The sequence below is a fragment of the Streptosporangium album genome, from assembly GCF_014203795.1.
Taxonomy (GTDB): domain Bacteria; phylum Actinomycetota; class Actinomycetes; order Streptosporangiales; family Streptosporangiaceae; genus Streptosporangium; species Streptosporangium album.
This window is the reverse complement of the sequence record NZ_JACHJU010000004.1, coordinates 115,343-229,284: the sequence shown is the minus strand read 5'-3', so window position 1 is coordinate 229,284 and position 113,942 is coordinate 115,343. Positions and strand designations below refer to the sequence as shown.

99 protein-coding genes and 16 pseudogenes (1 of these 115 cut by a window edge) are annotated in these 113,942 nt (G+C 68.4%); 57 read left to right on the top strand and 58 right to left on the bottom strand.

Going from position 1 to position 113,942, the window contains the following annotated elements; all coding sequences use genetic code 11:
- On the top strand, positions 1 to 454 hold the 3' portion of the coding sequence (locus FHR32_RS34910) for a GNAT family N-acetyltransferase (RefSeq protein ID WP_246468283.1). The gene continues 65 nt to the left of window position 1, outside the view; the window shows 454 of its 519 coding nt (coding positions 66-519); its start codon lies beyond the left edge, outside the window; its stop codon occupies positions 452 to 454.
- Between the two features lie 341 nt (positions 455 to 795).
- Here the strand turns inward: FHR32_RS34910 and FHR32_RS34905 are convergent, their stop codons facing one another.
- A complete protein-coding gene (locus FHR32_RS34905) occupies positions 796 to 1,155 on the bottom strand; it encodes an ArsR/SmtB family transcription factor (protein ID WP_184758801.1) in 360 nt (119 codons plus the stop codon).
- 234 nt (positions 1,156 to 1,389) lie between these two features.
- On the opposite strand from FHR32_RS34905, the gene FHR32_RS34900 reads away from it, so the two are divergent.
- Both FHR32_RS34900 and FHR32_RS34895 read left to right on the top strand, forming a co-directional pair.
- Positions 1,390 to 2,358, top strand: coding sequence for a cation diffusion facilitator family transporter (locus FHR32_RS34900; RefSeq protein ID WP_221466664.1), 969 nt, complete (start codon positions 1,390 to 1,392; stop codon positions 2,356 to 2,358).
- 45 nt (positions 2,359 to 2,403) lie between these two features.
- Positions 2,404 to 3,278, top strand: a protein-coding gene (locus FHR32_RS34895) for an IS5 family transposase (protein WP_376773431.1) whose coding sequence is annotated in 2 segments (ribosomal slippage) — positions 2,404 to 2,793 and positions 2,796 to 3,278 — 873 coding nt in all. Because the reading frame shifts where the segments join, the coding sequence is not laid out codon by codon here.
- Positions 3,279 to 3,563: 285 nt separating this feature from the next.
- Here FHR32_RS34895 and FHR32_RS34890 read toward each other — a convergent pair.
- Both FHR32_RS34890 and FHR32_RS34885 read right to left on the bottom strand, forming a co-directional pair.
- Entirely contained in the window at positions 3,564 to 4,118 is a 555-nt protein-coding gene (locus tag FHR32_RS34890; protein WP_184758799.1) for a TetR/AcrR family transcriptional regulator, read from the bottom strand.
- A gap of 85 nt (positions 4,119 to 4,203) precedes the next feature.
- Positions 4,204 to 4,656 carry a hypothetical protein gene (locus tag FHR32_RS34885; protein ID WP_184758798.1) on the bottom strand — a complete coding sequence of 151 codons (453 nt, stop codon included), beginning with the start codon at positions 4,654 to 4,656 and terminating at the stop codon, positions 4,204 to 4,206.
- Between the two features lie 107 nt (positions 4,657 to 4,763).
- Between FHR32_RS34885 and FHR32_RS34880 the strand changes: the two genes are divergently transcribed.
- Entirely contained in the window at positions 4,764 to 5,234 is a 471-nt protein-coding gene (locus tag FHR32_RS34880; protein WP_221466663.1) for an SDR family oxidoreductase, read from the top strand.
- Between the two features lie 183 nt (positions 5,235 to 5,417).
- On the opposite strand, the gene FHR32_RS34875 is transcribed toward FHR32_RS34880, so the two are convergent.
- Positions 5,418 to 8,339 (bottom strand): S8 family serine peptidase, encoded by a 2,922-nt coding sequence (locus FHR32_RS34875; protein ID WP_184758796.1) that lies wholly within the window; start codon positions 8,337 to 8,339, stop codon positions 5,418 to 5,420.
- A 155-nt stretch (positions 8,340 to 8,494) separates the two neighbouring features.
- Here FHR32_RS34875 and FHR32_RS34870 point away from each other — a divergent pair, with 155 nt between their 5' ends.
- Positions 8,495 to 9,493, top strand: a complete 999-nt coding sequence (locus FHR32_RS34870) for a helix-turn-helix domain-containing protein (RefSeq protein ID WP_184758795.1) — start codon at positions 8,495 to 8,497, stop codon at positions 9,491 to 9,493.
- Positions 9,494 to 9,674: 181 nt separating this feature from the next.
- Here the strand turns inward: FHR32_RS34870 and FHR32_RS34865 are convergent, their stop codons facing one another.
- From FHR32_RS34865 to FHR32_RS34820, 10 genes are all read right to left on the bottom strand, one after another.
- On the bottom strand, positions 9,675 to 10,697 hold the full coding sequence (locus tag FHR32_RS34865; protein ID WP_184758794.1) for a hypothetical protein: 1,023 nt from the start codon (positions 10,695 to 10,697) through the stop codon (positions 9,675 to 9,677).
- Positions 10,694 to 11,806: a TniB family NTP-binding protein gene (locus tag FHR32_RS34860; protein ID WP_221466662.1), complete on the bottom strand. Its 1,113-nt coding sequence runs from the start codon at positions 11,804 to 11,806 to the stop codon at positions 10,694 to 10,696. Before FHR32_RS34860 ends, FHR32_RS34865 begins: the two co-directional genes overlap by 4 nt.
- Complete coding sequence (locus FHR32_RS34855; protein ID WP_184758793.1) at positions 11,803 to 14,007, bottom strand: Mu transposase C-terminal domain-containing protein; 2,205 nt, start codon at positions 14,005 to 14,007, stop codon at positions 11,803 to 11,805. The genes FHR32_RS34860 and FHR32_RS34855 overlap by 4 nt, the downstream gene beginning before the upstream one ends.
- Positions 14,000 to 14,749, bottom strand: coding sequence for a TnsA-like heteromeric transposase endonuclease subunit (locus tag FHR32_RS34850; RefSeq protein ID WP_184758792.1), 750 nt, complete (start codon positions 14,747 to 14,749; stop codon positions 14,000 to 14,002). Before FHR32_RS34850 ends, FHR32_RS34855 begins: the two co-directional genes overlap by 8 nt.
- Positions 14,750 to 14,890: 141 nt before the next feature.
- On the bottom strand, positions 14,891 to 15,496 hold the full coding sequence (locus tag FHR32_RS34845; RefSeq protein ID WP_184758791.1) for a TetR/AcrR family transcriptional regulator: 606 nt from the start codon (positions 15,494 to 15,496) through the stop codon (positions 14,891 to 14,893).
- Between the two features lie 9 nt (positions 15,497 to 15,505).
- Positions 15,506 to 16,426, bottom strand: a complete 921-nt coding sequence (locus tag FHR32_RS34840) for an alpha/beta fold hydrolase (protein WP_184758790.1) — start codon at positions 16,424 to 16,426, stop codon at positions 15,506 to 15,508.
- A 463-nt stretch (positions 16,427 to 16,889) separates the two neighbouring features.
- Entirely contained in the window at positions 16,890 to 17,996 is a 1,107-nt protein-coding gene (locus tag FHR32_RS34835) for a DUF885 family protein (RefSeq protein WP_184758789.1), read from the bottom strand.
- A gap of 427 nt (positions 17,997 to 18,423) precedes the next feature.
- A complete protein-coding gene (locus FHR32_RS34830; protein WP_184758788.1) occupies positions 18,424 to 18,735 on the bottom strand; it encodes a type II toxin-antitoxin system PemK/MazF family toxin in 312 nt (103 codons plus the stop codon).
- On the bottom strand, positions 18,732 to 18,992 hold the full coding sequence (locus tag FHR32_RS34825) for a hypothetical protein (RefSeq protein WP_184758787.1): 261 nt from the start codon (positions 18,990 to 18,992) through the stop codon (positions 18,732 to 18,734). The genes FHR32_RS34830 and FHR32_RS34825 overlap by 4 nt, the downstream gene beginning before the upstream one ends.
- 100 nt (positions 18,993 to 19,092) lie before the next feature.
- Positions 19,093 to 19,392, bottom strand: a complete 300-nt coding sequence (locus FHR32_RS34820) for a hypothetical protein (protein WP_184758786.1) — start codon at positions 19,390 to 19,392, stop codon at positions 19,093 to 19,095.
- Between the two features lie 275 nt (positions 19,393 to 19,667).
- Between FHR32_RS34820 and FHR32_RS34815 the strand changes: the two genes are divergently transcribed.
- The 3 genes from FHR32_RS34815 (at position 19,668) to FHR32_RS34805 (ending at position 21,715) form a co-directional block, all read left to right on the top strand.
- The gene (locus FHR32_RS34815; protein WP_184758785.1) at positions 19,668 to 19,922 is read left to right on the top strand and encodes a hypothetical protein; all 255 of its coding nucleotides are present in this window, start codon (positions 19,668 to 19,670) and stop codon (positions 19,920 to 19,922) included.
- 155 nt (positions 19,923 to 20,077) lie between these two features.
- Entirely contained in the window at positions 20,078 to 20,947 is an 870-nt protein-coding gene (locus FHR32_RS34810; RefSeq protein WP_184758784.1) for a hypothetical protein, read from the top strand.
- A gap of 33 nt (positions 20,948 to 20,980) precedes the next feature.
- Positions 20,981 to 21,715, top strand: coding sequence for a hypothetical protein (locus tag FHR32_RS34805; RefSeq protein ID WP_184758783.1), 735 nt, complete (start codon positions 20,981 to 20,983; stop codon positions 21,713 to 21,715).
- Positions 21,716 to 21,775: 60 nt separating this feature from the next.
- Here the strand turns inward: FHR32_RS34805 and FHR32_RS34800 are convergent, their stop codons facing one another.
- On the bottom strand, positions 21,776 to 22,369 hold the full coding sequence (locus FHR32_RS34800; protein ID WP_184758782.1) for a dihydrofolate reductase family protein: 594 nt from the start codon (positions 22,367 to 22,369) through the stop codon (positions 21,776 to 21,778).
- A gap of 76 nt (positions 22,370 to 22,445) precedes the next feature.
- On the opposite strand from FHR32_RS34800, the gene FHR32_RS34795 reads away from it, so the two are divergent.
- From FHR32_RS34795 to FHR32_RS34790, 3 genes and pseudogenes are all read left to right on the top strand, one after another.
- Positions 22,446 to 23,012: a TetR/AcrR family transcriptional regulator gene (locus tag FHR32_RS34795; protein ID WP_184758781.1), complete on the top strand. Its 567-nt coding sequence runs from the start codon at positions 22,446 to 22,448 to the stop codon at positions 23,010 to 23,012.
- A 544-nt stretch (positions 23,013 to 23,556) separates the two neighbouring features.
- Entirely contained in the window at positions 23,557 to 23,691 is a 135-nt protein-coding gene (locus FHR32_RS43480; RefSeq protein ID WP_221466661.1) for a DUF4158 domain-containing protein, read from the top strand.
- Positions 23,692 to 23,703: 12 nt separating this feature from the next.
- Positions 23,704 to 24,087, top strand: a pseudogene (locus FHR32_RS34790) (DUF4158 domain-containing protein); the annotation flags it as partial.
- On the opposite strand, the gene FHR32_RS34785 reads toward FHR32_RS34790, so the two are convergent.
- Positions 24,084 to 25,448 (bottom strand): DUF2079 domain-containing protein, encoded by a 1,365-nt coding sequence (locus tag FHR32_RS34785; RefSeq protein WP_184758779.1) that lies wholly within the window; start codon positions 25,446 to 25,448, stop codon positions 24,084 to 24,086. The pseudogene FHR32_RS34790 and the gene FHR32_RS34785 sit on opposite strands and share 4 nt — an antisense overlap.
- Positions 25,449 to 25,647: 199 nt before the next feature.
- On the opposite strand from FHR32_RS34785, the gene FHR32_RS34780 reads away from it, so the two are divergent.
- Both FHR32_RS34780 and FHR32_RS34775 read left to right on the top strand, forming a co-directional pair.
- Positions 25,648 to 26,664: a tyrosine-type recombinase/integrase gene (locus tag FHR32_RS34780; RefSeq protein ID WP_184758778.1), complete on the top strand. Its 1,017-nt coding sequence runs from the start codon at positions 25,648 to 25,650 to the stop codon at positions 26,662 to 26,664.
- Positions 26,665 to 26,983: 319 nt separating this feature from the next.
- A complete protein-coding gene (locus tag FHR32_RS34775) occupies positions 26,984 to 27,319 on the top strand; it encodes a site-specific integrase (RefSeq protein ID WP_221466660.1) in 336 nt (111 codons plus the stop codon).
- 177 nt (positions 27,320 to 27,496) lie between these two features.
- Here the strand turns inward: FHR32_RS34775 and FHR32_RS34770 are convergent, their stop codons facing one another.
- The 4 genes from FHR32_RS34770 to FHR32_RS34755 all read right to left on the bottom strand — a co-directional run bounded on the left by FHR32_RS34770 (position 27,497) and on the right by FHR32_RS34755 (position 31,707).
- Entirely contained in the window at positions 27,497 to 28,624 is a 1,128-nt protein-coding gene (locus FHR32_RS34770; RefSeq protein WP_184758777.1) for an SMI1/KNR4 family protein, read from the bottom strand.
- Positions 28,625 to 28,719: 95 nt separating this feature from the next.
- The gene (locus tag FHR32_RS34765; protein WP_184758776.1) at positions 28,720 to 30,258 is read right to left on the bottom strand and encodes a site-specific integrase; all 1,539 of its coding nucleotides are present in this window, start codon (positions 30,256 to 30,258) and stop codon (positions 28,720 to 28,722) included.
- Positions 30,239 to 30,586 (bottom strand): helix-turn-helix domain-containing protein, encoded by a 348-nt coding sequence (locus FHR32_RS34760; RefSeq protein ID WP_221466659.1) that lies wholly within the window; start codon positions 30,584 to 30,586, stop codon positions 30,239 to 30,241. Before FHR32_RS34760 ends, FHR32_RS34765 begins: the two co-directional genes overlap by 20 nt.
- Complete coding sequence (locus tag FHR32_RS34755) at positions 30,583 to 31,707, bottom strand: tyrosine-type recombinase/integrase (protein WP_312882838.1); 1,125 nt, start codon at positions 31,705 to 31,707, stop codon at positions 30,583 to 30,585. Before FHR32_RS34755 ends, FHR32_RS34760 begins: the two co-directional genes overlap by 4 nt.
- Before the next feature lie 249 nt (positions 31,708 to 31,956).
- On the opposite strand from FHR32_RS34755, the gene FHR32_RS34750 reads away from it, so the two are divergent.
- A complete protein-coding gene (locus tag FHR32_RS34750) occupies positions 31,957 to 32,487 on the top strand; it encodes a transposase (protein WP_184758774.1) in 531 nt (176 codons plus the stop codon).
- Positions 32,488 to 32,912: 425 nt separating this feature from the next.
- On the opposite strand, the gene FHR32_RS34745 is transcribed toward FHR32_RS34750, so the two are convergent.
- Positions 32,913 to 34,568 (bottom strand): serine hydrolase, encoded by a 1,656-nt coding sequence (locus tag FHR32_RS34745; protein ID WP_184758773.1) that lies wholly within the window; start codon positions 34,566 to 34,568, stop codon positions 32,913 to 32,915.
- 221 nt (positions 34,569 to 34,789) lie between these two features.
- Here FHR32_RS34745 and FHR32_RS34740 point away from each other — a divergent pair, with 221 nt between their 5' ends.
- The 3 genes from FHR32_RS34740 (at position 34,790) to FHR32_RS47420 (ending at position 36,793) form a co-directional block, all read left to right on the top strand.
- The gene (locus FHR32_RS34740; RefSeq protein ID WP_184759023.1) at positions 34,790 to 35,737 is read left to right on the top strand and encodes a helix-turn-helix domain-containing protein; all 948 of its coding nucleotides are present in this window, start codon (positions 34,790 to 34,792) and stop codon (positions 35,735 to 35,737) included.
- A 202-nt stretch (positions 35,738 to 35,939) separates the two neighbouring features.
- Positions 35,940 to 36,236: a DUF4158 domain-containing protein gene (locus FHR32_RS47425; protein ID WP_184759022.1), complete on the top strand. Its 297-nt coding sequence runs from the start codon at positions 35,940 to 35,942 to the stop codon at positions 36,234 to 36,236.
- A 5-nt stretch (positions 36,237 to 36,241) separates the two neighbouring features.
- Positions 36,242 to 36,793, top strand: coding sequence for a DUF4158 domain-containing protein (locus FHR32_RS47420; protein ID WP_184758772.1), 552 nt, complete (start codon positions 36,242 to 36,244; stop codon positions 36,791 to 36,793).
- A gap of 11 nt (positions 36,794 to 36,804) precedes the next feature.
- On the opposite strand, the gene FHR32_RS34725 is transcribed toward FHR32_RS47420, so the two are convergent.
- The 7 genes from FHR32_RS34725 to FHR32_RS34705 all read right to left on the bottom strand — a co-directional run bounded on the left by FHR32_RS34725 (position 36,805) and on the right by FHR32_RS34705 (position 41,352).
- The gene (locus FHR32_RS34725; protein WP_184759021.1) at positions 36,805 to 37,335 is read right to left on the bottom strand and encodes a transposase; all 531 of its coding nucleotides are present in this window, start codon (positions 37,333 to 37,335) and stop codon (positions 36,805 to 36,807) included.
- Positions 37,332 to 37,940, bottom strand: a complete 609-nt coding sequence (locus tag FHR32_RS34720) for a helix-turn-helix domain-containing protein (RefSeq protein WP_184758771.1) — start codon at positions 37,938 to 37,940, stop codon at positions 37,332 to 37,334. Before FHR32_RS34720 ends, FHR32_RS34725 begins: the two co-directional genes overlap by 4 nt.
- Before the next feature lie 164 nt (positions 37,941 to 38,104).
- Positions 38,105 to 38,803: a hypothetical protein gene (locus FHR32_RS43475; protein WP_221466464.1), complete on the bottom strand. Its 699-nt coding sequence runs from the start codon at positions 38,801 to 38,803 to the stop codon at positions 38,105 to 38,107.
- Complete coding sequence (locus FHR32_RS43470; RefSeq protein WP_221466657.1) at positions 38,757 to 39,143, bottom strand: transposase; 387 nt, start codon at positions 39,141 to 39,143, stop codon at positions 38,757 to 38,759. The genes FHR32_RS43475 and FHR32_RS43470 overlap by 47 nt, the downstream gene beginning before the upstream one ends.
- A gap of 104 nt (positions 39,144 to 39,247) precedes the next feature.
- Complete coding sequence (locus tag FHR32_RS43465) at positions 39,248 to 39,514, bottom strand: hypothetical protein (protein ID WP_221465275.1); 267 nt, start codon at positions 39,512 to 39,514, stop codon at positions 39,248 to 39,250.
- A 193-nt stretch (positions 39,515 to 39,707) separates the two neighbouring features.
- Positions 39,708 to 40,445 carry an ABC transporter permease gene (locus tag FHR32_RS34710; RefSeq protein WP_184758770.1) on the bottom strand — a complete coding sequence of 246 codons (738 nt, stop codon included), beginning with the start codon at positions 40,443 to 40,445 and terminating at the stop codon, positions 39,708 to 39,710.
- A gap of 1 nt (position 40,446) precedes the next feature.
- A complete protein-coding gene (locus FHR32_RS34705) occupies positions 40,447 to 41,352 on the bottom strand; it encodes an ABC transporter ATP-binding protein (RefSeq protein ID WP_184758769.1) in 906 nt (301 codons plus the stop codon).
- Between the two features lie 489 nt (positions 41,353 to 41,841).
- Here FHR32_RS34705 and FHR32_RS45110 point away from each other — a divergent pair.
- Positions 41,842 to 42,087: pseudogene (locus tag FHR32_RS45110) on the top strand (DUF4158 domain-containing protein); the annotation flags it as partial.
- Here the strand turns inward: FHR32_RS45110 and FHR32_RS46310 are convergent.
- Positions 41,979 to 42,407, bottom strand: coding sequence for a hypothetical protein (locus FHR32_RS46310; RefSeq protein ID WP_281391173.1), 429 nt, complete (start codon positions 42,405 to 42,407; stop codon positions 41,979 to 41,981). The pseudogene FHR32_RS45110 and the gene FHR32_RS46310 overlap by 109 nt on opposite strands.
- Positions 42,408 to 42,560: 153 nt before the next feature.
- Here FHR32_RS46310 and FHR32_RS47740 point away from each other — a divergent pair.
- The 4 genes and pseudogenes from FHR32_RS47740 to FHR32_RS34685 form a co-directional block, all read left to right on the top strand.
- A pseudogene (locus FHR32_RS47740) lies at positions 42,561 to 44,514 on the top strand (Tn3 family transposase); the annotation flags it as partial.
- Positions 44,515 to 44,717: 203 nt separating this feature from the next.
- Entirely contained in the window at positions 44,718 to 45,386 is a 669-nt protein-coding gene (locus FHR32_RS34695) for a HEAT repeat domain-containing protein (protein ID WP_184758768.1), read from the top strand.
- 6 nt (positions 45,387 to 45,392) lie between these two features.
- Positions 45,393 to 46,397, top strand: a complete 1,005-nt coding sequence (locus tag FHR32_RS34690) for a HEAT repeat domain-containing protein (protein WP_184758767.1) — start codon at positions 45,393 to 45,395, stop codon at positions 46,395 to 46,397.
- 416 nt (positions 46,398 to 46,813) lie between these two features.
- Positions 46,814 to 47,664: pseudogene (locus FHR32_RS34685) on the top strand (IS5 family transposase).
- Here the strand turns inward: FHR32_RS34685 and FHR32_RS34680 are convergent.
- Both FHR32_RS34680 and FHR32_RS34675 read right to left on the bottom strand, forming a co-directional pair.
- Positions 47,571 to 47,873, bottom strand: coding sequence for a hypothetical protein (locus tag FHR32_RS34680; RefSeq protein WP_184758766.1), 303 nt, complete (start codon positions 47,871 to 47,873; stop codon positions 47,571 to 47,573). The pseudogene FHR32_RS34685 and the gene FHR32_RS34680 sit on opposite strands and share 94 nt — an antisense overlap.
- 196 nt (positions 47,874 to 48,069) lie before the next feature.
- Positions 48,070 to 48,495: pseudogene (locus FHR32_RS34675) on the bottom strand (transposase); the annotation flags it as partial.
- Positions 48,496 to 48,895: 400 nt separating this feature from the next.
- Between FHR32_RS34675 and FHR32_RS34670 the strand changes: the two are divergent.
- The 3 genes from FHR32_RS34670 (at position 48,896) to FHR32_RS34660 (ending at position 51,058) form a co-directional block, all read left to right on the top strand.
- Entirely contained in the window at positions 48,896 to 49,504 is a 609-nt protein-coding gene (locus FHR32_RS34670) for a hypothetical protein (RefSeq protein WP_184758765.1), read from the top strand.
- Positions 49,505 to 49,644: 140 nt separating this feature from the next.
- Positions 49,645 to 50,631: a tyrosine-type recombinase/integrase gene (locus tag FHR32_RS34665; protein ID WP_246468276.1), complete on the top strand. Its 987-nt coding sequence runs from the start codon at positions 49,645 to 49,647 to the stop codon at positions 50,629 to 50,631.
- 136 nt (positions 50,632 to 50,767) lie between these two features.
- Entirely contained in the window at positions 50,768 to 51,058 is a 291-nt protein-coding gene (locus FHR32_RS34660; RefSeq protein WP_184758763.1) for a hypothetical protein, read from the top strand.
- A 75-nt stretch (positions 51,059 to 51,133) separates the two neighbouring features.
- On the opposite strand, the gene FHR32_RS34655 is transcribed toward FHR32_RS34660, so the two are convergent.
- Both FHR32_RS34655 and FHR32_RS34650 read right to left on the bottom strand, forming a co-directional pair.
- Positions 51,134 to 51,517 (bottom strand): hypothetical protein, encoded by a 384-nt coding sequence (locus FHR32_RS34655; protein WP_184758762.1) that lies wholly within the window; start codon positions 51,515 to 51,517, stop codon positions 51,134 to 51,136.
- 16 nt (positions 51,518 to 51,533) lie between these two features.
- Positions 51,534 to 54,026, bottom strand: a complete 2,493-nt coding sequence (locus FHR32_RS34650) for a DNRLRE domain-containing protein (protein WP_184758761.1) — start codon at positions 54,024 to 54,026, stop codon at positions 51,534 to 51,536.
- A gap of 715 nt (positions 54,027 to 54,741) precedes the next feature.
- On the opposite strand from FHR32_RS34650, the gene tnpC reads away from it, so the two are divergent.
- Positions 54,742 to 56,334: an IS66 family transposase gene (tnpC, locus tag FHR32_RS34640; RefSeq protein ID WP_184758760.1), complete on the top strand. Its 1,593-nt coding sequence runs from the start codon at positions 54,742 to 54,744 to the stop codon at positions 56,332 to 56,334.
- 7 nt (positions 56,335 to 56,341) lie between these two features.
- Here the strand turns inward: tnpC and FHR32_RS34635 are convergent, their stop codons facing one another.
- Together FHR32_RS34635 and FHR32_RS46305 are read right to left on the bottom strand one after the other, a co-directional pair.
- Positions 56,342 to 56,677 carry a LysE family translocator gene (locus FHR32_RS34635; RefSeq protein WP_312882836.1) on the bottom strand — a complete coding sequence of 112 codons (336 nt, stop codon included), beginning with the start codon at positions 56,675 to 56,677 and terminating at the stop codon, positions 56,342 to 56,344.
- A gap of 67 nt (positions 56,678 to 56,744) precedes the next feature.
- Positions 56,745 to 56,834, bottom strand: a pseudogene (locus tag FHR32_RS46305) (LysE family translocator); the annotation flags it as partial.
- Between the two features lie 236 nt (positions 56,835 to 57,070).
- Between FHR32_RS46305 and FHR32_RS34630 the strand changes: the two are divergent.
- Complete coding sequence (locus FHR32_RS34630) at positions 57,071 to 57,868, top strand: ABC transporter ATP-binding protein (protein WP_376773430.1); 798 nt, start codon at positions 57,071 to 57,073, stop codon at positions 57,866 to 57,868.
- Between the two features lies 1 nt (position 57,869).
- Entirely contained in the window at positions 57,870 to 59,792 is a 1,923-nt protein-coding gene (locus FHR32_RS34625) for an FtsX-like permease family protein (RefSeq protein WP_184758759.1), read from the top strand.
- 430 nt (positions 59,793 to 60,222) lie between these two features.
- On the opposite strand, the gene FHR32_RS34620 is transcribed toward FHR32_RS34625, so the two are convergent.
- A complete protein-coding gene (locus tag FHR32_RS34620; RefSeq protein ID WP_281391159.1) occupies positions 60,223 to 60,384 on the bottom strand; it encodes a tyrosine-type recombinase/integrase in 162 nt (53 codons plus the stop codon).
- A gap of 180 nt (positions 60,385 to 60,564) precedes the next feature.
- On the opposite strand from FHR32_RS34620, the gene FHR32_RS46880 reads away from it, so the two are divergent.
- Both FHR32_RS46880 and FHR32_RS34610 read left to right on the top strand, forming a co-directional pair.
- Positions 60,565 to 61,035 carry a cytochrome P450 gene (locus FHR32_RS46880; protein WP_184758758.1) on the top strand — a complete coding sequence of 157 codons (471 nt, stop codon included), beginning with the start codon at positions 60,565 to 60,567 and terminating at the stop codon, positions 61,033 to 61,035.
- Positions 61,032 to 61,487, top strand: a complete 456-nt coding sequence (locus tag FHR32_RS34610; protein ID WP_184758757.1) for an acyl-CoA synthetase family protein — start codon at positions 61,032 to 61,034, stop codon at positions 61,485 to 61,487. The genes FHR32_RS46880 and FHR32_RS34610 overlap by 4 nt, the downstream gene beginning before the upstream one ends.
- 155 nt (positions 61,488 to 61,642) lie before the next feature.
- On the opposite strand, the gene FHR32_RS34605 is transcribed toward FHR32_RS34610, so the two are convergent.
- From FHR32_RS34605 to FHR32_RS34595, 3 genes are all read right to left on the bottom strand, one after another.
- Positions 61,643 to 62,947 (bottom strand): ISAs1 family transposase, encoded by a 1,305-nt coding sequence (locus FHR32_RS34605; protein ID WP_184752030.1) that lies wholly within the window; start codon positions 62,945 to 62,947, stop codon positions 61,643 to 61,645.
- A gap of 290 nt (positions 62,948 to 63,237) precedes the next feature.
- Positions 63,238 to 63,441 (bottom strand): hypothetical protein, encoded by a 204-nt coding sequence (locus FHR32_RS34600; protein ID WP_184758756.1) that lies wholly within the window; start codon positions 63,439 to 63,441, stop codon positions 63,238 to 63,240.
- A 46-nt stretch (positions 63,442 to 63,487) separates the two neighbouring features.
- Positions 63,488 to 73,141 (bottom strand): RHS repeat-associated core domain-containing protein, encoded by a 9,654-nt coding sequence (locus tag FHR32_RS34595; RefSeq protein WP_184758755.1) that lies wholly within the window; start codon positions 73,139 to 73,141, stop codon positions 63,488 to 63,490.
- Between the two features lie 31 nt (positions 73,142 to 73,172).
- Between FHR32_RS34595 and FHR32_RS34590 the strand changes: the two genes are divergently transcribed.
- Positions 73,173 to 73,316, top strand: a complete 144-nt coding sequence (locus tag FHR32_RS34590) for a hypothetical protein (protein WP_184758754.1) — start codon at positions 73,173 to 73,175, stop codon at positions 73,314 to 73,316.
- A 233-nt stretch (positions 73,317 to 73,549) separates the two neighbouring features.
- A complete protein-coding gene (locus tag FHR32_RS34585) occupies positions 73,550 to 75,004 on the top strand; it encodes a transposase (protein WP_184758753.1) in 1,455 nt (484 codons plus the stop codon).
- A 135-nt stretch (positions 75,005 to 75,139) separates the two neighbouring features.
- Here the strand turns inward: FHR32_RS34585 and FHR32_RS34580 are convergent.
- Positions 75,140 to 76,051, bottom strand: a pseudogene (locus tag FHR32_RS34580) (IS701 family transposase); the annotation flags it as partial.
- Between the two features lie 62 nt (positions 76,052 to 76,113).
- Between FHR32_RS34580 and FHR32_RS34570 the strand changes: the two are divergent.
- A pseudogene (locus FHR32_RS34570) lies at positions 76,114 to 77,765 on the top strand (ISAzo13 family transposase).
- A gap of 41 nt (positions 77,766 to 77,806) precedes the next feature.
- Here the strand turns inward: FHR32_RS34570 and FHR32_RS34565 are convergent.
- Together FHR32_RS34565 and map are read right to left on the bottom strand one after the other, a co-directional pair.
- Positions 77,807 to 78,169: pseudogene (locus tag FHR32_RS34565) on the bottom strand (transposase); the annotation flags it as partial.
- A 69-nt stretch (positions 78,170 to 78,238) separates the two neighbouring features.
- The gene (map, locus tag FHR32_RS34560; protein ID WP_184758752.1) at positions 78,239 to 79,063 is read right to left on the bottom strand and encodes a type I methionyl aminopeptidase; all 825 of its coding nucleotides are present in this window, start codon (positions 79,061 to 79,063) and stop codon (positions 78,239 to 78,241) included.
- 87 nt (positions 79,064 to 79,150) lie between these two features.
- Here map and FHR32_RS34555 point away from each other — a divergent pair, with 87 nt between their 5' ends.
- The 8 genes and pseudogenes from FHR32_RS34555 to FHR32_RS34515 all read left to right on the top strand — a co-directional run bounded on the left by FHR32_RS34555 (position 79,151) and on the right by FHR32_RS34515 (position 89,146).
- Positions 79,151 to 79,420, top strand: coding sequence for a helix-turn-helix domain-containing protein (locus tag FHR32_RS34555; RefSeq protein ID WP_184758751.1), 270 nt, complete (start codon positions 79,151 to 79,153; stop codon positions 79,418 to 79,420).
- 119 nt (positions 79,421 to 79,539) lie between these two features.
- Positions 79,540 to 79,800, top strand: a complete 261-nt coding sequence (locus FHR32_RS34550) for a hypothetical protein (protein WP_184758750.1) — start codon at positions 79,540 to 79,542, stop codon at positions 79,798 to 79,800.
- A gap of 105 nt (positions 79,801 to 79,905) precedes the next feature.
- Entirely contained in the window at positions 79,906 to 80,577 is a 672-nt protein-coding gene (locus FHR32_RS34545) for a transposase family protein (protein ID WP_184758749.1), read from the top strand.
- Positions 80,578 to 81,112: 535 nt separating this feature from the next.
- A pseudogene (locus FHR32_RS34540) lies at positions 81,113 to 81,772 on the top strand (IS256 family transposase); the annotation flags it as partial.
- A 54-nt stretch (positions 81,773 to 81,826) separates the two neighbouring features.
- Entirely contained in the window at positions 81,827 to 84,028 is a 2,202-nt protein-coding gene (locus tag FHR32_RS34535; protein WP_312882835.1) for an ATP-binding protein, read from the top strand.
- A 377-nt stretch (positions 84,029 to 84,405) separates the two neighbouring features.
- On the top strand, positions 84,406 to 87,102 hold the full coding sequence (locus FHR32_RS34525) for an AAA family ATPase (protein ID WP_221466652.1): 2,697 nt from the start codon (positions 84,406 to 84,408) through the stop codon (positions 87,100 to 87,102).
- Positions 87,103 to 87,119: 17 nt separating this feature from the next.
- Complete coding sequence (locus tag FHR32_RS34520) at positions 87,120 to 87,800, top strand: alpha/beta hydrolase (protein WP_184758747.1); 681 nt, start codon at positions 87,120 to 87,122, stop codon at positions 87,798 to 87,800.
- Positions 87,797 to 89,146, top strand: a complete 1,350-nt coding sequence (locus tag FHR32_RS34515) for an XRE family transcriptional regulator (protein WP_184758746.1) — start codon at positions 87,797 to 87,799, stop codon at positions 89,144 to 89,146. The genes FHR32_RS34520 and FHR32_RS34515 overlap by 4 nt, the downstream gene beginning before the upstream one ends.
- Positions 89,147 to 89,183: 37 nt before the next feature.
- Here FHR32_RS34515 and FHR32_RS34510 read toward each other — a convergent pair whose 3' ends face one another.
- A complete protein-coding gene (locus tag FHR32_RS34510) occupies positions 89,184 to 89,522 on the bottom strand; it encodes a hypothetical protein (protein ID WP_184758745.1) in 339 nt (112 codons plus the stop codon).
- A gap of 388 nt (positions 89,523 to 89,910) precedes the next feature.
- Between FHR32_RS34510 and FHR32_RS47415 the strand changes: the two genes are divergently transcribed.
- The 3 genes from FHR32_RS47415 (at position 89,911) to FHR32_RS34495 (ending at position 91,589) form a co-directional block, all read left to right on the top strand.
- Entirely contained in the window at positions 89,911 to 90,213 is a 303-nt protein-coding gene (locus FHR32_RS47415) for an HTH domain-containing protein (protein WP_184759018.1), read from the top strand.
- A 198-nt stretch (positions 90,214 to 90,411) separates the two neighbouring features.
- Positions 90,412 to 91,173 carry a DeoR/GlpR family DNA-binding transcription regulator gene (locus tag FHR32_RS34500; protein ID WP_184758744.1) on the top strand — a complete coding sequence of 254 codons (762 nt, stop codon included), beginning with the start codon at positions 90,412 to 90,414 and terminating at the stop codon, positions 91,171 to 91,173.
- Complete coding sequence (locus tag FHR32_RS34495) at positions 91,170 to 91,589, top strand: 1-phosphofructokinase family hexose kinase (protein WP_221466651.1); 420 nt, start codon at positions 91,170 to 91,172, stop codon at positions 91,587 to 91,589. Before FHR32_RS34500 ends, FHR32_RS34495 begins: the two co-directional genes overlap by 4 nt.
- Here the strand turns inward: FHR32_RS34495 and FHR32_RS34490 are convergent.
- Positions 91,552 to 92,493, bottom strand: coding sequence for a tyrosine-type recombinase/integrase (locus tag FHR32_RS34490; RefSeq protein ID WP_184758743.1), 942 nt, complete (start codon positions 92,491 to 92,493; stop codon positions 91,552 to 91,554). The genes FHR32_RS34495 and FHR32_RS34490 overlap by 38 nt on opposite strands.
- Before the next feature lie 340 nt (positions 92,494 to 92,833).
- Here FHR32_RS34490 and FHR32_RS34485 point away from each other — a divergent pair, with 340 nt between their 5' ends.
- From FHR32_RS34485 to FHR32_RS34460, 6 genes are read left to right on the top strand one after another with little or no spacing between them, the layout of a single operon-like run.
- Entirely contained in the window at positions 92,834 to 93,160 is a 327-nt protein-coding gene (locus tag FHR32_RS34485; protein WP_184758742.1) for a PadR family transcriptional regulator, read from the top strand.
- Entirely contained in the window at positions 93,157 to 93,513 is a 357-nt protein-coding gene (locus FHR32_RS34480) for a DUF1048 domain-containing protein (RefSeq protein ID WP_184758741.1), read from the top strand. The genes FHR32_RS34485 and FHR32_RS34480 overlap by 4 nt, the downstream gene beginning before the upstream one ends.
- 1 nt (position 93,514) lies before the next feature.
- Positions 93,515 to 93,841: a DUF1048 domain-containing protein gene (locus tag FHR32_RS34475; protein ID WP_184758740.1), complete on the top strand. Its 327-nt coding sequence runs from the start codon at positions 93,515 to 93,517 to the stop codon at positions 93,839 to 93,841.
- Between the two features lie 32 nt (positions 93,842 to 93,873).
- The gene (locus FHR32_RS34470) at positions 93,874 to 94,041 is read left to right on the top strand and encodes a hypothetical protein (protein WP_184758739.1); all 168 of its coding nucleotides are present in this window, start codon (positions 93,874 to 93,876) and stop codon (positions 94,039 to 94,041) included.
- Positions 94,042 to 94,081: 40 nt separating this feature from the next.
- Complete coding sequence (locus FHR32_RS34465) at positions 94,082 to 94,477, top strand: hypothetical protein (RefSeq protein WP_184758738.1); 396 nt, start codon at positions 94,082 to 94,084, stop codon at positions 94,475 to 94,477.
- A gap of 28 nt (positions 94,478 to 94,505) precedes the next feature.
- Positions 94,506 to 95,735: a serine hydrolase domain-containing protein gene (locus tag FHR32_RS34460; protein WP_184758737.1), complete on the top strand. Its 1,230-nt coding sequence runs from the start codon at positions 94,506 to 94,508 to the stop codon at positions 95,733 to 95,735.
- Positions 95,736 to 95,965: 230 nt separating this feature from the next.
- Here FHR32_RS34460 and FHR32_RS34455 read toward each other — a convergent pair.
- The 3 genes and pseudogenes from FHR32_RS34455 to FHR32_RS47410 all read right to left on the bottom strand — a co-directional run.
- Positions 95,966 to 97,516: pseudogene (locus FHR32_RS34455) on the bottom strand (Tn3 family transposase); the annotation flags it as partial.
- Between the two features lie 85 nt (positions 97,517 to 97,601).
- Positions 97,602 to 97,838: a hypothetical protein gene (locus FHR32_RS46295; RefSeq protein WP_281391144.1), complete on the bottom strand. Its 237-nt coding sequence runs from the start codon at positions 97,836 to 97,838 to the stop codon at positions 97,602 to 97,604.
- Positions 97,839 to 97,944: 106 nt separating this feature from the next.
- Positions 97,945 to 98,139, bottom strand: a pseudogene (locus FHR32_RS47410) (recombinase family protein); the annotation flags it as partial.
- A 358-nt stretch (positions 98,140 to 98,497) separates the two neighbouring features.
- Between FHR32_RS47410 and FHR32_RS34445 the strand changes: the two are divergent.
- On the top strand, positions 98,498 to 98,707 hold the full coding sequence (locus FHR32_RS34445) for a hypothetical protein (protein WP_184758736.1): 210 nt from the start codon (positions 98,498 to 98,500) through the stop codon (positions 98,705 to 98,707).
- Between the two features lie 75 nt (positions 98,708 to 98,782).
- On the opposite strand, the pseudogene FHR32_RS34440 reads toward FHR32_RS34445, so the two are convergent.
- Positions 98,783 to 98,977, bottom strand: a pseudogene (locus FHR32_RS34440) (IS1380 family transposase); the annotation flags it as partial.
- A 73-nt stretch (positions 98,978 to 99,050) separates the two neighbouring features.
- Complete coding sequence (locus tag FHR32_RS34435; protein ID WP_184758735.1) at positions 99,051 to 99,671, bottom strand: TetR/AcrR family transcriptional regulator; 621 nt, start codon at positions 99,669 to 99,671, stop codon at positions 99,051 to 99,053.
- A 91-nt stretch (positions 99,672 to 99,762) separates the two neighbouring features.
- Here FHR32_RS34435 and FHR32_RS34430 point away from each other — a divergent pair, with 91 nt between their 5' ends.
- Positions 99,763 to 100,722: a ketopantoate reductase family protein gene (locus FHR32_RS34430; RefSeq protein WP_184758734.1), complete on the top strand. Its 960-nt coding sequence runs from the start codon at positions 99,763 to 99,765 to the stop codon at positions 100,720 to 100,722.
- 194 nt (positions 100,723 to 100,916) lie between these two features.
- Here FHR32_RS34430 and FHR32_RS34425 read toward each other — a convergent pair whose 3' ends face one another.
- Together FHR32_RS34425 and FHR32_RS34420 are read right to left on the bottom strand one after the other, a co-directional pair.
- On the bottom strand, positions 100,917 to 101,138 hold the full coding sequence (locus FHR32_RS34425; protein ID WP_184758733.1) for a hypothetical protein: 222 nt from the start codon (positions 101,136 to 101,138) through the stop codon (positions 100,917 to 100,919).
- 437 nt (positions 101,139 to 101,575) lie between these two features.
- Positions 101,576 to 102,325 carry a TetR/AcrR family transcriptional regulator gene (locus FHR32_RS34420; RefSeq protein WP_184758732.1) on the bottom strand — a complete coding sequence of 250 codons (750 nt, stop codon included), beginning with the start codon at positions 102,323 to 102,325 and terminating at the stop codon, positions 101,576 to 101,578.
- A gap of 143 nt (positions 102,326 to 102,468) precedes the next feature.
- On the opposite strand from FHR32_RS34420, the gene FHR32_RS34415 reads away from it, so the two are divergent.
- Together FHR32_RS34415 and FHR32_RS45090 are read left to right on the top strand one after the other, a co-directional pair.
- Positions 102,469 to 102,987: a hypothetical protein gene (locus FHR32_RS34415; RefSeq protein ID WP_184758731.1), complete on the top strand. Its 519-nt coding sequence runs from the start codon at positions 102,469 to 102,471 to the stop codon at positions 102,985 to 102,987.
- A 68-nt stretch (positions 102,988 to 103,055) separates the two neighbouring features.
- The gene (locus FHR32_RS45090; protein ID WP_221466648.1) at positions 103,056 to 104,075 is read left to right on the top strand and encodes a transposase; all 1,020 of its coding nucleotides are present in this window, start codon (positions 103,056 to 103,058) and stop codon (positions 104,073 to 104,075) included.
- A 344-nt stretch (positions 104,076 to 104,419) separates the two neighbouring features.
- Here FHR32_RS45090 and FHR32_RS46290 read toward each other — a convergent pair.
- Positions 104,420 to 104,926 (bottom strand): annotated as a pseudogene (locus FHR32_RS46290) (cytochrome d ubiquinol oxidase subunit II); the annotation flags it as partial.
- Positions 104,927 to 104,995: 69 nt separating this feature from the next.
- Entirely contained in the window at positions 104,996 to 106,252 is a 1,257-nt protein-coding gene (locus FHR32_RS34405) for a cytochrome ubiquinol oxidase subunit I (protein ID WP_184758729.1), read from the bottom strand.
- A 168-nt stretch (positions 106,253 to 106,420) separates the two neighbouring features.
- Between FHR32_RS34405 and FHR32_RS45080 the strand changes: the two genes are divergently transcribed.
- A complete protein-coding gene (locus FHR32_RS45080) occupies positions 106,421 to 106,606 on the top strand; it encodes a cytochrome P450 (protein ID WP_312882833.1) in 186 nt (61 codons plus the stop codon).
- Between the two features lies 1 nt (position 106,607).
- On the opposite strand, the gene FHR32_RS34395 is transcribed toward FHR32_RS45080, so the two are convergent.
- From FHR32_RS34395 to FHR32_RS34390, 3 genes and pseudogenes are all read right to left on the bottom strand, one after another.
- Positions 106,608 to 107,273: a response regulator transcription factor gene (locus FHR32_RS34395; RefSeq protein WP_184758728.1), complete on the bottom strand. Its 666-nt coding sequence runs from the start codon at positions 107,271 to 107,273 to the stop codon at positions 106,608 to 106,610.
- Positions 107,270 to 107,518, bottom strand: a pseudogene (locus FHR32_RS43445) (sensor histidine kinase); the annotation flags it as partial. The pseudogene FHR32_RS43445 and the gene FHR32_RS34395, both read right to left, overlap by 4 nt.
- Before the next feature lie 12 nt (positions 107,519 to 107,530).
- Positions 107,531 to 108,433 (bottom strand): sensor histidine kinase, encoded by a 903-nt coding sequence (locus tag FHR32_RS34390; RefSeq protein WP_221466646.1) that lies wholly within the window; start codon positions 108,431 to 108,433, stop codon positions 107,531 to 107,533.
- Positions 108,434 to 108,581: 148 nt separating this feature from the next.
- Between FHR32_RS34390 and FHR32_RS46875 the strand changes: the two genes are divergently transcribed.
- Complete coding sequence (locus tag FHR32_RS46875) at positions 108,582 to 108,752, top strand: hypothetical protein (RefSeq protein WP_184759056.1); 171 nt, start codon at positions 108,582 to 108,584, stop codon at positions 108,750 to 108,752.
- Here FHR32_RS46875 and FHR32_RS45070 read toward each other — a convergent pair.
- Positions 108,739 to 108,966: pseudogene (locus FHR32_RS45070) on the bottom strand (cellulase family glycosylhydrolase); the annotation flags it as partial. The gene FHR32_RS46875 and the pseudogene FHR32_RS45070 overlap by 14 nt on opposite strands.
- An 84-nt stretch (positions 108,967 to 109,050) precedes the next feature.
- Positions 109,051 to 109,656: a glycoside hydrolase family 5 protein gene (locus tag FHR32_RS34380; RefSeq protein WP_246468261.1), complete on the bottom strand. Its 606-nt coding sequence runs from the start codon at positions 109,654 to 109,656 to the stop codon at positions 109,051 to 109,053.
- A gap of 564 nt (positions 109,657 to 110,220) precedes the next feature.
- Between FHR32_RS34380 and FHR32_RS46285 the strand changes: the two genes are divergently transcribed.
- Positions 110,221 to 112,668 carry a glycoside hydrolase family 5 protein gene (locus tag FHR32_RS46285; RefSeq protein WP_184758727.1) on the top strand — a complete coding sequence of 816 codons (2,448 nt, stop codon included), beginning with the start codon at positions 110,221 to 110,223 and terminating at the stop codon, positions 112,666 to 112,668.
- Positions 112,669 to 113,942: the final 1,274 nt, after the last annotated feature.

Sequence of the window (113,942 nt, the reverse complement as noted above, 5' to 3'; positions counted from 1 at the left end):
CCTCGTCGACGTCGTCGCCGAGGGCTACTCGCTCGGCTTCCTCGCCCCCTTCGACCAGGACGCGGCGGCGGCCTGGTGGCGAGACCAGCAACCCGCCGTGGACGGCGGAGGCCTCAGAGTCTGGGCGGCCCACGGGCCGGACGGCATCATCGCTACCGCCTGCCTCGTCCTGGAGGACAGGCCCGCCGGACGGCACCGCGCCGAGATCGTCAAGATCATGGTCCACCCCGACGCCCGAGGCCGGGGCCTGGGCCGCGCCCTCCTGGCCACCGCCGAACGCGCCGCGGCCGAGGCCGGGATCACCCTTCTCCTCCTGGACACCGTGAGCGGCACGGCGGCCGAGCACCTCTATACGAGCGCGGGCTGGAAGCGGTACGGCGTCGTCCCCGGTTACGCGGCAGACCCGCACGGCACCCTCCAGGAGTCCGGCTTCTTCTACAAACAGCTCACCTGAACCCCGGCGCGCCGCGCCCCGTCCACTCACAATGCCGGCCCCAGGCATTCGCTGTTTCGCAGCCCGCCCGCCCACGCGGCGCGGCCTCCTATCCGAATACGGCATCGGATCCCGGCTGGAGGCGGTGAATCTGCACGGGGGCAACGACTCCCGTGCGGCGGCAGCGAGCGGCGCGTAGGTCTTCCTCGCCGGTGGCCAGCACGATGAGCACGGTCAGGAAGGCGGCCGCGGCCGTGAGCAAGGCGGCAAGGCCGGTTCCTGCGATCGGCGCGACAAGTGCGGGGACGGCAGTCTGACAGGGCGGGAGCGACTGACGACGCAGCTCAACCACTGGCCCGCCGTCAGTCCTGGTGGCGGGGGATGTTCGAGACCTCATGGTCGGCGTGGAAAAGGGCCTCGCCGATGAGGGTGCAAACGTGGACGTCGCGGGCGCGATACAGCACGCGGCGGCCGTCGCGCCGGGTGTGGACCAGGCCGGCGAGGCGGAGTTTGGCCAGGTGCTGGGAGACCGAGGGGCGCGCGACCGCGATGGTCTCGGCCAGGGAGCCGACGTCGTATTCGCCCGAGGCCAGCAGCCACATCAGGCGCAGCCGGGTGGCGTCGCTGAGCATGCGGAAGGCCTCGACGGCGGCCTCCACCTGGGCGCTGGTGGGTTGTTCTTGCGGCGGGTTGGCACCTGAGGCGTTGTCGCGTGCGTACATGACTACATATAGTCCGAGAGAAGGGCACCGATTACAAGTGAGGTAGCGATGTCTGACCAGCAGGATGCCGGTTCTTTATCCCCCCAGGAGTCCCACGGACACAGGCATGGGCATGGGCCCGAGTCCGGCAACGGACCCCAATCCGGCCACGGGCACGGACATGGGCACGGACATGGGCACGGCCATGGGCACGGCCATGGTGAGTCGGTCGGGGGCGGCCGGCTCAGGCGCTTGATGGCGCGGGCCGGTCATGCCTTCACCCCGCACAGCCACGACAGCGCCGACAAGAGCGATGCGGCGCTGGAGTCCAGCAGCCGCGGAATGCACGTATTGGCCATCTCTTTCGCCGCCCTGGCGGTGACCGCCGTGGCCCAGGCGGTGATCGTGGCGTTCTCCGGCTCGGTGGCGTTGCTGGGCGACACGTTGCACAACTTCGCCGACGCCCTGACCGCGGTGCCGCTGGCGATCGCCTTCGCTCTGGGGCGGCGGGTGGCCACTCGCCGCTTCACCTACGGCTACGGCAGGGCCGAAGACCTGGCGGGGATCATCATCGTGTTGATCATCGCGGGCTCGGCCGCGTTCGCCGGGTACGAGGCCGTCAAGCGCCTGATCAACCCCCAAGACGTCCAAGCGCTCGGCTGGGTCGCCGCCGCCGGGGTGATCGGCTTCCTGGGCAACGAGTGGGTGGCCCGCTACCGGATCAGGGTCGGCCGCGAGATCGGCTCGGCCGCGCTGGTCGCCGACGGCCTGCACGCCCGCACCGACGGCTTCACCTCGCTGGCCGTACTGATCGGCGCGGGCGGCGCGGAGTTGGGATGGCCGATCGCCGACCCGATCGTCGGTTTGACGATCACCGTCGCGATCTGCTTCGTGCTGCGGGATGCGGCCCGTGAGATCTACCACCGGCTGATGGACGCCGTCGATCCCGCCCTGGTCGACCAGGCGGAGCAGATCCTCACCGCCACCCCCGGCGTGCAACGGGTTGGATCGCTGCGGCTGCGCTGGATCGGTCATGCGCTGCGCGCCGAGGTGGACATCGTGGTCGAGTGCGACCTGTCGCTGGTCCAGGCGCACGCCGTGGCGGTGCAAGCCGAGCACCGGCTGATTCACGACCTGCCCCGCCTGCGCGCCGCCACCGTACACGCCGACCCGGACGGCACCGACAGCGCCGATCACCACGCCCTCCTGGCCTCCCACCGCTAGGGCGTGTATCGAAAGTGGATCTTGGCCGTGAGATGATCTTGGTTCGTGGGGCGTGGAGATATGACGGACGAGCAATGGGCCGTGCTGGAGCCACTGTTGCCGAAGGGCAAGAAGCCCGGCCGGCCACGGACATGGACACGGCGGCAGCTGATCGACGGCATACGTTTCCGGGTCCGTACTGGCATCCCGTGGCGGGACATGCCCGAGGAGTATGGGCCGTGGGGCCGGGCGTACGACCTGTTCCGCCGCTGGCAGCGCAACGGCACCTGGCAGTACGTCTTCACCCTGCTCCAGGCCCGGGCCGATGCGAAGGGCCTGATCACCTGGGATCTCAACGTCGACTCCACTGTCTGCCGGGCACACCAGCACGCCGCCGGAGCGAGGAAAAGGGGGAACTGCAAAAGGAGCCGCCCGGCGGCGGCGCCACCGAGCCCGACGACCACGGCCTCGGACGCTCGCGCGGCGGCCTGACCACCAAGCTGCACCTGGCCGTCGAGCAGGGGCAGAAGCCCATGTCCATCGTGATCACCGCTGGGCAGCGCGGGGACTCCCCGCAGTTCGAGGCCGTTCTGGGCCGCGTCAGGGTGCCCCGGTTGGGGCCGGGCCGACCACGCACCAGGCCGAGGCGGGTTCGGGCCGACAAGGCGTACGCCTCCCGCAAGAACCGCGCCTACCTGCGCAGACGTGGCATCCGCTCCACCATCCCGGACAAGGCCGACCAGGCCCGCAACCGAAAGAAACTCGGCTCTCGTGGCGGCCGTCCGCCGAAATTCGACCCAGTCGACTACCGGGAGCGGCACGCCGTCGAGTGTGGAATCAACCGGCTCAAAAGGCACCGGGCGGTGGCGACGCGGTACGACAAACTCGCGGTCCGCTACGAAGCGACCGTCCTCGTAGCGGCCATCAACGAGTGGCTGTGACCAGCACGTGTGATAGTCGCAGGTGACGATCTCGTGGTCGCGGCAGGCGGGTGAGGGTGGCGGGCTCGGCCCGCGCCCGCCACCCCACACGGGCGGCATGGTGGCCGGGTGCAGCGCGATCACCTGGTGGCGGGGCCGGGGCCGACCGGCAGGTCAACGGCGAGCAAGTGCAGCAGACCAGACCCGGTTTGCCCCGGCCCTTCCCCCTGCGGACCCGGCTTTAGCGTGCGCGATCTATTAGGTGGCGTGAGATGGCTCGGTGAGTCTGGGGTTGTGCCACCAGGATCAGCTTCGCTGGATGCCAGTGAGCAGGATGTCCGCGAGTTTGTCGGCGTAGTCGTCAGGGTCGATGTGGGGGCGGTTGGTTCCGAGGTATCCGATCATCATGTCGATCGCGCCTTGGTAGGTGATGGCCATCACGCGGGTGTCGAAGTCGCGCAGGGTTCCCTCGGCTTGGCCGCGTCGGAACAGCGATTCCTGTGCTTGGTAGGTCTCTTCGTAGGCGTCAGGCGTCAGGCGCGGCGTGCCATCGGGGTGACGCAGGTTGTGCGCGATGTGGTTGAGTGCGGTGAGTTCTCCCCGGTGGGTGACGGTCAAGGCCGCAGCTCGGCGTAGAGCTGCGCGAATGATGTCCGGGACGGGCTCGGTCAGGTCGAGCGAGTTCGCGATGCGGTCGCGGATGGTAGTCATCGTCGCTTTGGCGGTGGACTCCATCAGGTCGTCCTTGTCGGCGAAGTAGTGCCAGAGCAGGCCCTTGGAAACGCCGGCCCGCTCGGCGATGCGAGTCAACGACAGGCCGTCGTAACCGCAGTCGGCGAGTTCCTCCACGGCTGCGGTCATGATCTGTGCCCGGCGTTGATTCTCGTCGAGTCGACGCCGACGCGCACCCGACCTTGTGATTTGTGAGGACGAAGTGGTCATGCCGTCACCGTGGATCATTGGCCTGGTCATCGGCGACTGGCTGACGGTTCCGGCGAACCCGGATTGACAGGATCGCAAGGGTCAGCATCATTGCGGCGATGACGAGCATCTCGACGCGCATCCACGCAGGGAAGACGCCAGGCAGCGCGGCCTCGACGAGATTCACCACCAGCAAGACACATCCGATGATGGTGAGCGCACGAAGGCCGGAGGGGCTCCCTTTGAGTGCGGCGCGCGTCCGCACGGGTAACACGATCGCGAACACGGCGACGATCACGGCGTGACCCCATGCCTCTGAGGTCGCCAGATGTGGTGCCGCCACCGCCAGGACGGCCAGGGCCACCAGCGTGCCCAAGGCCACGACCACGTAGGCGGCTACCAGTCGCTTCACTCTCGCGAGCGATACAGACGCGAGCGATGTCGACCCGAGCTCATCTCTTTCAACGCTATTGACCATGCGGTCAATACTATCCCAATTGACCGCATGGTCAATAGACGGGGGTGGGGGTGCCTGACCGGTGAGCTCGCTGGGGGAGCAGTGGTGCATCGGCAGTCGAGGTGTGGTTGTGCGGCACGAGCAGCCCCCGGCTACATTCGATACACGCCCCCTACTTCATCATCCAGCGCGCGCTCCCGCTGCTGGCCGATGGCGGACGCATCGTCAGCCTCTCCTCGGCCGTCACCCGGATCGCCAACCCCGCGCAGACCTCCTTCGCCATGACCAAGGGCGCGGTAGAGACCATGAGTCGCACCCTCGCCCTGGCACTGGGCGACCGCGGCATCACCGTGAACGTCGTCGCACCGGGCGCGACCATGACCGAGGTGAACGCGTCGCTGTTCCCCCCTGAGACGGCGGCGTTCCTCGCCGGGCAGGCGGCGCTGGGGCGAGTCGGCCGGGCCGAGGACGTGGCCGACGTGGTGGCCTTCATTGCCTCCGACGATGCTCGCTGGGTGACCGGGCAGGTGCTGGACACCAGCGGCGGGCTCCACCTCGGGGCTCGGGTGGCGCTTGCCGGCGTCGGCCGTACAGGATGAGGAATCGTCGTAGGCAGCGCCACCAGGCGCTCGTTGTGCCCGACCTCGGCGCTGGTGGGGGGTAGGCGTCGGCGGTGTCGACGAGGGTGACGCCGGCGTCGAGCGCGGCGTGGATCGTCCTGGGGGACACGCGCGACGCGGGCCGCTCCCGGGAGGGAACGGCCCGCGTCGGATCGGTTCAGGTCAGTTGATCGTCACGATCGTGCCGACCCCGCTGGGGTACTCGATGTAGCCGGTCGCCGTCCGGTCCGGCTGGCCGGACCAGGTGGCCGTCAGCGGGAACGTCGTTCCCGGCGTGACCTTCGGTTTGTCGGGCGTCACCGTCAGCGCGCCGGACCCGGAGCCGGCGTCCACGACGTTGACCTGCGTACTGAACGGCGTCTCGGCGCTCCCGAAGGTGAGCACGGACAGGGTGTACTTGCCGGGCCTGGGATTGGCCAGGACCGCGCGGTAGTCCTCCCACGAGGTGACCCAGGCCAGGCCCTGCATCGCGCCGCCCTCGGTGTAGCCCAGGATGGCGCCGACCTCCGTCTCGGGGTCGCCGGGGATGAGCTTGAAGGAGACGGCCTTGGCGCCTTCGGGCACGACGACGGAGACTTCCTTGCCCCAGATGTCGCCGGGACTCACGGTGCCGGGCACCGGGTCGGCGGAGACGGGGCCGTAGGCCTTGACGGGGAACTTCGACACGCCGGGGGTCACGTCGTAGGTGAGCGAGCCCTGCGGACCCGCGCCCTTGACCTCGGCGGGCGCCTTGGCGCTCAGCGGGGTGACCATGATGGGGCTGCGGACGGCGGTGTTCTCACCCTGCCAGGTCAGCGAGCCGACGATGGCGCCGGCGCCGGTGTGGCGCGTCATCTCCATGGAGACGGTGAACTCCTTGGTCTCACCCGCCTTCTTGAAGACCAGGCTGGAGGGCTTGACCTTGGTCTTGATGTCCGGCAGGTCGACGGCCGCGCGGTAGACGCCGGGGGTCAGCGCCGTGACCTTGCGAGTGAGGGTCCTTGAGCCGAACAGAGCGCCGACCGCGATGCTGGGGTAGTTCAGGTCGCTGGTGGCGACGGGCGCGGCGCCGGTGCCGGTCTTGACGCCCAGCCCCTCCAGGTACCCGTACCAGTCCTGGGCCGCGGCGTCATAGACCAGGCCGGGCTTCAGCATGCGGGCGGGGTCGACGTGACCTGAGCCCTGCGCGAAGAGGTCGGGCGTTTTGGTGTCGTAGGCGGTGGTCATCATCGCCGACTTGACGGCGGCGGGCGACAGGAGCGGGTTCGTGCCCAGGTACAGAGCGGCCAGACCGGCGATGTGCGGGGTGGCCATCGAGGTGCCGGAGTAGAAGTCGAAGTCCTTGCCCTGGTTCCCGGGGGGCGCGACGGCGGCGAGGATCGACACGCCGGGGGCGGCGATGTCGGGCTTGATCAGGTCGCCGTTGTTGCTGAGGGAGGGGCCGCGCGAGGAGAAGCTGGCGACCTGCGGGTATACGGCACCCTCGGTGGAGGAGGAGGGGAGCAGCGTCACCGTCGCGCCGGGGGTGGCGGCGTAGGCGAGGACCTTCTCGGTGTCGGGGGTGTTGATGTGCACGGTCGGTACGGCGTGCACGTCGGCGCCGGTGTCCTGGTCGCTGGGATTGCCCAGCACCATGCCCACGCCGCCGGCGCGCTTGACCTCGGCGGACTTGTCCACGCGCGGGGTGACGCCGCGCACGCAGTAGATGATCTTCCCGGCGGCCTTGGCCGGGTCCAGCGACCCCTCCGCGCAGACCTGGGCGTCGGAGTCGGAGGCGGCGGCGTTCTTCACCGACACCGAGGTGGCCAGCGGCTTGGGCCCGAACGGCGCGCTGACGGTGGTGCTGGCGCCGCGGAAGGTGCTGCCGTCGCCCAGCCGCACGTCGGCCAGGTAGGGCGCGACGGTGCTCGCGGCGACGGTGGTCGTCCACGGGGCGGTGTTGTCCAAGGTGGAGGCGTCGGGGCCGGAGTTGCCGCCCGCGGTGGCGACGAAGATGCCGGCGTCCGCGGCGGCCAGGAAGGCCAGCTGGACCGGGTCGTCGGTGGAGGACTCGTTCGCACCGCCGACCGAGTAGTTGATCACGTCGACGCCGTCGGCGACGGCCTGGTCGATGGCCTCGATGATGTCGGAGGTGTAGCCGGTGCCTCCGTTCGGGCCTTCCCACAGCGCCTTGTAGACGGAGACGGCCGCTCCGGGGGCGACGCCGGAGATCTGGCCGAAGTCGATGCCGTTGGCGGTGGCGGGGACGGCGTGGTTGCCCGCGGCGGTGCTCGCGGTGTGGGAGCCGTGCCCGCCCCGGTCGCGCGGCGAGGCGTACTCGCCGGTGGCGGCGGGGTCGTTGTGGTTCAGCCAGGCCTTGCCGAAGTACCTGGCACCCACCAGCTTCTGATTGCACAGATCGGCGGTGAACTCCGTGCCGGTCTCGCACAGGCCGGTGAAGGTGGAGCCGTCGGCCTTCTTCATGACCGTGGCCGTGCCCTGGCGGTAGGGCCGGTAGGGGTCGGCGGCGGCGGGCGCCTCGGCGCCGAGCGAGGGGCCGGCGAAGGAGGGGTTCTCCGGCCAAACGCCGGTGTCGATGACGCCGACCACGATGCCCTTGCCCGCCTTGGCGGCGCCACCGAGCGAGGCCCACACGCCCTTGTCACCTGACAGGCCGAGGAAGTCGCTGGAGTTGCGGTCGTCCAGAGCCTTGCGCAGGGTGTCCTGGACGACGGACACGACGCCGCCCGTCCGGTGCAGCCTGAGCGCCTGAGCGGGGGTGAGCTCGGCGACGAAGCTGTTGGAGGCGACGGAGTTATGCCGCTGCGCGGTCACGCCGACGCTGCGGGCGACCTCGTCCTGGCGCTTGGTCAGGTGCTCGCGGTAGCGCTTGGCGTCGGCGCTGGCCGTGTCGACCTTCCTGCCCTTGCCCTTGCCCGGCTTGGTGGCGGCGATGCCGTCCACGCCGCCGCCGTAAGTGGCGAGCGGCTGCCCTGCGAGGGTGACGATGTAAGTGGAGGGGGTGCCTGTCGCAGCGGGTTCGGCGAGCGCCGGTGCCGCGGCGGAGGTGACCGCCAGCGCGGCGGCGAGCGCCATGGCGCTGTAGACGCGGGGGTTGCGGGACATTGCTCCTCTTGAGGGGATGAGTCTGCCACCCGCCCGGCCAAGATCGCCGGAGGGGCCGGTGAGCAGTCAACGGCCTGCGAGGATCCCTTGTCGAGATATGGTTATGACATTTTCGGCCATATGGCCAAAAGGGACACGATCCGGTCAGGTGGTACGTGGAGGAGCGGCGGGTTCTCGGCGGGGTTGGGATCGCGGAGTTCGACGAGCGGGTGTATCGGTTGCTGCTGAGGCAGCCGGGCCGGCGCACCGCCGAGCTCGCCGCGGCCCTCGGGGTCACCTCCTCGCGAGTGCGGCTCGCGCTGCGCCGGCTGGCCGAGGTGGGCCTGCTGCGCAGGACCGGCCCTGGCGGCTACGAGCCGGTCTCGCCCGAGGCGGCGCTCGGCTGGCTGGTGGACAGGCGCCGCCTGGAGGCGGAGGCGAGCCTGGCCAGGGTGCGCACCATGGTGGGCAACTTCACCCAGCTCTACCACTCGGGTCGGATGTGGGCCGAGCCCGCGGGCGTGGTGGAGATCCTCTCCGGCGAGGATGCCGTCAAGCGGCAGATGACCGAGCTGGCCCGCTCGGTCACCACCGAGCTGCTCTGCTTCGACAGCCCGCCGTACCTGGGCCGCCCCGACTCCTCCCACGACACCAACGAGTCGGAGCTGGAGGAAACCAGGGAACTGCTGGCCCGCGGCGTGGACATCAGGGTGGTGTACTGCCCCGGCTCGCTCGCCAGGCCGGGCCGCATGGAGACCCTGTTGCGCCTGGCCGAGGAGGGCGAGCGCTCCAGGTTCCTGTCGCGCCTGCCGTTCAAGCTGCGCATCGCCGACCGGAGGGTCGGGCTACTGCCCTTGGTGGACGGCGTCTACGACAACATCGCGCTGCTGCACCCCTCGCGGCTGCTGGACGCGCTCATCGAGCTGTTCGACGTCTACTGGGAGCGTGGCCAGCCGCTCACCGGCGACTCCCCACCGGCGGATGACAGGCCCGCCGAGGAGGACCTGCTGGTGCTGCGGCTGCTGAACTCGGGGCTCAAGGACGAAGCCATCGGCAGGCACCTGGGCGTCAGCGCCCGCACCGCGACCAGGAAGATCGCCGCGGTCGTGGAACGGCTCGGCGTGACCACCAGGTTCCAGGCGGGCGTGGAGGCGGCGGCGCGGGGCTGGCTCTGACCCTTCCTTGGGCTCCCGCCCGAATCATGATGGATTGTGGGCTTTGACGCCTCCCGGGTACGCACGCTCTATCCCGCCCTCGCCGACGGATAGGTGTCAGTTCCAGATGGATCTGGCCATCGTTAACGCCTCTGACCTGCTGTTGGCCAGTTCTCGCTGAACGGATTGGAGGGCGAGCTGTTCATCTGAAGTGGCCCTTTTCTGGAAAAGGCTTGGGAACCCACTGTCGACGTTGCTCGGCTTGATGCCGCAGGCGGAGGTCACGGAACCGGTGACGATGGGCGGCGACCCAGTAGGTGAGCGCATCACGTTGTCCCCAAATGATCCGGCGTGTGGCCTGTGCACTTTGTGGGTGGGTTTCTCCCAGGCTGCGAGCGATGTGCTGGTAGAAGCGTCCGAGGTCGTAGTCCTCGGCCATAGCGACGTGCTGTCTCCAGTCCAAGTTGGTGAGAATCTCGGTGAGCGTGACGGCTTCAGGAAAAGTCACGATGGGCTGTCGGGGCGCGTCGGGAATGCCTAAGGCGACGGCTCGGGCTCGCCACCACTTGACAACAGTGGGGAGTCGGATGGGCGGGTGCGTGGCCCAGGCTTGGGTGATGTTCCATGCAGTGATCAGGAGGTCGCTGACCCACCCTGTGTCACGACGACCGGCGAGGAGCCGCTGGTAGCGTCGTTCTGCCGTGATGATTTCGTCGGCATGGCGCAGGTCGTACTGGGTGGTGTCGGCCAAGTTGCCCAGCCAGCGACGGTGACGGTAGCAAATCAGCGGTGATCGTGGATCGGTGGTGCGAACCAGCACGGTGGGCGGGTTTGGGTTGACGGCGTTGCGGATCTGGCAGTGGTGGCAGGCGAGCCGAGGGTTGGGGATCGGGGTATAGGTGTAGACGGCCGGACGGTCCATCGGCAGAGGCTTTTGGTAAGCGGGCAGACCCTGACTGAGAGCGGGAAGGGCACGGCGAAGGCGGTCGCGGGGCATCCCGGCGAAGACGGCCAGCCGGTCGGCGGCCTGGTCGTTGAGACAGGCATCATGACGGAACAGGTGGCGGCCAGTGCCGTAACGGTGTTCACCGATCGCGCGCAAGATGGCTGTGGAATACAGGTCGTTGGCCTCGGCCAGGCGGCGGGCGTAGGAGGGGATGGTCTCGCCACCGATCGGACGGATGGTAATCGGGAGCGTCCGGGCCGGCGCCTGCCAGAGTTTCATGGCCGGCCCCTTCGCCGGGCGGCCATGCCAGCGGTGGCGGGGCGCGGGTGCGGGACAGGGGAATACTGTTGTTCAGCGGTGGTGTCCAACAGCACCTCGTCCAGATGCTTCTTGGTGATCTTCTCGGTGCCGTCGGCGATGGCGTCGTTGGCGGCGTCATGGATGAGCTGGTCCAGGCTGCCGATCATGCCACCGGTGCGGCTGTGCAGGTAGTGGGCGTGTTCTAAAAGCATCCCGGGGCGATGCTTGTGCAACCGGAGGGGTTCTTCCATGCTCACCACCAGTTTGTCCCAGAGTTCGCGGTGGGCCTTGAGGCCGTAGCCGAACGCGGTGGTGGTGATGGTCTTGAATCGGCTGGCGAACTGCTGTCCGCGGGGCCCGTCGAACAGGGTCAGGTCGGGGGTGCCCGCGAACACGAAGGTGGCCGGGATGCTGTCGAACAGGTATTTCAGGTAGTCGGCGGCCTTGGCGCCGTCGGCGGTGCCCAGCTCCACTCGCTGGATCTCATCAACCAGGACCAGGCCGCAGCCGACCTTGCGCAGCACCGACACCACGGCGCGGGTGATGTAGGGCTCGCCGTCCCACCGGTTCACCGGCAAGCCGAGGAAGGCCGCCAGCTCCAGCGACAGTTTGACCGGAGTGGCCTCGTGCGGGGCGACGATGTAGGCCACTGGAATCCGGCCCTGCAAGCCGGGAGCACGACGCTGCTGGTCGATCTGGTGCTTCTTGCCGAGCTGGGTGATGCAGGTCGACTTGCCGGTGCCGGCGGCGCCCACCACCGCCAGCCCCTTGCGGCCGAGCTGCTTGCCGCGGTTGTTGCGGATCAGTTTCTGTCCGACCGCTGTGACTCGCATGATGTCGGGGGTGGCGACCAGCAGCAGTTGACTGTGGAACCGCTGCCGGACGTCGTTGTAGATATCCAGCTCAGGGTCGGTCAACGCGATCAGGTCAGCGGCCGACAGCAGCTCGGGCGGCTCGATGATGCCCTGGGAGGTGAATGCGGTGAAGCCCTCCCTGGTCGCCAGCGAGTGCTGGCCCAGGTCGTCGAAGATCTCCATCTCCGGCTGCGTCACCGGCGATCTCTCCGGTGGCTGGTAGTCGCTGCTCACCGGGCCAGGCCCTCCTGGTCGTCAGCGAAGGGATCGAAGAGTCCGAATCCGACGACCGTGCCCTGTAACGGCTCGTCCTCGTCGCTTTCGTCGGCGTCTCGATCGGTCATCTGGGCTGCCCGCGCTCGCCGGGCCTTCTGGTTGGCAGGGTGTCCAGCGACCGATGACTCTGCGGTTGTTACGGATTCCGCATCGGCCTGCTCAGTGATCTCATCGGCCGCGATGGTGCTGGCCGTGAGCGTGGGCAGCAGGTCAGGCGGCAGGTGATTGCGGACCGCCGCGGCGGCCCGGGTGCGAGCCAAGGCCCGCTCAGTCGGATCGGGGCCCTGCCCAGCCCGCCGCAGCAACGCGGCCAGCACCACCGCGACGGCGGTCTCGTTGGTGGCGTCTACCCCGCGCTGCGCGGCGATCTTGCGGGCGTGCCTCCAGGTGAAGTCGGCGAAGGGCTGCGCCACCAGGGACGCGTGACGCCACGGCGCCATGATCCACCCGCCCCGGTAGTGGTTGCGAATCCAGACCCGGGTGACGTCGTAAGGGTCGTAATGAACCTCCCACCGACCGCCCTTGGCCGTGATCGGCGACGGGTAGTGGCTGTAGGCGCGCAGCTCGGGGCAGGTATAGGTGCGGTAGTTGATCTGCACTCCGCCATCCCCAATCGCCCGCCACTCCGCCGGCAGCAACTCGATGTAGTCCTCACCCGACAACGCGATCGGGATGTAGCCCGCAGCCGTGACCAGGGCAGCGTATGCGTCGTTGGGGGAGGCGGGCTGGTCAGGGGTGAATGGGTGGCGCAAGCCTTCATGCGGTCGCGACTGCCACCCGGCAACAACCCACTCGTCCAGCTGTTCCTGCAGGTCAGGTAGTGACCACACCGCTCGCTCATCGACATCGGCGCCGCGGTGGGTGACATCCCGGCCGGTGTAGCCGGCCACGTGCTGGCAGAACAGGGTGTTGATCGACTCGAACGTCCGCTCCATGATCGCCTTGTCGGTGCCGGTCTGCTGATGGGCGGGCTGCACCGAGATGCCGAGGGTGTCGCAGGCACGTAGAAACACCTCCGACACGAACACCCTGCCGTGGTCAATCACCACGGTGTCAGCCGCTATGACCGGCTTGGCCGCCGCCAACTCCAGCCGCGTGTCGATGCTCACCAGCCGCTGATGCGGGATCCTGGAGGCCTTCATCGCCAGCGCTTCATCCCAGCCGGGCCGCATCGGCTCCGGCGTCATCATCCGCGCCAGGAGCAACGCCGCGTCCACCGCCTTCGCACCGACCGGGCGTAACACCGCAGCGCAGATGGTCCGGGTGGCGACATCAACCGCGGCGACCAGTTCGGGACGGCCGATCACCCCATCGTCCATCACCGCCATCACATCCAGCAAAGTGCCATCCATCTGGACCTGCTCGCCGGGCCGGGACGCGGTGGTCGCGGTAAACGCGCCCTCAGGGCGGTTGGCCATCTGGCGGCGGGTGGTCGCCGACCCGAAAGTGTGCTTCCCTGCCGCCAGCACATCCACCAGCTTGTAAAAGGTCGTCTTCCCCGGCAATGGCACTGTCCCGGGCCCATACTCCTCTTCCAGACCCTGCTTGATCTGGCTGATCACCCTGCCCTTGGTGCCCGTCGACGTGCTGGTCTGCGCGTCGATCACCCGGGCCGCGGCCTCGACCACACGGGCATCCACGTTCCCGGTCGGCTTGGCCCGCCGTGCGTATCGGGTGTCGACCAGCCCCCATAACCCCTGATCACGGTAGCGAGCACGCATCCGCCGGACCGTCCGGACACTCGCCTTCGTCCCCGCCCTGCACAACTCCTCTGCCTTGGCGCGCTCCCGCTCGACCAGAGAATGCAGCACCGGGTCGTACTCCGGACGAGGCTGTGTTCCCTCGGGTGCGCCCAGCGGGAGCCCGGTCTCCACCTCCACCAGATGCCGCTCCCATTCCCGGGCAGCCGTCAGCACCTGTTCTGGCAAGGTGGCCAACAACCCCAGCGGCGGCACCCGCGCCACGCGCCCGTCGCCCTGATCTCCCCCGCCCAAGACGGCGAAGTCCGGCGCAGCCTGCAGATACGGCGCCAGCACCACACTGGCCTCGTTCGCCGTCGACAACAACCGCACCGCGTTGCCGGACAATGCCACCACCTGGTGCTCGGCGCCCTCGAACCGCACCCGGTCGCCGATGCGCAGCACCGGCCGGTCAACCACGACGGCCCCCTGCCCCCATGGCCGTCTTCACGATGCTGCGGTCGCTGAGCACCAAAGACAGATCCGCCTCCAGCTCGTGCCGCCACATCAGGTGAAACAGCACCGGCAGCGTCGCGATCGGATCCCCGACCAGCTCGGCCCCGTCCATCAGGGCAAGCGGTTGGGCGAACACCTCACGCAACTGGGCCGCGACCGCCTCATCCATGCACCGCGGATGCCGGTAACCCGCCAACCACCGCTGGTTGGCCACCACCACCCCATTCATCGTGCCCCACACCGCATACCGCCATCCCAGCAGGTCACACGCCTGCTGCGTGGCCTGGAACGCCTCCCGGTCACTCTCACCGATCCGGTCCAGCGGCCGTGAGTCCAGCACCAGCACCCCGCCCCCGGCCACCCGGACGAAGAAATCAGGAGCATGTCTGCGTAGTCGGCCATCGACGCTCCATCGCAGCCAAAACGGCTGTGACGCAACCGCTGTCACCACAGGATCGAAGTCGATCGCGATCAGGTGGTCCCGCTCAACCCACGACTCGAACCCAACCAGGCGGCCCATCGTTGCCGACCAGTACCAGCCCGGATAGTTCCGCTGCCCCGCGTATGACGGAAACGACCGGACCGGACGAGCCGCCTCCAGCTTCACCCGGCTCAGCTCCTCCAGCTTCACCGACCGTTCGACGCCGTCCGCATCCACATAGGCCACATCGAACCTGCTGGCCACATCCAGCGAATCCGCACTCACTTAGTCATCGTGGCCACATCTCCGCGGACTGGCCACCTACTTGGCCAGATCTCCTTGGAATCGGCCACATCAACGATGACCTGACAAACGTGCCGCCAGCCCCAAACGAGCAGAATTTTCCCTGATCAGAGGTGCCGTGGATCAAGAGATCGCCGGTCCGAACAGGCGGTCCAGGTGGTAGTCGATGATTTTGGTGGCGGCCTCGTGGCTACGCTGTTGACTGAGGACGCTGGAGGTCAGGCCGTTGGCGAGAGCCAGAAGGCCGGCGACTTCGGTACGCGGGTCACGATCGGGGGCGATGTCCCCGGCCTGCTGTGCGGCGGTCAACCGTACGGTGAGGAAGTTTTCCAGTGCGTTGGGCAGGGTGAGCCCGACCGCGGCGAGCGCCGGGTCGGTGAGGGCGGCGGTGTAGTAGGCGGTCCAGGCCATAGAGTCCAGTGTGCTCTGCTCATCGAAGGGCAGGATCGTGCCGAGGACGGCGGCGAAAACGCCTCGTGGTGTCAGCTCGCCCATGGCGGCGGCCCGCTGCTTGACCCGGCGGTCCATGCGGGCACCCAGCTCGGTGAGGCCGGACTCAAGCAGGGCCTGCTTGTTCGTGAAGTAGTACTGGACGACGCGCAGTGAGACCCCGGCCTCGGCGGCGATCTCACGCATCGACACCGCCTGCAGGCCGCGGGTGCTGGCGATGCGCAGCAGCGCCTCGGTCAACTGGCGCCGCCGCTCATCATGATCCACCTGTCGGGGCATGCCCGTTTCCTACCTGTTGTTCGTGCCGTGCTTCGGAGGTGTGCTCCTGGGCCGCGCCTGGCTGGGAAAGGTGAGGATCCGCTCGGCGACCAAGTCCGGAGCTTCGACGGGCAGCGAATGTCCGGTGCCGGGCACGATCTCCACCCGCCAGGACGGTGCGATGTCGGCCAGCCGCGCGGCCAGCGCCCGCGCGTCGAGCAGTGCGCTGCGGGCGCCCAGCAGCACCTGCACGGGCACGGACACCTCGCGTATCTGCTCGTCGGTGTAGGCGGGCGGGATGGGCACACGTCGGCGGAAGGACCAGCCGGCCCGCATCAGCTCCACCAGCCCATCCTCGCGCAGCACCCCGTTGTCCACTACGTCGGCCATGCGGTGTCGCAACGTACGAGGAAGCATGGAGGCGATGGCGCCGGCGAGGGCCCAGCGGATGAACCGCCTGGGCAACGGCGCGAAGCCGCCCGGGTCCACCAGCGTCAGCGCCGCGACCCGGCCGCCCCCGCCGAGTTGCTGTTCCACCGCGGCCCAGCCGCCGGCGGAGAAACCCGCCACGTGCGCGCGCTCGGCTCCGACCGCGGCCAGGACGTCGGTGACCCAGCCGCCGACCTCGGCACCGGTCGCGAGCGGCCGCCTCTGAACCGAGCGGCCGGGCTCGCCGAGCGGGTCGACGGCGAAAACCGGGCGCGTGCGCGCCAGCGGCTCGATGTAGCGGTACCAGGCCAGCGCGTTCCCGCCGGCACCGGCCAGGAGCACCACGGGATCCCCCTCGGCGGGCCCGGCCCGGTGGATCCGCACGCTGCCTGTGCGGGTCTCGACGTCGAGGGCGTCCACCGGCACCGGCCACAGCTCGCCGAGCACTCGGTCATAGACGGCGTGGTACTTGTCACGGGCGGAGTCGCTGGTGAAGGCGGACGGCCGGTCAGGCATGCGCATGGTGACCTCATCTCCCGAATGGATACAGTCGTATCCTAACAATGCGCGGGGCCGACTGCCGCGGTGGAGTGCGGGCCAATCGCTCGACCGGATCGACCGCGAAGGAGCCATCCGGCTCAAACTGTCAGTTCCGGATTGATCTGGCCGCTGTTCATGACCCGGCGCTCAACGCCATCCACGCCGACGTACGTCGCCTCGAAACCGTTCGACCACATCCAGTGAACACGCCGCTCACCCGATCATCATCCTGGCCACATCTCCCCGAACTGGCCACCTACTTGGCCACATCGCCGCGGAATCGGCCAGATCAACGGCGACCTGACAATAGGCCTCTGGGGAGGACCGGTGCGGAGATCAGCGGTAGAGCGTTGATCTTCGTATTGATTCGGTGGCAGGGCAGGTTCGGCCTGGTTGAGGAACCGATTGCTGCCTGTTCTTCAGCAGCGTGGGAAGCTGTCGGTCCTCAATCCGATGCTCGCCACATCAGATGAGAACCGACACCTCTTCGCCACTGGCTCCGCCAGATCTCTTGAGAACTCGCCACTCCGGCTGCGACCTCACACAGGTCTTCGGTCGGCGGAGTGTAGTAGGGAGACCCGGAGGCCGAGGCGGGAGCGATGGCCACCTGGAGCGTGCGCAGCGAATCGGCGATGTCGAAGTGCGTGCCGTGTAGTTCGCCGGCCTGGTCGTGCCGTTCCTGCAGCCATGCCCGGTAGGCGTCCGCGCCGACCACGCAGTGGCTCTGGTCGAGGAGCGCGCTCACCTTCTCCCAGCTCGCACCGGGGCGGACGCGCTCAACCTCGTCGGCTATCTCCGCCTCGATCCTGCCCAGCTCGGCCCAGCCCCACGCGTAGGCCTCGGCCAGGTCGATGTCGGCGCCGAGACTCTGCCGGGCGGCCACGGCATAGCGTTCGGCGCCGACCCCGTCCTGCTCCGCCGCCCGGGGCACGTAATCCTGACGCAGGTAGCGGGCCGTCTCGGTGTAGGCCATGTGCGCCAAGGCCGCCGCCCGGGCAAGTTCACCGGCCAGCCGGCCGTCGCCGTAGGAAGTCACCAGAGCGTCGTGAACCCCGGCGAAACGCTCTGCCTGGGCGGCAGACTCCAACGCCTGTCGCCGGGCCGCCGTCAGCCCTTTCTCCAGGCCGAGGTCGAGGCTCGTGCACCAGCTCACCAGCATCACCGGCACGGCCGCCAGGCGGGCGGCGACATTGCGCCACTGATCGTCGTCACTGCGTGGGAGCAGGTCAACGCTGTCGCGGATGAGGTTGAGCAGTCCGAACTGGCCGCGCAGCATGCGCAGTGGTTCCCCGCTCGCGTGCCAGGCCGACTCGGCCTCCAGACGTTTCCGTAGATGCTCGGCGGCGTGCCGGTCGGCCTCGGAGGTCACGCGCAGCCCAGCGAGCTCGGCCAGGGTGCGGTGGATCAGCTCGGCTCGGGCGGCATGGCCATCTGGGCTGTAGTCGGTGGCCGCGACGAAGCCGCCGGCGACTCCGCGGATCTCCGCGCTGATCGGGTCGAGCGTGGTCGACTTCCCGACATACCCATCACAAAGCTCGAAAATCGGCGTCATCCGGTCACGGTAACCGGGCCGTAGTGCGTCACCGGTGAGGCGCGTCGACAGCCTGACCGTAGATGAAGTAGACCGACTTCCCGTGATGCCGCCGAAGGACTGAGCCAAGACACCCTGTTTCTCATTTGAAGTGGCGGGTTGCCGGGAACAGCTTGGGGAACCACTGCCGCCGCTGCTCGGCCTGGTGGTTGCGTCGGATGGTGGCGAACCGGCGCCGGCGCGGCTGGCTTCGGGTTGGTGGTCTGAGACCGACTTCGGCTGGCAAACGTCCGCTTTGGGGGCGTCGTAACGCTGTGTCGGGTTCACATCCAACGATCTTCGCTAAATGATCTCTTTGTAATGGACGCTGGCGGGCGAACGCGGGATCCCGAAGGGTAGCCGGTCCAGGGGCGGCCTCGGTGGCTCCTGGACCGTCTCAGGCGTTCGCTCAGCCCGTGAGGCCGAAAATGGTGCTGATCATGCCGCGCACCGTGGCCAGTTGTGCCTCTGGTAGGTCGCCCACTTTGCCCTTTAACCGGACGGCGGCCACCGTGGAGATCCGGTCCACTATGGCGGCCTGGCCCTCGCCGACGTCGATCGCGAACGCCGTCAGGGTGTTGGCCATGTCGGCGGATTCGACGTGCGCGGTGAGTACGTTGTCGTTGTACAGCGTGTGGTAGAAGTCGCCGGACACGATGAGCCGGACTTCCTCGCGGTCGCCGAGCGCGACCGACCACAGCTCCCCGAAGCGGTGGCTCACGCGGCCTCGCTCGAACGGCGCTCGTCGGCGGCCCGCGTGGTGTCTTCGGTGACGATCTGCTCGTCGGCTTCCTGTGTGGTGGACGCGTCAGCGCCGTACACCGCAGCGCGTGCGGTCGGGCTGTGGGTGGCGGCGATCTCGCGGAGTGCGCCACGCTCCAGGACGGTCGAGACGCTGAGCCCGTTGGCTTCGGCATGCTTGCGTACCGCCTCCAGGATCCACGGGGCGATGCTCACTGAGGTCTTCCCTTTGGTCATACGTAGAGTGTACCTACGTGGTATTCCATCGAGTAGGAAGGCAGCGAATATGCGTCTCGGTTTTTATTACCGGGAATCTGAATTCTCACAGGAAGATCGCTTATTGCTGGGAGCCGTCGCGGTGCGGCTCTCCAGAGCGTTGAGCCGAAAGACTGTCAGGTGGTTGAAGCGTCGGCCGTTCCTCAGCCCCGCGTGCCAGAGCCTCCAGCCTCCTGCTTTGCCTCCGCAACGCCTGCAGCGTTTTCTTGCGTGGGGGCGGCACCTTCATGACCTCCCGCAGTGCGTACGCGGCCTCGGACATGTGGCCGTTGTCGATCAGCCATTTGATGAAGGCATCACTGCCCCACCATTTTCCGCTGCGCCAGTAGGCCGTCAGTGCGTCGCCGAGGTCGGTCGCCATGCGGGGTTCGGTGAGCGGGGCGACTGGTGGCGGTTCGGCTGGCGGTAGGTCGGGGTGGTGTCCGTTGACGCTGCTATTGCCCGCCTTGAATCGTGCCCAGAGCCCCATACATGCCCCTCGCCGTCGGGTACCGAGACGTGCGCCATCAAACCGGACGCTACGAAGCCCTGGCCTGGATGGCTAGGCAGGGCTGACTGACGTCGAGGAGATATTGTCCTGACCCGCTCGATCTTCGAGAGCTCGGCAGGTCCGGAGTAGGGGCGCCGTTAAGAAACGTGCCAGCAGCCCCAAACCAGCAAGACCCGCCGCCCGCCGTGTGGAAGACCGACGAGCTGGGAGAGCAGTGGCTGCCCCGCCCAGGCGGGCCCCTGCCCCGCCTGTCGCCCCGCCTGGAGACCATCGCCATCACTGGCGCCTTCAACTCCCGGCAGTACGACTCTCCATCCGAAGCCCGCCAAGCCGTGATCTCCGGCGCGGTCGCGTGCGGCTGGCAGCTCTCCGACGTCACCCGCCGTCTCTCTGGTGATTGATTTGGCCTCGCATCGTTCTACGCCCGGTACGGCGGCGAGCGGGAGCAGCGCAACGCGCTATGAGCCGACTGGGAAAAAGCAGTGCCCTGGATCGCAGGGAGAGAATCTGGCCGTGAGATCCACACACGGGGGAGAACTCACGGGGGGTCCGGCAGGTGTCCCTCGAAGGGTTGCGGCTGGAGGTGAAACGTCCGACCTCCGAAACCGACACGGTCGCGGAGCTGCAACAGACACGACGCTGGTACTCCGCCATGCGCGCTGCCGAGTCGTACCGGTGGACCGGAGCCCGCGGCCTGACCATCCGCCGTGTCCTCCGAGCTGTACTCAAGGCCGCTCAGCTCCGTCACTCCATGGTCATCGACTTCGGGATCCGGCACCTTGCTCTCTTGGCCGGTCTGGACGAAAGCACCGTCGCGAAGATCCTCCGCATCCTGCGCGATGAAGCGGACCCGTTCATCGACCTGGTGCGAGCTCACCACGGCGACCGGGCCGACACCTACCGGCTTCTCATCCCCCAGGGGTACGCCGAGGCTGCCGCGTGGCGGCGCTTCCAGCCCGGCCGCCTCGGAGGGATCCACCCGGTATTCCGGATGCTGGGCTCCCCTGCCGCGTTCCTGTACGAGCATCTCCCCACTGACACGCCGACGAGCAGGTTCGAGCTGCGCTCCCTCACTGGCCTGTCAGCGACCGCAGTCTCCACGGGCCTGCTCGCTCTCGCGGAGGAAGGGATGGCCGAACGGGTGCGTGGTGGGTGGGTTCGTGGGCCGGCCGACCCCGGCGACGTCGCCACCCGGCTCGGCGTGCCTGAACTCGTCAAGCGGATCATCGCGAAGTACCGGCGGCAGCGCGCCGAGTGGAGGAGGTTCCTCGCGGTCGTGGAGGCGTTCGGCCGTCAGGACATTCACCTGGAGAATCACCCGATTCCGTTGCAGGACATCGCGGATGCGGGCCCGCCGCCGTGGATGGAGGCCGAGCCGCACGGGCCACCTTCCTTGGTCGGGGCCGGAATAAGCGCTGAACCCTAGATCATTCTGGGGTGATCGCCTTACCTTGGTGTCATGCCTTCCGAGGCCACGCCGCCCGCCCCGTTCGACGTTGCTGATCCGACCGACGCCGATGATGCCGCACGGCTGCTTACCGAGCGGTACGCGGCCGGTGCTGACCGGCTGGCGTGGCAGGAGCAGGGCGTCACCCTGTCGCCGGAGGCCGCGGCGCTGGCGGTGCTCGGCGACCCCTCTCCCAGCCCTGACGCGCTCGTGGCCCTGGTCGCGTTGACGCCGCGCGGCCAGGATGTGTGGGACTTGTACGAGCATCTCGCGATGACGCTCGCCCGCAGCCTGGAGCAGCCCGTGCCGTGGGAGACACTCGGCCGCGCTCTCAACACCTCCAAGCAGGGCGCCAAGCAGAGGTTCGAGCGCAGGCAGCGCGACGCGGCTCGCCTGGATGCTTACCGGCCGGAACTTGAGCGACCCCGCCCGGCGGCGGCCGGGCAGCGGGCATGGCTGGATGAGCACGCCGTCGAGCTGCGGCACGTCGTGACGCTGCTGCAATTTCACCGCGCCGAGCTGCTGGCCATTGACACGCACGTCGCGTTCGCTGTGCATGACCTCGGCCGCATCCACTACATGCTCGGCGACGCCGACGTGCTGGCTGGCGCCCGCCGGGTGATGGCCGCGATCGAGCAGGCTCAGCAGGACCGGGCGGCGCTGCCTTCATGGGATCAGGTACGGCTGACCGAGCGGGCATGGCAGGTTGTGGACCGACTTGCTGTGCTTGTGAAATTAGCGCCATAAAGCCCCATTCGGGCATTTACGGCTCATATCGGTAGGACGCCGGATCGAGCCGCCCAAGGGTTAAGCGCCGGCCCGCCTCGCGTGCCAGGTGATACTGGCTCCGTTCGGGAACGACCTGCGGTCGGTCGGGGTGAACGCGGTGGGACGGAATCCGCCATCGACGAGGGCGGCGCCCGCGCCCGCCACCACGGGATAGCTCTTGACGATCAGTTCGTCGATCTCGGTCAGCAGCGAGTTGGCCAGCCCTCCGCCGCCGCAGAGCCAGACGTCCAGCCCGTCCTCGCGCTTGAGGTCCCGGACGAGCGCGGCGGGGTCGCGCACCAGTTCCACCGCCGGGTCGTCGATGCGGTCCAGGGAGCTGGAGGCGACGTACTGCCGCAGGTGCGCGTACGGGCTGCTGATCCCTTGGTCGAGCACGGCCCGGTAGGTGTTCAGCCCCATCAGGACGGTGTCGAAGCGCCTGTTGGGGACGTCCACGAGGCCGGCGTGCGGACGGTACTGCGTGGGAACGGTCTCGGGATAGCGCTCGTTGACCCAGGCCATGTACGCGGCGGCGGCCTCGCCCTCGCCGACCGGGTAGAAGTCCGCCTCCCCGCCGGGGCCCGCGATGCGGCCATCGATGGACACGCCGATGTAGTAGACAAGCTTTCGCATGCAATAACTCCAGATGTAGCACTCTGTTCGTAGTGGTTTGAATCGTAGTACTACAAGTGGAGTGGTGTCAACCGAGATGCGACAGAACCGGGCGAGGCGAGCCGCGCTGCTCGACGCCGCCATCGACGTGCTGGCTCGCGAGGGGGCGCGCGGCCTGCCCTTCTGCGCCGTTGACGCTCAGGCGGAGGTGCCCGGCGGAACGGCGTCCAACTATTTCGCCAACCGGGACGACCTGCTCACCCAGGCGGGCGGCCGCATCTACGAGCGCCTCCAGCCGGACGAGGAGACCGTCGCCCGCCACCTGGAGGGCGCGCAGGACCGGGAGAAGTTCGCCGCAGTGATGCGCGAGACCGTCCGCCAGGTCGCCGGTTTCCGGACGGGATACCTGGCGCTGCTGGAACTGCGGCTGGAGGCGACACGGCGTCCCGAACTGCGGGCGTTGCTGACGCGGAGCGTGCGCGCCGACGTCGATGCCAACGTCGCCGGCCACCGGGCGTCCGGGCTGCCCGGTGACGCGACCTCGGTGCGGCTGCTGCACATGGTGCTGAACTGGCTGATCGTCGAGCGCCTCACGCTGCCGGAGGTGTACTCCGAGCAGGAGGCCGACGACCTCGTCGCCCGCGCCGTGGAGCGGCTCGTCTAGCCTCGCTGCGCGCCGGACGGCCGCCGCCCGCGAGCCCTGGACGCCAGCCTCCTGACCTCGACGGCGACCTGCTCCCAGGCGGGCGCCGGGAGATCGTGGCCGACGCCGGGCAGACGCCGCGGCGGCCGGCGACCCGGTCACCGGCGGGGGGGAGCGCGTGGCCGATCTCGCCCAGAGCGTCGCCCGTCTGGCTTCGGCCGTCGGCTCCACCGCTCGCGGTCACGCGGCCACCGTCGCCGACTCCGGCACGCCACGCGTGTGGGCGTCCTGACCGCCTCACCCGTCCAGGACGTCCCGCAAAACGTCCCGCAACGCGACCAGGACGTCCCAGACGTCCCCGCCGAGGACGCAGATGTCCCCCGGGTCGGGCACGGGTGGAACATCAGGCTCCAGCGCGGGCTCTGACGGGGTCCCAGTAGTCCTGTCGAAGAATCCAACACATATAGCTCCGACCTGCGGCGACGCAGGGGTCGGCGTCAGAGCCTGAGATCGTTTCCGCTACGTTCTGTTCCGGTTTATCCGGTCTGGGGCGTGGGGTGGTTCGGTGTCGGAGAAGATGTTCTCCAAGGAGCAGTTGGAGCAGTTACGGTCGTTCCCGGATATCGGCCGCGATGAGTTGATCACGTACTTCACGTTGACGCCGGCGGATGTGGCGTTCGTGGATCCGGGGCGGGGATGAGGTCCGGCCGATCGGCTGGGGGTGGCCGTGACGGTCTCGACGCTGCCCTGGCTGGGGTTCGTGCCCGATGAGGTGAGTGCGGCTCCGCCGGTAGCGGTGGCCCGGCTGGCGAAGGGGCTGGGCATGGCCCCAGGGGCGTTGCGGGTGTACGGGCGGCGAGCCCAGACCCGGGCGGACCACCTGGGGCAGGTCGCCAATTACCTGGGTTGGAAACAGGCCGCGGCCGGCAGCCAGGAGATGAAAGAACTGGAGCAGTTCCTCACCGACCGGGCCATGGAGCATGACTCCCCGACGTTGTTGTTCAATCTGGCGCGGGAGTATCTGATGTCGGTGAAGGTGATCCGGCCTGGGGCGAGCGCGTTGGCGAATGCGGTCAATCGGTGTTCGAGTGCCTAGCCTTCAGTCCTGTGAAGGACGACATAGCCTTCACGCACGAAGAGCACCCGATAGCCGTGCGCGCGCAGTTCGGCGACGTCGTCGCGCTGCTCAGTGAGAGTCTTGAACATCGGTTGCGGTGTGGCGACATCGGCCACGACCCACGGGGCGCGGCGTGGCATTGACCGCCAGATCACTACTTTGGTCCTGCCCGAGAGGTTCGGGCCGACCTGGTTGGCCGCTTCCACCAGCACACCATCAGGAACGGTCGCGATAGCGGCGGCAGCTGCGTCCTCGCGTCCTGTGCTGTGATACCGGGCCGGATCGAACAGATCCCGAAGCGGGAAGGAGGCCACCAGCGCAACAGCGATCACTGCCACGGCGCCGGCCCAGATCTGGCTGAGGTCCCACCGATGACTGATCTTCGGCCAGGACCCGAAGCGCCATCGCCGCAGTCGCTGGATCCCGTCGATTGACGCGCACAGCAACGCCATGATGAGGGCTGAGTTGTAGTGGTAATGGGTACCCCACCAGCCCGGCTGGTCGGTGGCCAGCATCCTTTCGAAGATGAGCATCGCGGGCGCCAGCACATACGGCGAGGCCAGAGGTAGGAGCAGGAGTGGGGCCAGCAACAGCACCATCGTGCTCACCTTGACGCTCGGGGAAGTCAGCACGGCCAGGGCGTCCAAGGGGTGGGTGAGGATATGAGCCACGGCCTCACCTGGGCTTGCTCCAAGACCGCTGTAGTACCAGTAACGGTGTGCGGAGCCTCCGAACGCTGGAATGAGGATCTGGCTTGAGATCCACACCGCCAGCGGGCCGGCCAGCGCCATGACAGCGCCCATGAGCCGCCAGTGCTTGCGTAGCAGCAGGGCCAGACCGAGCCCGGCGACGAAGAATCCCACGTCCTCTTTGATGAGCAGCAGCGCGGCCGCCGTGACGGCGACCGACCAGCGCCGGCCCGCGTCGAGACGCTCGAAGGGCACAGCCGTCAATAGCGGCATGAAGGCGTACTCGTGGAAGTGAAAGGCCACGGCCTCTGCGATCGGCCACGACAACAGGTACGCCGCAGCGACCAAGTACGCCGCACCGGTTCCCAAGCGGCGTCGGCACAGCACCCACAGCGGCACGGCGGCGCTGGCGAACAGCGCCGCCTGCGCGACGATGAGGGTCTGCGGGCCGTCATGGATCCAGTACAGCGGTGCCAGCGCGGCCAGGATCGGGGAGAAGTGGTCACCGAGGACCGAGACCGCGGTGCCGAGCTGGTTCCACTGGTCCTTGACATAGGAACCGGGAATCCCGAATTGCGAATAGCCGCGAACGGCCTGGTCGAAGATCACCAGATCGTAGATGCCGGTCCGGAACCTTGCGTACTCACCCACCCCAAGGTCGTGTACGCGGCCGTCGCGACGAGCACCAGGCAGACCACGGGATATCGATGTCGCATTTTGATCATGGTAGAAGCTAGCGGGGGAAACCGTGGCATATCGCGGCAGACCGAGACGGCGGCTCGTTGGCGTCGACGACAGCGATTACCGTTGCACTTCCGGAATTACTCAATTCCGGAAGTAGACTGCGGCAATGACTTCCGGAAACACGCAGAAGCCGGTACCGCAGAGGCCCGGAACAGCTTCCGGAAACACGCCGCCACGATCCTGGGGCCGCCAGCCGGTCGAACTCCCGCCCCCCTACGACCGCGCGCTGGCCGACTACGGCGCCGCGCTGAGCGGCTCGCCCCTGGCCGAATCCAGCCGGGCCAAATATCTGTCGCGGGTGCGCGGGTTCCTCGCCTTCGTCGCCGAGGCCTCAGCCGACGGCATGCTGGACGGCGATGCGCTCACCGACCCCGCGGCCGCCACCTGGGCGGTGCGCGACTACCGCCGCCACCTGAAAAACGGCCGCCGCGCCGCCACCACGATCGACAACGTGCTGGCGGCCGTCGACGACTTCCACGCCCGATCCGCCTTGGCCGTCACTCCCGCGCGGCGCGAACGCGCCCAGCGGCGCACCGCGTCCAAAGCGCTGGACGAGCGCCAGGTGCGCCGCTACCTGCGCGAGGTAGAAAAGAACGCCTCCGCCCGAGACGCCGTGATCGCACTGCTGCCCTATTTGGCGGGCCTACGCATCGGCGAGGTCGTCGCCCTGGACGTGGCCGACGTGCGCATCTCAGCCCGCAAGGGCGAACTGCGCGTGCGCGGCAAGGGCCACGGCGGCGGCAAGATCCGCACCGTCGACCTCCACCCCGACCTGCGCACGATGCTGCAAACCTGGCTGCAGGCCCGCGCGGTCTGGCCCGGCGCCGCCACCGCTGCGGCGCTGCTGCTCAACGCCCGCGGCGGACGGATCACCGACCGGGCCGCCCGCAACATCATCGTCCGGCTGGGCACCGCGGCCGGCATCAACGACGACCCCACCGAGCCGTTCGGCCCGCACGTGCTACGCCACACCTTCGGCACCCAACTCGTGCGCGCCGGCAAAGACCTCATCCTGGTCGCCGAACTCATGGGACACGAACGCCTGGACACCACCCGCCAATACACCCTGCCCACCTCAGCCGACCGCGCCGCCGCCCTGGGAGCGCTCATCACCGACCACTGACCTGACTAAACAATGCCCCCTTGGGGCTGGTGACGCAGGTCTTACCGGCACCCCGACTTCGCCACCCTCCAGGCCGCCTGGTGACCTCCCACGGTTACGACGGCGGCCACGCCCGCAGGACCTGATCGTCGCCGGGTTCGGGCTCGGCCCGATACCCGACCGTGAGCAGCGCGGCCTCGTACTACCCCACGCTCCAGACCAGACAAACATGAACAGAACGCAGCGGTAACGATCTCAGGCCCCGACACCGGCTCCTGCATCACCGCAGTTCAGAGCTATATGTGTTGGATTCTTCGACAGGACTACCGGGACCCCTTACGTGCAGATCTTCAAAGGGTTCCATCGATTCCTGCAGACCCGCAAGGCGGCCCAGATCGAGGCGGCCTTCGGGGTCCGCCTGGTCTGCCCGGTCGATGAGTTCAACGCCTCCCGCCATGTCGGCGATGACTCCCCGGCCCAGCTGCCGCCGCCAACCCCGGAGCGGGTGACGGAGTTCTTTGACTTCCTCAAGACGCGGATCGCCACCGCCCGCAAGTACGCGCCCGCGGCGCGCGACTACGCGCTGTTTCGAACGCTCTATCACGCCGGCCTGCGTTCGGAGGAGTGCGCGCCGTTGGATCGAGCCGATGTGCACTTCGGCCGGGGCCGGGGTTGATACTGGTGGGCTCGTCTATTCAACTGTCGCGAATTGTCGTTCCCATGGGCCTGATGGTGACGTTCCGTGTTCGTCGTCGATGCCGCCCTCGTGGCGGTGGTTGATTCCCGGGCCACCGCTGGCGGAACGAGTCAAGCGCCGCCGCAACTGACTTCACGGCGGCAAATTGACCTGCGTTCAGCACCGTCTCGTGGCCAGGAGTTCGCGTCCGCGCTCCGGCGTGATCAGGCGGGCGGCCCGGGGATCGGCCAGCAGGGCGATCGGTGCGAGATGGTCCTCATGCAGCGGCCGCCAGTGGATGAGGGCGTCACGCAGGCACGGCCATGCCTCGTCACCGGCGTCGAGAGCGGCGTGCGCGGCCGCGTCGAACTCCGGGTTGCCGAAGCAGAGCCGGAATCCCGGCTCTTTTTGCCGTGCCTGATAACGGCCGAGCAGGTGCTTGACCCGCTGTGGACCGCGGTCCCACAAGGACTGGGCGGTGGAGCCGGAGCCGAAGCGGCGGGCCCGCTTGTGCGCGGCGAACAGCAGCGGCAGGGCCTGCGCGGTGAACAGGTCCTCGTCGAGGGTCCACGACCGGGTGTCGCCGTGGGTGAGCAGCCGGTAGAACGGATCGTCGTCCTCCTCCCTCAACAAGGTCCGCATCTGGAAGTGTAGGAACGAGGCACGGTCACGGCCGAAACGCGCGGCCTGCGCAAAGACGGCCAGCGGGCGCTCCACCTCGCCGCGCAGGCTCGCCAGCCGGGCGTCCTCGACCATGACGTCCCACTCACGCTGGGTTTCGCATGAGGGGCGGTCGAGGGCGTGGAATCCGGTGTAGAAGCCGTGCATCTTCTCGTAGAACGAGCCATGCCGCTCGGGACCCATGGCCGTCCACGAGAACACGTCGTAAGCTGCCCATTCACCACGCTCGTCGACGTCGCCCGGGTCGAGGTAGACAACACCGGCGTCCGCCTCCAGAGAGATCAGCAACGATCGTGCCGCCGCGGGCTCTGCGTCCTCCTCATCCCAGTCGGCATAGGCATCGGCCCACATCGGCTCCAGATCGGTCAACCAGCCGATCTCCTCGGTGCCGCGTAGGCTCCAGACGAAGTTGCCCGCGTGTCGCCAGCCGTTGGTGACCAGTAAGAACTCCCGGAATGATGGGGGCAGAACGCACCCCAGACGCGACTCTAGGGCGCGTACCTCGTCCTCGGTGGCGGGCGAGCACCCGAGCCAGGGCTCGCCGTCCGGCTCCTCGTCGGGGTGGGCGATACGCCATTCCTCGCTCCAGCGCTGAAGGAACTGCTTCCATGCATGACGGTCCACAGCGGGCTCCTACGGCGTCGCATTATTTGGTCCCGCGAATTCCATCAGGCGCCACCGACATCGCCGGTGCCGGGAGTACTGGTGAGCTCGCCCATTCAACTGTCGCGAGTTGTCGGCGACGTGGAGCTCGATGGTGACCGTCCGTGCTCTCCGGGGGCATAGCGGGTCCAGGTTCCGCCGCCCTCGTTGAGGAGTCGGGCGGTGGTCTTGTCGTGGTAGCCGAGGGCATCGGCGACGACGGGGGCGGGCATCTCAAGGAGCTGCTGCCGGATCGCAGCGCCGCGGGCGGCGGCCGCTGGGATGCCGATTTCTCTCAGGAGCTCGGACAGATGGTCGGGACGGCAGGGCTGGCCCGCTCGGCGGCCAGGAAACAGCCAGCGAGAGTCGCGGTTAGTGGCGGTGTTCATGTTGTCGCGAGCCGCGATGTAGTTCAGCAGCAAGGACGCGACCGGCTCGGGGACGGGTGAGGGCGGATCCCCGAGACGCAGGAACACCGTTTCTCCATCGCGGAGCAGGTCATCAACGGTGAGCTGGACGACCCGGGTAAGGGATTGTGCGTAGAGGAGCACGATGATCCCGGCGACACGCAGAAGCGGGGGAACCTCAGCATCGATCAACAGTCGGCGGAGGGCAGCCAGGCGATTCTCCTCGGTCATGGAGGCCTGGCGCGAGATCTTTCCCGCAGGCAGGGACAGCGATCGTGAGCACTGACGGCTCTGCATAGCCCAGGTGAGGAAAGTTCGCACCTGGGCGCGGGTGTGTTCGGTGTTCTCGGCGTACCAGGCGTCGATGTCGCTCTGGCGGCAGGAGGCGAGGGTGCGGTCGCGCTTGTCGAGCCAGATGAGGAACGCCGTTGCGTATTTGATCTGATCGGCGGCGTTGCGGCGAACACTGGGCATGATGTTGCTTCGTTCGGCGCGGTTCCGCAGGGCGGGAAGAACGCGCCAGGTCGCGAACAGCCGGATCGTCTTGACGTGCTCAGGGTTGGCGATGCTGGCCAGGTGGCCGGGGAGCCAGCGTTGGAAGGAGCAGATGTACTTGTCGGCGGCGGGCAGGACGTTGCTGGTCACGAGGAGTTCTTCCAGGTGAGCGATGGTCCGCCAGGGCTGGAGCTCGTGGAAAGCATCGTGGGTGAGGGGGATCTGCCCGCGAGCGAGCCGTTGCAGAAGAGCCGACGCGTTTCCTGGATGGTTGGGCCGCATCGCCAACCAGGCCAGCCCGCTGGCGGGCCGTTCCATCGCCACGAGCAGGTCGAACAAGGGGCTCAGCTCCGGGCGAATGTGGCCGGTGCCATCGTCCAGGACAGCGGTGAGCCGGTCGCTGAGGGTGCAGCGTTCGCAAAGTCGCCCGCCCAGGAGTTTGCCCTCGAACCCGCAGCGCGAGCAGTCGAAGGTCTGGGAGAAGCCCGCGCAGGTGGTGCAGATTGCGACGCCGTCGCCGCGTCGACGTCCGGGAAGAGCGCGGTCCTGACCGCATTCGGGACAGGTGCCCCGGGTGCGAAGCGCTCGATCGGCGCAGTTCCGGCAGATGTAGCCGTCCGGCCAACGTCCGGATTTGGGTCCGCAGCGACCGCAGCGGCAGCACTCGGCATACCACCGCTCATATTGCTCGTCGTTAGCGTAGGTGCGGGTCATGCGTCAGGAAGGATGCGAGCCGGGCGCGGCCGGAGCTTCTCGACTCCGGCGGGGTGGGCAGGTCGCCAGTGGCGGTCTTGCGGACGCCGGCGTTCTCGGCGGTGGTGGCGACCAGGTCGGCCGGGGTGCAGGCAAGGATGTCGCAAAGCGCGGACATTACCTGCAGCGACAAGCGCTCAGGCGTTCCGGAGACCAGACGGTGGACTTGAGAGGCCGATAGGTCGATGCCGCGCTCGCGCAGGAGTGGCACCAGCTCGGTGGCTGTGAAGACGCGCCGATCGGCCATGATCTCGCGCAGCTTCCAGGTGTAGCCGATCTTGCGTTTCATGATTCTTCTCCCGTCTGGGCCTGGAGTGCGGCGGCGATGGTGGCATCCAGGTGCCGGCGCAGGGTGCGGGTGCGGAAGTCGGAGCTGACGCAGGTGTAGATCGCGGTGGTGCTCGCGTGCTCGTGCCCAACCTGTTCCTGAACGAAGCGCGGGTCCCAGCCGTCCTCGATCAGGTGGGTGACGTAGGAGCGGCGAAAGGAGTGGAAGTCCAGGCCCTCATCCAGGCTCAGGGCCTGGCGGTAGGCGATGAAGCGGGAGTTGAGCCGCTGGCAGCCGATCCGCAGTCCGCGCTCCGATGGCCAGGCCGCGGGGTTGTTGTCGGTGCCGAACAGCGGGCGGACCTCGGTGAACCACTCCTCCAGGATGTCGGGGGTCCACTTCCACACGGTTAAGGCGGTGCGGCGTTTGGGTGGTGAGCCCTTCTTGGCCTTGCCGTACCGGACGTGGCAGCGGCCGTACTCGCCGAACTCCGTGCCGTGCGGGTTGCGGCCGAAGTCGGCCGCGTCCAGCATCCGTGCCTCGTTGCGGCGCAGCCCATAGGAGTAGGCGGTCTTGAACAAGGTGGCATCCCGGAAGGCCGGTAACCAGCCCTTGCGGCCGAAGGCCCGGATGCGGGCGACCTCGTCATCGCAGTGCTCGAAGAAGGCGTGCAACTCGGCCTTGGTGAACGCACGCTTGGCCGCGTCGGCTTCGTGTTCTTGAACGTGGACCGCGGTGTTCCACTCGTGCACGATCTGGATGGGGTGGGTTCCGAACCGCTCTTCACATGTCATGGCCCACTCGTAGAGGGGATCGGTGACGAAGTGGCAGAACGCGCGTACCGCCTCGGAGTAGGAGCGGATGGTCGAGCGCTTCAGCTCGCGCAGGGAGCGCAGGTCACCGAGCCATTCGTCCACCATGGCGGGCATCCACTGCCACGGATAGGCGTTGACGTAGGCGGCGAACGCCTTCACGGTGTTCTCCCGCCCCTCCACGGTGGAGCGGGCCAGGTTTCGTGCCAACTGCTGGTTGGCGAATCCCGTCAGCATCGCGGTGAAGACCTGCTCCTCCGGCCGGAGCAGCGTGATCCCGTCGACGAGGTGCAGCCTGGCTGCTCCCGGTATCGACCCGTCCGCCCCCACGCGCCCACCACCCTCCGCCACTCGCATCAAATGCGAGAAAGTCGCATCGTATGCGAGCTGCTCGGTGACCCGCAGGTCATTCGAGCAGAGACCCGAATTTGTGAACGATCCCCCTCCTCCAGTCGCTATCGTCATTGCTGTCGCCCGCGCTCCATCGTCGCTGGTCGGCCCAGGTGGCCACCCGCCCTTCAGTGACCATCCGCAAAGAGTCGCGAATTCGCATTAGATGCAATTGGCGGCACTTGGCCGGTGACTCCGCGTACCTTCGGCCCCGCGCCCGCCTGGTCCGCCGACGGCCACCGGATCAAAGCGCCGCTGGAATACTTCCGCGGCCCCGACAAGACCTGGGTGTACGGTGCGCTGCGCGTCGCCGACGGCGCCGCGGTCACCATGACCGCCGCCTCCCGCAACAGCGACTGCTACCAGCGGTTCCTGCAACGACTCGAGGACGCCGACCCCGGCCACGGTGACATCTGGGTGATCGCCGACAACCTGTCCGGTCACAACAGCCTCGCCACCCGCACATGGCCGGCCGACCATCCCCGCATCCAGCACGCGTTCATCCCGGTCGGCGCCTGCCGGCTCAATCTGCAGGAGGCGTGGTGGCGGATCTTCCGCCACCATGCCCTGGCCGGAGTGTCCTTCGCTGATAGCAAGGACATCGACCACGCCACCCGCATCGCCACCGCCCAGCTCAACCAGCGGGCCAAACCCTGGGTCTGGGGACGGCCACCACCGGCCCCCAGACGCCTACGCCGCCAGTTCGTCTACAGCCTTTGAGGAACGGAGCACCAGGACGAACTCAACCTCACTGCTTGATCAGCCCGGTCCCTGAGAAAGAGCTACACCCAAATCTATACGCCGGGGCTGTGCACCATGGGCCGGTGCGGGTCGGTGCGGCCGGCAAAACGAGCAGGCCCGCCAGGCGGACTTGCGCCTGGCGAGCTTGCTGGTGCCGCGCGCGGGCCGTGGGGAGGTGGAACGCAGTCGGAGAGCTCCCTTATATCTTGGCGGTGTCGACGCCGAGATCGACCGGCTTGGAGATGCCCAGGCGGTCGCCGATGTCGGTCCCCGACGGCCCGGGTCGCGGGCGGCCTGAACGTAGTGGTCGAGGACCGCACGTACCCCCAAGCAGGACAACGGTCGCATGGATCCGAATGGTGCGCCGCCATCGCGGCTTGGGCGGACGGCAGTGCAAGGAGCGGCTACTTCGTGGGGAGGCCGACCGCGTTGGACGCGTCGGCCTCGAAGTATTCCGTCGTAGCGAAGGGGCCGGCGTGATCCTCGAAGAAGCTCCTGACGCCGTCGATCGAGTCATGGACGATGACGTTCACTGCCTTGGTCCCGTCGGTGCTCGTCACCGCCAGCGTCCACTTGGAACCCTTGGGAAGCTGGCCGTACGCCTTCTTCAGGGAATCCCAGAAACCGTCGTTGTCGGAAATCGTGGAAACAGCCATGACGTGCATCGTGGCATCCTCCTCATTGACTCTCGGATTTACTCGGCAATTGATGTGAAGATACTGTGCGGCACCATTCTTGAAGTCGTAGATCGCGACGGTCTGAGGGTCCTCGAGCGGATCGTCCGAAGGCATCAAGAAGTGGGTCTCGCTGATCGGGGACAGCTCGTAGTCGAGCTGTTCTGGTTTATTGAGGAGTTGCGCCTCCATGGGGTTCAGGGTGAATTTGAGGTGGAGTTTTCCGCGGTCGGCCGCCACTTCGTAGCGGGTGCCGGGGCGCTCGTAGGAGCCTTCGTACCTGGACAGATCGAGGGCCAGGGTCGGGTCGGGCTCCGGCAGGTCGGGGATCGTGACCGCGCCGAGGTCGGCCAGGATTTCGTTGAACACCTTCCGGTAGAAGCTGTCGCGCGGCCCGGCGTTCGCCAGCATCGAGACGGCGATGTTCGATTCCGGCAGGATCCGCAGGCGGGCGCTCTGGCTGACTGCGCTGCCGTCGTGGGCGTAGACGGTTTGGCCGTGCCAATCGCACACGATGAGGCCGAGTGCCCATTCCGGCCCGAACATGTACGGGTCAGGTATGGGGACCCGCGACTCCGTCATCTCGCGGATGATGCCGGGTGAGACGATTCTGGTCCCGTTCGGCGCCTTTCCTTCGTTAAGGAAGACGTACGCCATCGTGAGCAATTCCCGGGCTGTCGTGTTGACGTTGCCTCCGGGGCCGAAGGAGCGCGGCAGGTGACCCAGCGGTGAGAAGATGGGTCCCTCTTCGAGGGATCGGATCAGGTATCCGGTCGCGGCCCGGTTCTGGTCCGCGTGCTCACGCCGGCTGCTCGTCGAGGTCAGTCCCAAGAGGTCGAACAGGCGATCCTTCATGATGTCGTCCCACCGCTTGCCGTCGATCACCTCCATGATGCGGGCGAGGATCGCGTAGCCCAGGGCCGCGCTGTAGCCGTGAGTGTGGCCCAAGGGGTGGACCTGGCATGCGCCGGCGATGTTCTCCACCATGCGCTCGTACACGTCGTCGTCCTCGCCCGGATCTCCGTAGTTCTCCTCGATGCCGTTGGTGTGGTTGAGGAGATGGCGGGGTGTGACCTTGGCGCTGACGCCGGGGTCGGCGACCCGGAAATCAGGGAGGTAGGTCCGCACCGGCTCGTCCAGGGCGACTTTCCCCTCGTCGACGAGCTGCATGAAGGCGAGGGCGGTCCATGTCTTGGATACGGAGCCGCACTGGTAGATGGTGTCGGTCGTCGCGGGCTCCCGCGTGGAGATGTTCTTGACGCCGACCGCGAAGTCGGTGATCTCCCCGTCGCGGAGGACGCCGATCGCGGCACTCGGAATCCGGTACTCCGCGAGCAGCTCGGAGACGCGAGCTCGCATCCGGGTCACATCCAACGCTCTTGCCATAAGGGGTTCCTCGTCCTGTCCGATTCTTTCCAAGCGGGAAAAGGCTACGTTGCATTTCAAGTCTCGTCAACGAGAAACCTCCAATAACGCGCTTGGGATGCTGGACTTTCAGCCGATCGTTGCAACAGCATTGTTGATAAATGCAATCCATGCCAACCAGCCGTTGCAATGTACTGTTGGTGAACGCACCCGTGAACCCGAACCGACAGGAGGGCGAGCCGATGCCCGGAGGCAGGCTGACCCACGAGGATCGCCGGCAGATCGCGATCTGGCTGGCCGAAGGGCTGGGATACGCCGAGATCGCCCGGCGGCTGGGCAGGCCCACATCCACGATCAGCCGCGAAGTGGCACGCAACAGCGCGCCCGGCGGCTACCTGGCCGACCGCGCCCAGCAGGCCGCCGGGCAGCGCGCCCGCCGCAGACCAGTTCAAGCCACGGAGCCACCAGCCGACGGGCGGCCGGCCGAGTCCGTGCGCGGTTTCGTGGAGCAGTTCGCGACGCTGCTGGTCGGGACCGGCCTTCCCCGGATGCCCGCTCGCGTGTTCGTCTGCCTGCTCGCCTCCGACTCCGGGAGCCTGACGTCCGCCGAGCTCGTACGCCAGCTACAGGTCAGCCCGGCGTCGGTGTCCAAGGCCATCGGCTACCTCGAGGAGATCGAGCTGGTCAGGCGCACACAGGATTCCGGCCGCCGCGAACGGTACGTCATCGACGACGATGTCTGGCTCCGGGCGTTCAAAGCCGACACCGGGGCACACGCCGAGGTCGCGGCGGCCGCGCGGCACGGGATCGAGATCTTCGGCGTCGGCACGCCCGCCGGCACCCGGCTGGGCCAGATGGCTCAGTTCTTCACCTGGATCAGCGAGCAGATGAACGACAGCGGCCTCACCGACGCCGTCGTGCACGACGCGCTGACAGTGCTGGCCGCGCTGGTGTACGCCGCTCGGCCACTTACCGTGGACGACCTCGCCACGGCACTGGACTGGCCCATCCAGCGGGCGGCCGACGCCCTGGACGCGATCAGCCGTCGTCCGATCCTCTCCGACCCGCTCACCATGGAGCAGGTCGGGCGCGGCGCGTACGCCATCACCCCGAGGCCGGACCGCCTGAGCTCCGCACAACGCGACGCACTGATCGTCAGTCCGCGCTCGACCCGAGGGACTCGAAAATGACGAAGCCGGATAGACGTCGCAACCGCGATCCCTCCGGGGGTCCCGGCAGCAATGAAGCAGAATCCAACGAACCCGCCCCTGACTTGGGGCTATTTGGGTTTGGGGGACGCCTGGCGATCTCTGCTACTACGGTTCGTACTGGTTTCGGTGCGGTCGTGGAGATTGGCGGGGGTTGGCGGTTCAGTTCTTCTCCGACGAGCAGATGGAGCGGCTGCGGTCGTATCCGGACATCGGCAGGGAGGAGTTGATCAGGTTTTTCACGTTGACGCGGAAGGATCTGGGGTTCATCGACAACTTGAGTCGGGGCGGGGGCCGGGGTTCGGCGGCGCGCTTGGGGTTGGCGGTGCAGCTGTGCACGTTGCCGTGGCTGGGGTTCGTGCCGGATGACATCTGGTCGGTGCCGCAGGCGGCGGTGCAGCGGCTGGCGAACCAGCTGGCGGTGTTTCGGGAGCCCTGGAGCCGGACGGGGGGCGGGCGCAGACCCGTAGTGATCATTTGAGGCTGGTGCTGAAGTACCTGGACTGGAAACCGGTTCCCACCAGGGGCGAGACGCTGAAGGAGCTGGAGCAGTTCTTTCTTGACCGGGCGATGGAGCACGACACGCCGTCGCTGCTGTTCCACCAGGCGGCCGAGCATCTGATCAGCTCGAAGGTGGTCCGGCCCGGTGCGGTCGTGTTAATGAAGATGGTCGGGTCGGCGCGTAACGCGGCGGGGGCGTTGACATCGGAGAAGGTCGATCATCTGTTGACCGGACCGATACGAGCGGATGTGGACCGGCTGCTGGTGTTCGACGAGGAGCTGGGGATGACCCGGCTGGCGTGGTTGACGACGCCGGCGGTGGAGGCGACGGCCGCGGCGGTGAAGGTCGCGATCGCCAAGCTGCGGTATCTGCGCGGGATGGACGCCCACCGTCTGGATCTGTCGATGCTGCCGACCGAGCGGCGCCGGTTCCTGGCGACGTTGGGGCGGCGGTCGACGGTGCAGGGGCTTCAGCGGCGCGGGGAGCGCCGCTATCCGATCCTGCTGGCGCTGGTCGCCCAGTCGGCGGTCGACTAGTGCTCCGTTCCTCAAAGGCTGTAGACGAACTGGCGGCGTAGGTGTCTGGGGGCCGGTGGTGGCCGTCCCCAGACCCAGGGTTTGGCCCGCTGGTTGAGCTGGGCGGTGGCGATGCGGGTGGCGTGGTCGATGTCCTTGCTATCAGCGAAGGACACTCCGGCCAGGGCATGGTGGCGGAAGATCCGCCACCACGCCTCCTGCAGATTGAGCCGGCAGGCGCCGACGGGGATGAACGCGTGCTGGATGCGGGGATGGTCGGCCGGCCATGTGCGGGTGGCGAGGCTGTTGTGACCGGACAGGTTGTCGGCGATCACCCAGATGTCACCGTGGCCGGGGTTGGCGTCCTCGAGTCGTTGCAGGAACCGCTGGTAGCAGTCGCTGTTGCGGGAGGCGGCGGTCATGGTGACCGCGGCGCCGTCGGCGACGCGCAGCGCACCGTACACCCAGGTCTTGTCGGGGCCGCGGAAGTATTCCAGCGGCGCTTTGATCCGGTGGCCGTCGGCGGACCAGGCGGGCGCGGGGCCGAAGGTACGCGGGGTCACCGGCCCCAGCTCGTCGGCGCAGACGACGACCGCGCCGTCCGGCGGGTCGGTGTACAGGCCGACGACCTGCGTTCTTTTGCGGCGAAGTCCGGGTCCTTGCTGGTGGTCCAGGACCGGGTGCGGCGCCATCTCACCCCCTCTTTCAGAAGGATCCGGCGCACCTGGGAACGGTGAATGTCGATGCCCTGCTCACGGGCGGCGGCGGTGAGGGCATCCAGGGTCCACACCGCCGGCCCATCCTCGTCGTCGGCCTCCAGCTCACCCCAGGGCTCCCAGCGCAGCTGCCCGGGCGGTGTCGTCTTGACCAGCGCGATGAGCTGCGATCGTTCGGCTTGGGTGATCCGCGGTCTGCGACCGGGCCCGGGCCGGTCACCGAGCCCGTCGATGCCTTCGGCGTTGAAGCGGCGCAACCGGCGGCGCACGGTCTCCGGATGACAGCCCAGCATCGCGGCGATGGCCGGGCCGCGCATCTCCTCCCAGCTCAACACGACGATCTGGGCGCGCTGGATCCAGTCGGCCGGGGCGTGCCGGGCACCGGCGAGTTTACGGATCTGGCGTTCCTCCTCGCCGTCTCGCGGCGCTCGAGCGTGCAGCAGTTTCGGCATGATGACACCACCTCCCTGTCATCCACGATGCCCCTGATCAGGATGGCTGGCCACCGCTCAGCTCAACACCCTTTGAGGAACCCAGCACTACGATGGTTTGTTAAGGCGGGGCGTAGAGGTTGAGGGACCGCCCCGCGGTGACGGCTGTGACCAGGCCCTGTAGTTCAGCGGGCGGGGGCCTGCTCGACCAGTTGCGCCACCAGCGTTGCAGCAGTGCGCAGGGGGTCAGCCAACCGCGGACGTGGCGGGCGGCGCGAGGCCAGCACAGTGGCACGGGTGGCACTGTGGCGGTGGGCCCCCCTCTCTCCGCCGTCGGTGTCGGCCGGGGCGGGCGGGAGGTGTGGTGGCGGGACCGGATCGGCGGGCCGGGCATGCCGGCAGAAGGTGAACGCGCAGGCCACCAGGGCCCAGTGGCGGCGGATCGCGGCATCGGAGCGGACCTGGAAATCGGCCCAGCCGAGTTCGTCCTTGACCTGCTTGTAGCCCTGTTCGATCCACGTCCGCAGGCCGTAGAGGCGCACGATCTCGGCCAGGCCGGCGGCCGGATGCGGGCTCCAGGCCGCACGGACGCTCCCAGGGCGGGGCAGGTTGGTGGCCAGATACCAGGTCGCCTTGGCCGGCAGCGTCGCCGGGTCGGCGGTCGCGACGATCAGCCGGACCGCCTGGTGCGGGCCGTAGCCGCCCAAGACCGCGTCCGCGGCCCACCACACGGTGCTACGGCCATCGCGAAACCGCCGCACGACCTTGGTCCAGGCGCCCGGCGCTTGGGGACCTCCCCAGGCAAGCTCACGGGCGGCGTCGATCGGCGTGTGCGCCTCATCCACCGGAGCCCAGGAGCCCTGGTGCGGCTTGAGCGCGAGCACGAACGGCCAATCCAGCGGCCCACAGTTCAGCGGTGAAGGCCGCATTGTCGCCGTAGGCGCAGTCGGCCACCAGCGCCCGAAACGGCACGGCGGCGGCCTGAGCCCGACCTGCCAGAGCGGCCGCGAGCTGCGGCTTGGTGCGAAATGCCGGATCGCTGCGGCCGCGAGGCAGCCGAGCGGCGGGGGTGTAGGGCACCGCGTGCAGCGGGTAGTAGACCCGCTCGTCGGCCCAGAGTGTGGTCACTGCCACGATCCCGTTCTCGATCTTCCCGACCGAGCCCAGATACTGGTGGGCGGTGTGCGCGGTGGCGGTGCCGTCCTTGCGGTCCCCTCCTGTCATCGACCACCGGCACCCCGCCCGCATGCGGCGCGGTCACCGGATCGGCCCGCAGCAGCTCAAGGCGCCGGGCGTTGACTTTCTCGTGATCCCACGGCGACTCCGACTCAGAAGAACTGCAGCCGCTGCACCGCCGCGTTCTGGGCCCCGACCACCGGCTCCGCACCGGCCAGGGCCGTCAGCGTCTTGTTCCGGTCCCGCGGCAACAACAGCCCGGCCAGATATTCGCGGAACCCCCGGCGCTGCGCGAGCGAGCACCACAGATCATCGAACCGGGCCGCGTACTCCTCCAACGGACCCGGCGCCGGTGGACACGGACGCCGCGCGGTCACCACCACGACCACCCCCGAACAGCACCAACTACCCCTATCCACCGGCTTACCGCGACATCGACCCCATGTCAACAAACCACCGACTAGTAGTAAGGACGCAGGAAACAACGGATATGCAGGTCGAAGCCCTTTGCGGGGGCTTCGACCTGCATATCCGTCGAAAATTTCCCCAGTACTACCGGGACCCCCTCCACGGGCATCGCGTCACGCGCCATGGGCCCATTCTGCGGGCCGATCACTCCCAGCGGAACCATCGTGCGGCTGCGGCGATCAGGACGACGCTCCACAGCGCCGTCACGCCCAGCAGCGACCAGTCGGGCCAGTGGCCGCGCATCGCCTGGTCGAGCGCCTGGGCAGCCGCCCCGAACGGGGTGAACTCGATGATGCGCCGGGCGATCTCCGGCAGGACCTGGACCGGTCCCCACAGTCCCGCGGAGATGGCCAGCGGGAAGAAGGCGATCGTGGCGACCGTGGTGGCGAGCTTCGTGTTCGGGACGAACGCGGCGATGATCGTGCCGAGCGCGAGCGCAGCCAGGGTGGCCAGGACGAGGGCCGCCACGTACCCGGGCAGGTGCCGCGGGAGCGATACGCCGTGGATGAGCCGGCCAGCGGCGATCACGAGGACCGCCGAGCCGAGGGCGACGACGGCGTGCAGAACGATCTGCGCCGTCAGGAGGGTGAGCGGCCGTACCGGCGTGGTGGACATGCGGCGCAGGATCCCCTGCTCCCGATAGCTGATCAGGAACCCCGGCATGACCTGCGTACCGGACATGATCACGGCGAGCAGCAGCGCGGGGACGTAGGCATCGACCATCCGCAGGCCGCCGAGTGCCGCGTCGGCCGCCCGGAAGGTCGGCAGCAGGCCGAGGATGATCAGCAGCAGGGTGGGAAAGGCCACGACCCAGAACACCCCCGCACGGTTACGGCCGATGAGGCGGGCCTCGGCTTTCAGCACGGCGGTGGACGCGGACATGTCAGGTCTCCTGTTCGGTGAGGTGGAGGAAGGCGTCGTCCAGGGTGGGGTTGGTGACCTGGAGGTGGTGTGCCGTGATCTGGTGCCTGGCGAGCAGGGCGATCAGCGTCCCGACCGTCTCGTCCGTGCCGCGCACGCTCACCTGGCCGTCCGCAGCTTGCCGCACGGACACGACAGCGGGCAGCGCGGCCAGGTCGAGGTCGCCGATGGGGCGGGAGGGGGTGAAGGTGATGACCGTGGCGGCGTCGGTGCGGCGGATCAGCCCGGCGGGCGTGTCGAGGGCGACGATCTTGCCCGCGTCGAGGACGGCGATCCGGTCGCACAGGCGCTGGGCCTCCTCCATGAAGTGGGTGACCAGGAGGATGGTCACCCCGGAGTCGCGCACATCCTCGATCAGTTTCCAGGTGTCGCGCCGGGCGCGCGGATCGAGTCCCGTGGTGAGCTCGTCCAGCACGACGACCTTGGGAGCGCCGATGAGAGCGAGCGCGATGGACAGGCGCTGCCGCTGACCACCGGAGAGCGTGCCGAAGCGGGCGTCGAGCCGGTCGGTCAGGCCGAGCCGTTCGGCCAGCTGCCGCCAGTCGGCCGGGGCCGGGTAGAAGGCGCTGTACAGCTGCAGTGCCTCGCGGACGGTCAGGTTCTCCTGCAGCGCGCTCTGCTGGAGTTGCACGCCGAGGATCCGGGTAACGTCCTGACGCTCGGTGAGCGGGTCGAAGCCGGCCACCCGCACCTGCCCGGCGTCAGGCGCCCGCAACCCTTCGACGCACTCGACCGTGGTCGTCTTGCCGGCACCGTTCGGGCCGAGCACGCCGAAGATCTCGCCTTCCTCGACGGCGAAGGAGACACCGTCGACCACGGGCCGGCCCCCGTAGGACTTGCACAGTCCGGTGACTTCGATGACGGGCATACGTCGATGATCACGGCCGAGGCCCCTGCCGCGCATCGCCCATCACGCTCGAGCGGGCATCATCCGATCGGATGATGCCCGGTATCCAACCTGCCCGGAACCCCAGTTAGTCCGGGTCTCGTACGGCAGGCACGACGTCCTCGGGCGGTGTGAGCAGCATGGCGAGCTGGTCGCGGCAGAGTCGGCGGTAGTCCACCGAGCCGGTCGACGCCGAGGACCTCCCGCACGAGCTGGGGCATGGCGACCGGCGCGAACGCGGCCATGTGCGCGAGCAGGGACCCGACCGGCGCCACCCCTGATAGGAACGCCGCAGCCAGGGGTTCAGGGCGTCTGCTGCAGCGCCCGGTAGATGGTGCCGCGGCCAACCCCGGGTGTGAGTAGTTGCGGTACAGGAAGTAGCGCTGAGATTGATCATGGTCGCTACCACAGCGAATAGCCCCGGCGTGGAGCTTCCGAATCGGCACGTTCCTGGGGGACGATCCGCTGGCGGTGCCGTGGGAGGTCGTGGACTACCTGGCCGGCCAGCTCGGCATCGAGGACGCGTCGTGCGTGAAGTCGTACGCGGAGCGACGGATGACGCCGTACAAGCACGCGCAGGAGATCCGGGAGCGGTTCGGGTACCGCGACTACAGCGACCGGAAGTGGTCGCGGGAGTTCCGGACGTTCCTGTATGGCCGGGCGTGGACGCACGCCGAGGGGCCGGTGGCGCCGTTCAACCACGCGGTGACGTGGCTGCGCCGGCACCGCGTACTTCTGCCGGGTGTCTCGGTGCTGGCCCGGCAGGTGTCGGAGGCCCGCACGGTGGCGGAGCGGCGGCTGTACGAGTCGGTGGCCAAGGCCGCGCACAAGGCGGACCGGACACTGGCGCCGGCGCTGGTGGGCCTGCTGGAGGTGTCGGAGGGCAAGCGGCTCTCGGAGCTGGAGCGGCTGCGGACGCCGCCGACGAAGTCGACGGGCACGGCGATGGCCCGCGCGATGGAGCGGGTGGAGGAGATCTCGGCGTTCGCTCTGGGTCGGGTGAACCTCTCAAGGGTGCCGGTGAACCGGCTGAACACGCTGGCCCGGTATGGGCAGCTGAGTAAGGCGCAGACCTGGACTTGGCGGCGCTGTGGGCGGCGGTGGAGGAGACCGTACCGAGGGCGGCGGTGTCCGGTGCGGTGGCGATGGTCGAGGCCCTGGTGCCGGAGGGCGACGGGTCGGCCGAGGCGGCGATGCGCGAGAAGCTGGCCCTGCGCTACAACACCGTTCGCCCGTTCCTGTCCCTGCTGGGCGAGTCGAACGCGCTGGGCGCCGCACAGGGCGGCAAGCGCATCCTCAAGGCGGTCCGACGTCTCCCGGCCCTGTCGCGGCGGCGGGTCAAGGAGCGCCCGCTGCTGTCGCGCGAGGTGGACGCGAACCTGGTGCCGGCGATGTGGCGGCGGGCGGTGTTCTCCAATGCCAAGCTGCCGCAGGGCGCAGTCGACCGCGATGCGTACGTGGTGTGCATGCTGGAGCAGCTGCACCGGGCGCTGAACCGGCGGGACATCTTCGTCGTCCCCTCCAACCGGTGGGCCGACCCGCGGGCGCAGCTGCTGGACGGGCCCAGGTGGGAGGCGATGCGAGGGGACGTGCTGGCCGGTCTGTCCCTGAACGATGATGTCGGCGAGCATCTGAGCGGGCTGACCCGGGGCCTGGATGCGGCCTGGCGGCAGATGGCCGACCGGTTGGCCGAGGCCGGGGATGAGACGAAGGTCGAGATCGTCGTCCCCGAGGGCGGGGGACGTGCCCGGCTGAGCGTGGACAAGCTCGGCGCGGTCGGCGAGCCGGAGTCGCTGACCTGGCTGAAGAACACCACGGAGGCGATGCTCCCCAGGATCGACTTGCCGAATCTGCTGTTCGAGGTGCACTCCTGGACCGGGTTCCTGGACGCCTTCAAGCACATGTCCGCCCGGCCCACGCGCATGGAGGGGCTGCTCGTCTCCCTGGTGGCGCTGCTGGTGTCGGAGAGCTGCAACATCGGGCTGACGCCGGTGTGTGACCCGAACGAGCGGGCGCTGACCCGCTCGCACCTGTCGCACGTGGACCAGAACTACCTGCGCGCCGACACCATCGCCGCGGCGAACGCGGCGCTGATCACCGCTCAGGGCCGTATCGAGCTGGCGCAGAGGTGGGGCGGCGGGATGCTCGCCTCCGTCGACGGGCTGCGGTTCGTCGTCCCCGTCAAGAGCATCAACACCGGGCCCTCGCCGAAGTACTACGGCTACAAACGCGGTCTGACCTGGCTCAATGCCGTCAATGACCAGGTCGCAGGGATCGGTGCGATGGTCGTGCGCGGCACCCCGCGCGACAGCCTGTTCACCCTGGACACGCTGCTGAACCTCGACGGCGGGGTGTGGCCGGAGATGGTGGCCACCGACAACGCCTCGTACTCCGGACATGGCCTTCGGCCTGTACAAGATGCTCGGCTTCCGCTTCGCCCCGCGCTTCCGCGATCTGGTCGACCAGCGGTTCTGGCGCGCGGACGTGCCCGTGCCGGAAGGCGAGGAGCCGGCCGGGGACTACGGGCCGCTCGAAGCCGTCGCCCGTAACAAGGTGAACCTCAAGCGGATCGAGACGCACTGGCCGGACATGCTGCGGGTGGCCGGCTCGCTGATCACCAACCAGGTGAGGGCGTACGACCTGCTGCGGATGTTCGGCCGCGAGGGGCACCCCACGCCGCTGGGAGCGGCGTTCGCCGAGTACGGCCGCATCGACAAGACCATGCACCTGCTCGCCCTGGTCGACCCGATGGACGATACCTACCGGCGCCTGATGAACCGGCAGCTCACCGTCCAGGAGTCCCGCCACCGCCTGGCCCGCGCGATCTGCCACGGCGGCCGCGGGCAGATCCGCCAGGCGTACCGGGACGGACAGGAGGACCAGCTCGCAGCGCTCGGGCTCGTCCTCAACGCCGTGGTGCTGTGGAACACCCGCTATCTGGACGCCGCCGTCGCCCAGCTGCGCGCCGAGGGTCACGAGATCAAGGATGAGGACGTGGCCCGCCTGTCGCCGCTGAAGGACCGGCACATCAACTTCCTGGGCCGCTATCTGTTCAACATTACGGCGAGCGGCCCAGCGCAGGGCCTGCGGCCCCTGCGTGACCCGGACGCGACCGACGTCGACGACGAGGACGCCGAAGGCTGAGTGTCTGTGTCACAACTCGTGATTCGTGACGTTGCGTGATGTCGGCGTACACGTGAACGTGCCTCATAACGTCACGCACGTCTCATCTGACTTGACAAGCACCGAACTCGGTGGACAGAGGGTGCCTGGTGATCTCGCGGCGTGACCCCGCTTGACCTTGACACAGTGACAAGGTCTTCACTGTAGCCAAGGAGGTGGTCCCGATGACCGTGCCGAAACAGGACACGGATACGATTCGAGCTTTCCAGGGGCTGGAGGACAGCCGCTCGTCAGTGCGGCTGCGGGCAGCGCTAGCGGTCGGCACGACCCCTGACCCGCGGTTCATCGACAAGCTCATCGAACGATGCGCGATCGAACCCGAATTCTACGTGCGCGACATGCTTACGTGGGCACTCACCCGCCACTCGGCATCAATGACGGTCCCAGAGCTTCTCAATGAAGTCCGCTCGGAGCGTGCGCAGGCACGGAGCCAGGTGTTGCACACGCTGTCCAAGATCGGAGATCGGCAAGCGTGGCCAGCGATCACACGGGCGCTTCTGTCCGACGCCGACGATGAGGTGGCGCGGAGCGCTTGGCGGGCAGCGGTCGTGCTCGTGCCCGAAGGTGAAGAGCCCGAGCTGGCCGCAGTGTTGTCGACACAGCTCGGGCGCGGCGAACGTGAGATGCAGCTGAGCCTCAGCCGGGCGCTGATCGCGCTCGGTGAGGTGATTTTGCCAACTCTGCGCGCTGCGATGACGGATCTCGACCCTCGCGTGCGCGCGCACGCGATCGCCACGGAACGGCTGTTGCGCGACCCGGATGCCGGATTCGAGTTCGCGATCGAGGAGGCGAAGCGCGTCGTAGCCCTCGGCAGGACCAGCCAGGAGGGGTGATAGGCAGTGTTGATCGGTGATGTGGCACGACGGTCCGGGGTCAGCGCCCGCATGCTCAGGCATTACGACTCGCTCGGCCTGGTGCGGCCAACGGGTCGTACCGACGCTGGCTATCGAGAGTACTCCAGCGAGGACATCCGGCGGATCTTCCATATCGAGAGCCTGCGGTCATTGGGGCTGTCGCTGCGTGAAGTCAGGCGCGCGCTCGATGATCCCGGCTTCACGCCCTCAGAACTCGTCGACGACCTCATCCGCCAGACGCGAGAACGCATCGCAGGTGAGACGGAGCTGCTCACGCGACTCCGTCGGATCGATGCCGCGGAACCCGCCGGCTGGGAGGACGTCCTCCAGATCGTTGTACTCCTCCAGGCGTTGGGGTCAAAGAGCGCTGGGAAGCGCCAGCGCGCGGCCTTGTCCTCAGTTGAAAAGGTTCCGGTGCCAGTGGAAGCACTGGTCGAGGCAGCGCTGAGCGAGACGGACCCGAACGTCGCCGGAGCCCTTCGATGGGCTTTGGCGCAATCGGGCGATGGCGGATTGGCGCTGCTGGCGGAGGGCCTCGGCTCACCAGTAGCCGAGGTGCGGAAACGTGCCGTCCAGTCCATCGCTGAGATTCCGAACGGTGAGGCGACCGCACTGCTGCAGGACGCCCTCGCGAACCCCGACATCGTGGTCCGCAGGTATGCAGCTCTGGCGCTCGGGGCACGTGGAGTAGCCGACGCGGTCCCGACGCTCGTCGATATGGTCGTCGAGGGGACGAATGACGTCGATGCAGCCGATGCACTGAGCGCGCTGGCGAGTCGTCCCGCGTTGGCGGATCAGATCGCTACCAGGCTCGTTGATTGCCTCGCCCACGGCACCGTTGAATCGTCTGCACGTCGACGGCTGACACAGGCGCTCGCGGATATCCCGGGAATCACAGCGTCACGTGCCCTCGCAGATCTGTCACATGACGAAGACCGTGCCGTTGCGCTTACTGCGGCATACATTCTCGGGATACGCAACGCACGATAACGGATCTTTCCTGGGGTGCTGTGTGCGTGGGGCCCAGTTGTTGCTGGTCACGGCCCAGGACTCCCGAAGCTACGTCCAGGGGCGAAGTAGTGCCGTAGCAGGCAACGTTCGCCCTGTAGGTCGTGACGCGCGTCGGTCGATGTCCGCGGTCGGCCGGCATAATCGAGGGACATGGCTGCCCGGCCTGCCATCGGCTCCGCCGCCACGACGATGCGCTTCGCGCGTTGTGCTGTTGACTGCCGCGATCGGCGGCCCCGGAAAACGATTCGCCGGCTTTGCGGAGTCCTGACGCAGTGGTGCACCATGACGAACTTAGAGGGAGTTTTGAGAGGGTTTGCCCTCGTATGAGTTTTCCCCAGAGTGAGGATCTCATGACGGAGAGTTGACATCCGATACGGCTGCGATGGACTGGCGGCATGGCCGAGCGTAAGCCTTACCCCAGCGATCTGTCCGACGAGCGATGGGCGCTGATCGAGCCGGTGATCACGGCGTGGAAGACGCGGCACCCCTCGGTCAGCGGACACCAGGGACGCTACGCGATGCGGGAGATCGTCAACGCGATCCTCTACCAGGCCCGGACCGGCTGCCAGTGGCGCTACCTGCCGCACGACCTGCCGACACACACCGCGGTGTACTACTACTTCGCCGCCTGGCGCGACGACGGCACCGACCAGACCATCCACGACCTGCTGCGCTGCCAGGTCCGGGAGAAGGCCGGACGACGCGAGGACCCCACCGCGGTGGTCCTGGACACCCAGACCGTACGCGCCTCGGTCAGCGCGCCCGCCGCCACGACCGGACTGGACGCGGGCAAGAAGAGCCCGGGCCGCAAGCGCGGCCTGGCCGTCGACGTGACCGGGCTGGTGATCGCGGTGGTGGTGGCCGCCGCGAGCGTGCACGACAACGCGATCGGCATCCAGTTGCTGGACAAGGTCGCGATCGACAACCCCGCCGTCACCAAGGCGTGGGTGGACGCGGGATTCAAGAACGCGGTCACCCGGCACGGAGCCGCGCTGGGCATCGAGGTGGAGACCGTCCACCGCGACCCGCAGACCAGGGGCTTTGCACCGTTACCCAAGCGGTGGGTCGTCGAGCAGGTCTACGGCACTTTGATGCTGCACCGTCGCCTGGGCGGGACTACGAACGGCTGACCGCCAGCGCCGAGTCGATGGTCTACTGGTCGATGGCCGACAACATGACCCGCCGGCTGACCGGTACCGCCACCACGACCTGGCGGTCGAGGTCGTTGCTGGGCTTGGCGGCGTGACGACACGCCCCGGCACCGCACCGGTGGTGCCCGATGAGCTGCTGCGGCACCTGGACGAACGCGAACAGGACGTCCACGCCGAAGCCGACCGGCTGCGCGCCGAGATCGCCGAGTTGTCCGCCCGGCTGGAGGACATCCAGCAGGTGGTGTCCCGTCTGCGGCTTACCCGGCAGACCCTGCTGGAGATCGCCGGGCAACAGGGCGAGCAAGACCAGCCCGGCACTGTCGGCGCCGGTGAACCGCTCCCGCCCGCCTATCAGGAGATTCTGGCCGTCTTCACCCGCATCGACGGTGACCTGCGCGCCAAGGACCTGTGCCGCGCCCTGAACCCTCTCTGTCAGACTGCTGTGAGACATAGACGTATGAGTCATTTTGATGTGAAGCAGGGCGAGACGGGACCACCAAGACAGTGACGATCCCGTTGTCGGTCTTACCGAGCCGGCCCAGCCACTGACGGGACACGTGATCGGTGGCGTGCCCGTCTTTGCGGTCGCCGCTGTCGTCGATCACCAACACCCCGCCCCGGTGCGGCGCAACCGCCGGATCGGCCCGCAGTAACGCCACCCGCCGGTCGTTGACCGCCTCGGGGTTCCACACCGATTCCGACAGGAAGTACTGCAGCCGCTGCACCGCCGGATCATTGATTCCCACCACGGGTTCGGCCCCGGCCAGGCAGGTCAGCGTCTTGTTGCGCTCGCGAGGCAGCAACAGCCCGGCCAGATACTCGCGAAACCCGCGCCGCTGCCCGAGCGCGGAGAACAGATCATCGAAACACGCCGCGTACTCTTCCAGCGGACCAGGCGCCACCGGGCACGGCAGACGAGCGGTCATCACCCACCCCCTGAAACGCTCGAACGAGCATTAATAAGGCGATACCCGGCATCATTCTTGATCCAACGAACCACCGGTAGCGGTACGGGATGTTCGAGCATGTCAGGACGGGTGTGCACGACAACGGCGTTGAGTCAGCGTCGGCCCGAACGTGGCGGGAGAGTCTGGCGCGATAACGCGACCTTGAGTGTTTCCGCAGGTCGCGGTGACCATCTGCACCATGATCCATCTCACCGCTAATGGCTGTCCCCGCGTTCCTCGACCCCGGATACCTCGCCGACAGGAGGGATGCCTGTTCCCCCGTGAGAGGGATGGCAGAGATCGCTCCCGTCGGCGATTACTTCCGGCGGGTGAAAATCCAGGATTAAGGGCGTAAGCACCCCTTGCCAAGGAGCCCCGGATGAACCCGCGCATCGCCTTCATTGCCGCCCCACTGCTCACCCTCGCCTACGGCGTGATCCGGATTCTTGACGGGCTCGACGGCAGTCGTGGCCCCGGTCTCGCCTGGACCACCGGCCATCTGGCCTTCATCGCGGCGATGGGGCTGTTCGTGTACATCTTCCGGCAGATGCGCCGGATGGCAGGAGGCAACGCCCTGTCCACTGTGATCGCAGTGATCGCCACCGCCGGCGCCCTCGCTCTGGCCACGCAGTTCACCATCGACGTCGTGGCTGGACTGCTGTCCGTCGACAACCTGAGCATGAGCCTTCTCACCCGTGAGATCCGCGATACCCCGGGGGTCACCCTCGCGGCCTACGACGTCGGCCCGTACCTCTTCTACGTCGGCCAGTTCGCTCTCGTCGTCCAGCTCGCCGTCATGCGCCGGATCAAGGTGTGGACGCCCTTCCTGGTCCTGTGCGACCTCATCATGCCGAACATCGACAAGGACCTCATCCCGCTCGGCGCCATCCTCCTGCTCGTCTCCTTCGCCTCCATCTCCCACCGAGCCACCTCGACCGCCTCCCGTCCGGTTCCCTCGGCTACCGAGCCCATCCCGACCCTGGTATGAGGAAGCGCACTGACCGGCAGGCCACCTGGCCTGCCGGTTTCGCGGCTGCTAGGGGTCCCGGTAGTAAGCGCGGAAAAAACAACGGATATGCAGGTCAACGGCCCTTGGTCGAGCTGTATGCGAAGCCCTCTGCTGAGGGTTTGACCTGCATATCCGTCGAAAATTTCGCCGTTACTACCGGGCCCCCCAGCCCGCCCGAACCGGCCCCCGCCGCCGGGCCGACGGCCGCGGCCGCCGTCGAGCGTTTCCTCGACTCCCTCACCACGACCACCACCCGCGCCGGCTACGCCGAGACCCTCACCCGACTGATCGCCGCAGCCGGCGCCCAGTTCCCGGCCGCAGCCCTGCAACCCGAGCACTACGCGGCGGTGATGGCCCGCTGGAACACCGCGGTGGCCGCCACCTGGAACCGGCACCTGTCCGCGCTGGTCTCCTTCACCACCTGGGCCCAGCGCCAGGACCTGCTGGCCACCAACCCGGCCCGGCGACTGCAGCGCCGCAAGAGCGCCCGCCGTGGCGACCGTGCCATCCCGCGCACCCGGCTGGAGTCGCTGTTCACCGATCCTGCGCACGCTCTGCGCGAAAGGGTGCTCTGGCGGCTGCTGTATGACACGGCTGCGCGCGCCGAGGAGATCCTCACGCTCAACGTTGAAGATCTCGACCTGGAGTTCCGCCGCGCCCGGGTGGTCTCCAAGGGCGGCGCGATCGAGTACGTGCACTGGGCCACCCCCACCGCCCGGCTGCTGCCCCGCCTGCTGGCCGGCCGCACCAGCGGACCGGTCTTCCTGGCCGACCGGCGTGCTCCTGCCTCCGGCCCGCGAACACCCGCGGCCGCCGACATCGACCCTGCCACAGGACGCGGACGACTGTCCTACCCACGCGCCGAATACCTGTTCAAGACCGCCTCGGCCCAGCTCGACCCGCACCGGCAGGGGTGGACGCTGCACCAGCTCCGCCACAGCGCGCTGCAGCATCTGGCCCAAGCCGGCCGCACCGCGCCCGAACTGCAGGCCAAGAGCCGCCACCAGCACCTGGCCAGCCTCGGCCGCTACGTCCGCCTCGGCGAGAAAACCTCCGCCCGCGTCACCGCCGAAGCCGACCCCATCCAGCGCCGCCGTCCACGCTGAACCCCCACACCCTCCTGGCGACCACTGGCAACCAGCGTTATCGCAGGTCAGGCAAATCCATTGAAATTCCCCAGGACCACAGCCAGGCCAAGCTCCACCGCCCGCCCACCGCTCTCCTGTCATCAAGATCATCCCAATGTGGGTTTTGGGCTTATGTGGGCTGACCCCCCTGGTGGGGTGCTCCTTCGGGCTCGACGGGCTGGAGCGCAGGATGCGCGCGGTCGGCGCCGAGGTGAAGCTGCCGGTGCGTGAGGACGACGTGTTCTCGATGCAGTGGGACAGGTGGAGGGGCGAACGCCGCGAGCAGACCCGTTTCTACCGGGACACCGTCAGCGTCAAACCGCAGAAGCTGCCGTCGAAGCCAGACGAGATCATCGCGTTCGCGAGGGAGGGGCTGGCCGCGATGGCCGCAGGCGAGGACGGCTGACAGCGGACCTGGCGTCGGGGGCCTGCCTATCGGCCCAGACGCCAGGTCCGCCACGACTGACGAACTGTCGGACAATCAGCTGATCTTGACGCGTTGATGGCGCGTGTTGTCCAAGACAGTTCGCCCGCTAAGCGGTTGTCTTAGTTTTAGTTTCACGAAACGCACATACCCTATGGCCAGGGTGTCGTTCCCCGAGCTTGGGCAGTTGTTGCTTACTTGAATCCCGATGATCACTTGCGAAGAGGATTCGTTTACTTCGGTTTCCGTCACCTTTTCGCATTGCAACTTATTGTCTTCTGGCGTTGCGAGGAGCACTTCCACGGTCAATGTCCGCTCATCTTTCGACAGCGTCGCCGTATTGATGTCCTGCCACTGAGATCCGCTGCAGGCCGTCAAGGTCATGGCCGCCAACCCCATGAGAAGGGCAGGGGTCATTCTGCTGCTGAGGGAAAAAACCATGGAAGATGACCTGCTCTTATCGGCGCTTCATGACGTCGCCACCGAAGGCTTTGCGAACGTCATGGATATCGGTGAAGTTAAGTTTGCAGAAGCCAAGGACGTCCGCCCCGCCGCTGAGGATTCCCTTGGCGACAACGTACCCGTCCGATTCGATGGTGAAGATCGGGCCGCCGGAGTCGCCTCCTTCTGAGCAGTCGCCGCGCCGTGTTGCCCTAACGCCGTTCGCGAGAGTGCCGGCGAAACCGCCGCCATCTATACCCTGCGGGATTGGCTTATTGACTTCTTCGACCTTCCAGTTGCACGACTGGCCGGTTGTCCTTCCTCCTATGCAGAAGAGGTCACCGGGCACTGAGCGGCGAGTCCAGCTGCGCCTCACAGGGCGCTTCTCGCCTGAGGTCACCCCGCCGACGAATATCGACGCCGTGGGCTTGTACGAGTCAAAGTACTCCACTATCGCGGCGTCCCCGCGGGTCTGCGTCTGACCGGGGAGCTTCACGGACCCCTTGCCCATTACCCAAGTGCTGGAAAGGGTAATTCCAATATGCATTCTCTCCGTGCCTACCACCCTGTCCACGTATTGGAACTCGCCGATGTCGGGAAGGCAGTGCCCGGCCGTCACCATACGCCTACCTTCGGGAACCGCCCAGGCGAACCCCACGGTGCATCCGGCATTCTTCGAGGTAAAGTATGCGCCTCCACCGTTGACGTATTCGTCATTATCGTTGTCTCGCGTGTCCTGAATATTGCTGCGCGTGGCGTCTGGATTCAGCCAGATGGTCACGGTGTTTGTGCCATAGCGCTGCGCCAGGGCCAGCCGCAGCTCGGGAGTCACAGCGTTCGCGGTAAGGAGGACCTGGTTTCGTTCAGGCCACGGGCGTGACTCGACGACGCCGCCGACACCGGGCATTTGGCTCGGGTCCAGCGTCGGGATCTCGCTGGCGATGGTCGACAGCTTGCTGTAGCTGTTGACCACATCCGGGACCTGCGGAGTGAAGTTGTATTCCTCCGACGGGCCCGCCGGCGCTTCGGCGTCTTCATCGGTGTCGGCACCGGTGTAGGTGCCGGGAAGCGTCCAGTCGACGCCGCCGAGGCCAAGGTAGGCGGTACCAGTCAGGGAAGTGGACGCAACGGCCCGGCCGTCCACCGTAGCCGCGGGGACGATGACGTTGCCGGTGACCATGTCGACATACGGGGGAGCCAGCGCGTCGCCATTGGTCTCGACGCGGTCATACGCCGAACTCAGCGCATGGGCTTGTCCCTCGGCCATCGGGAGGAGGTCCGTGCCCCATTCATTGGGCGCGGTGAAGACCTCCACGCCGTCGGGCCCGGCGGGGCTGACGACGGTGGGGCCGCCGGCGGGGGTGAAGGTGGCTGTGAGCTTGGGCGGGGTGTTGAAGTCGGTGTCTTCGGCGGAGGGGAAGACCCGGGAGTTGGCGCTCTTGGCCTCGGTGGGGGACATGAGGACGAGGCCGTAGTTGCCGATGTCGCCCGTCCATTGCTTCGCGATGGCGGTGATGTCCCAGTTCATCGGGGCGGGGGCGCAGGATCCTGAGTGGACGCTGCTGGTGTTGGTGACGGCGTTTTCGGTGGTGTTGGTCGGCTGGGGGGACCAGGTGAGGGTGGAGGGGTCCCATGCGCTGGTGACGCGGCGGACCTGGATGCCGGCTCCCACCTTGGTGCCGCAGCTGGGGCCGTCGACGTTCAGCAGGGAGAGCGTGGCGTTGCTGACGTTTTGGCCGACCATCGGGGAGATGTCGAACTTCAGGTAGGTGCGGCCCTTTTCGCCGGTGGATTCGGTGCCCGCCTTGAGGGCCGGACCGTCGATGTTGTTGAAGTCGTAGACGCTGTTGACGTCGGTGTCGGCGGTGATCGCCATGCTGAACGCGGAGCTGAGGGTCACCGGGTAGGCGGTGGCAGGGTCGGCCAGGAAGTCGGCATCGGGGGTGAGGAGCAGCGTTTGGCGGTCACCCTCGGTGCGCACCTTGACCTCGACGGTGCCGCGCTTACCGTGGTGGTCGCGGCCCTTCGGGTCCGCGGTGTCGCGCAGGGCGGGCTTGGGGGCGACGGCGACGCCCTGACCGTGCTGATCGGTCAGCCGCAGTCGGCCGTCGGATGCCTCGGCCAGGGTCAGGCCCGTGGCGGTGACCGGGATCTCCAGCTGTGGCGTCTTGTCCGGCCGGGTCCGCAGGACCACGTCCTGCCGGAATCCGGTGGGGAGCGCGGTGACCACCAGGTCGGCTCCGGGGCCGGCCGCGTCGGGGTAGGTCGCCCGGCTGCCCTGCAGGATGGGCTTGGGCAGGTCGGTGGGCCACGATAGCGCCAGGGACTGCTGGGCGTTCGGGCGGAAGGTGGCGAACGGGCCGGTGCCGCCCCCGGCGGACAGGGCGAGGTCGCCCTTGATCACCTTGGGTTTCACGGTGCCGTTCTGCTCTGCCAGGGTGGGGTCGATCCACGCCCAGGCGCCGCGCTGCTTGACGCGGACGGGCCTCGACCAGATCTCCGAGGTCACGTGGCCGTCGGGGTGCTTCCAGAACCGGGTGGTCTCCGTCGCCGCGCCCAGCAGCTCGACGGGGTTTTTCGGTAAGCCGGTGGGGGTGGGGGTCTGTTGGGAGGGCGTGCTGGGGGCGGGGTCGGCCGAAGCCGCTGGAGTGGCGGTGATCGCGAGGAGGGGCGTGATCAGCAGTCCCGTCGCGATTCCCTTCAGCAGGCGTTTCCGCGCATGGTGAACCGAGGGCGTGGGGGGGTTGTGCACTCAAGCTCCGATCCATGTGAAGATCATCAAGCGGTCGGAGCCTAACAATTGGTTGACTAAAGGTCAATTAATCTCTTACAACATGATTAGTGCTCACTTACTGATGGTTTCAAAATGAGGTTCGAAGGCGGCGCAGGCAGATGATGCTGCACGCCAGGTCGAGCAGGCCCTGATGGAGATCGGCGCGGTGTTCGTAGCGGACGCGTAGCCGTTTGAAGGAGTCCCGGTAGTACTGGCGAAAAATCCAACGGATATGCAGGTCAGAGCTTCCTTAAGAACCTTCGGGCACAGCCTGGAAGGTGGGCCGCTGACCTGCATATCCGTTGTTTCCTGCGTCGTTACTACTGGGACCCCATCAGTCTTTTCGGCCGGTTACGGCGATGCCCAGGCCGGTGTCCATTCACGGGCCCTCGTGACCTGCAGCGCTGTTCCGGTTTGATCTGCGGGAGGTGATCCTCGATCATGCTGTCCTGTGTCCGACATCCCGCCCTCTACTGCCGAAGAGGCGTGGCGTGCTGCCAACGAGCAGCTGCGCCGGGTGGTGGAGCTCAAGGACGCCGAGGTCGCGGTGCTGAAGACGCTGCTCACCGAGGAGCGAGCAGCCCGAGCTGCTGAACGCGAGGCCGAGCGTGAGGCTCGTCGTCGTCTTGAGTTGCGGCTGGCCGAGCTGGAACGCCGGTTGGGGATGGACAGCACGAACTCCTCCACTCCGGAGTCGAAGGAGTCGATCGCGGCGAAGGCCCGCCGCAAGGCCGAGCGGCAGACCTCGCAGCGGGAACGCTCGAAGGATCGCAAGCCGGGCGGGCAGAAGGGTCGTAAGGGAGCCGGGCTGACCCCGGCGCCGGAGGGCGAGCGGGCGGAGCGGACGGCCGAGCCGCCGGCCGAGTGCTCGGGATGTGGCCATGACCTGGCCGGAGCCCGGCAGGTCGGGGCCGATTGGGCGCAGGTGTGGGACATCGCGCCGATCACGGTGGAAAAGACGCATTGGCTGCTGCCGAAGCTGGTGTGTGGCGGCTGCGGGACGACCACCCGCGCGGCCGCGCCGTCCGGGCAGGCGGGCAGCGTGGTGTACGGGCCGAACGTGAACGCGGCGGCCATCATGGTGCAGGCGCTGGGTAATGTCCCGGTCGAGCGGACCGCGATGTTGATGGAGGCGCTGCTGAGCACGTCGGTCTCGGCCGGGTTCGTCGCCAAGGCCCATGCCCGGTTCGCCGACAAGCTGGCCTGCGCCGGGTTCGACGAGGCGATGAAGGCCGCCCTGCGAGCCGAAGACGTGCTGTGCGGTGACGAAACGCCGGTCAACGTGCTGCGCAAGGACACCGACGAACAGACGGGCGAGCCGCTGCCCGGCCGGCCGCACATCGTCACCCTGCGCACCCCCGATGAGCGGCTGGTCTGGCTGAAGCCGATCGGCGCCCGCTCCAAGGACGCGATCAAAGACCTGGGCGTCCTGAACGGGTACGCGGGCTACCTGGTCCGCGACGACTACAAGGGATGGGCGCAGTTCGCCGGCCAGCTGGCCGGCGTGCAGCAATGCGGCGCCCATCTGGTCCGCCACCTGGCCGGGGTCCGGGACCTGCACCCGGTCGAGCAGGGCTGGGCCGAACGCGTCCGCAAGACCCTGCTGGCGGCGCTCGTCGCGGTCCGCCAGGCCGCCGCCGACAACCGGGACCGCCTCGACGACGATCTGCTGGCCGGCCTGCGGGCCCGCTACGACCACGAGGTCCACTGGGGACAGATCACCAACCGGCACCGCGACTGGCACGATGGCAACCACCCCGGCTACCGGCTGGCCCGCCGACTCGCGGCCAAGGCCGAACAGGTCTGGCTGTTCACCTCGAACTTCGCTGTCCCGTTCACCAACAACGCCAGCGAGCAGGCGCTCAAGGAACCGAAACGCCATCAAGCGGTCTCCGGCTACTGGCACACCATGGCCACATTGGGCCGGTACTGCCGCGTGCGCTTCTACCTGGTCACCACCAAGGGCCACGGCATCCGCGCGATCGACGCCATTCACGCCGTCCTCGCCGGACGGCCTTGGCTACCCACGCCGGTCGCCACTTGACGCGGGCTCACCCCCGTGAATGGACACCCAGGCCGAGACCGATCATTGCCAGGCCACCAGCGCCACCGACGATCCTCAGCCGTTTGGGAGAGCGGCCGAACCACACGCGAGCGCTACTCGCTACCAGGCTCCAGGCCGAGTCAAAGATCAATCCGATCAGCGTGAAGATCCCGCCCAGGATCAGCATCTGCAACGGCACCTGTCCGGCTGGCCGGTTCACGAACTGTGGCAATACCGCTGCGAAGAACACCGCCGCCTTCGGGTTGGCCACACCGACGAGGAAGCCTGAACGAATCGCCGCCACCCGCTCGGCCTGCATCCGGATCGAAACTGAGCCGCCCACCGCGCTCAAGCCACGCCTTGATCCCCAAGTACACCAGGTATGACGCGCCCGCCAGCTTGATCGCTGTGAACAGGACGGCCGACCGCGCCACCAGGGAGCCGACTCCGAACGCTACCGTTGCGGCGAGTACCAGTGCGCCCAGTCCGTTGCCGATCACCGAAGCAAGCGCGGTACGCCTTCCGTATGAAAGGGCTCAGCCCACCACGAACAGCACGCTTGGGCCGGGGATCACGATAATGACGAATGCGGTGACCATGAACGTCACCAGCCGATCCAAGGCGATCACAAATGAGATGATAGATGCACCTGCGTTCAGGGCGACAGGGGTCACACGTGCCGGCGATGGAGGACTGTGGTTTGGACGGGGATGTCGACCGGAGGGCAGAAGCTCGAGTGGCAGAGCGTTCGGAGGAGCGACCGCCGACGCGGCTCGCGACCGGCGCCGAGCCGGCGGGCGGGGTCCGGTGGGCGGTACGCCTCACAGAAGTGCGCAAGACCCATGGTCGAGGGCGGGGCGGAGTGATTGCGCTGGACAACGTGTCGACGGCATTGCCGTACGGCACGTTCACCGCGATCATGGGCCCGTCCGGGTCGGGAAAGAGCACGCTGCTGCACTGCGCGTCCGGCCTGGAGCGACCGGATCAGGGCATGGTCGAGGTCGGTGGTCGTGAACTCGGCGCTCTCAGTGAGACGGCTTTGACGAGGCTGCGCCGTGAACGCATCGGGTTCGTCTTCCAGGGGTTCAACCTCCTTCCCGCCCTGACCGCCGAGCAGAACATCGTCCTGCCGGTCCGTCTCGCGGGCCGGCGAGCGACGCTGGACCGCGACTGGCTGGAGCGGCTGATCGACTACACCGGGCTCGGCGAACGTCGGCACCACCGGCCGGGGGAACTGTCGGGAGGCCAGCAGCAGCGTGTGGCCATCGCCCGGGCCTTGATCACCCGGCCTGACGTGGTCTTCGCCGACGAGCCCACCGGAGCGCTGGACACCTCCTCCGGCCGCAAGGTCCTTGAGCTGCTGCGCCGGCTGGTCGAGGAGGTCGGTCAGACGGTCCTGATGGTGACCCACGATCCAGCGGCCGCCTCGTACGCCGATGCCGTGCTGCTGCTCGCGGACGGGCGCATCATCGACGTGCTGCGCCGACCGTCGGCGGCGACGGTCGCCGAGCGGCTCGCCGGACTGGGGGTGTGACGTGCTCGTCTCGCTGGCCTGGTCCACCGTACGGTTCCGGAAAACGTCCTTCACCGGATCGTTCGTGGCGATGACGTGCGCGCAGCTTCTAGTGATGGCCTGCGCCGCGCTGTTGGAATCGGGGGCGAGGGCGGCGCCGGCCCAGGGCGGGGGAGACGTCATCTCCTTCGCCGTCCCCTTCGGCTTCATCTGCCTGTTCGTCTCCGCCTTCGCGGTGGCCGGCGCCTTCTCCCTCTCGGTTCAGCAGCGCACGCGGGAGATCGCCCTGCTCCGGGCCGTCGCCGCGACGCCCGGCCAGGTCCGCCGGCTCATCGCCTACGAGGCCCTCGTGGTCACCGCCGTCGCCGCCGTCCCCGGCTGTGGGCTCGGCGTTCTGCTGGCGGCCGCGCTGCGGGCCTGGATCGTCGGGCAGGGCTGGGTGCCGGAATCCTTCTCGTTGAGCTTCGGGCCGCCCAGCGTGCTCGGCGCGGTGTCGCTGTGCGGGGTGACGGCCCAACTCGCCGTCTGGAGCAGCAGTCGGCGAGCCGCCAAGGTCCGCGTCCTGCAAGCCCTGGGGGAGGCGTCGGTGCCCGCCCGGCGTGTGGGCGTGGCACGCACGGTGCTGGGACTCGCGGTGCTGGCCGGCGGCGTCTGGGGGCTGGCGGCACTCTCCCGGTCCGCGGTGTCGGACGCCGCCAACGCGGCGGGCGGCATGGTCATGGTGCTCATGGTCGCGGTGGGACTGCTCGCCCCCTGGGTCGGAAGGCTCGCGGGTGCCGCCTTCGGGCTCCTGTGCCTTGTGCTACTGCCGGTGATCGGCCCGCTGGTCCGGGCGAACCTCGGCGTCGGCCACCGCAGGCTGGGCGCGGCCGCCACGCCGCTCGCGCTCACCGTCGCGTTCGCGGCCGTCGCCCTGTTCGTCCCGCAGATGAAGTGGCATGAGCTGCAAAAGCAGGACCACGGTCGGCTGGTCGCCGACCATCTGGTGCAGGCTGCGGGGAAAGGACTGCCCGACTCCGCCGACCGGACCGTGAGCGGACTGCCGGGGGTGGCCGCGGCAGTCGGCACCCGGCAGACATGGGCCCAGGTGCTCACCCGGAACGATCCGGCGGGGCAGGGCGCGGATGCCATCGCCCAGGCGGTCACCGACGGCCCGCTGAACCAGGTTCTGGACCTGGGCGTCGCCCAAGGCGACGTCGACCGGCTCGGCTCGCACGACATCGCGATGAGCCGGGCGCTCGCCCGCAAGGTCCACGCCGCGGTGGGCGATCGGCTGTGGCTCTCCTTCGGCGACGACCGTCGCGAAGGCACCAGGGTCACCGCGATCTACACCCGTGACCGAGGGTTCGGTGACCTCGTCGTCTCACATCGGCTCGCCGCCGCGCACCGGAACGGTGAGCCGTCCGGCCAGGAAACGGTGTACGTGCGCGCCCTGCCGGGACAGCAGCAGACGGTGGCGGAGGGGCTGGAGGCTCTGCGGCGGGAGCATCCGTCCTGGCAGGTACTGGACCGCACCGCGCACTGGTCCGAGGCGCGCCGCCAGCAGGACGCATCGATGGCCGCCACCTACCTGCTGCTGGTCGTGGTGACCGTGTTCACGTCGATCTCGGTGGTGAACACGCTGGTGATGACCACCATGGAGCGCGCCGGGGAATTCGCGTTGTTGCGGCTCGTCGGTGCGACGCGCAGGCAGGTCGCCCGCATGATGAGCGCGGAGAACGCCGTCACGGTGCTCGCCGCACTCGGCGTCGGCGCGACGGTGGCCGCAATGGTGCTGACGGTGTTCAGTAAGGCGTTGACCGACTCGCCGTACCCCTCCCTGGAAGGTCCCACCATCGCTCTGATCCTGGGCGCGGCAGGTGTCCTCGCACTCACCACGGGGCTACTGACCACGCACATCGCCCTTCGCCAGCAGCCGGGCACCGCCCTGCGCGGCGGCGAATAGCCCCCGTGCAGGGCAACCGGGACGACACGGGCCTGACGGTGGTTCCCACGAACCGTCCAGATGATGACGCGGGGGCCCGGGTCATACGGATACGCGATCGCTGCTTCGACCTCACCGGCGTCCTCCACCTTCCGGGCGCAAGATCACGGCTTAGCGTACGTTCTCGTTCCATTGCTCCCCATGGGCCTAGAAATCCCAGAGTTCAGGCGAACTGAAGGGTCTTCAGGCTCTATATGGGTTGTGGACCCTTGGGTTCGTCTCGACTGGCGGGGTTCTGCTCCTCGGTCATGGTGACGAGGAGGGCGCGGGCGTTTTCGGCGTGGCGGATGGCGGTCTTGGGGTCGAGGCCGAAGACGGCGGCGAGGTGGGGTGTCGGTAAGAGTGGTGCAGCCAGGTACACGCGATTGAGTCCGCCCAGTTCAGCGGTGCCCTAATGATCAGTGGGGAGGTGGCTGACGGCGTCTTCGAGGTCGGCGTGGGTGGGCAGGGTGTACCGGCGCGTGGTGTCGAGTCGGGCATGGCCGAGGAGTTCGGCGGCGACGACGACGTCGACGCCCGCGCGCAGCAGGTTGGTCGCCAAGGTGTGCCGCAGGATGTGGGCGCACCGCGAGCTGTTCGCCTACTTCGTCCACCTGGTACGGGAACGCGCCCGCAAACCGGGCGACGACCTGATCAGCCTGATGCTGTCGCCGGACGGCGGCCGGATGGACCCCGGCACGGCCGTCTCCAACTGCTACAGCCTGCTGCTCGGGCCGGCGTCACGCTGCCCCACGTGGCCGGTACGACGGTGTTCGAGCTGGCCCGCGGCGGTGGCTACCGCGCCTGGGCGAGCCGTCCCGACCTGCTGCGCGGCGGCGTGGAGGAGGCGCTGCGGTGGGCGTCGCCCGGCAGCCACTTCATGCGGCACACGACCCGGCCGGTGCGGCTGTCGGGCGTGCAGCTCGCGGCGGGCGAGCCCGTGGTCGCCTGGATCGGCTCGGCCAACCGCGACCCCGCCGTCTTCGCCGGCCCCGACACGTTCGACCCGGCCCGCACGCCCAACCGCCATCTCGCCTTCGGCAGCGGACACCACTACTGCATCGGATCCCACCTGGCCCGGCTGACGCTGCGGCTGTTCTTCGCGACGCTCTTCGCGACGTTCGCCGACGTCGAGGTGGCCGGCGAACCGGTCCGGCTGCGATCGACCTTCCTCACCGGTTTCAAGAAGCTGATCATCTCGGGGACGCCCAGGAGAGGCCAATGACGACAGAGATCCCGTTCACCTACGCCCAGCAACTGCTGCTCGGGCTGGAGCAGGCCGTGCCGGGGAGCGTGCTCAACTCGACGTTCATCGTGCGGGCGGCCTACCGCGTGGCGCACGAGGTGGACGCCGGCGCGGGTGCACGAGAGCGCGTGACCTCGGCGCGGCTCGCCTGCACCTGCGTCACCAGCGGCTCGACCGGCACGCCGAAGCCCGTCACCGTCTCGCGCGCCGCCCTTGCATGGTCGACCGGGGCCCGGCCCACTGCGCAGCGCCGGTCACCGGGGTCCTGCTCTGCTCGTCCAACTCGTTCGACGGCTCGGCTGCCGGGATCTACTGGACGCCGGCCCGCGGCGGCAGGCTGGTCACTGGCCGACGCGTTCGGGGCGCTCGGCACGGTGATCTTCGCGGGCGAGACGTGCCCGCCCGCGCTGGTCGGGGAGCACTACGGGTGAGCGAAGCCGGCAGGGCTCGCTCACGTCGTGGGACCTCTGCCGCCCGATGCCGTGACCGGAATGCCCGCTCACACGTCGCGACAGGTACCGCCTTCCTGCAGCACGGCCCCGGCATGTTGAGGATTTGAGTGTGGCTGGTCCGATTGATACCGCGTTCACAGGGTGAACAGCGTGAGGAGTCGTTGTGGGACGTGGGTGTAATGCCTGCGGGCGTGCGCGATGTTGACATGACCGCGTTGACGAAACGTACTGATGACCAGGTTGCGTAGGGTGGCCAGGACGTGAGGCAGCTGTCCGGTTCTGGCCTGGCAGTCGTCCTCGTGGAAGGTGCGATCTCGGACGTAGTGCTCGGAATTTTCCACGCTCCAGTGCTGGCGAACGTAGGTGCTCAGATGCGCGGGACCGGCCACGTCCGGGGGCGCGTTGGTGATCCCGTAGGCCACCTCTTTGCTGGTGCCGTGGCCGTCCAGGTCGGCGACGTGTCGCACGATCCGGAAGAGCTGTGCGGCGTGCGGGAAGTCCAGACCGATGGCGAGCGCGGTGCGGATGGTGCGGCTTTCGATGCGGCCGTGGCCTCGGTCGGCCTCGGTGTGCCCGGTGCCGGCCCGCTCGTGGTCTGCATCCGTTCCAGGGGCGAGCCGGGCCTGGGCCGCGGCCAGGAGACTGGGCTGGTTCTCCTTGAGGACAAGCACGTAGTAGCAGCCGAAGTCCTCGCTGATCTGCCGGGCGCTTTCGCGGGCGGTGTGCAACGCATCCGCGGTGATAACGGCCACGTCGCTGCCGCACAAGGCGTCGGCCAGCAGGGGCGCGAGCTCGGGCACCTCGTTGGTTTTGTCGGCGATCTGCCGCTGACCCAGCACCACGCCACGGCGGTGATGCAGCAACGACAGCAGTTGCGGTGCGCTCGCCTGCCCATGGCCCGCGCCGCGCACGGTCTTGCCGTCAGCCGCGCCTGCCTCCAGCATCCCCGCAGGCCGAGGACGCTCCCGCGTCCGCTGAGCGGCCCGGCGCCCCTCACGCTCACAGCCCTGACCGACGCGGAGCTCGGCGGGAATTTCCCGGCCATCGCCCCCGTCCCGCTCTCCGGCCCGTTCCCCGTGGCCCGGTGCCGACAGATCGCGGACGTCGTGGCCGCCGGCCAGGTAGGAGCAGGTCTGCCGGTCCAGCTCGTCCCCGTCGGTCTGGGCCAGGACCCGGCGCAGGGTGCGTTCGCTGGGCGGATAGTGCCGACCGGTGAACGGATCGCGCCTGCACCCCAGCCCGGCCAAGATCTCCTGCGGGGCATCATCGGCCCAGTGGCTGATCGCGGTCACCGTGTCCCCTCCCACCGTCGCCGTACCGAACGCGGCCACCGCCAAAATCGACTCCAGGGAATGCAGCGTGTTGTAGACGGCCCGTTTGTCACAGATAACCCGGAATCGCGCCCTCAGCCCGCCCTCACCACCACGACCGGATGGCACGTCATGACCCAAGCCGGCACCTCGGGCGGGGCTGGTCGGCGATGATAGGGCGGCAGCGGGCACGATTCCCCCTGGAGATCGGTTGGTGTGAGAACCCCGATCTTGGGGAGTCGTGCCCCCTCTCATGCCCGGATTGGGGCAGAGATTACCGGCCGCGAAGGTCGGCACCGGTCACACGCAAAGAATCAAACCCGATCAAATCCTCAACATGCCGGGGCCGTGCTTCCTGCAGCACCTGCCCCAGGCCCCATGGGAGACGGCCCGGCCGGCGCTGACCGAGACGTCTCCCATCAGCCGACGTCCCCATCGCGAGGTGTGACGTCACTCTCGCCGGCGCCGGAGGAGTGTCGCCGCTCAAGGGCGGTGAGCACACTCCCGATGACCGCCAGAAGGGATCCGCCGATCAGGAGCGGGACCGCCCAGGACTTCGGGTCGGACAGCATGGTGGCGACGATGAGGGTGGCGGCGCTCCAGAAGGAGAACGCGGACGCCATCACCACCACCCTGCGAAGAATTCGTATTCCACGCCCCGACGTCGACCTACTGCGATCCAATATTCAGTTCCTTGATCATCGGCATGAACATTCCGGACTGCTGATCATAGTACGTGCCCGTTTTGAACTTGAACCAGATCCCGTTCCCCTTGTTGTTGTTCAGGATCACCGCTGTCGCCACGCCGAGGATTCCGGCCGCCGCCCCGCAGACAACTCCCAGCGGTATGCCGATGATTGTGGCGGCGCTTACCCCGCACAATGCCTCCGCGAACCCGGTGATCGAACCGAGGCCGGCTGCGAGGAGGTTCGCGGCGGAGTTGCTCAGGTAGTAGACGCAGTCGCCGCCCTTCGCATTGCATTTCTTCCCGGTGAAGCCGCCCCCTTGCGTGCAGGGCTGCTCGCCCTTCATCTTCTTCGCGCACTCCAGGTAGACGTCGTCGACCCAGTTGCAGTCCTTGACGCGGTCCGTCTTCATGCACGTCATCTGCGAGTCGTACGCGGTGTTGCAGAACTGCGCCGAATGGTTGCCGTACTGCTTGGAGGACATGCAGTCGGAATAGCTGCCGGCGAAGGATTTGCAGCCGTTGTGATTGGCGTCCTTCGCCTGATCCCGGCATTTGACGTAGTAATCACTCTCCGCGGCGCAGACGGGCTGGCTGGTCTTGTTGCCGTAACGGCAGCCGCGATACATGTCCGAAGCGTTGCCGCACATCTCCTTGGAGTTGGGATGGCCGGCCCGGCAGGTTCGATAGTTGCCGGCATCCTCGATGCAGACTTTTCTCGTGCTTCCTTCGGCGCGACAGGCGATGTAGTTGTCCTTCGCGTCGAGACAGGTCGGCCGATCGATCACCGCGGCCCGGCACTCCGCGTACGTCGAGGCCGCGTCCCTGCACGACCCCAGGCTGCCGCCCTTCGAGACCACTCCCATGTGGGACTTCGCGTCAGCGCGGCAGTCCCCGTAGACGTCCTTGGTCGCGCTGCAGTAGCTCTTGCCGTTCTCCTTGCGGCAGGTCGTGTACTCCTTCTCGGACTCCTTGCAGTACGACTTTCCGTAGTCCTTGACGCACCGATTGTGGTCGGAGATGATCTCTCCGCACGTCTTGCTCTTCTTCTTCTGCCCCTTGCATTCCTCATAGGTGTCGACCGGGTTCTTCTTCGACGTGCTCTTGTGCCCGTCCAGGTCGACGTTGGTGAGGGGGTTGTTGTTGGCGTAGGCGTAGCGGTTGAGCTGGACCGACGGGTCGGGGTTCTGCGTGAGGGTGTCGCGCGAGACGAAGCTGCCGGTGGTCGGCTGGTACCAGCGGGCCGCCATGTTGATCATGCGGGTCGTGGGGTCGGTGTAGCCGCCCTGATAGCCGAGCGCGTGCTCGGGGCCGGTGCGCGTGATGACCTCGCCGAAGGGGTCGTAGGCCACCGAATCAGCCAGAGCGGTCGCGTTGGCGGCGAAGGCCCCGACCAGGTCGCCGCGTAGGTCGGAGAAGGCCAGCTGGGCTCCGGTGCCGTCGTTGATGCCGAGAGTGCGGCCGAGCGCGTCGCGGCCGAAGGTGGCCCGCTTGGCGCCGTTGGCGTCGGTGACGGCCACCAGGTTGTTGCTGACCCCCTCGTAGGCGAAGGACAAGGTCTGCCCGCTCTGTGTGCGGGTCTCCATACGATCGAGAGCGTCGTAGCCGTAGGTGACGGCGTCGTCGTTGATGAGCCGGTCGAAGGCGTCGAACTTGGTGCGCCGGACGATCCCGGCCGAATCCTCCAGCAGGGTGCCGCGTGCGGTGTACGTGTAGGTGTGTCCGTCGCCCGAGGTCAGGCGGTTGCGTTCGTCGTAGGTGAAGGTCTTGTCGCCGGCCTTGACCCGGTTGCCCGAGGCGTCCCACTCGTAGGCGGTCTTCGTGCCGCCCGGGGCGGTCCAGGAGATGAGTCGGTTGGACTGGTCGTAGGCGTAGGTGTTGGTGCCGGCCCCGGCCGTGCCGGTGGTGGTCTTGGAGGTGAGGTTGTCGTTGAGGTCGTAGCCGTACTCGATGGAGGCGATCGCGCCACCCGCGGCAGTGGTGAGCTGGTCCTTGGTCAGCCGGTTCAGCGCGTCGTAGGTGTAGCTGCGCCGCGCGCCCGAGGTCCCGTAGGCCATGGACGTCAGCCGGTTGGCCTTGTCGTAGCCGTAGTCTATGGCGGTGTTGCTGACCGGGTCGATCGACTGGGTCAGCCGGTCGGCCCCGTCCCAGGTGAAGGTGGACGTGCCGGTCACGTCGACGCGCTGGGCCAGACGGCCGTTGGCGTCGTAGGCGTAGGCGTTGAGGTCGCCGCCCGCGCCTGCCGTCTTGAGTAGCAGGCCGCGGTCGTTGAGGGTGAAGTTGAGATCACCGGCGGCGGTCAGGCGGCCCGCCGCGTCGTAGCCGAACGTCTTGTCCTCGGTGTTCGCCTCGGCGCCGGTGCCGGTCTGCTTCACCAGGCGGTTCAGCTCGTCGAAGATCCGGTCTACGCGCACTCCGCCGGGGAGGAGGCTGGTCACCGAGTTACCGCCGGCGTCGTAGAGGGTGGTCCAGGTCCGGTCTGCGGGGTCGGGGTGGGCGGCGGTGCTCGGCTCGATCATCGACTCGAGGAGGCCCAGGCTGTTGTAGGTGGCGTAGGTGGCGTTCCCGCGGCCGTCGGTCGAGCGGGTCTGCGCACCCGCGGCGTCGTAGCCGAACGTGGTGGTGATCTTCTCGGTCGCCGAGATCGGTTCGCGCTGTTCGATCAGCCGGTTCGCGGCGTCGAACAACCGCTCGGTGGTGTGCCCCTCACCGGAGGTCTGACTGGTGGCGTTGCCCGCCAGGTCGTAGCCGATGGTGTGGGTGCGCAGCACCGCACCGGCGTCGTCCAGTTCCTGGATCCGGGTCTTGCGGCCGGCCAGGTCGTAGCCGGCCTTGCTGGTCAGGCCCAGCGCGTTGGTGGTCGTCGTCGGGCGGCCGGCGAGGTCGTAGCCGAAGGTCGTGGTGTTGCCCAGCGCGTCGGTCTGCCCGGCCAGCGCGCCGGTGGCGTCGTACGTGCGGATGGAGGTGTCGCCGGTCGGCCGGGTCGTCTTGGTCACCCGACCGGCGTCGTCATACTCCATCTTCGTCACGTACACCGCCTGCGACGGCTTGCGCTCGATTGTGGTCAAGGTGATCTGCCGGCCGAGATCATCGTACGTGGACTCCGCACGCGCCCCGGTCGGATCCGTCGTCCACAGCGCCTCGCCCAGCAGGTCATAGCCGTAGTTCCACACTCCGGCCGCGGCCGAGCCCGTCCTGGGCGCGGTGACCTGCACCTTGCGACCGAGCCCGTCGTAGACCGCGGTCGTGGTCTGGCCGCGTGGGTCGGTCACGCTGACCGCATCACCGGCGGCGTTGTAGACGGTGGTGGCCTTGGGCGAGACCGGCTGTCCGCCGGGAGGCGTGTAGGTGGGGAGGTTCTGCTCCACGACCCGCCCGACCCGGTCCAGGGTCGAGCTGACGAGCCGGCCCTCAGGGTCAACCTGCTGCGTGGGCTCGCCGAAGGTGTTGTAGCCGATCTTGGCCGTGGGCCGCTGCGTCGCCGGAGCGGCGCCCGCCCGCTCCACCTGCACCGACGGCAGTCGTACCTGCGTCTTCTGGCCCCTGCTGTCGTAGGTGACGTCGGTGGTGTAGGCGGCCGGGTCGGCCCCGGCGGCGTTGCCGCGCGGGTCGGTCGTCGCCGTGACCAGGCCACGGTCGTCCACGGTGAGCGTGGTCACCAGGTCCTGCCCGTCGTTGTGCACGGTTTGCCGGACAGGGTGGTCGCCTGCGTCGTAGGCGTACTCGACGGACTCGACGCGGTCGGTGCCCGCCGCGGACAGGCTGATCTTGATGATGTTGCCGTTGGCGTCGTAGACGGGTGTGGTGACCCGGTTCAACTTGCCCGGGTCCACGATTTGAGAGACGACCCGTCCGGCCGCGTCGTAGGCGGCCTCCACCCGCAGTGTGCCGTTGCCGGTGGTCTGGCGGATGAGGTGGTTCGCGGCGTCATACACCTTCGAGTCCACCACCACGTCCAGCACGGCATCCGACCCGTTCAACCTGGCGCCCTTGGCCGTCGTCTCCGCCGGCAGGTTGTCGGCGTAGTAGGTGTAGGCGGTGGTGCGGCCCATGGCGTCGGTCTGCGAGGCCAGCCGTCCAGCCGGGTCGTAGGCGTTCGAGGTCAGCACGATGTCCGTGGCCGCCTGCGGCGCGGTGGGGCTGCCGGTCCAGCCCTTCAGCACCGTCGTGGCCGGCTCGCCACGCGGGGTGTAGGTGTACGCCAGCGTCGTGCCCCGTGCGTCGGTGGCGGAGATCTTCTGACCCTTGTGGTCGTAGGCGAACGTCTCCACGCTCCCCTCGGGCCCGGTGATCGTCGCCTGCCTGCCGTAGGCGTCGTAGGTGTAGACGGTCCTGCGCGGCGCGTCCCCTCCGGTCAGGTCCTCATTGGTCTCCGTCATCGGCAGGCCGTCCTCGTTGTAACCCGCCGACCAGCGCAGCGTGTGCGTCTTGCCGTCCACCTCGTTCTTGACGGCAGGGCCGGTCCTGGACAGCACTCGTCCCATCCCGTCGTAGGCGACCGTGGTCGTGACCCCCTCGGGGAACGCCTCGGAGATCTCCGTCGTGGCGGTCACCCTCCCAAGGGCGTCATGGGTGTACTTCTTGACCAGCCCGGACGGCAGCGTCTCCGTCGCGAGGTCGCCGGCGGCGGTGAAGGCGTACGTGGTCTCGTAGCCCTTGTAGTCTTTGTCTGACTTCACCATGCCCGCGGGCGTCGTGCCGCCGCCGACGGCCGGCTCGGTACCGTCGGTGTAGGTCTTGACCGTGCTGCGCCCGGCCGGGAAGTCCGCCGTCGCCGGAGTCGTGGTCCTGGTCTCCTCTCCGAACGAGTTGTACGTCCACGAGGTCATGTAGGTCTCGTCGGCGGCCGAGGCGGACCGGCCGTCCCGCTCACCGATCTTCACGTCGTTGCGGGCGTCGAACGGCTTGTCGACGTCGACGAAGTAGTCGTAGTACTCGGTCGAGCAGTTCGCGCCCGCCGTTCTGCAGGTCTTCTTCGCCAGCAGGTTCCCACGGGCGTTGAACGCCAGCTCGACCACGTTGCCGTTCGGGTCGATCACCTTGGCCGGGTATCCGCCCACGTCATAGGCCCACTTCGTGGTCGCTCCGACCTGGTCGGTCACCGACACCTGCCGGTAGCCACGCTGCGCGTCGGCGACGTAGGTGACGACGCCGTCGTGCGGGTCGGTCACCGTCACGGTCGCGAAGGTGGAGAGGGTGGTCTGCTTGGTGTACACCGGGTTCGACAGCTTCCAGGTGCCGCCGTTGGAGTCGGTGTGCGTCACCAGCCGGCCGCCGTCCGGGTTGTAGACGTTGACCGCCCACACGCGGCCCGACGGCTGGGTTACCTTGGTGAGCTGCGGCTGCGGCTTGCCTGCCGCGAAGTGCCGCTGCACGGCCGCCTTGCTCAGGGGCCTGCCGTAGACCGCGACCTCGTCGATGTCGCCGTTGAACGGGAACGGCGCGGTGCTGGTGGTGCTCGACGGCCAGGCCGGGGAGCCGTACCCGGACCCGATCCGGGTCTCCGCCATCTCGTCGTGCTGGACCTCGCCGGCCAGCGTGCCCACTGCGGCGCCGTCCAGGTAGAGGGTCTGCGTGTGTTCGGCGGGCCTCGTGCTCGAGGCGGGCCTGGTCTCCACCGACGACAGCACCGCATGGTGCCAGTTGCCGTCGTTCACCGCACCGGTGGAGGTGAGCGGGGTGTGCGCGGTGGTGGAAGTGCCGGTGCCGAACTGGCCGCGCAGCTTGCCGTCGGTGCCCACGTACATCACCGGCACGAACGACGGAGGCGTGCCGTTGTCCGCGCCCTGCATCCCGATGACCGTGCCGGACGTGGTGGTCCTGAACCACGCTTCCACCGCCGGCTCGCCGCCCTGACCGCTGATCGCATCGGCCGGGAGCTGCACGTACGTCGAGGTCGCCGCCCCCTTGAAACGCATCGCGGTGTCCGGCGAGCCGGCCAGCGCGCCCGGCACCCGCGCGCCGAGGTCCGCCGGGATGGTCCCGTTCAGCTTGGCCTGCTGCTCGGTGATGTTCCAGCCCGCTGCGCTGGCGACGACGGTGCCGGTACGGGTCTCGCCCTCGTTCAGCCGGTAGTAGTACTTCGGCCCGGAGTCGGTGACCACGCTCTTGTACCGCGAGCCTGTCCCGTACTCGTAGGTCGTGCAGGCCGTCGCCGAGGTCGGCGGGCACACCTTGACCAGCAGGTCGCCCTCGTAGGCGTAGGTCCAGGTGAGCGGGTTGCCGTCCACCGGGTCGGTGGAGACGCTCGCGACGTGATTGCCGGCCCAGGTGAACGTCAGCGACCTGCCGCCCGTCGCGGCCACCTTGGCCAGCTTGCCGTCGGCGCCGCGGGTCAGCTCCTGCGCCCGCCCCCGATGATCGGTGATCTTCGAGAGGAGGCCCGAGGCCTCGAACCAGTAGGAGGTGGCCGACTTGTCCATCAGGCGCCAGCCACCGGTCTGCTCGGCGGCCATCGTCGCGAACGTCCCCGACGGCGGCGCGTAGGCGCCGTTGCCCATGGACGCGAACCGCAGCTGCTCGCCGCCCGGATAGGTCACCAGCAGGCTCCCGGTCGGCTCCTCCTCGATGCGCATGTCCCAGCGGGTCGTCCACCCGGCGCCGAAGATGCCGTCGGTCCGCGGGTCCAGGCTGTTGTACGTACGGTTCACCGACAGCGGCGGCCCCACCGTCGTCACCGAGGCGTCCGTCGCCGTGGACGCGTAGTTGCCAGAGACATGGTTGAACTCGCGACCTTGCGTGCCGGCGGCCAGCAGGCCGTTGATGTTGCCCTGCTCGGGAACGGGGGTGAAGGTCCGCCACGACGAGGTGACCGTGGTGTACGTGGTGGCGGCCTTCGCCATCCACGAGTACGTCTCGCCCCACTTCAGCCGGGCATCGACCACCTGCCAGACGCCTTCCTTGGTCCAGTCCTCGGTCTTCTCCGCCGAGTCCTTGCACCAGCGCCAGTTGGGCGCGCTGCCCGCGCAGAGCTGGAACCAGTACTTGACCTCGCCCTTGTTGTAGGGGCGGGCGTTGACCGACAGCACCGGCGTCAGGGTGCCGACCTGGCTGTTGTGGGCCGGGGAGAACGACTCGAACGGCAGGGCCGTCACGGTCGCGTACACCCAGTCCGACCAGGGCCCGGAGACGCCGGAGGCGGTGGTGGCGCGGGCGCGCCAGCGGATCTGCCAGCCGTCGGTCAGCTTGTCGGCGGGGACGGCCGCCCAGGCGCTGGTGCCGGAGGCGTACTCCTTGTCCGAGGTGCCGGTCCAGATCAGGCCGGTGCCCTGCTCGCTCTTGGCCGGGTCGTGCTCGACCTCGACGTTCAGCCTGCTGAGCCGGTTGTCCGGGTCGGTCACCCTGGCGTACATCGACGGAGTGAGCGACTCGGCGGTCCAGGAGGTGGTGCCGCGGATGGCCGGGTTCATGCCCAGGCCGTCCACGCTGGGCTTGCGCAGGTCCACGGTGGCGGCCTGCCACGCCGACCACTCGCCTTCGGCGCCCGCGGTGGTGACGCCGCGGACCCGCCAGCGGATCTTCATGCCGTCGGTCAGCTTGCCTGCCGGCACCTGCACCCAGGCGTTGCCGCTGGAGGCGTAGCTCGTGGCTCCCTTGCCGGACCAGATCACGCCGATGCCCTGGCCGGTCGCGGGGTTGTGCTCGATCTCCGCGCCCAGCACCAGCTTCGAGCCGCCGGCGTCGGTCACCTTCGCGTACAGCCATGGGGTGGCCGAGGAGAGCGTCCACGTGTCGCTGCCGCGCGTGGCCGGGACGGCGCCCAAGCCGTTCCCCGCGGTGCCGCTCACCTGGACCGTCGCCGTCTGCCATTCCGACCACGGACTGGCCACGCCGGACGACGTCGACGCCCGGACGCGCCAGCGGACCAGCCAGCCGTCCTTCAGCTTGCCGGACGTCACCGTGGGGGTCTGCAGCGAGCAGCGGCTCCAGGTGGCGCACGAACCGCTCGACACCTGCCCGCTGTCGCTCCAGATCAGCCCGGTGCCCTGCCCGGCGGCGGACGGGTCATGCTCGACCTCCGCGTCCAGCTTCAACGACCGCGACTCCGGGTCGGCGCCGTAGGCCGAGAAATATGGGGTCGTGGACGACAACGTCCACAACCCGGAGGCGAGCTGCCCCGTCGAGGCGGACAGGTCGGACACGACCGGCTTGGAGGTGTCCACCCGCGCCATCTGCCACTCCGACCACGGTCCCGCCACGTTGGCAGAGGTGGAGACGCGGACGCGCCAGCGGACCAGCCACCCGTCCTTGAGTTTCCCGGCCGGGATGGCGGGAGTCTGCAGCGAGCAGCGGCTCCAGGTCGAGCACGAACCGCTCGACACCTGCCCGCTGTCGCTCCAGATCAGCCCGCTGCGCTGCCCGGCGGCGGACGGGTCATGCTCGACCTGCGCCTCCAGCTTCAACGACCGCGACTCCGGGTCGGCGCCGTAGGCCGAGAAATATGGGGTCGTGGACGACAACGTCCACAACCCGGAGGCGAGCTGCCCCGTCGAGACGGACAGGTCCGACACGACCGGCTTGGAGATGTCCACCCGGGCGGCCTGCCATTCCGACCACGGGCTCGCCACACCGGCCGAGGTGGCGACGCGGACGCGCCAGCGAATCAACCAGCCGTCCTTCAGCTTCCCGGCCGTGACGGCAGGAGTCTGCAACGAGCAGCGGCTCCAGGTCGAGCACGAACCGCTCGACACCTGCCCGCTGTCGCTCCAGATCAGCCCGGTGCCCTGCCCGGCGGCGGACGGGTCATGCTCGACCTGCGCCTCCAGCTTCAACGACCGCGTCTCGGGGTCGGCGCCGTAGGCCGAGAAGTTCGGGGTCGTGGAGGACAACGTCCACAACCCGGAGGCGAGCTGCCCCGTCGAGGCGGACAGGTCCGACACGACCGGCTTGGAGGTGTCCACCCGCGCCATCTGCCACTCCGACCACGGTCCCGCCACGTTGGCAGAGGTGGAGACGCGGACGCGCCAGCGGACCAGCCACCCGTCCTTGAGCTTGCCCGCGGTCACGGCAGGGGTCTGCAGCGAGCAGGCGCTCCAGGTCGAGCACGATCCGCTCGACATCGAGCCGTTTCCGGACCAGATCAGCCCGCTCCCCTGGGCGGTGGCCGACGGGTCGTGCTCGACCTGCGCCTCCAGCTTCAACGACCGCGTCTGAGGGTCGGTGCCGTAGGCGGAGAAGTACGGGGTTGTGGACGACAACGTCCACAACCCGGAGGTGAGCTGTCCCGTCGAGGCCGACACCCCCGTCACGAGCGGCTTGGCGGTGTCCACCCGCGCCAGTTGCCAGTCCGACCACGGACCCGCCACCACCGCGCCGGGAGAAGCGGTGGACTGCACCACGGCCCGCACGCGCCAGCGTATCGACCAGCCGTTCTGGATCCCCTCCGCCGCGGGTGCCGTGTGCGAGGCCGCACACGGCTGGCCCGTGAAGCAGGTCTCCCCGAACGTGGTGCTCTGCCCCGACCAGATCAGCCCACTGCCCTGACCCGCCACAGCCGGATCGTGCTCGACCTCGGCCTCCAGCACACCAGGCCGACGATCAACATCCGAGATCGCCGCCGTGAACACCGGATACTCACTCGGCAACGTCCACACACCCGACACCGACTGACCCAGCGAAGGCGCCACCTCACTCGTCACCGGACCAGGCGGAACCGTCCGGAACACCGTCGTGTCCACCCGCGCCGACACCCACGCCGACCACGGACCCGACACCCCCGACACCGTCGTCGCCCGCGCCCGCCACCGAACCTGCCAACCATCGGACAACTTCCCCGACGGCACAGCCACCCAGGCGATCGCCCCCGTCGCATAATCCTTCGACGACGAACCCGCCCAGATCAGCCCCGTCCCCTGAGCTTGCGATTTAAGCAGGTCCGGGTGTTGGTGCAGTCTGGGGCAGATAGCGGCCGATAGTAGGACTATTGCGACATGGCGGGATGCACCGGAATGTAACCGTCGTGGTACGGCGTGTCGCGCCCAAGAGAGCGGCCACCATCTCCATCTTCGGTGTTGTCAAGACGCCGGAGACCCGAGAGGTGGCCGCAGATGCCGACTATCGCAGCAGCGCGCGAGGTGACGGAGCACATCGGGGCATCCGGTCGGTCACATCTTCGTCCCCTGATCGATTTCCGGGCCGGCCTCCACCGGCTCTTGTGGCGCCGGGCGGACGCGTTGTTCGAGCTCACCGATGCGTTGCTGTGCGCGCAGGGGCCGGTGCGCTCGCCGGTGGAGTTGTCGATGGAGCCGGAGTTCCGCCGCGGGCACGGCTCGGTCTACGCCGCTTTGGATCAGGGCCGGATCGACGCGGGCGGGCTGCGGCGCCTGCTGCTCGGGGTATCTGCCGCGGCCCGGCCGGGCGAGCCGTTGATGTTCGCGCTGGACATCACGCCGGACGCGCGGCCCGACGCCGAATATGCCGACGAGCGGGTGATGGTGCAGGTACGCGGCAAGGGCGGCGACAAGTTCCTGCCCGGCTGGCCCTACAGCCTGCTGGTGGGTGTGCAGTGGGGAGACTCCTCATGGGTGGACCCGATCGAGGCGCGCCGGCTGCGGCCGAGCCAGGAGCACACCGATGTCACCATCGAGCAGATCACCGGCCTGCTGGCGGACCTGGAGTCGACCGGCCGGCTCACCGGGGGCGATCCGCCGCCGCTGATCATGCTGGACGCCGGGAACTACGCCACCGACATCTCCCACGCGCTGACCGGTCGGCACGTTCAGGTCCTGGTTCGGCTGCGCGCCACCCGCGTCTTCTACGCCGACCCCGAACCCCGGCGACCTGGCGAAATGGGCGCGGGTAAGCGTCACGGCCAGGAGTTCTCCTGCTCGGATGCGGCCAAGCGGTATGCCCCGGACATCGACCTGGCCGCAGGATCGGCCCGGTACGGCACCGTGAGGGTACGCGCGTGGAAGGGCCTGCATCAAAAGCTCACCCGCACCGGTCGCTGGGCCGGTCACCCCGCCGATGAGCGGCTGCCCATCGTGCGCGGTACCGTCCTGCAGATCGTCGTGGACCGGCTGCCCGACGGCCGCAAGCCCACCAAAGATCTCTGGCTGTGGCATGCCGGGCCCGTCGAGGTCGATCTGGATCTGGTGGATCTGCTGTGGAAGGCCTACCTGCGTCGCTTCGACCAAGAGCATTTCCACCGGTTCGCCAAGGTCTACCTGGGCATGGCCCGCGCCCACCTTTCCTCCGCGCAGGCCACCGACCGCTGGATGCATCTGATCATGGCCGCCTACGCCCAACTCCGGCTGGCCAGCCCGCACGTCGATGACCTGCGCCGCCCCTGGCATCCACGCCCCGAACCGGGAAGGCCGCTCAGCCCGTACCGGGTCCGCCTCGGCTTTCGCCGTCTCCGTGCGAAATTGGGGACGCCCGCCGGCTCGCCGAAACTCACCCGACCCGGACCCGGACGCCCAAAAGGATCAAGGAACCGGCCGAAGGACAAGCGTCCGCCCTACCGAAAGACCGTAACGACCGGCAACGAACACCGAGAGTGACGTTAAATCGCAAGCTTAGTAGTACTTCGTTAAGTTACGAAGTGTTATGGGGCGCGTACATTTGATGGCATACGTGGCAAGCGCCGGTCCAGGTGGCGAGTAAAGCCTGGAGTTCGCCGAGAACCTCATACAAGGTCAGGCCGGCGCAGGGACTTTTGGGTCTAGTCGTAGTTCGGTACAGAATGCCTGCGCTAATGCGGCCAGGGTGACGTGGCGGTGCCAGCCGAAGAAGCTCCGCCCCTCAAAATGCTTGAGGCCAAGACCGGTATTGAGCTCCCGGTAGTCATGCTCGATCCGCCAGCGGATCTTGGCGAGCCGGACGAGTTCGCGCAGCGGAGTCTCGGCGGGGAGATTGGTGATCCAGTAATCGGTGGGTTCGGATTCGCCTGCCGGCCATTCCACCAGCAGCAAACGCGCAGGCAGGCTGCCGTCGGGGTTGCGGGGGATGTCTTTGTTGGCCAAGAGAACCGGTAGAGCCATGAAGCGTGATCGCATTTTCGCGCCTGGATTACCGCTGGTCTTCCTTGTGCCTTGCCGCCAGGTCACCCGCCGCAGATTCGCCCGCCCTGCCGCCAATGCGAGATTGCGCAGATTCGATGGCTTGCCTGGATAGCGTGGTCTCGGCGGGCGCCCCTTGCCGCTGTATTCCGGCAGTTCAGGCACCGCATCTCCGGGGTAGGCCGACAGATCATCGGAGACGGCCGCCACGTAAGACAGGCCGCGGTCCTCCAGTCCCAGCCGGAAAGCGGTGCAATCGCCATAACCGGAGTCAAAGACCACCGGAAGATCGGTGCCGACTCCCCACTCGTCGTACATCTGGTCGATCATGTTTAACGCCAGTCGCCACTTCTCCTGGTGACCGACGTCCTGAGGGATCTTGCACCGGTCGCGGCGCTTGTGGACCGTTTCCGCCTGAACCGGATCCTCGATCTTGGCCGGGTCCCACGACTCGGGGATGAACAGCCGCCAATTGACCGCGGACGAGGCATGATCGGTGACCAGATGTGCGCTGACGCCGATCTGGCAGTTTCCGGTCTTGCCCAGGGCTTGTTCGTGAATAACTGTCAGAGTTGATCTGCGGGACCGGGTCGACGGTGAGACGCTGGAGCATGACCGCCTCTTCGAAGGAAGATGTACCCGCAGCCGAGCTGCGGGCCAAGTTCGAGCAGATCCTGCCGCACCTTGACGAGCGGTGCCGTCGCCTCTACCTGGCCAGCGAGGCCGCCGTGCTCGGCCATGGCGGGATTGCCCTGGTGGCCGCAGCCTCCGGCATCAGTACCGCCACCATCGCGCGTGGCATCATCGAGCTGGAGACGCACCCCGCGCCGACCCGCCGCATCCGGGCCTCGGGCGCCGGGCGCAAACCGCTGACAGTCACCGACCCCGGCCTGCTACCGGCCCTTGAGTCACTGATCGAGCCGCACACTCGCGGCGACCCCGTCTCCCCACTGCGCTGGACCACGCTGTCGCTGCGCAGCCTGGCCCATGCCCTTTCCGCGCAGAAGCATCCGATCGGTGCCACAACCGTCGGCCACCTGCTGCACGGCCTGGGCTACAGCCTGCAGGGCACGGCCAAGACCACCGAAGGCACCCGGCATCCGGATCGCGACGCCCAGTTTGCCCATCTCAACGCCACCGCCGCCGCCTTCCTCGACGACGACCAGCCGGTGATCAGCATCGACACCAAAGCCAAAGAGTGGCTCGGCAACCGCGACCGGCCTGGACGTACCTGGCAACCGGGAAAGAACCCGATCAAGGTGGACAGCCACACCCTCGTCACCAGCGACCAGCCAGTGGCCATCCCCTACGGAATCTACGACCTCGCCACCAACAGCGGCTGGGTCAACGTCGGAACCGATCACGACACCGCCGAGTTCGCGGTGGAGTCCGTCCGCCGCTGGTGGCGACGCCGCGGTTGTCTCGACCACCCGCACGCCACCCGGCTGTTGATCACCGCGGACGCCGGTGGCTCCAACAACCCCCGCTACTGGACATGGAAGAAGCAACTACACGACTTCGCCCGCGAGAGCGGCCTTGAGATCACGGTCTGCCACTTTCCTCCCGGCACTTCGAAGTGGAACAAGATCGAGCACCGGATGTTCTGCCACATCACCGCCAACTGGCGTGGCCGCCCGCTGACCAGCTACCAGGTCGTCATCGAGACGATCGCCGCGACGACAACAGAGGCCGGACTGAGAGTCAGCGCCGAACTGGACACCGGCAACTACCCACTGGGCACCGCCGTCACGCCCGCCGAGTTCCATGCCCTGCCGATCACACCCGATGCATTCCACGGCGACTGGAACTACACCCTGGCCCCCACCCCTCCCAGACTTTCCGAAGAAGCCGAGACCAACCAACCGATCGATCCGGACGTGACCTGGATGCTCACCGATCCGGCCCTGACCGGCATGCCGCGCTCGGACTTCGCCCGCCTGGTGCAGATCTCGGAGCCCTACTGGGACGCGCTGGCAGAGGCGGCCTTTCAACGCCGTTTCCACCGCCCGCGCCGCTACCTCCATCCGCAGACCAGCAGCCTAGATCACTTCCACCGGCTCCTGACCGCTTTACTCCGTCGCCGCAAGGCCGCGACCAGCACCCTCCTAGCCCGCCTGCTGGGCGTCACCCGCACCAACCTGTCCAACCAGTTCCAAGATGGCCACCGGATCCTCGACCTGCACAAAATCTCCGTCACGCCGATCCCCGGATCGCCCGCACGTACGCTCGAGCAACTGCAAGATCGTATTACGTCCGCCGATGACTGCCCCGCAGATCAACTCTGACAGTTATTCACGAACAAGCCCCCAGCGTCCCGGAATACATCCGGGCCACTCCCGGAGAATTCGGGCCGTCCTTGGGGAAGCCGACATCGTCGATGACGACCGCCTGCGGACCGATCCGTTCCAGCGCCCAATGTGTGAGGTTTTCCCGGACCGGTTCGTAGTCCCAGGTCGAGTCGGCCATGAATTGCTGTAACCGCTGGGTGTCAACTCCCAGACGCTCCGCCATCGGATCCATCGACTTGCGCCGCCCGTCCAGCATCAGCCCCCGCAGATACAACTCGCCGGTGGCGAGTTGATCACGGCGACGAAGCACCCTCCGCAGCATCTGATCTGCAAACTTCTCAAGCCGCGGGCGCACCGGCGCCATCTCGTCAGGTGTCACGACAACATGATCCCGAAGTGACTTCTCAAAATGATCACGCTAGGTGATCGACAATCTAACGAAGTACTATTAGGCGTCTTTTGTGGATAGCCGACTGGCGGAATCAGCCCGCGTTGCTGGGTTCTCCGGTTCACGCCGGGTGAGCACCAAGGGGGCGTCCTCGGTGATGGCTACCGTGTGCTCGGAGTGGGCCGTGCGCGAGCCGTCCGCCGACCGAATGGTCCAGCCGTCGGCGTCATAGACGATCCGGTCGGTCGTGCGGGCGAACCAGGGTTCGAGCGCGAGGGTCAGGCCCGGCCGGAGTGTGAGGCCGCGCCCTGCCCGGCCCTTGTTCGAAACGTGGAGCTCCTCGTGCATGGTGCGGCCGATGCCGTGGCCGCCGAACTCGGTGTTGACCGGATAGCCGTAGTCGTGGGCTACCGCCCAGATGGCCGCCGAGATGTCACCCAGGCGGTTGCCGGGACGCGCCATCTCGATCGCCGCCTCCAGCGCTTCCTCGGTGGCGCGGATGATCCGCAGGTCCTCCTCGGCAGCAGTGCCGACGACGACCGTGCGCGCCGAGTCGGCCACCCAGCCGTCGACGCTGACCGCGAGGTCCGCGCTGAGTACGTCGCCGTCACGCAGTGTGTAGTTGTGGGGTAGGCCGTGCAGGACGGCGTCGTTGACGGACAGGCAGATGACGTTGCGGAACGGGCCGCGTCCGAAGGACGGCGCGTAGTCCCAGTAGCACGACTCTGCCCCGCGCCGTTTGATCATGCCGCGCACGTGGTGCTCCAGGTCCAGGAGGTTGACGCCCACGTCGGCGAGCCGGCCGACCTCGGAGAGCACCTCGGCGACGAAACGCCCGGCCACGTGCATGCGTTGGATCTCCGCAGGCGTCTTCAGTTCAATCACGAATACCTCGCGTCACAGGGTGTTGGTATAGTTATACCGGCACTCTAACACTTGCCGGTATAGTAATACCAGCCCTATTCTGGGAGCATGGTCCGCCAACCGCTCACACCTGAGCAGATCGAAGCCGGCAGGCGTCTCGGCGCCCTGCTGCGCCACGCACGAGCGGGACGCGACCTAGCGGAAGTCGCGCACGCGGCTGGCATCTCGCCGGAAACCCTGCGCAAGATCGAGACCGGACGACTACTCTCTCCCGGATTCGGCACGATCGTCTGCCTCGGCGAGGCACTCAACGTGCCGGTTCAGGAGTTGGCAGCCACCTGGCGCGGCAACGACCTACCGCTGGAAGCCGTCTCATAGCCGCTGTTGCGCCCGCCCACGGAGTCCCGGTGGACACGGCCGGTCCCTCATCCAGCGCCTGTGCCTGTTGATCCAGCCACTGCTGGTCGAGCCAGCATCGTGACCCGCCCGACCGCGCCTTGCAGTTGCCGCCCGGCGGCCGGTTGATCTGTTTCCGGCACGAGGCCGCCGGGGTGCATGTGCTTCCCGCCGACTACCAGGCGCTGCTTTCCGCGGTGTGCCCCGGCCAGGCTCCGCTGTCCTGCAAGACGATCTGTGAGCAGCTGGGCCTGTCTGTCGAACCGGGCCAGGTAGAAGGCACCCGGGCCAAGCCGAACCGGCTGGTCGAGCGGGGCCGGCTGCGCAAGACCGCGGCCGGAGCGTTCGCCCCGCCGTCCTGACCAGCACCCCCGAGACGCCTATCTCGCACCCCTGACCAGGGGTGATGCCTGCGGACGCCGGTACGGCGGTGACGTAGCGCGCCCCCGGCAGGGGCATGGCGGTGTGTGAGAACAACCAAAACACTCGCCGAGGACGCGCCGTCTGCTGTCTACCAGTGCCGTCTGCCGCTGTCGACCAAGACCCTCACTCTGGTGGCCGGCTTGCTACGCGGCCACCTGAAGGCGATCGGATCCCGCCGGCGGAAACCGCCGTCCGGGAAGATCGCGCTCATCGTGCTCGCCGTCCTGCGCCACGACCGGCGCCTGGCTGACATGGCCGGCGGCAACAACGTGTCGGCCTCCACCATCCGCCGCTGGGTGCTGGAGGTCATCGACCTGCTCGCCGCGCGCGCCCCACGCCTGGACCGCATCCTGAAACAGATCGCCAAGGCCGGTGGGCAGGTCGTGCTGCTGGACGGCACGCTGGTGCGTACCCGCCGCCGCACCGGGCAGGCCAACCGCAAAAACTACTCCGGCAAACACAAGGTCCACGGCTTGTCGTTCCTCGCGCTCACCGATGAGCAAGGCAACCTGATCTGGATCTCCTCCGCCAAGCCGGGCCGTTCCAGCGAGATCACCACCGCCCGCCACAACAAGATCACCGCCTGGCTGCGCCGCTTCGACCTGGGCGACCTGAAGAACTGGCGGGTACTGACCCGGCTGCGCCTGAACGCCCGGCATGCCACCGCGCTGCTACGCGCCCTGCTGGTGCTCACCCGCCTCGAAGTCGCCCGCTGACAGGTGATCTACTTCCATGATCTTGCCCTGCTACCACGACGTTCACACCTGACCGCCACCACACCAGCCCGTTCTACCTGCGGAAACAGGATGGAACTCCCTCACTGAGGACAAGGCCATCCCGCCCGCGCTGGAGCGCTTCTTCTACCAGCGTGCCAAGGCCCACGTCGTCGAGGCCAAGGGCGCTTCCCTCGTCGCCATGATCAGCCGGCCGGACCTGACCACCCGCCTCATCGAATCCGCGGCCAAGGCAACCGACTGACCGATAACCTCGAAATCCGGCCCGGTCCCATGTTCACGGGGCCGGGGCTCACGCAATTCCGAACGTCTTCTCACCCGCAGGGACACGATCAGCCGAAGCCGCGCGATCGACAGGCACCTCCTTGTGGCATCTGCCCCGCAACGGGCAAGTCGCGCCGGATCCCTTACGATGAATGATCATTCGGGGTGAGAGAGGGTAACTCCCATGGTCGCTCCAGCCAGCTTTGCAGAGGTGTGTGCTGGTTCACGTCCAGGGAGATGGTGTGCGGGTGATCTAGGCCTGGACGTCGTCTCCAGCGAGGACGGCGCGGGTTGGCTGGCGTTCCTGCGCGGCCTGGTCGCCCGCGGCCTGTCCGGCGTGCTGATGGTGACCTCCGACTGCCACGCCGGGCTGCGCGACGCGATCGCCTCCACTTTGCCGGGCGCATCCTGGCAGAGGTGTCGAACCCACTACGCGCGAAACTTGATCACGCGCGTTCCGAAGTCGGCCCAGCCATGGGTGGCCACCATGCTGCGCACCATCTTCGAGCAGCCTGACGCCGAGTCGGTCTATGCCCAGCATCGTCATGTCGTGCAGGTACTGGAGGCCAAGTACCCGAAGGCGGCCGAGCATCTGGACGAGGCCCGCGAGGACATCTTGGCCTTCGCCGCCTTCCCCAAAGCCGTCTGGCGTCAGACGTGGAGCAACAACCCTCAGGAGCGCCTGAACAAGGAGATCAGGAGGCGGACCGACGTCGTCGGTATCTTCCCCAACCGCGACTCGATCGTCCGGCTCGTCGGCGCGGTACTGGCCGAGCAGAACGACGAGTGGACCGAACAGCGCCGCTATATGGGGCTGGAGGTCCTCGCCGAGTGTCGCAAGAACACCGATTCACCCGATTCTAAAAATAAGACAAACGATGCTAAAGTGACTATTGAGGCGATTGCTTCCTAATAGTCACCGATTACGGGTGGCCTTCTCAAACACCACCTCCCTGGACGCGGCCAGGTGCTGCGCCGCCACCGGCGCGCGGCCCGAATGACCTTGGAGCAACTTGCCGAAGCCTCCGGGGTCAGCAGCCGGACGCTGTCGGACATGGAGCGAGGCCGCAGCAAAGGACCCCAGCATCGCACCGTCACCGCACTGGCCGACGCTCTTGCCCTGGAGGGCGACGACTGCGACCAGTTCCTCGAGCTGGCACGCGAGGGCCGCCTGCGCGACCACTGGACCCGCCCGACCGGCCAGTGCGATCTGCCCCGACCAATCGACGACTTCACCGGCAGGACCGCCGAGCTGACCTGGACCACCGAGCTGGTCCGCCCCCGGGGTGCGCCCGGCGCCGCGGGCGTGGGACTCATCACCGGATCCGCCGGGCTGGGCAAGACGACGTTCGCCGTTCGCGCCGCGCACGCTCTGCGGCCGGACTTCCCCGGCGGCGTGCTGTTCCTCGATCTATTCGGCATGTCGTCCCACCCCATGCCCGTGACGGAGTCCCTGGCGCTGCTGCTGCGCGCGCTCGGTGTCATCGAGCAGGAGATCCCCGCTGACGTCGCCGGGCGTGCGTCCCTGTACCGATCGCTGCTGCGGCAGCGGCGCGTGCTCGTCGTGCTCGACAACGCGGCTTCCGAGGGACAGGTCCGGCCGTTGCTGCCCGGCGACGGCGTGGGCCGAGCGTTGGTGACCAGCCGCCGGTTGCTGGCCGGGCTGGAAGGCGTCCGCAGGCTCAGCCTCGGCCCCTTGCCCCTGCTGGAGGCCACCGAACTGCTGACCGGGATCTTGAAAGGGCGCAGCGCCTCCGACGACGGAGCGGCGATCTCCAGGCTCGTCGAGCTGTGCGACGGCCTGCCGCTCGCGCTGCGCATCATCGGCAACCGGCTGGTCAGCAGGCCCGGCTGGAAGGCCGCCGAGCTCGCCGCCCGCCTGGGGAACGAGCAAGGGCGCCTGGAGCAGCTCAAGGCAGGCGACCTGAAGATCGCCAACGCGTTCGCGATGTCGTACGAGCAGCTCACCCGCTCATCGCGCCAGGTCTTCCGGCGGCTGTCCCTCATCCCCGGACGGGACTTCGACGCCACGCTCGCCGCCGTCGTGGGCGGGGTCGACGTCGAGGACGCCTGGGACGTGCTGGACGAGCTCGTCGATCTCGGCCTGCTGCAGGACAGCGCGGCGAGCCGCTACCGCTTCCACGATCTGGTCCGCCTGTTCGCCGACGACCGCCTCCAGCAGGAGGACACGGTGGCCGAGCGGGAGACGGTCACCGAGGCGGTGACGTCGTGGCTGCTGCAGATGGCCACCGGTGCCGGGCGGTGGTTCGAATCCGGCCATGGACAGGCCGCCAGCGGCCTGTCCTCTCCGGAGGAAGCTGACCGTTGGCTGCGCGTGAACGTGGACAACTGGATGGGCGCGTTGCGCGCCGCGGCGGGCACGGGTCGGCACTCGGCGGTCCTGGACTGCGCCGAGTCGTTGGACTGGTTCTCCGACCGGTGGATGCACGCGCCGCACTGGCTCGAGGTCTTCACCCTCGGCGCCGATGCCGCCGCCGCCCTGGGCGATCAGGCCCGGCAGGCCAACCAGCTGAACCTGCTTGCCTGGGTCCATCTGGTCCCGCGTGACGACCCGGAGACCGCGCTGCGGTACACGGCCCAGGCATTGGACCTCGCCACCCGAAGCGGCGCCACGGACGAGATGGCCTCGGCTCACCACAACGCGGGAGGCGCGCTTCGCAGTCTCGGACGGCTCAGCGAGGCCATCGCGTCAGAAACCCGGGCGGCGGAGATGTTCAAGGCCAGCGGCGACATCGATTCCTACAGCCAGTGCCTGGGCGCCCTCGGCACCTGCCTGCGCGACGCCGGACGCCACACCGAGGCACTGGAGCAGTACCTCGGGCTGTGGGGCCTGCTGAACGACAACCGGTCGGGGATGAGGCCCAGCGTGGTGGCGTTCACCCGGCCCATCGCGCTCGCCCGCATCGGCGAATGCCTGGCGCTGCTCGGCCACCGATCCGAAGCCATCTTCAAGCTCACCGAGGCGATCAGCCTCATGGAGCAGGCCCAGCTACCATCGCAGCAGGCCCGCTCCCTGGAGACACTGGCGGCCCTGCTGGCCGAGGAGGGCCGGAGCGAGGAGAGCCGCAGCGCGTACGCGCGGGCGGCCGAGGTGTACGAGGAAGTCGGAGACGCCGAGGCGAGCAGCCGCTGCCGCGATCTCGCCTGACAGTTCTGTGTGCTGTTCTGCATGGTCTGGTGTCCCGAGCGCCACTTGTATGGGGGCACGGGAGCTGTGCCACCTCCAGCTCCCGGTCCATTGCCCTCGTCGGAGAGTCATGAACCGTATCGCGCTCGCTGCTGCTGCCGGTGGTCTGGCCGTCGCGTTTTCACCGTTCCCGCCTCAGCAGCGACCGCCACCTCCTCAGCCAAACCCACGATCGTGCTGATGCACGGCGGCTTCGCCGACGCCTCCGGCTGGAACGGCGTCGTCCGCCGCCTCCAGGCCAAGGGCTATCCCGTGCTCGCCCCCGCCGACCCGGAGAGCATCTCCACCTGACGGATCGGCAAGCTGGACCGCGCGAAACCCGGGCGTAAGGTCGGTACGTGGCTGCGATCACAGGTGGTCCGCTGATCGGGCGCGAACGAGATCTCTCCAGGATCGGCGACGCCGTCGGTCAAGGCGGCGCGTTCATCCTGCGGGGAGAGGCGGGGGTGGGCAAGTCCGCGCTGCTGGAAGCCGCCGCGGCGCAAGCGCTGGCCGCCGGTCACCGCGTGCTGCACGGCTCCGGCTCGCAGTTCGAGGCCGAGGTGAGCTTCGCCGGGCTCCATCAGGTCCTCTACCCGCTCTTGGCGGACCTGCCTCGCCTGAGCCCGGCGCACGAGAGAGCACTCAGCGTCGCTCTCGGGCTGGGCGAGGGAGCCCCACCGGGCCAGCTCCTGGTTGCCAACGCGGCCCTGCTGCTCCTGCGCCAGGCCGCCAGGTCCCAGCCGTTGCTGGTGGTAGTCGACGACATCGCCTGGCTGGACCGTGCCAGCGCCGTGCTCCTGGGCTTCGTGGCCCGCCGCCTCACCGGCAGCAGGGCCGGGCTGCTCGCCGCGTCCCGCTCGGGCGAGGAGGGCTTCTTCGAGTACGGCGGGTTGCCCGGCCACGAACTGCAGCCGCTCGACGAGGCGGATGCCGCGGCTCTGCTGAACGCGCGTTTCCCCGCGCTCGCCCCGCGGGCCTGCCAGCGGCTGCTGGCCGACGCCCGGGGCAACCCGCTGGCCCTGCTGGAACTGCCGGTCGCGCTGGGCGACTCGCCACCCAGCGTGCTGCCCCAGGTCCTGCCGCTCAGCGGGCGCCTGCAGGCGGTGTTCGCCGCCCGGATCAGGAACCTGCCGGCCGCGTCCTACGACCAGCTGCTGCTGGCCGTACTGGAGGGCAGCGGCGACGTGAGCATCCTCGACAGAGAGTCGCTGGCTCCCGCGGAACGGGCGGGCTTGGTCCGGATCGAGGGGAGGCTGCTGTTTCGCCACCCCTTGATCGGCTCGGCGGTGGTGGAGCTGGCCACGGGCGAGCAGCGCCGCCACGCGCACCAGAGGCTGGCCGTACGGCTCGCCGGCCGGCCCGAACGGCGAGCCTGGCACCTGGCGGAAGTGGCGGAGGGACCTGACGAGGAGGTCGCCGCGCTACTGCAGGCGGCGGCGCACGCGAACCTGCTACGCGGCGACGGCGTGCGCGCCATCACGCTGCTGCTGCGCGCGGCCGAGCTGAGCCCGGACGGCATCGGCCGCGCCGGGCGGCTGGGGGAGGCCGCCTACCTCGGCTCGGTGGTGAACGGTGACCTGCGTGACGCACCGCGCCTGCTGGAGCAGGCCCGCCGCGCCGACCGGCGGGGCGAGTCGCTGCCCACCGCGGTCGCGGGCACCTACCACCTGCTCAACGGCTACGGGGACGTGGACAGTGCGCACCGCCTGATGACGGGCGGGATCGGGACGCTGGCCGACGCCCACAACAAGCCGCTCATCGAGGGCCTGTACTCGCTGCTCATGGTGTGCTTCTTCGGCGGCCGCGGCGAGCTGTGGGAAACCTTCCACGCGGCGATCGATCGGCTGAAGCCACGCCCTCCCGAACTGCTGGACATCCTCGGCAGGACCTTCTCCGACCCGGCGCGCCTGGCGCCGCCAGTGCTCGACCGGCTGGAGGTCGTCGTCGCGGGGCTGGAGCGGGAGATCATCCCGGCGCGCATCTCCCGCGTCGGCATCGCCTGCGCCTACGTCGACCGGCTCGGGCAGTGCCGCGAGGCACTGTGGCGGGTCGTCCACCACGGCCGGGACGGCGGGGCCGTCACCTCGGCGATCGAGGCGCTGTTCCTGCTCGGCAACGACGCCTTCCTGGTGGGCGAGTGGGACGAACTGCAGCAGGTCGTGGAGGAGGGCCTCGCGCTGTGCGACCAGCACGGATACCAGCTGCTGGCCTGGCCGGGGATCTACCTGAAGGGCATGCTGGCCGCCGCGCGCGGCGACGACGGCACCGCCACGGCGCTGGCCGACCAGATGACGCGATGGGCGAGTCCGCGCAGGGCCCGCGCGATCCAGTACTACGCCTGGCAGGTCGGGGCGCTGGCGGCGCTGAGCAGGGGCGACTTCGAGGAGGCCTACCGGCAGGCATCCGCCATCAGCCCGGCGGGCGAGCTGGCGCCCTACGTCCCGCACGCGCTGTGGACCATCACCGACCTGGTCGAGGCCGCCTGGCGCAGCGGCCGCCACGCCGCGGTGGCCGCCCATGCCGCCGCTGTGCAGCATCTGGCCGTGGTCTCACCGCGGCTTGCCATGGTCGCCGGCGCCGCCGCGGCCCTGGCGTCCGGCGACAACCGGCTGTTCGAGGCGGCCGTGGCCACCCCAGGCGCGGAACGCTGGCCGTTCGAGCGGGCCCGCCTGCAGCTCATGTACGGCGAGCGGCTGCGCCGTACCCGGGCCGGCGGCGATGCCCGCGTCCACCTGGTGGCGGCGCTCGGCACCTTCCGCAGCCTCGACGCCCGGCCCTGGCTGACACGGGCGAGCGCCGAACTACGCGCCACCGGCCAGTCCGCCGTGCCAGGCTCGGCGGAGCTGACTCCCCAGCAGTGGGAGATCGCCACGCTCGCCGCCGTGGGACTGACCAACAAGCAGATCGGTGAGCGGCTGCTCCTGTCGCCGCGCACCGTCGCCAACCACCTGTACCAGGTGTTCCCGAAGCTCGGTGTCACCTCCCGGGCGGCGCTCCGCGACGCGCTGAGCAGGAATCGGAGTCAAATGACTCAAGAGAGCCCCCCGCCCTGAGACCTAGCGTGCCTGGCATGAGTACACCTCGCATCGTCCTGGTCCACGGCGGGTTCGTGGACGGGTCCGGCTGGCAGGGCGTCTACGACCTGCTGAAGCAGGACGGCTACCAGGTCGCCGTCGTCCAGAACCCCACCGTGTCGCTGGATGGCGACCTCGCCGCCACCCGGCAGGTCATCGACGCCCAAGAGGGCCCGGTCGTGCTGGTCGGCCACTCCTACGGCGGCGTGGTCATCACCGAGGCGGGCACCCACGAGTCCGTGGCGGCGCTGGTCTACATCGCCGCCTTCGCCCCCGACAAGGGCGAGTCGGTCAACTCGCTCATCGCCGACCCGCCGCCCGGCGCGCCGGTCCCGCCGATCCTGCCGCCGGTGGACGGGTTCCTGTTCCTGGACCGGGAGAAGTTCCACGGCTCGTTCGCCGGTGACCTACCTGCCGGGCAGGCCGCGTTCATGGCCGACTCGCAGGTGCCCTGGGGCGTGGACGCACTCGGCGGCGCGGTCAGCGAACCCGCCTGGCGGCACAAGCCCAGCTGGTACCTCGTGGCCACCGACGACCGGATGATCCCGCCGCCCGCGCAGCGCGCCATGGCCGAGCGGGCGGGCTCGGCGGTAACCGAAACGCCCGGCAGCCACGCCGTCTACGTGTCCAACCCGGCTGCGGTGGCGGGCGTGATCGCCCAGGCAGCCGCGCGTTGACCAGTTTCGCGGAGCTGCTGCGCCTCCACCGGCACGCGGCACGGCTGACCCTCGAACAGCTCGCAGCAGCCTCGGGGGTCAGCGCCCGCACCCTGTCCGACATGGAGCGCGGGCGCAGCACAGGACCTCAGCACCGCACGGTCACCGCTCTGGCCGACGCGCTCGCACTCGACGGGAACGCCCGCAAGCAGCTCGGCGAACTGGCACGGGAAGGCCGCCTGCGCGACCATGGGACACGCTCGAGCGGCCTGTGCGAGCTGCCCCGGTCCGTCGACGACTTCACCGGCCGCGCCGCCGAGTTGGCCTGGACGAACCGCGTCGTCCAGGCCAACGCGAGCCTCATCACCGGTCCGGCGGGCCTGGGCAAGACCACGCTCGCCGTACGCGCCGCTCACGCCCTGCGGCCTGACTTTCCCGACGGCGTGTTCTTCCTGGATCTGTACGGCATGTCGGCTCAGCCCATCAGCGCCGGTGACGCCCTGGCGCAGCTGCTTCGCGCGTTCGGTGGCGCCGATCGGTTCGCACCGCAGGACGTCGCCGCGCGTGCCTCGCTGTACCGATCGCTGTTGCAGGACAGGCGGGTGCTGATCGTGCTCGACAACGCCGGGTCGGAGGAGCAGTTACGCCCCTTGCTCACGGACGGGGGGAACAGCAGGGTGCTCGCCACCAGCCGGCGGTTGCTGGCCGGGCTGGAAGGCGTCCACAGGCTGAGCCTCGGTCCCCTGCCGCCGGCGGAAGCCGTGGTGCTGCTGACCGGGATCCTGGGCGAGCGCGGTCCCTCGGAGAGCGGACCGGCGATCGTGGAGCTTGCCAAGTTATGCGGTGGTCTGCCACTGGCCCTGCGCATCGTCGGGAACCGGCTGGTCAGCCGGCCGGGGTGGACCGCCGCCGACCTCGCCGCCCGGCTGTCGAACGAGGAGCGCCGCCTCGACCAGCTCAGGGCCGGCGACCTCAAGATCGCCAATGCTTTCGGCGTCTCCTACGAGCAGCTCCGGGAGGTAGGGCGGCGGGTCTTCCGAAGACTGTCGTCGGTGCCCGGCAAGGACTTCGACGCCTCTATCGCCGCGGTCGTCGGTGACACGTCACTGGAAGAGGCATGGGAAGTCCTCGACGAGCTTGTCGATCTGGGGCTGCTGCAGGAGGGTCCATCGGGTCGTTACCACTTCCACGACCTGGTCCGGCTCTTCGCCCGAGACCGGCTCCAGGACGAACCCGCGGCCGGACTGGACGAGATCACCGATTCGGTCTCGTCGTGGCCCCTGCGGATGGCCACGACCGCCGGGCGCCGGTTGGTACCAGCCGATGGCCTTCCCGACAGGTCCTTCCTCGACGAGGCTGCCCGTTAGCACGCCGAACGCGCGCTCGGCCGACGAGCTGAAGCGATCACCACCCTGTCCGAGGCGAACAGCCGCCGCCGCGTCCCGCAGGGATGCCGCCGCGTGCCGGGTCGAGGTAGAAGTCGATGTCGTACGGCATGGCCGCGCACGCCTCCGTGGGCGAGACCAGCGGAAGCCGCCCGCGCCGCTGGGCCGGACGCGGACCAGCATGGTGACGCCGCCCTGGCGCGGGGTGTGGTCGAGCAGCGTGTAGACACCGCCGATGACCTGGTTGGCGGCCCAGCGGCCGATCGCCCTCCCGGCCGCGGATCTCGCGCCCGACGTCGACGATCACGCCGTCGGGGGTGAAGGCGGTGGCGACCGCGGTGGAGTCCTTGGCGGCCACCGCGTCCAGGTAGCGCTGCGCGGCCGGGTCCAGCGGCCCCGCGCGAGGCGGTGGGGGAGGTGAGCGGCTGGACCGCGTCGCTGATCGCGAACGTCGCCGCCGCCCCGCCGATGATCAGGGCGGCGCCCGCCGTACGGCTCGGCCTTGCGACGGGTGGCCTGGTTGCAGATCCTTGTGCGCGCCCGTCGACCTGGAGTGAACCTCAGAGGGGCGTCAGAACGGGGATGGACTGTCCTGGAAAGAGGATTCAGCGCGGGTACCGCGTACATCCCGGCCACGGCCTTCTCATCCCGGTCGAGCAGGGCGCGGGCGTAGCGGGTGAAGAACGTGCGTACGGTGCTGTCGTTGCTCATTCGCCCCCACGCTAGCCACGGACCGCGACAACCACCTGACGCTGCGCCGGGTCGAGCGCCGGCACCTCGTCGAACGACTGCATGCCGGCCCGGCCCGGATCAGCCTCGCAGCGCTCGCCCGGGACTTCGACCTCTCCGAGCGCACGATCTCTCGCGACCTCGAGCGCCTGCGCCTGTCTGGTGTCCCCGTCGACGTGGCCACCGGCCGCGGCGGGGGAGCGGTCATCGACCGCGGCGGCTCCATCCCTGCCATTGCGTTCGACCTGCGCGAGATCGCCGCGATAAGGCCAATTAGTCAATTCCCTACTGTTCAGCGGGTTCGATGGTGCCACGTCTGATCGCCGGTTCGGAGGAGCCGCGCAGCCTCCATGCCGGCGGAACCCGATCCAGGGGGCCGACCCGCTTGCGCCGGGACTGGCCGCAGGCGCGTGTCCTGAAAGCCCGCGATGAGGCTCCTCCTCATTGACTCTTGACTTCCAACATGTTCGGCTATAAAAACAGGCACTACAACATTGAAACGGTGGTGAATCAACAGCATGTACGCCGAGGAGCGGCAGCAGGAGATCCTGCGTGAAGCCCGGGCCTCCGGGCGGGTCAACGTGGTGAGCTTGGCGGAACAGTTCGGCGTCACGACAGAGACGATCCGCCGGGACCTGACGGTTCTCGAGGGCGCGGGTGTGCTGCGGCGGGTGCACGGCGGGGCGATCCCGGTCGAGCGGCTCGGCTTCGAGCCCGCTCTCGCCGCGCGGGACGAGGTCATGACGGAGGAGAAAGAGCGCATCGCCAAGGCGGCGCTGGCCGAGTTGCCGCAGGACGGCGCCATTATCATCGACGCGGGCACGACGACGGGCCGCTTTGCCGAGGCCATACCCCCCGACCGTGAGCTCACCGTCATCGTCAATTCGCCGCCTCTGGCCACCGTGCTGGCCGCCCGTGCCAATGTGACGGTCTACATGCTGGGAGGCCGGGTGCGGGGACGCACCCTGGCCACCGTCGAAGACTGGGGGCGTCAGCAGCTCTCCGAGCTGCATGTCGATGTAGCCTTCATGGCGACCAACGGCTGCACTGTGGCCAAGGGACTGACGACGCCCGATCCGGCAGAGGCGGCGATCAAGCGGGCCATGATCGCCTGCGCGCAGCGGTCCGTTCTTCTCGCCGACCACACCAAGTTCTCCCACAACTACCTGACGCGCTTCGCGTCGTTGTCCGAGATTGACGTGATCATCACCGACACGCAGCTGGATCTCCAGCTCGCCGGTGATGTGGCGGTAGCCGGACCCGAGGTCGTGCGCGTATGATCCTCACGCTGACGCTGAACCCAAGCCTGGATCGCACCATCGAGGTCGGCTCGCTGACACGGGGAGCCGTCATCCGGGCGGCGGCCGCTCACCTGGACCCCGGAGGCAAGGGGGTCAACGTGTCACGCGCGTTGCTGGCCAACCAGGTGCGGTCGCGCGCCATCATCCCGTTCGGCGGGGCCGAAGGGCAGCAGCTCGTGGCCATGCTCGCCGAGGGCATCGACATGATCACCGTTCCGGTGGGAGGGACGACCCGTTCCAACGTCACGCTGGCGGAACCCGACGGAACCGTTACAAAGATCAACGAGCCCGGCAGGGGGCCAGCCCAAGTACGGGAGAAAGGGGCAGTGGCCCGTTCCGCCCTGACGAAACTGCTGGTCAGTGGGTACGGTGGCGGGGTGCCAGGACTTCGGTGACCTTGGCGATGGCTTCGGCACCGGGTTTGACGTAGCGCATGGCGGTGCGGGGGTTCTTGTGCCGGGTCTTGCCCATGATGAGCTGCAGCGGTACTTCGGCTTCGCCAAGGTGGGTGGCGGCGGAGTGGCGCAGCTGGTGCAGGTCGAGGCCGGCGTAGGTGTCGAGCAGGACGCGGGCCCGGTCGTAGCCGAGGCGGGCGCGGCCGGTGTGCGGGCAGATGTCGGCGGCGGCGGGACGGCGGGCCGGGACGGGGCGCCGCTCGGACAGGAACAGCGGGCCCCGAGCCCGTGAGCTGCCATCGGGCAAACGGAGCAGGCGGGGCAGCAGGTGGGCGGTGCCGCTGTCCCAGTACACCCATTCGATGGTGCCGCCCTTGGACCGGACGGGGGCGCGCCGGTGCTCCAGGTCGAGGTCCTCGACGTTGAGGGCGAGGATCTCGGCGGCCCGGGCGGCGGTCTCGTACAGCATGCGCCACAGCGTCTTCTCCCGCAGCGGGATGTCGCGGCGTGACAGCAGCCGGTGGATCGTGGTCTTGGCCACCGCGCGGGTCTCGTCGGCGGTCTCCTTGCGGCGTTCGGCGTCGGCCGGGACCGACGGGGCGGTCCAGTGCTTCTTGGTCTGGCACCAGATCAGCCAGGAGGTGACGGCGGCGCGGTTGCGGTTCCAGGTCGCTGGCGCGCTCGCTCCCCACAGCTCGGCGAGCGCAGTTCCGATCTCGGCGTCGGAGATCTCGGCGAGCGACCGGTCGCGGCCGAGCCGGGCGATGACGCGGTCGATGGCCGAGGCGTAGGCGCGGTGGGTGTTCGGGTTGGCCGTGCGCGGGGTGGCCAGAAAGGCGTCGGCTGCCGCGGCGAGGCTGACGTGCCCGCCGCGCAGGGCGGCGACCTTCGGTGCGGCGCTCATGCCGACCGCCGCGCGACGTCTGTGGTGATGTACCGGATAACGTGCCGGAGTCGCGCACCGTCCCGGCGGAGGGTTCTCCTGCTCGCCGCGCCGCCATGATCGCCCATGTACGTGATAATAGATCATTATCACGTACATGGCTTTCGCCGATGGCGCCACAGTGGGACCGGTGATGAAGGCCGCGTCGGGCGACGGGGCGGCAGGGCGGACGGCCAAGGAGTCCGAGGGAATCGCTTCCGTGGTCTGCGCTCACCGCTTGCTTGGCGTTGGCTCACTACTCTGTGGTACCGTATAGCAGTACTCGGTAGTACGAGGTACCAGAAACCGAAGAGGACCCACGATGGACGACCTGACGGAGATGCTGAAGGGCACGCTCGAGGGCTGCGTGCTCGAAATCATCGGCAGCGAGGAGACCTACGGGTACGCCATCACGCGCCGGCTGAACGAACTCGGCTTCGCCGACGTCGTCGAGGGGACGGTTTACACCATCCTGCTGCGACTGGAGAAGAACGGGCTCGTCCAGGTGACGAAACGACCGTCCGGGCTGGGCCCGCCGCGCAAGTTCTATGCGCTCAACGACGCGGGGCGCGAAGAACTCGCGACGTTCTGGGCGAAATGGGAGTACGTCACATCACGGATCGACAAGCTCAAGGAGGGCGGGAGATGAACTTCTGGGAGACCATGACAGGCAGCGATCTCACCAGGGAATGGAAGGCGTTCGAAGTTCGGGCCGAGGCATTGTCGGCCGACTACCGGGCGGCGTGGGAAGAGATCAAGGGTCATCTTTCTCCCTACTCGGACTTCACAGGTCGAAACCTGATGCCGATTCTCGACGGTGCTCTGGGGCTGCTCGAAGAGACAGCGGCCGATGGGCGGAGCATTCACGAGGTGCTGGGTGACGACATCGAGGGTTTCTGCGCGGCGCTGGCCGGCGGAGAAGGGGCTCGGAGCTTTCGCGACCGGTGGCGCGAGCAGTTGAACAGGAACGTCGCAAGGAAATTGGGCCAGCTAGGAGGCTGACGTGGGCATCCAAGACATCATCGAGGGCAAGAAGCAGTGGCGGGCGCACATGGCGCGGGTCAAGGCGCTCCCGCCGGACTACCAGATCGTCTACAAGGAGATTCAGAGGTACTTCTTCAAGGTTGGACCGATCAACTTGCCTGACGGGTCCCTGCTCTCAGGGATCGTCGATTTCTTCGAGGAGGGCGTCGCGGCCGGCAAGGGAGTCCTGGAACTCATCGGCAACGACGTGGCTGCCTTCTGCGACGACCTGGTCAAGGACTCGCGCACCTACGCGGACATCTATCAGGAGTCCATCAGAGGGGAACCCGGCACGGCCGAGAAGTAACACCCGTCGACCGGTGCCGGCGGAGTTCTTCGATGGGTGCGCCGAAGGAGAAGGCAGGGCACCCGACCTTCGACAGCCTGCTTGCCGCTGCGCGCGCCGAGTTGCGCCGGTTGTCTCCCGCCGAAGCCGCCGTCGTGGTCGCCCGCGGTGCTCGGCTGGTGGACACCCGCCCGCACGTCCAGCGGCCGGCCGACGGGTGAGATCCCGGGCACGATCGTCATCGAACGCAACCATGACGTGATGCTGGACCTGACGAGCGCGGTGCGCAGCGCCCCCGAGCTGGTCATCGAGCTGCGGGTGCGCGGCGGCAACGTGGAGCTGGTCCTCGCACCGGGCATGGTGGTGGAGGCCAACGAGCTGTCGGTATGGCACAGCCAACTCACGATCGGCAGGGACGCGGGCGACAACACGCCGGAGACCCTGCGCGTCCGCTTGGTAGGCCGAATGCGGCACGGCCGCTCGACACCCGGTGGCAGGCGCCGCGCCGGTGACGCGGCAGAGTCCCGATACTGCGGTAACCAGGGCCTTCGCCACCACGCCCCCCTGATCATCACGGTGAACGGACCGAGCAAGTCCCGGCCCAGACCACCGAGGCCATACGCGCCCCGCAGGCCGCCTCGCAAGATCGAACACTGATCGAACATTGTAGGTAAGGAGATTCATCATGGGAACCGGCTTTTCCGAAGCAGGGCTGCGCAGGCTGCGCGAGATGCTGGCCCGGCATGTCGAATCCGGAAAGATCCCCGGACTGGTCGCCCTGGTCAGCCGGGGCGAGGAGACACACGTCGAGGCGATGGGGACGATGCGCCATGACGGTGGCGCGCCGATGCGCCGAGACACCATCTTCCGGATGGCCTCGACGACCAAGCCGGTCGCGGTGTCGGCGACGATGGTCCTGCTGGACGAGTGCCGGCTGCGGCTGGACGACCCTGTTGATCCGTGGCTGCCCGAGCTCGCCGACCGGCAGGTGCTGACGCGGCCCGACGCCCCGCTGGACGACACCGTGCCGGCGCGCCGGCCGATCACCGTACGGGACCTGCTCACCTCCACCTGCGGGCTCGGACTGGACATGACCGCGCGGACCGCCCCGATGATGAGCGCGTTCTTCGAGCGGGGGGTCTACGGCCAAGAGGACGGATGGCTGCTGCCGGGATCGGACCCGGATGAGTGGATGCGCCGCCTGGGCACACTTCCGCTGATGTACCAGCCCGGCGAGCGGTGGATGTACAATCTCAGCGACGACGTGCTCGGCGTGCTGGTGGCCCGGGTCACCGGCCAGTCGTTCGAGGCGTTCCTGCGCGAACGCATCTTCGATCCGCTGGGCATGAAGGACACCGGCTTCCATGTGCCCGCCGACAAGATCGACCGGCTGCCGCCCCTGTACGCCCCCCACCCGGAGACTGGGGAGTTCCTCGTGGGAGACGAGGCCGAAGGGGGGCACCACAGCAAGCCGCCGGCGTTCCAGTCGGGCGGCGGCGGGCTCGACTCGACCGTCGACGAGTACCATGCCTATTTCCGGATGCTGCTCAATGGCGGGATGCACGGCACCCAGCGGATTCTGTCCCGGCCCGCCGTCGAGTTGATGACCACCAACCGCCTCACGCCCGAGCAGACGGCCGCCCTGCAGGCATGGGCCCGCAGCGTCGTCCATTTATCGCATGGCCAGGGGCAGCACGGCGGCTGGGGCTTCGGGATGACGGTGCGCACCTACCGCGGCGACTACGCGCCCATCGGCCAGTTCGGCTGGGACGGCGGAGCCGGCACCACCACCTACGCCGACCCGCACAACCAGCTCGTCGGCATCCTGCTCACCCAGACCGGCATGTCCACCCCGGCCTCGGCGCGGGCCATCCACGACTTCTGGACCACCCTCTACCAGGCCATCGACGACTGACCCGCCTCCCTGGCCGAGGTCGGTCCGGCAGATTACCTCGACCAGGCTCCGGCCTTCGACGTCACCACGTTTGCGATCAGATGCATGACCGGCTCCAGACAGTCGCTGGCGAGGTCGACGACGGCCTTGGGCTGATGGCCCTGGCCCAGCATTGTGTCGCGGACAACGTTTGAAGGGCCGTATTTCCGTGGCGCGATGTCAAGGTGCGCAACCCTACCGACGCCGAAAGATCACGCCGCCAGCCCGACCTCGGTGAAGTCGACCTCCTTCAGGAGGGGATCGAACGGGCCAGGCTGACGGCGTAGGTCGTCGGTGGCGTAGGCGCCGAAGCGGCTGATGTGGGCGCGCAGGTAGGGGGCGATCCGGCCGAGCTGGTCGGCGGTGATCTGCCAGCCTTCCGCGACCAGCTGCCGTACGATGTCGGAGATGTCCAGGGCATTGTGAAAAACGACCAGGTTGGCCAGCAGGGTGTTGAACTTGATTAATTTCTCCTGCTCTTCGGGGTCGTTGTCGGCCAGCACTCCGCCGAATCCGAGCCACTTGGAGAATCCGTTGTAGGACTCGACCTTGTTCGTCGCCGCGGTGACGCGCGCCCGCAGCGCCGGATCGGCCAAATACCGCAGCAGAGCAACGGTACGTACGCTGCGGCCGACCTCCCTAAACGCCTTGTAGATGCGGTTCTTACGGGAGTTGGACCGCAGCCGGCGCATCAGCGTGGCCGAGCTCAACCGGCCCTCGCTGATGGAGATCGCCACCTGCATCAGATCGGCCCAGTGCTTCTCGATCAGCTTCCAGTCGATGACGTTGCGGCCGCTCTCGCCGAACAGCTGGTCGATGTGCGGGTAGACGATCTTCTCGGATGCTCGGAAGAAGATCAGGTCCTTGAAGTTGCGGATGCGCGGCATCAGGTCGAACCCGAACAACGTGGCCAGGGCGAAGACCGGGAAGTTCTGGCCCTGGGTATCGGCGTGCACGGTGGAGGGCTGGATGTCGGAGGTGTTGGCCAGCAGCCCCTCGATCAGGTACACCGCCTCCCACACCCCGCAGGGGATGAACCGGGAGAACAGCGCCACGTAGGTGTCGGAGATGTAGTGGTAAGCGATGCCTCCAAATCCTCCGTACCGGATGCTGGTCTCTGCGAGGAGGTTGTCGATGTAGGTGTCCACCTGTGTGCCGTCGGCGGCCACCGCGCTGCCGTCGCCCCATGCTTTGACTACGTCCAGCTCGGCGAAGGCGTTGACCACGTCCGCGATCGCGGCATTCAGCTTCTTCAGGTTGATGTGCCGGTTGCGGACCATGGACAGCTCGCGGGCGGTGATGCCGGCGATGTGCTTGGCCGCCTCGTACGGGCCGATGTTGATGCCGCCGGTGAACACCGCCAGCGAGTAGCGGCCCAGAGGGTCCTTGATCTTGGGGTCGGAGCCGGAGGCCGGGCCGAAGTGGCGATACCAGCCCAGCCAGTACGCGGTGCGCGCAACGATCGACAGCAGCGAGCGTTCGGGCATGCGCCGTTCAATCGCGGCGGCCAGGCGCTCGGCGTCGGCATCGGTGCCCTTGCCACGGCGGCGTTTAAGGGTGGGCACGCCGCTTTCGTCGATGACCAGGTCGGCGTTGTGGAGGTAGCCAGCGTCCAGGTGCGCGGCCGCACTCAGGTGGGCGTCCTTGAGGTGGGCGATGAAGGCGGCGGGGGTGTCGGGCAGCCCGACCTTCTCGCAGAACGCCGCCAGTTTCGGCTGGCATTCTTCCCAGGGCAGCAGGTGGGCGCTCCAGTCGGCGTGCTCCGGGGTCGGGGAACCTGGGAACAGCCGTTGGCGCTAAGAATGATCTTGCGCGAAGGGTGACGTCCAATTTCCACGTGTGACCGCTCTACCTGGAGGTCTCTGGCCCGTGGATGATGCGGTGGATGGTGGAGCGTCCGACGCTGTACTCGGTGGCCAGGTCGGCCAGGGACACCTCGCCCGCGGCGTATCGCCGGCGGATGGAGCGTCGGGCGGGTTCGGGCAGTTTGGGTTGCTTGCCCTTGAGCTTGCCGTTCTTCTTCGCCAGCTCCATGCCCTCGCGGGTGCGCAGGTGCCCGAGGTTGGCCTCGAACTCGGCGACCATGGCGAGGGTCTGCAGGAACAGACAGCCGCCCGAACGGGTCGTTCCAGTCGTAGACGGACGCGCCCAGGCCGAACAGGACGCCGCGTCCTGACAGACCGGTGAGGATCTCGTTGGCCTCGGCCATGTTGCGGGCGAACCGGTCGAACTTGGTCACGGTGAAGACGCTGCCGTCCCACACGGCGGCGAGGGCCTGGTCGAGGCCGGCGCGGTTGCGGCGGGTGGTGCCGGAGAAGCCGTGGTCGATGTAGATCCGGTCTTCGGGGACGCCGAGGGTCAGGAGTTGCTCGGTCTGGATGATCACGTCTTGCTCGTCGGTCGAGCAGCGGGCGTAGCCGACACGGGTTCCGTTCACGGCTCCAAGTGTTCCGGATAGGGGGCCTTCACCGGAACAGTTCGCGGAACACCTATACGGAACACCCTGACCTGGGGCGGTTGTCCGGGCGGTTGGTGTTCCGGTGGGGGATCCCCTTACGGAACACCACTCTGATCACTTGCGGCTGGGGCACTGAGCTGAACGCTCGCCCCGAAACCCCTCAGTGATTACCAAGTTACATTTCCTTCGGTGACGCCGACCCGAGCGGCGGGCCGAGGAGGTCGCGGCCACACACGGGCGGCTGGGCCGGGCCCGCTTCGCTTTCATCGAGCGGCCGAATGTGCTGGTGCTGCGCCACCGCTTCGGTATGGGCGGCTGGGGGGTGCAGCCGTGGCAGGTCGTACGGCAGGACCACCCTGGCCTCTACCCGCCCGGCCTGCCTGCCGCTGAGCGGTTTCCCATCCACGTCTATCTCGCCGATTCTCGGACCGGGCGGGTACTCGCCGTGCAGGTGAACGGGGCCCGATCGCGGACCAGCCGTCCGCTGTCGGGATAGCGCTTCAGCAACTCCTCCGGCTCAACGCCGGCAGCGGCGTCATCCTGCGGGCCGGCCACGTGCCGCTTGATTGCCTCCTGCAACGGGGCCGCGAACTTTCGCGCCCGCGTTCGCGCCGTTGTCGCCCGGCACCGTGAGACGGTCCAGTGACAGGCCCGCAAGCCCGGCGGTGTGAGCGAGCCGCATCACCGGCACCAGGCCCGCGGCCGACACGAGATTCGGGTCATCGAACGCTACCGACACCGCCTGGGGAGCGTGCTTGAATTGCATCTACGGGATGCCTTCCCGACAGTGAAAACGGAACCCTAGACAAGTCCCATTTTCCCTGGTCAGAAAGGTATTCTCACTTCAACTCACCGACACTCTCCTGCTCGTGCTCGCGCTGACCGTCGCCTGAGTGCGACCGGCGCAGCCCGTCCAGCACGAGGGTGATGACACCGTCGGCCTCGGCCCGCCAACCGGGGCGGTCATGGGCCGCACCGATGCCATGCAGTGCCATCATGACGGCACCGGCACCCACGTCGTCGCGGACGGCGCCGTCCTTCACGGCGGCGGCCACCAGGTCGGTGACAGCCTGCTCCAGCGCCCGACTACCCTCGGCGAGCGCACCCGAGCCGGTGGCCATGAGCGTGGCCAGCGTCCGGGCGAGGCCCTGGTGGGCATCCATGTAGCCGACCATGCCACGCAGGAAGGTCGCCAAGGCCTCCTCCGCGGGCAGCGTGGCCTGCAACTGGCGGGCGCGGTCGCACAGCGTGGCGACCTCCTCGTGATAGACCGCCTCGGCCAGCGCCTCCCGGGTGGGGAAGTGGCGGTACAGCGTGCCGGTGCCCACACCGGCCAGACGGGCGAAATCATCGAAGCGCAGGTCGAAGAAGCCTCCGGCGTCGAAGACCTCCCGGGCCTTGGCGAGCAAGGCCTCGCGGTTGCGCTGGGCGTCGGCACGCAGCGGCTTGGCGGAGTTCATGCGCTACCTCGCGTTGACAAACGGAAACTACCTCCATATTTTTTGGAAGTGGAGATGACCTCCAATTCGATTGTATCCCACGAGGTGCAGCTTGAAGATCCTGATGTTCGGCCGAGGCGTGATCGCCACCATGTACGGCTGGGCCCTGGAACGGGCCGGGCATGACGTCGAGTTCTACGTCCGGCCGGGCCGCACGGCGGCGTACGGGGAAGCGATAGACCTCGATCTGCTCGATGCGCGGCGGCGGGTGTGGGGGCAGCGCGTCGTCCAGAAGTGGCCGGTGCGCTACCGCGAGGCGCTGGAGCCAGACCACGACTTCGACCTGATCGTGCTGAGCGTGCCGCACCACCGCCTCGCGGAGGCGACGGCCTTCCTGTCCCCGCGTGTCGGCCAGGCCACGGTGCTGGTCTTCGGCAACATCTGGACCGAGCCGCTGGCCGCGATCGGCGCACTCCCTGTCGACCAGATCGCCTGGGGCTTTCCCCAGGCCGGTGGCGGTTTCGGCGCGGACGGCGTGCTCCGTGGGGCGCTGCTGCCGTCGGTCATCTTCGGCACCTTCGGCCAGCCGCCGACCGAACGTGAGCAGGCCGTGCGCCAGGCGTTTCGCGAGGCCGGGCTCCGGCTTAAGGAGCAGCCTGACTTCCGCGGCTGGCTGTGGGTCCATTTCGTGTCGGATGCCGGCCTGTTCTCGCAGGGCCTGCGGCTGGGTTCCTTGTCCAAGCTGGCCGGGGCAACGGGCGACCTGCGCGAGGGGCTGCTGGCTGGCCGCGAGCTGCTGCCGCTCCTCAAGGCGCGCGGCGTTGACCTGCGACGTCACCGGGGCGGTGTGCTACCGTTCCGTGCGCCCACCTGGCTGACGGCCCCCGCGCTCGCCTGGCTGCTCGCTCATTTCGCGCCGGCGCGCGTGAATTTTGAGGCGCACTCCGACCCCGAGGCCGAGGAGCCGCGTGAGATCTGCCGAGACACCCTGGCGGAAGCACGCCGGTTGGGGGTCGCGGTACCGCGACTGGAGGCGGCGGAACCGAGCTTCGCCCGCGAGGTGACAGGCTGAGTGAGCGGCTACGAGACTTCCCCGCAGTTCCGCTGTGATCATCCCTTGGCGACGAGGGGTAGGAACGTCGACGACCTCGCCCCACGCCGGGTGCATCTCCTCAGCCGTCCGCGCATCCTTCGAAAGATCGGCCAAAAGGACAGGATCGCGCAGCCAGGCCGGGCACGGCGGACGATTCGCCGGATCCCTGGGGTCTACCCCTCCTCCTCCACGCCGCCGCCGTCGGGGAGAGCGGAGATGTCGGGGATCTCGCCGAGCTGCCGCAGGCCTTCGGCCGGTGCAGAGGAAGAGATGGGGGTCCAGCCCACATACGCCCAAAACCCACATCCGATCTCGATGTACCGGATGACGCGCCCGAGTCGTGCGGCTGCCCTCGCGGTGGACCCGCAGGTCAGCGCCGTCCCGGCCATCACCATGTACGGGATAAGGAACCGTTGTCCGGTACATGGGCTCGACCGGATTCCCCGTCTCACACCTGCCCCTGACCAGCGGGAACGCCGGGCCAATGTGGGTTTTGGGCGTATGTGGGCTGGACCCGTCCATGGTCTACGACGCCAACGGCGAACGGCTGATCCGCCGCGAACCCGACGGCACCGCCACCCTCTATCTGGGCGCGGTGGCTGGCCTCGGGCCTGCACGGCTCCACCCAGCTGGCCGTCGACGACGCCACCGGCCAGGTCGCCCGCGAACGCTACCTGCCCTACGGCAAGCGCCGCGGCTCCGACGATCTGCCCTTCACCGACCGCGGCTTCCTCGGCAAGATCGAAGACGACTCGGGGCTTGAGCAACAACGGAACGGCCAGTGGCGTTAGGGAGCCGACGCGGGCGGGGGTGCCGTCCTCCGGCGTTCCGCTCAGCTTGAGGGATCTTCATATCCGCCGGGCGTCGTGACGGGTGGTCGGGGCGCGTCCGGGCCGGCCGGTGCGCGGAGGCCGGTGAGCCGGTCCTCAAGGCCGTCGAGGAGGGCTTGGAGGCCGAACTCGAAGGTCTGATCAGGGGCGGCGGTGTAGTCCACGGCCTTTGGTGTTTCGAGGCGGGTGCGCAGCCGGGGGAACTGTATGGCGATCTCGCTCGCCTTGACCATCGTGTCCTGGATCAGCGCTTCGGCGTCTCCACCGTCCTGGCTCAGCCGTCTGGTCAGGGAGACCGCGGCCGATGCGCCGAGGACGCCGCCCAGCACGAACGTGAAGACGGTGGCCGCGGCGCGGTCCGCCTGTGTGCCGACGAAGCCGGCCGCTTCGTAGACGGCGAGGCTGTGGTCGTCGTGGCGCGCCTTGCCCGGGCCGTAGAAGAGGTGGGAGCCGAAGGCCTGGACGAGCCACGGGTGCCGGCTGAGCATCGCGTGCAGGCCGGTGGCCATCGCCGTGGCCGCCGTGCGCCAGTCGAGCGCGTCGAGATCCGGCAGTTCGACCTCGTGCCAGACGTGGTCGCCGGCGAGCAGGATGAGGTCGTCCTTGTTCTTGACGTGCCAGTAGACCGCCGTCGCGACGGTGCCGAGCCGCTTGCCCAGGCTGCGCATGTTCAGACCGTCCAGGCCCTCGGCGTCGAGCAGCTCGATCGCGGTCCGGACGATCTGTTCCTTGGTCAACGTGTCACGCGGCATGCGCCCACGATAGGACACCCGACCCGACTTGCACAAAGTTCAGGACAGCACTTGCACTTAGTTCAGGTGGTGATCTACGGTTGCCTTGAACTTAGTGCAAGTCAATGTCGGCGCCGGAGAGCGCCCGATCAAGGAGAACCACCGTGAACGCTTTCGTCGCCGTCATGCAGCTGCTCGTCGCCACCGCCTTCGTGAGCATCCCGCTGGTGCGCCACCGCTACGGAGCCACCGCGATGGCCAGCGCCGAAGCGGAACTGCAGCGCCAGGGCGTACCGACCACCGTCCTGACCGAGAACGGGATGAGGTTCGACGCCGGCGGCCACGAGACGTGGGCTCCGGTCTCGATCGCCGCAGTGATGGCGGCGACGGCCGCGGTGAACCTGTTCGACGGCTCCTGGGCCGAGCCCCTGACCTGGGTCTTCCAGACGATCGTGCTGCTCATCAACTGTGTGATCCTCTACAGCCAGCTGACCGCCGCGAAGTCCGTGCAGGCCGCCTTCCAGCGCAAGGGCGACCCGATGCTGGCCCGCATCGACGTGCCGACCCTGCTCAAGGCGGCCGAGGACGGCTTCCCCTCCTGGACGTGGACCCTCCAGAACGTACGGCACACCGTGGTGTTCGGCGCTTCGATCCTCGCCCTGGCAGCGATGGCCATCGCCTGACACAGAGCCGCCCGCCACACCCCCCTTACGCCTGAACCCAGCGAAGTCCGCCCTTGAGGAGGTTCACCGTGCCGCATTCCGTCGCCATCGCCGCCACCTTGCAGACCCCGCTCGCCGAGTGCGGCCACGCCCAGCCCCATGATCTCCGCGACCCGATCGAGCGCCTTGATGAGCCTCGGTCCGCTACCACGCGGCGGCGGGCCCTTGCGCCAGCGTCCGGAACGACGGTTGGCGGTAACTGCGCCCGCGTCGCTCCGCTAACGCCACTGGCCGTTCCGTTGTTGCTCAAGCCCCTCGCCCGGCGCGCCGCGCCGGACCGGATGGTCTCCACCGTCGATCCCGAATCGCGGCACGTGCACAAAAGCCGCACCCAGTACCAGGACGGCTACAAGGCCCACCTCGCGGTCGAACCCGAGACCGGACTGTTCACCGACGTCGCGCTGCGGCCCGGCACCGGAGCGGCCCATCATGAGGCCGCCGTCGCCACCGACCTGCTCGCCGACGAGAGGGCGCCGGTCACCGTGCTGGGCGACGCCGCCTACGGCACCGGTGCAGCTCGCCGGGCACTGACCGACGCCGGCCACCGCCTCATCATCAAACCGCCGCCGCTGAAGCAGACCATCGCGGGCGGCTTCACCGTCGATGACTTCCACATCGACACCGCCGCGGGCAAAGCCACCTGCCCGGCCGGCCACACCACAGCGCTGGGCCGCCCCCAGCCCGACGGCTCCCACATCGCCCAGTTCAAGAAGGTGTGCGCGCCCTGCCCGCTGAGGGCCCGCTGTACCACCTCCGCGACCGGGCGCAACGTCACCATCCATGCCCAGCACGACCTGCTGGCCGCCGCCCGAACCCAAGCCGTCACCGACCCGGCCTGGCAGGCCGACCACCGCCGCTGGCGGCCTCCCGTCGAGCGCGCCGTCGCCCAGGTCGTGGCCCGAGGCAACCGGCGCCTGCGCTACCTCGGCGTCATCAAGAACAACACCTGGCTCCATACCCGAGCCGCCGCCCTCAACCTGCGGACCCTGATCAACCTCGGACTCACCCGGACCAGCGGAGCCTGGACCCTGGCTCCCAGCTCCACATAGCGACAGAACCGTCCCGCCTTGACCCCAACCACCGAGATACCCGGCAAGATCTTCAGTGGCCTTCTAGAAGAAGACCACGGTCTTGGCGTCCACCCGCCGCCGGAAGGCCCACCACATCCACGCCTGGGCCGCGGCCAGCAGCGGCAGCGTGACGAGGGCGAAGCCGCCGAGCGTGCGCAGCGTCGCCTCGTCCGCCGCCGCGTCCGGCAGGTCCCAGGCCAGCCGTACGAGCAGCACGGCGACGGGGGACGCGGCGGCGAGGGAGCTGAGCGTGAGCGCCCGGCCAGCACGGCCAGCGCGAGCAGGCCCGCGGCGGGGCGCAGCAGGCGCGCCGCCTCCGCCTCGGCCCGCTTCGCCAGATCCCCCGACAGCCGGACCGCGAGGAAGACCGACCCGTGTGCGGCGACCAGCGCGACCAGCGCCGCCGCCCACAGCAGCGGGTACGGCCCTGCCAGCCGCGCCGCCCCGGCCGTCGTGCCCGCCGGAGGGAGGCCGGCGAGCGCGGCCCCGGTGAGCAGCCCCCAGAAGGCGGCGAACGCGGCGCTGGTCGCGACCAGCATCCGGTCCCAGCCCGCCCGCCAGCCGGGCGACGCGCGCCGGCTGCGGAACCAGATCGACACGTCACGCAGCACCCAGACGAGCAGCCCCGCCACGACCAGCGCGTACATCCCGCCCAGCGCCCGGTCCTTGACCAGCGGGAACGCGCCGGCGAGCACGCCGCCGACGGCCACGAGCCACACCTCGTTGCCGAGGAAGAACGGGCCGATCGCGGTGATCAGCGCCCGCCGCTCCCCCTCGGTGCGGCCGACCCGGCGCAGCAGCAGGCCGGTGCCGATGTCGAAGCCGTCCACCACGAAGTAGCCGCAGAACAGCAGCCCGAGCAGGACCGCCCATACGAGATCCACAGTTTCCTCCTGCGTTCAGTAGGCCGTCAGACGGTCCCTGGCGGGCTCGGCGAGCGTCGTCCCGAGCAGCGTGTGGCGGGGGCCCCGGCGGGCGAACGTGGCGATCAGCCAGTAGTCGAGGACCACCAGCAGCCCGAGCACCAGGGTGAAGCCGATGTAGGAGGCGAGCACGAGCCCGGGAGGGACGTCCGACACCGCCTGCTCGGTGGTCAGCAGGCCGTACACCGCCCAGGGCTGCCGGCCCACCTCCCGCACCAGCCAGCCCATGATCACCAGCACGAACGGCACCGGCATCATCGCGACCAGCGCGTAGAGCGGCACGCGCAGCCGCACCAGCCAGTTCCTGAACAGCAGCACGAGGCATGCGAGCGTGGCGAGGGCGAGGACGAAGGCGCCGTTCATCATGACCTGGTAGGGGACCGCGACCCAGGAGGGCGGCGCGAAGTCGCCGGGGCCGAACCGCTGCAGCATCAGCTGCCGCGCGGCCTCCAGCCGGGTCGGCTCCTGGTACATGACGGCGAGCTTCATCGGCTGGTACCGCTCGATCGCGACCTCCTGCAGGAAGCCGAAGTGGATGATCGAGAACGCCCCGACGGGGGCGGCGGCGACGCCCCACCGCAGCGAGCGGCGGAACACGTCCTCCTCGTTGGTGCGCCGGATGAAGTGCCAGGCGCTGATCCCGGCCACGAACAGGCCGCCGGCCAGCAGTGCCGCCGAGACCACGTGCAGCAGCGAGTCAGTCAGGCTCGCGTTCCGCAGCAGCGCGCCGAAGTCGGTCAGGTACGCCCGGCCGTCGCGCATCTCGTGGCCGACCGGGTTCTGCAGGAAGGCGTTGGCGGCCAGGACCCACAGCGTCGAGGCGTACGCGGCGGCCGCGACCAGCCAGATCAGCGCCAGGTGGATCCACTTGGGCAGCCGGTTCCAGCCGAAGGTCCACATGCCGAGGAAGGTCGCCTCAACGAAGAAGGCGATCAGAGTCTCCAGCGCCAGCGGCGCCCCGAAGACGTTGCCGGCGACCTCCGACAGCCCGCCCCAGTTCAGCCCGAACTGGAACTCCATCACAAGGCCCGTGACGATGCCCAGAGCGTAGTTGATGACGTACAACGTGCCCCAGAACTTCGTCATGCGGGCGTAGACGGCCTTGCCGGAGATCGCGTAGGCGGTCTGCATGCCCGCGACGAACACGACCAGCCCGAGCGAGAGCGTGACGAAGAGGAAGTGGAAGGAGGTCGTGGTCGCGAACTGCAGCCGTGCCAGGAGAAGGGTGTCCATATCGCTCCGAATGCTTCCGTCACCGGACAGGCCTGATCACGGTGATCAAGCCTGTCACGGCGGCCGAGGACGGTCATCGGGTCATGGGAGGCTCGTTCGGCTGCTCCCCGGGGAGCAGCCGCGCGGCCGGGCTACTCCCCCGGGAGTACTCAGGCGGCCTCGGCGAGCTTGACCTTCGGCCTGGGCATCCACTACTGCCTGGGGGCGCGGCTGGCGAGGGTCGAGCTGGAGCTCGCGCTCGCCGTGACGCTGCGCCGCCTGCCGGGGCTGCGGCTCGCCGTTCCCGTCGGCGAACTGCGCTCGGAGGGCGGTCATCTCATCCGCGGCCTGCCGGAGCTGCCGGTCGCCTGGTGAGTCAGTGACGCGGGCGCGGGCGCACCAGCCCCGATTCGAAGGCGAACACCACCAGCTGGGCCCGGTCCCGCGCCGACAGCTTGGTCATCGCCCGGCTCACGTGCGTCTTGGCCGTCGCCGGGCTGACCACCATGCGCTCGGCGATCTCCTGGTTGGACAGCCCGGCGGCGACGAGCGCCACGACCTCGCGCTCGCGGTCGGTGAGCACGTCCAGCTCCGGCGTGGGCGGCGCGTCGACGGTCCGGCCGGCGTACTCGGTGATCAGGCGGCGGGTGACGCTGGGGCTGAGCAGCGAGTCGCCGGCCGCGACCACCCGTACGGCCTGCAGCAGCTGGGCGGGATCGGTGTCCTTGACGAGGAAGCCGCTGGCCCCGGCGCGGAGCCCCCGGAACACGTACTCGTCCAGCTCGAACATGGTGACGATGACGACCCGCACGGTGCCGAGCCGCGGATCGCCGGCGATGCGGCGGGTCGCCTCGATACCGTCGAGCACCGGCATCCTGACGTCCATCAGCACGACGTCGGGGAGGAGCTCGGCGGCCCTCTCTACGGCCTGTCCCCCGTCGGCCGCCTCGCCGACCACCTCGATGTCCGGCTCTGAGTCGAGCAGGGCGCGCAGCCCCATCCTGATCAGCGGCTGGTCGTCCGCGAGCAGCACCTTGATCACGCCGCCACGCTCCGCGCCGGTAGCCTCGCCTGCACCCGGAACCCCTTTCCCTCCGCCGGTCCGGCGGTGAACTCCCCGCCGATGGCCATGACCCGTTCCCGCATCCCGACCAGCCCGTTGCCCTCGCGCAGCGGCGCGCCCGCCAGCACGCCCGCGCCGTCGTCCGCGACCTCCACCAGGACGTCGCGGTCGGTGACCCCGATCGTCACATACGCCCGGCTGGCCCCGGCATGACGGATGATGTTGGTGAGCGACTCCTAGACGATCCGGTAGACCGCCAGGTCCACCCCGCCGGGCAGCTCGGGCCGTTCCTCGGGCAGGGTGACCGACACCTCCAGCCGCGCCTCGCGGGCGCGATCGACCAGCTCGTGCAGGCGGTCCATCCCGGGGGCCGGGGCGAGAGGGCGCCCGTCGTCGTCGACGGCGCGCAGCACGCCGAGCATGCTCCGCAGCTCGACCAGCACCTCCTTGCTGGCCTGGCGGATGGCCCCGAGCGCGGCGCGCGCCTGCTGCGGGTCGCGGTCGATCAGGTGCTCGGAGACCCCCGCCTGGAGATTGATCACCGAGATGCTGTGGGCGAGGACGTCGTGCAGCTCTCTGGCGATGCGCAGCCGTTCCTCGGTGACGCGGCGCCCGGCCTCCTCCTCGCGGGCCCGCTCGGCCTGGGCCGCCTCCTCGCGTTCGGCCCGCAGCCGCTCGCGGCGGGCGCGCGAGACCTCGCCCCCCACGAGGATGACGGCCATCCAGGTCGCCAGCCACACCGTCCCCTGGACGTCGGGGGCGCGGCCCCATAGGCCGCCGAGCAGGAACGTGGCCAGCGTCCACGCCACCATGGCGGCCACGGCGACGACCCTGCGGCCGGCGCTGACCGCGCTGAAGAAAGCGACCGCCGGCGGGATGGTGAAGGCCCCGCCCGGCAGGTTGAACGCCTGGTAGAACAGCGAGCCCGCCAGCACGGCGACCATCGTCAGCGTCGGCGCCGCCCGCCGGGTCACCAGCAGCGCCGACATCCCGAGCAGGATCAGGTATCCGGCCCAGTCAGGCAGCCGGCCGGGCGAGGACGACCAGGCGATGACGGCCGTCCCGCCCACCGTGACGGCGGCGACCATCGCCGCCAGCAGCACGTCGATCGCGGCGTCTCTGGACAGTGGGCGCGGCATAGGAGCCACTGTACGAACTTCAGTGCCTCTTGAGGAGGAGACCATGAGACGTGGACGGCTCCTCGATTCCTGCCTGAAATCGTCCGAACGAACCGACATTTCCCACGAAACCGGCCATTTCTACGAGGGCCCGCGAGAGCAGGGCCGCGTGCCTCTCTCTCCGCTCCAGACCGCACGCGAGATCGATCTGGGGCCGTACGGAGAGCTGAACGACCCCGAGCGGATCGTCGGCAACCTGCACCGCGCGTACGCCGAGCTCGGCGGCGCGGCGCTCACGCCCCGGGCTTTCCGCAGGCGCGGCCCGGCTATTCGGGGGTGACAGTGAGGGTGATCCGGCCGGACGCCTTGGTCCTGACGGTCAGGACACGCCTGGCCGCGTCCCAGGTGGCCTCGCCTTCCGAGGCCCTGCCCCCGTTCGGGAAGCCGGCCGTGGGCAGGTAGATCTCGGTCGGGCCCGTCTCGTTGCCGTCGAAGGTCACGGTCAGCGAGCGCCGGTCGGAGCTGCTGATCAGCGGGACGCCGCCGATCGCCCGCGGATAGGGCCTGGCGTAGGCGCCGACGAGGGGCGTGGCCTTGCCGCTCTCGTCGTACGGGCCCCAGGACCACGGGTCCCGCGATCAGTACGCCATGCCCGCGCCCATCTGCTCGCCGAGCCGTACGACCCGGTTCACCAGGTCGCTCGCGCCCGGCCTGGTCATGTCCAGGCCGAACTCCCCCAGCAGGACCGGGGCGCCGAGCCGGCCCGCCGTGCGCAGCACGTTCTCGCGCCACCAGCCGAGCGTACGGTCGGTCCACTCCTTGGACCCTGCGGTGTAGTCCTCGCCCAGGTCGAGGGGAAGCGGGTAGAGGTGCGGGGCGAATGCGATGCGGGGCAGGCCGCTCCGGGGGTCGTCGAAGTGCGGGAGCGCCGAGGGCAGGCCCCAGTTGACGCCCACCGCCTGCGGTTCCAGGAAGATCCAGCTGTCCTTGTCCACGGACCGGATCTCGGCGATGGTCCTGCGGTAGAGGGTGGCCAGCGGGCCGGTCTCGAACTGCGGGCCCTGGATCGAGCCGCCCCAGGGTTCGTTCATCAGGTCGTAGCCGAGCACTGCGGGGTCGTCCTTGAACCTGGCGGCGACCGCCTTCCACGCCTTGGCGTAGCGGTCCATCAACTCCGGGTGCTCGCCGGTGGTGTTCCAGAAGTGGTCGAAGGCGCGGATGACGCCCGGCTCCAGGTAGTACATGGGGGTGGACCTGCAACGGAACCGTTTCGTACGTTAAGTCGGTCCGGGCAGGTCAATGCGGGTGCCAAATGGGGCCGACGTGGAGGCGTTGGCGTACGTTCCGGTTCCGGCGCAGCCCGGATGTGATCACGGGCTTGGGGTCGGATCACCCGGTGCGGCGGCGTGCGGTGCGGGTGATCTCCGTGTCCGGAAGTCCTCAGCAGCGGACAAGATCGAGTAGGGCTGCGCGCGGGCTCCGACCGGCCCCGACAGGCGTCCGTAACTCCGTCCGGAATCAGCGTCCCGAAACTTGCGGATCGGAGCCGGGTTCCGGAACATGACCAATCTCCCGAGCCCCTTGTTCGATCATGTCCGATACCACGTTCGAAAGCTCATCACCCTCGACGATCAGCCCAACGGCCCTCTCGGTATTCCGTTGACCTGAATGAACAGAGCTAATCGTGCGTTCTGGTTCCGTTGCAGGTCCAGCCCCGAACCGCCCCGAGTGGATCGAGAAGATCGATCCAGATCTTCATATATGAGCAGTGCTCATATATGGTCGTCGACACTATGAGGAACCGTTGGTTGTCGCCGATCGCCGTCGTGGTGCTGGCCGCCGTCATCGTGCTGGGGGCGGCGTTCGACCCGTCGGGGCTGGCCGCGCCGTACACGTGGACGGGCGCCGACCTGCTACCCGTCGCCGGGCTCTGGCAGGTGGCCGCGCTGGCCATCTACGTGCCGCTGCTGCTGGCGGGGGTCGGGGCCCTGGCGTGGGCGGTCGCGCGCGGGCGTGCCCCGCTGCGTACGGCACTGCTGGTGTGGGGTGCGGTGGTGTGGTCGGCGATGGCGGCCAAGCTGATGATGTCGCTGGTGATGGCCTTTGATGATGTGGTCTACCTGGCGTGGTCGACCGGCTTCACCGGCGTCAAGGCGGCGGTCTTCGGCCTGCCGGTCCTGGCGGCCACCTGGCTCACCCAGCTCCTACGCCGCCGCCCCACCCCACCCCCTTCGAGCTCGACCTCCCCGTCCTCCCTGGGGTCGGGCGCTGGACCCGCTGCGGCCTCGGGGTCGTTCTTCCCATCGGCCTGGGGGCCGGGGTGGGTGGTGGCGGGGGTGGCCGTGGTCTTGGGCGCGTCGGTCGGTGGGGTGTGGTGGGGCGGCTCGCCCGTCGGGTACGCCATCGGCGACTCCCCGCTGGCCCCGGCGCCTGAGGCGGGACCGCTGGGCTGCCTCGCCGCCGTCACCCTGCTGGGCGTGATGACCTGGGTACTGAACCGCTGGCTCAGCACCACCACCTCGCCGCGGGCCATCGTGGCCGGGATCTCCGCGCTGGGCGCGGCCGCGACGCTGGGCCTGGTCGAGGTGGTCATCGGGCTCCCCGGCGACCTGGCGGGCGGCGACACGTTCTGGGCACCGGCGATCATGCTCCGCCTCGCCCCCGCGCTCTCCCTCGGCGCCCTCCTCGCCCTCGCAACGGCAGCCCTCATCGCCCTCCTCCCCACCGCCCTCCCGGCGCGAAGAGCCACCCTTCTCTCGGCGCGTAAGGGCGCCGCCTTCTCCGCGCCGATACGGATGGCGGCCGTCGTGGCCGCGGCGGCGCTCGCCGTACCGCTCCTGCAGCCCGGCACCACCACCGCGCAGCCACCACGCACCAAGGGGCTGACGCTCTCAGCCGACCGCAGGATCGTCGACGCCGACGGCAACGAGGTGCTGCTGCGCGGCGTGAACGTCAACCAGCTCGAAGACTACTTTCAGAAATTTCCAGACAAAGCGGTGACGCGACCGCTCACCGAGGCCGACTTCGCCGGCATGGAGCAGATGGGCTTTAACGTCATCCGCCTCGCCCTGTCCTGGTCAGCCCTGGAACCCCAGCCCGGCCACTACGACCCGGCCTACCTCGCCAGGGTCTCCTGGGCCGTCGAGACCGCGGCCAAGCACGGCCTGCGCACGGTCATCGACATGCACCAGGACGCCTGGGGCAAGGGCGTCAACGCCGCCCCCGGCACCACCTGCGAGAACAGTTCCCCGATGCACGGCTGGGACGGCGCCCCCACCTGGGCCGACCGCTTCGACGGTGCCCCCAAGTGCGAGTTCACCGGACGCGATATCTCTCCGGCCGTCGCCCGCGCCTTCACCAACTTCTACCAAGACAGGGACGGCATACAGACCCGCCTGGTCGCCGCCTGGGGCATGCTGGCGGAGCGGTTCGCGAGCGAGCCGATGGTCGCCGGATACGACCTGCTGAACGAGCCCGGCTTCGGCGAGGCCCCGCCGATCACCTCCGGCGTCCTACTCGGCCGCTACTACGACCGAGCGATCAAGGCCATCAGGGCGGGCGAGAAGCGCGGCTTCCCGCACCTGGTCTTCTTCGAGCCGTCCGTGCTCTGGTCGGGTCTCGGCTTCGAGGTCTCGGTGCCCAAGGACTTCACCGACGACCGGCTGCTCGTCTTCGCTCCCCACCTCTACAACGAGTCGATCACCATCGACCAGGGCACCGGCCTCACCGTCACGAGCATCGAGCGCGGCTTCGACCTGGCGAGCCGGGCGGCGGCGTACTACGGCGCCGGGCTCTGGTCGGGGGAGTGGGGCTGGTTCGGCGACCCCACCTCGGCCCCGATCACGAAATACACCGACCAAGAGGATCGGCACCGCATCGGCGGCGCGTTCTGGGTCTGGAAACAGTCCTGCGGCGACGCCCACGCCGGAGCCGAGGCCAAGACCGGCGGCAACCTCATGATCGAGGACTGTGCCACCGGGAAGGATCTGCCCCCGCCCCCCGAATACGTCGCCGAGCTCTCGCGCCCCTATCCCCGCTCCGCCCCCGGCCGCCTGACCGGCCTCACGTCGGACCAGGCGAGCCTCACGGCCCAGGGCGAGGGCGCCGGGTGCGGCCTCGACGTCTGGTTCCCCGGCGGCGCCCGGCCGGTCGTCCGTAGTAGCGGACTCACGGGCGTCACCGCCCGGCAGGCACCGGGCGGCTGGCGCGTCACTGGCTGCGCCCGGGGCGCCTACACGCTGACGGCACACCGCTAGGGCCCGGGGCTTGATCGACAACGGAACGGCCAGTGGCGTTAGCGAGCCGACACGGGCGGAGTTGCCGCCATCCACCGTTCGGATGTCGGTGGTTTCGATATCCGTGCTGGGTGTCGAAGAATCGAAGGTTTCTCAACACCTCGTCCGAAGTTCTCTTCACGGGGTCCCAGTAGTAACGGCGCAGGAAACAACGGATATGCAGGTCAGCGGCCCACCTTCCAGGCTGTGCCCGAAGGTTCTTAAGGAAGCTCTGACCTGCATATCCGTTGGATTTTTCGCTAGTGCTACCGGGACCCCATGTCGTGCACACGTGGAGGATTCTGCGTCGGGCCATCACACACTCCCCCGGCACCGGCGGCGGCCTGGGTAAGCGCATGCCAAATACGCCGCCCAGGCCCGGTCCGGGTAACCGGAGTCTGTCGAGACACACTCAACAGCCCTTGACTCAACGTTCGCAACCGATTCCGCACACTCCGCCATCCGCTACCCTTAGCGACTAAATAATTACACAATGAGAGGTTCGGTCAGCCCCGGCCTGAGCTTCCACCATCTCGCCGTTGAGCTGGGATAACGCGGGAATCCCGGCCCCCCGGTACCCGTCTGGCACGTTGCAGACGGGGAAACGGTGCGTGACGTCCAGAGGAAGAATCTGGCTTTCCCGATGGCCTGACGCCCCTCCTTCCCGCTGGCGGCCGCCCTGGCACAGAGCCGATGCCGGGCCCTGGGCGAGGAGGATCACTGAGGGTCAGGCCTTCGAAGGGACCGTCGGGACGACCGTCATGGAGTGGACGGATCAGGGTCGTGCTGAGACGGCCACCTCCGCAGCAAATGGTGAGTCGCGAGTCTTCGTCAGGCCTCGTTTTCGAGCTTGCGGCGCAGCTGCGCGTGCTCATCGTCGGTGATGCCTGCCGTTCCTCCCTGCCTCGGCTCTGCCGCCACACTGCGTTTTGAGGCTCTCTCCACGGGCCGTACCGCTGCCTTGCAACGCCGGATTTCGTCTCTTCCAAGAGACGAAAGCGTGCCTTATCTCCCCATACTCAGCTCGGCTTTCCGCTTCTATCGTTCGGAGTCGGCAACGTCTACCTGCTGGCAGGGCCCCGGCGTTCTTGAGTTCTGATGCGGTATGGCGCGGTTGAGGGTTTCGGCAGGTGGCATGCGAAAGAGCGCGACTTCTGGTGATCTTTCAGGTCTCCAAACCCAAGATCGCAGCAGGAGTCGCGCTCGTGTCCCATCTTCCCCGACCAGCCCCTGTTCCGTCCCGTGTCTTGACCGGC

What these genes read in the sequence shown, in the direction of transcription:
- FHR32_RS34695 (WP_184758768.1), top strand. Translation starts at nt 44,718, where the DNA reads ATGACCGTGCCGAAACAGGACACGGATACGATTCGAGCTTTCCAGGGG.
- FHR32_RS34470 (WP_184758739.1), top strand. Translation starts at nt 93,874, where the DNA reads ATGGGTGCGCCGAAGGAGAAGGCAGGGCACCCGACCTTCGACAGCCTG.
- FHR32_RS46295 (WP_281391144.1), bottom strand. Translation starts at nt 97,838, where the DNA reads ATGGTCGCCGAGTTCGAGGCCAACCTCGGGCACCTGCGCACCCGCGAG.
- FHR32_RS34890 (WP_184758799.1), bottom strand. Translation starts at nt 4,118, where the DNA reads ATGACCGCAGCCGTGGAGGAACTCGCCGACTGCGGTTACGACGGCCTG.
- FHR32_RS43470 (WP_221466657.1), bottom strand. Translation starts at nt 39,143, where the DNA reads ATGACAGGAGGGGACCGCAAGGACGGCACCGCCACCGCGCACACCGCC.
- FHR32_RS34825 (WP_184758787.1), bottom strand. Translation starts at nt 18,992, where the DNA reads ATGACCAAAGGGAAGACCTCAGTGAGCATCGCCCCGTGGATCCTGGAG.
- FHR32_RS34720 (WP_184758771.1), bottom strand. Translation starts at nt 37,940, where the DNA reads ATGCCGAAACTGCTGCACGCTCGAGCGCCGCGAGACGGCGAGGAGGAA.
- FHR32_RS34780 (WP_184758778.1), top strand. Translation starts at nt 25,648, where the DNA reads ATGACTTCCGGAAACACGCAGAAGCCGGTACCGCAGAGGCCCGGAACA.
- FHR32_RS34745 (WP_184758773.1), bottom strand. Translation starts at nt 34,568, where the DNA reads ATGGCAAGAGCGTTGGATGTGACCCGGATGCGAGCTCGCGTCTCCGAG.
- FHR32_RS34740 (WP_184759023.1), top strand. Translation starts at nt 34,790, where the DNA reads ATGCCCGGAGGCAGGCTGACCCACGAGGATCGCCGGCAGATCGCGATC.
- FHR32_RS34765 (WP_184758776.1), bottom strand. Translation starts at nt 30,258, where the DNA reads ATGACCCGCACCTACGCTAACGACGAGCAATATGAGCGGTGGTATGCC.
- FHR32_RS34845 (WP_184758791.1), bottom strand. Translation starts at nt 15,496, where the DNA reads ATGCCCCGACAGGTGGATCATGATGAGCGGCGGCGCCAGTTGACCGAG.
- FHR32_RS34480 (WP_184758741.1), top strand. Translation starts at nt 93,157, where the DNA reads ATGAACTTCTGGGAGACCATGACAGGCAGCGATCTCACCAGGGAATGG.
- FHR32_RS34465 (WP_184758738.1), top strand. Translation starts at nt 94,082, where the DNA reads ATGCTGGACCTGACGAGCGCGGTGCGCAGCGCCCCCGAGCTGGTCATC.
- FHR32_RS34435 (WP_184758735.1), bottom strand. Translation starts at nt 99,671, where the DNA reads ATGAACTCCGCCAAGCCGCTGCGTGCCGACGCCCAGCGCAACCGCGAG.
- FHR32_RS34460 (WP_184758737.1), top strand. Translation starts at nt 94,506, where the DNA reads ATGGGAACCGGCTTTTCCGAAGCAGGGCTGCGCAGGCTGCGCGAGATG.
- FHR32_RS34500 (WP_184758744.1), top strand. Translation starts at nt 90,412, where the DNA reads ATGTACGCCGAGGAGCGGCAGCAGGAGATCCTGCGTGAAGCCCGGGCC.
- FHR32_RS34705 (WP_184758769.1), bottom strand. Translation starts at nt 41,352, where the DNA reads ATGCCCGTCATCGAAGTCACCGGACTGTGCAAGTCCTACGGGGGCCGG.
- FHR32_RS34800 (WP_184758782.1), bottom strand. Translation starts at nt 22,369, where the DNA reads ATGCGAAAGCTTGTCTACTACATCGGCGTGTCCATCGATGGCCGCATC.
- FHR32_RS34670 (WP_184758765.1), top strand. Translation starts at nt 48,896, where the DNA reads ATGAACCCGCGCATCGCCTTCATTGCCGCCCCACTGCTCACCCTCGCC.
- FHR32_RS34905 (WP_184758801.1), bottom strand. Translation starts at nt 1,155, where the DNA reads ATGTACGCACGCGACAACGCCTCAGGTGCCAACCCGCCGCAAGAACAA.
- FHR32_RS34885 (WP_184758798.1), bottom strand. Translation starts at nt 4,656, where the DNA reads ATGGTCAATAGCGTTGAAAGAGATGAGCTCGGGTCGACATCGCTCGCG.
- FHR32_RS34490 (WP_184758743.1), bottom strand. Translation starts at nt 92,493, where the DNA reads ATGAGCGCCGCACCGAAGGTCGCCGCCCTGCGCGGCGGGCACGTCAGC.
- FHR32_RS34900 (WP_221466664.1), top strand. Translation starts at nt 1,390, where the DNA reads ATGGCGCGGGCCGGTCATGCCTTCACCCCGCACAGCCACGACAGCGCC.
- FHR32_RS34820 (WP_184758786.1), bottom strand. Translation starts at nt 19,392, where the DNA reads ATGGCGACCGACCTCGGCGACGCACTGACGGCCTACTGGCGCAGCGGA.
- FHR32_RS34835 (WP_184758789.1), bottom strand. Translation starts at nt 17,996, where the DNA reads ATGACGCCGATTTTCGAGCTTTGTGATGGGTATGTCGGGAAGTCGACC.
- FHR32_RS34710 (WP_184758770.1), bottom strand. Translation starts at nt 40,445, where the DNA reads ATGTCCGCGTCCACCGCCGTGCTGAAAGCCGAGGCCCGCCTCATCGGC.
- FHR32_RS34555 (WP_184758751.1), top strand. Translation starts at nt 79,151, where the DNA reads ATGGTCCGCCAACCGCTCACACCTGAGCAGATCGAAGCCGGCAGGCGT.
- FHR32_RS34795 (WP_184758781.1), top strand. Translation starts at nt 22,446, where the DNA reads ATGCGACAGAACCGGGCGAGGCGAGCCGCGCTGCTCGACGCCGCCATC.
- FHR32_RS34495 (WP_221466651.1), top strand. Translation starts at nt 91,170, where the DNA reads ATGATCCTCACGCTGACGCTGAACCCAAGCCTGGATCGCACCATCGAG.
- FHR32_RS47425 (WP_184759022.1), top strand. Translation starts at nt 35,940, where the DNA reads ATGGAGCGGCTGCGGTCGTATCCGGACATCGGCAGGGAGGAGTTGATC.
- FHR32_RS34520 (WP_184758747.1), top strand. Translation starts at nt 87,120, where the DNA reads ATGAGTACACCTCGCATCGTCCTGGTCCACGGCGGGTTCGTGGACGGG.
- FHR32_RS34660 (WP_184758763.1), top strand. Translation starts at nt 50,768, where the DNA reads ATGTGGGTTTTGGGCTTATGTGGGCTGACCCCCCTGGTGGGGTGCTCC.
- FHR32_RS34805 (WP_184758783.1), top strand. Translation starts at nt 20,981, where the DNA reads ATGCCTTCCGAGGCCACGCCGCCCGCCCCGTTCGACGTTGCTGATCCG.
- FHR32_RS34425 (WP_184758733.1), bottom strand. Translation starts at nt 101,138, where the DNA reads ATGGTGATGGCCGGGACGGCGCTGACCTGCGGGTCCACCGCGAGGGCA.
- FHR32_RS34585 (WP_184758753.1), top strand. Translation starts at nt 73,550, where the DNA reads ATGCCGACTATCGCAGCAGCGCGCGAGGTGACGGAGCACATCGGGGCA.
- FHR32_RS34610 (WP_184758757.1), top strand. Translation starts at nt 61,032, where the DNA reads ATGACGACAGAGATCCCGTTCACCTACGCCCAGCAACTGCTGCTCGGG.
- FHR32_RS34420 (WP_184758732.1), bottom strand. Translation starts at nt 102,325, where the DNA reads ATGCCGCGTGACACGTTGACCAAGGAACAGATCGTCCGGACCGCGATC.
- FHR32_RS34840 (WP_184758790.1), bottom strand. Translation starts at nt 16,426, where the DNA reads ATGCGCATGCCTGACCGGCCGTCCGCCTTCACCAGCGACTCCGCCCGT.
- FHR32_RS34655 (WP_184758762.1), bottom strand. Translation starts at nt 51,517, where the DNA reads ATGGTTTTTTCCCTCAGCAGCAGAATGACCCCTGCCCTTCTCATGGGG.
- FHR32_RS34600 (WP_184758756.1), bottom strand. Translation starts at nt 63,441, where the DNA reads ATGGCGTCCGCGTTCTCCTTCTGGAGCGCCGCCACCCTCATCGTCGCC.
- FHR32_RS34485 (WP_184758742.1), top strand. Translation starts at nt 92,834, where the DNA reads ATGGACGACCTGACGGAGATGCTGAAGGGCACGCTCGAGGGCTGCGTG.
- FHR32_RS34380 (WP_246468261.1), bottom strand. Translation starts at nt 109,656, where the DNA reads ATGTACTACCTGGAGCCGGGCGTCATCCGCGCCTTCGACCACTTCTGG.
- FHR32_RS34405 (WP_184758729.1), bottom strand. Translation starts at nt 106,252, where the DNA reads ATGGACACCCTTCTCCTGGCACGGCTGCAGTTCGCGACCACGACCTCC.
- FHR32_RS34390 (WP_221466646.1), bottom strand. Translation starts at nt 108,433, where the DNA reads ATGCCGCGCCCACTGTCCAGAGACGCCGCGATCGACGTGCTGCTGGCG.
- FHR32_RS34760 (WP_221466659.1), bottom strand. Translation starts at nt 30,586, where the DNA reads ATGAAACGCAAGATCGGCTACACCTGGAAGCTGCGCGAGATCATGGCC.
- FHR32_RS34865 (WP_184758794.1), bottom strand. Translation starts at nt 10,697, where the DNA reads ATGAAACTCTGGCAGGCGCCGGCCCGGACGCTCCCGATTACCATCCGT.
- FHR32_RS34875 (WP_184758796.1), bottom strand. Translation starts at nt 8,339, where the DNA reads ATGTCCCGCAACCCCCGCGTCTACAGCGCCATGGCGCTCGCCGCCGCG.